General features: G+C 40.0%; 101 protein-coding genes, 1 tRNA gene and 11 pseudogenes (2 of these 113 cut by a window edge). 64 read left to right on the top strand and 49 right to left on the bottom strand.

The window, feature by feature from the left end; all coding sequences use genetic code 11:
* The 3 genes from ANA7108_RS0125185 to ANA7108_RS0125195 all read left to right on the top strand — a co-directional run.
* Positions 1-466, top strand: the 3' portion of a protein-coding gene (locus ANA7108_RS0125185) for a molybdopterin-dependent oxidoreductase (protein ID WP_016953611.1). The gene continues 275 nt to the left of window position 1, outside the view; only the last 466 of its 741 coding nucleotides appear in the window; its start codon lies off the left edge, out of view; it ends in the stop codon at positions 464-466.
* Between the two features lie 93 nt (positions 467-559).
* On the top strand, positions 560-1,993 hold the full coding sequence (locus ANA7108_RS0125190) for a bifunctional orotidine-5'-phosphate decarboxylase/orotate phosphoribosyltransferase (protein ID WP_016953612.1): 1,434 nt from the start codon (positions 560-562) through the stop codon (positions 1,991-1,993).
* A 417-nt stretch (positions 1,994-2,410) separates the two neighbouring features.
* Complete coding sequence (locus ANA7108_RS0125195; protein ID WP_016953613.1) at positions 2,411-2,668, top strand: hypothetical protein; 258 nt, start codon at positions 2,411-2,413, stop codon at positions 2,666-2,668.
* Here the strand turns inward: ANA7108_RS0125195 and ggt are convergent.
* Positions 2,665-4,392, bottom strand: coding sequence for a gamma-glutamyltransferase (ggt, locus tag ANA7108_RS0125200; RefSeq protein WP_026104444.1), 1,728 nt, complete (start codon positions 4,390-4,392; stop codon positions 2,665-2,667). The genes ANA7108_RS0125195 and ggt overlap by 4 nt on opposite strands.
* Before the next feature lie 191 nt (positions 4,393-4,583).
* Here ggt and ANA7108_RS0125205 point away from each other — a divergent pair, with 191 nt between their 5' ends.
* The gene (locus ANA7108_RS0125205; RefSeq protein WP_016953616.1) at positions 4,584-5,753 is read left to right on the top strand and encodes an AAA family ATPase; all 1,170 of its coding nucleotides are present in this window, start codon (positions 4,584-4,586) and stop codon (positions 5,751-5,753) included.
* Positions 5,750-6,385 carry a DUF4276 family protein gene (locus ANA7108_RS0125210; protein ID WP_016953617.1) on the top strand — a complete coding sequence of 212 codons (636 nt, stop codon included), beginning with the start codon at positions 5,750-5,752 and terminating at the stop codon, positions 6,383-6,385. The genes ANA7108_RS0125205 and ANA7108_RS0125210 overlap by 4 nt, the downstream gene beginning before the upstream one ends.
* A gap of 315 nt (positions 6,386-6,700) precedes the next feature.
* On the opposite strand, the gene ANA7108_RS0125215 is transcribed toward ANA7108_RS0125210, so the two are convergent.
* The 6 genes from ANA7108_RS0125215 to psbD form a co-directional block, all read right to left on the bottom strand.
* Positions 6,701-7,435: a phytochelatin synthase family protein gene (locus tag ANA7108_RS0125215; RefSeq protein ID WP_016953618.1), complete on the bottom strand. Its 735-nt coding sequence runs from the start codon at positions 7,433-7,435 to the stop codon at positions 6,701-6,703.
* Between the two features lie 167 nt (positions 7,436-7,602).
* On the bottom strand, positions 7,603-8,292 hold the full coding sequence (locus ANA7108_RS0125220; protein WP_016953619.1) for a J domain-containing protein: 690 nt from the start codon (positions 8,290-8,292) through the stop codon (positions 7,603-7,605).
* Between the two features lie 59 nt (positions 8,293-8,351).
* Positions 8,352-9,314 carry a cysteine synthase A gene (gene cysK, locus ANA7108_RS0125225; protein ID WP_016953620.1) on the bottom strand — a complete coding sequence of 321 codons (963 nt, stop codon included), beginning with the start codon at positions 9,312-9,314 and terminating at the stop codon, positions 8,352-8,354.
* Positions 9,315-9,331: 17 nt separating this feature from the next.
* On the bottom strand, positions 9,332-9,772 hold the full coding sequence (locus tag ANA7108_RS0125230) for an Rrf2 family transcriptional regulator (RefSeq protein WP_026104446.1): 441 nt from the start codon (positions 9,770-9,772) through the stop codon (positions 9,332-9,334).
* 321 nt (positions 9,773-10,093) lie between these two features.
* Positions 10,094-11,818, bottom strand: a complete 1,725-nt coding sequence (locus ANA7108_RS0125235; RefSeq protein ID WP_016953622.1) for an iron uptake porin — start codon at positions 11,816-11,818, stop codon at positions 10,094-10,096.
* Between the two features lie 1,294 nt (positions 11,819-13,112).
* Entirely contained in the window at positions 13,113-14,168 is a 1,056-nt protein-coding gene (gene psbD / locus ANA7108_RS0125240; protein WP_016950780.1) for a photosystem II D2 protein (photosystem q(a) protein), read from the bottom strand.
* A 338-nt stretch (positions 14,169-14,506) separates the two neighbouring features.
* Between psbD and ANA7108_RS0125245 the strand changes: the two genes are divergently transcribed.
* The 6 genes from ANA7108_RS0125245 (at position 14,507) to nifH (ending at position 18,959) form a co-directional block, all read left to right on the top strand.
* Entirely contained in the window at positions 14,507-14,779 is a 273-nt protein-coding gene (locus ANA7108_RS0125245; RefSeq protein WP_016953623.1) for a hypothetical protein, read from the top strand.
* Positions 14,780-14,792: 13 nt separating this feature from the next.
* Positions 14,793-15,470, top strand: a complete 678-nt coding sequence (locus tag ANA7108_RS0125250) for an energy-coupling factor ABC transporter ATP-binding protein (protein ID WP_016953624.1) — start codon at positions 14,793-14,795, stop codon at positions 15,468-15,470.
* A 422-nt stretch (positions 15,471-15,892) separates the two neighbouring features.
* Entirely contained in the window at positions 15,893-16,441 is a 549-nt protein-coding gene (locus ANA7108_RS0125255; RefSeq protein ID WP_016953625.1) for an NYN domain-containing protein, read from the top strand.
* Between the two features lie 160 nt (positions 16,442-16,601).
* A tRNA-Asn gene (locus tag ANA7108_RS0125260) sits at positions 16,602-16,673 on the top strand.
* A gap of 891 nt (positions 16,674-17,564) precedes the next feature.
* A complete protein-coding gene (locus tag ANA7108_RS30385) occupies positions 17,565-17,732 on the top strand; it encodes a hypothetical protein (RefSeq protein WP_016953626.1) in 168 nt (55 codons plus the stop codon).
* A gap of 327 nt (positions 17,733-18,059) precedes the next feature.
* Positions 18,060-18,959 carry a nitrogenase iron protein gene (gene nifH / locus ANA7108_RS0125275; RefSeq protein ID WP_016953627.1) on the top strand — a complete coding sequence of 300 codons (900 nt, stop codon included), beginning with the start codon at positions 18,060-18,062 and terminating at the stop codon, positions 18,957-18,959.
* A 145-nt stretch (positions 18,960-19,104) separates the two neighbouring features.
* Here the strand turns inward: nifH and ANA7108_RS0125280 are convergent, their stop codons facing one another.
* Positions 19,105-19,302 carry an NblA/ycf18 family protein gene (locus ANA7108_RS0125280; protein WP_016953628.1) on the bottom strand — a complete coding sequence of 66 codons (198 nt, stop codon included), beginning with the start codon at positions 19,300-19,302 and terminating at the stop codon, positions 19,105-19,107.
* Positions 19,303-19,499: 197 nt separating this feature from the next.
* On the opposite strand from ANA7108_RS0125280, the gene ANA7108_RS30635 reads away from it, so the two are divergent.
* Positions 19,500-19,676 carry a hypothetical protein gene (locus tag ANA7108_RS30635; RefSeq protein ID WP_016953629.1) on the top strand — a complete coding sequence of 59 codons (177 nt, stop codon included), beginning with the start codon at positions 19,500-19,502 and terminating at the stop codon, positions 19,674-19,676.
* A 46-nt stretch (positions 19,677-19,722) separates the two neighbouring features.
* Here the strand turns inward: ANA7108_RS30635 and ANA7108_RS0125290 are convergent, their stop codons facing one another.
* Positions 19,723-20,556, bottom strand: coding sequence for a M56 family metallopeptidase (locus tag ANA7108_RS0125290; protein ID WP_026104447.1), 834 nt, complete (start codon positions 20,554-20,556; stop codon positions 19,723-19,725).
* A 4-nt stretch (positions 20,557-20,560) separates the two neighbouring features.
* Positions 20,561-20,980, bottom strand: coding sequence for a BlaI/MecI/CopY family transcriptional regulator (locus tag ANA7108_RS0125295; protein WP_026104448.1), 420 nt, complete (start codon positions 20,978-20,980; stop codon positions 20,561-20,563).
* 122 nt (positions 20,981-21,102) lie between these two features.
* Here ANA7108_RS0125295 and ANA7108_RS0125300 point away from each other — a divergent pair, with 122 nt between their 5' ends.
* From ANA7108_RS0125300 to ANA7108_RS0125315, 5 genes and pseudogenes are all read left to right on the top strand, one after another.
* Positions 21,103-21,555: a DUF29 domain-containing protein gene (locus ANA7108_RS0125300; protein WP_016953632.1), complete on the top strand. Its 453-nt coding sequence runs from the start codon at positions 21,103-21,105 to the stop codon at positions 21,553-21,555.
* Positions 21,556-21,683: 128 nt separating this feature from the next.
* A pseudogene (locus ANA7108_RS31240) lies at positions 21,684-21,989 on the top strand (DUF2887 domain-containing protein); the annotation flags it as partial.
* 6 nt (positions 21,990-21,995) lie between these two features.
* A complete protein-coding gene (locus ANA7108_RS31245) occupies positions 21,996-22,232 on the top strand; it encodes a DUF4351 domain-containing protein (RefSeq protein ID WP_255345034.1) in 237 nt (78 codons plus the stop codon).
* Between the two features lie 3 nt (positions 22,233-22,235).
* Entirely contained in the window at positions 22,236-22,511 is a 276-nt protein-coding gene (locus ANA7108_RS0125310; protein ID WP_016953634.1) for a DUF4351 domain-containing protein, read from the top strand.
* Positions 22,512-22,798: 287 nt separating this feature from the next.
* Entirely contained in the window at positions 22,799-23,539 is a 741-nt protein-coding gene (locus ANA7108_RS0125315; RefSeq protein ID WP_016953635.1) for a 2-phosphosulfolactate phosphatase family protein, read from the top strand.
* A gap of 364 nt (positions 23,540-23,903) precedes the next feature.
* On the opposite strand, the gene ANA7108_RS0125320 is transcribed toward ANA7108_RS0125315, so the two are convergent.
* The 4 genes and pseudogenes from ANA7108_RS0125320 to ANA7108_RS27930 form a co-directional block, all read right to left on the bottom strand.
* The gene (locus ANA7108_RS0125320; RefSeq protein ID WP_016953636.1) at positions 23,904-25,685 is read right to left on the bottom strand and encodes a M61 family metallopeptidase; all 1,782 of its coding nucleotides are present in this window, start codon (positions 25,683-25,685) and stop codon (positions 23,904-23,906) included.
* Positions 25,686-25,863: 178 nt separating this feature from the next.
* Positions 25,864-26,547, bottom strand: coding sequence for a Crp/Fnr family transcriptional regulator (locus tag ANA7108_RS0125325; protein ID WP_016953637.1), 684 nt, complete (start codon positions 26,545-26,547; stop codon positions 25,864-25,866).
* Positions 26,548-26,924: 377 nt separating this feature from the next.
* On the bottom strand, positions 26,925-27,113 hold the full coding sequence (locus ANA7108_RS29945) for a hypothetical protein (protein ID WP_042490655.1): 189 nt from the start codon (positions 27,111-27,113) through the stop codon (positions 26,925-26,927).
* Positions 27,085-28,424, bottom strand: a pseudogene (locus ANA7108_RS27930) (transposase). The gene ANA7108_RS29945 and the pseudogene ANA7108_RS27930 overlap by 29 nt, the downstream one beginning before the upstream one ends.
* 202 nt (positions 28,425-28,626) lie before the next feature.
* Between ANA7108_RS27930 and ANA7108_RS0125340 the strand changes: the two are divergent.
* Together ANA7108_RS0125340 and ANA7108_RS30390 are read left to right on the top strand one after the other, a co-directional pair.
* On the top strand, positions 28,627-29,322 hold the full coding sequence (locus tag ANA7108_RS0125340; RefSeq protein WP_016953639.1) for a pyridoxamine 5'-phosphate oxidase family protein: 696 nt from the start codon (positions 28,627-28,629) through the stop codon (positions 29,320-29,322).
* A 69-nt stretch (positions 29,323-29,391) separates the two neighbouring features.
* Positions 29,392-29,541, top strand: a complete 150-nt coding sequence (locus ANA7108_RS30390; RefSeq protein WP_016953640.1) for a hypothetical protein — start codon at positions 29,392-29,394, stop codon at positions 29,539-29,541.
* A gap of 7 nt (positions 29,542-29,548) precedes the next feature.
* Here ANA7108_RS30390 and ANA7108_RS31460 read toward each other — a convergent pair whose 3' ends face one another.
* Together ANA7108_RS31460 and ANA7108_RS0125355 are read right to left on the bottom strand one after the other, a co-directional pair.
* A complete protein-coding gene (locus ANA7108_RS31460) occupies positions 29,549-30,106 on the bottom strand; it encodes a WGR domain-containing protein (protein ID WP_016953641.1) in 558 nt (185 codons plus the stop codon).
* 748 nt (positions 30,107-30,854) lie between these two features.
* A complete protein-coding gene (locus ANA7108_RS0125355; RefSeq protein WP_016953642.1) occupies positions 30,855-31,427 on the bottom strand; it encodes a hypothetical protein in 573 nt (190 codons plus the stop codon).
* A 618-nt stretch (positions 31,428-32,045) separates the two neighbouring features.
* On the opposite strand from ANA7108_RS0125355, the gene ANA7108_RS0125360 reads away from it, so the two are divergent.
* On the top strand, positions 32,046-32,684 hold the full coding sequence (locus ANA7108_RS0125360) for a PAP/fibrillin family protein (RefSeq protein WP_016953643.1): 639 nt from the start codon (positions 32,046-32,048) through the stop codon (positions 32,682-32,684).
* 133 nt (positions 32,685-32,817) lie between these two features.
* Here the strand turns inward: ANA7108_RS0125360 and ANA7108_RS0125365 are convergent, their stop codons facing one another.
* Positions 32,818-33,072, bottom strand: a complete 255-nt coding sequence (locus ANA7108_RS0125365; protein WP_016953644.1) for a hypothetical protein — start codon at positions 33,070-33,072, stop codon at positions 32,818-32,820.
* Between the two features lie 259 nt (positions 33,073-33,331).
* On the opposite strand from ANA7108_RS0125365, the gene ANA7108_RS0125370 reads away from it, so the two are divergent.
* The 3 genes from ANA7108_RS0125370 (at position 33,332) to ANA7108_RS0125380 (ending at position 34,714) form a co-directional block, all read left to right on the top strand.
* Positions 33,332-33,520, top strand: coding sequence for a hypothetical protein (locus ANA7108_RS0125370; protein WP_016953645.1), 189 nt, complete (start codon positions 33,332-33,334; stop codon positions 33,518-33,520).
* A 231-nt stretch (positions 33,521-33,751) separates the two neighbouring features.
* The gene (locus ANA7108_RS0125375; RefSeq protein WP_016953646.1) at positions 33,752-34,117 is read left to right on the top strand and encodes a VOC family protein; all 366 of its coding nucleotides are present in this window, start codon (positions 33,752-33,754) and stop codon (positions 34,115-34,117) included.
* 336 nt (positions 34,118-34,453) lie between these two features.
* Entirely contained in the window at positions 34,454-34,714 is a 261-nt protein-coding gene (locus tag ANA7108_RS0125380) for a hypothetical protein (RefSeq protein ID WP_016953647.1), read from the top strand.
* A gap of 497 nt (positions 34,715-35,211) precedes the next feature.
* Here ANA7108_RS0125380 and ANA7108_RS0125390 read toward each other — a convergent pair whose 3' ends face one another.
* A complete protein-coding gene (locus tag ANA7108_RS0125390) occupies positions 35,212-35,451 on the bottom strand; it encodes a hypothetical protein (protein WP_016953649.1) in 240 nt (79 codons plus the stop codon).
* A 223-nt stretch (positions 35,452-35,674) separates the two neighbouring features.
* On the opposite strand from ANA7108_RS0125390, the pseudogene ANA7108_RS31120 reads away from it, so the two are divergent.
* Positions 35,675-36,780: pseudogene (locus tag ANA7108_RS31120) on the top strand (ISAzo13 family transposase).
* On the top strand, positions 36,753-37,850 hold the full coding sequence (locus ANA7108_RS27935; protein ID WP_016953652.1) for a von Willebrand factor type A domain-containing protein: 1,098 nt from the start codon (positions 36,753-36,755) through the stop codon (positions 37,848-37,850). The pseudogene ANA7108_RS31120 and the gene ANA7108_RS27935 overlap by 28 nt, the downstream one beginning before the upstream one ends.
* Here the strand turns inward: ANA7108_RS27935 and ANA7108_RS29225 are convergent.
* A pseudogene (locus ANA7108_RS29225) lies at positions 37,843-38,598 on the bottom strand (SNF2-related protein); the annotation flags it as partial. The gene ANA7108_RS27935 and the pseudogene ANA7108_RS29225 overlap by 8 nt on opposite strands.
* A gap of 390 nt (positions 38,599-38,988) precedes the next feature.
* On the opposite strand from ANA7108_RS29225, the gene ANA7108_RS0125410 reads away from it, so the two are divergent.
* On the top strand, positions 38,989-39,873 hold the full coding sequence (locus tag ANA7108_RS0125410) for a DUF1186 domain-containing protein (RefSeq protein ID WP_016953653.1): 885 nt from the start codon (positions 38,989-38,991) through the stop codon (positions 39,871-39,873).
* Positions 39,874-39,978: 105 nt separating this feature from the next.
* Here ANA7108_RS0125410 and ANA7108_RS0125415 read toward each other — a convergent pair whose 3' ends face one another.
* The 5 genes from ANA7108_RS0125415 to ANA7108_RS0125435 form a co-directional block, all read right to left on the bottom strand.
* Positions 39,979-40,329, bottom strand: a complete 351-nt coding sequence (locus ANA7108_RS0125415; protein WP_016953654.1) for a DUF86 domain-containing protein — start codon at positions 40,327-40,329, stop codon at positions 39,979-39,981.
* Complete coding sequence (locus ANA7108_RS0125420) at positions 40,319-40,609, bottom strand: nucleotidyltransferase family protein (protein WP_016953655.1); 291 nt, start codon at positions 40,607-40,609, stop codon at positions 40,319-40,321. Before ANA7108_RS0125420 ends, ANA7108_RS0125415 begins: the two co-directional genes overlap by 11 nt.
* Positions 40,606-40,998 carry a type II toxin-antitoxin system death-on-curing family toxin gene (locus tag ANA7108_RS0125425; protein ID WP_016953656.1) on the bottom strand — a complete coding sequence of 131 codons (393 nt, stop codon included), beginning with the start codon at positions 40,996-40,998 and terminating at the stop codon, positions 40,606-40,608. The genes ANA7108_RS0125420 and ANA7108_RS0125425 overlap by 4 nt, the downstream gene beginning before the upstream one ends.
* Positions 40,995-41,222, bottom strand: a complete 228-nt coding sequence (locus ANA7108_RS0125430) for an AbrB/MazE/SpoVT family DNA-binding domain-containing protein (protein ID WP_016953657.1) — start codon at positions 41,220-41,222, stop codon at positions 40,995-40,997. The genes ANA7108_RS0125425 and ANA7108_RS0125430 overlap by 4 nt, the downstream gene beginning before the upstream one ends.
* Positions 41,223-41,571: 349 nt before the next feature.
* Positions 41,572-42,006, bottom strand: a complete 435-nt coding sequence (locus ANA7108_RS0125435; RefSeq protein ID WP_016953658.1) for a hypothetical protein — start codon at positions 42,004-42,006, stop codon at positions 41,572-41,574.
* Between the two features lie 432 nt (positions 42,007-42,438).
* On the opposite strand from ANA7108_RS0125435, the gene ANA7108_RS0125440 reads away from it, so the two are divergent.
* Positions 42,439-42,933 (top strand): DUF2243 domain-containing protein, encoded by a 495-nt coding sequence (locus ANA7108_RS0125440; RefSeq protein WP_016953659.1) that lies wholly within the window; start codon positions 42,439-42,441, stop codon positions 42,931-42,933.
* Here the strand turns inward: ANA7108_RS0125440 and cutA are convergent.
* Positions 42,930-43,265, bottom strand: a complete 336-nt coding sequence (gene cutA, locus ANA7108_RS0125445) for a divalent-cation tolerance protein CutA (protein ID WP_016953660.1) — start codon at positions 43,263-43,265, stop codon at positions 42,930-42,932. The two genes, ANA7108_RS0125440 and cutA, sit on opposite strands and share 4 nt — an antisense overlap.
* Positions 43,266-44,586: 1,321 nt before the next feature.
* Here cutA and ANA7108_RS27940 point away from each other — a divergent pair.
* Positions 44,587-45,642 (top strand): annotated as a pseudogene (locus ANA7108_RS27940) (ISNCY family transposase); the annotation flags it as partial.
* Positions 45,643-45,728: 86 nt separating this feature from the next.
* On the opposite strand, the gene ANA7108_RS0125455 reads toward ANA7108_RS27940, so the two are convergent.
* Positions 45,729-47,036, bottom strand: a complete 1,308-nt coding sequence (locus tag ANA7108_RS0125455; RefSeq protein WP_016951334.1) for an NF041680 family putative transposase — start codon at positions 47,034-47,036, stop codon at positions 45,729-45,731.
* 109 nt (positions 47,037-47,145) lie between these two features.
* Between ANA7108_RS0125455 and ANA7108_RS29955 the strand changes: the two are divergent.
* Positions 47,146-47,344 (top strand): annotated as a pseudogene (locus ANA7108_RS29955) (ISNCY family transposase); the annotation flags it as partial.
* Between the two features lie 294 nt (positions 47,345-47,638).
* Here ANA7108_RS29955 and ANA7108_RS27945 read toward each other — a convergent pair.
* Positions 47,639-50,167, bottom strand: coding sequence for a M48 family metallopeptidase (locus ANA7108_RS27945; protein WP_016953663.1), 2,529 nt, complete (start codon positions 50,165-50,167; stop codon positions 47,639-47,641).
* A gap of 796 nt (positions 50,168-50,963) precedes the next feature.
* On the opposite strand from ANA7108_RS27945, the gene ANA7108_RS0125470 reads away from it, so the two are divergent.
* A complete protein-coding gene (locus ANA7108_RS0125470; protein ID WP_016953664.1) occupies positions 50,964-51,368 on the top strand; it encodes a hypothetical protein in 405 nt (134 codons plus the stop codon).
* 169 nt (positions 51,369-51,537) lie between these two features.
* On the opposite strand, the gene ANA7108_RS0125475 is transcribed toward ANA7108_RS0125470, so the two are convergent.
* Both ANA7108_RS0125475 and ANA7108_RS0125480 read right to left on the bottom strand, forming a co-directional pair.
* The gene (locus ANA7108_RS0125475) at positions 51,538-51,882 is read right to left on the bottom strand and encodes a hypothetical protein (protein WP_016953665.1); all 345 of its coding nucleotides are present in this window, start codon (positions 51,880-51,882) and stop codon (positions 51,538-51,540) included.
* Complete coding sequence (locus tag ANA7108_RS0125480) at positions 51,879-52,097, bottom strand: hypothetical protein (RefSeq protein ID WP_016953666.1); 219 nt, start codon at positions 52,095-52,097, stop codon at positions 51,879-51,881. Before ANA7108_RS0125480 ends, ANA7108_RS0125475 begins: the two co-directional genes overlap by 4 nt.
* 258 nt (positions 52,098-52,355) lie before the next feature.
* Between ANA7108_RS0125480 and ANA7108_RS0125485 the strand changes: the two genes are divergently transcribed.
* Both ANA7108_RS0125485 and ANA7108_RS31125 read left to right on the top strand, forming a co-directional pair.
* Positions 52,356-53,087, top strand: coding sequence for a hypothetical protein (locus ANA7108_RS0125485; RefSeq protein ID WP_016953667.1), 732 nt, complete (start codon positions 52,356-52,358; stop codon positions 53,085-53,087).
* Between the two features lie 312 nt (positions 53,088-53,399).
* Positions 53,400-53,627: a hypothetical protein gene (locus ANA7108_RS31125; protein WP_016953668.1), complete on the top strand. Its 228-nt coding sequence runs from the start codon at positions 53,400-53,402 to the stop codon at positions 53,625-53,627.
* Positions 53,628-53,720: 93 nt separating this feature from the next.
* Here ANA7108_RS31125 and ANA7108_RS0125495 read toward each other — a convergent pair whose 3' ends face one another.
* Positions 53,721-54,299 (bottom strand): hypothetical protein, encoded by a 579-nt coding sequence (locus ANA7108_RS0125495; RefSeq protein WP_016953669.1) that lies wholly within the window; start codon positions 54,297-54,299, stop codon positions 53,721-53,723.
* A 793-nt stretch (positions 54,300-55,092) separates the two neighbouring features.
* Here ANA7108_RS0125495 and ANA7108_RS0125500 point away from each other — a divergent pair.
* Complete coding sequence (locus tag ANA7108_RS0125500; RefSeq protein ID WP_016953670.1) at positions 55,093-56,760, top strand: ATP-binding protein; 1,668 nt, start codon at positions 55,093-55,095, stop codon at positions 56,758-56,760.
* Positions 56,761-56,835: 75 nt separating this feature from the next.
* Here the strand turns inward: ANA7108_RS0125500 and ANA7108_RS0125505 are convergent, their stop codons facing one another.
* From ANA7108_RS0125505 to ANA7108_RS0125545, 9 genes are all read right to left on the bottom strand, one after another.
* Complete coding sequence (locus ANA7108_RS0125505) at positions 56,836-58,347, bottom strand: adenylate/guanylate cyclase domain-containing protein (protein ID WP_016953671.1); 1,512 nt, start codon at positions 58,345-58,347, stop codon at positions 56,836-56,838.
* Positions 58,348-58,374: 27 nt separating this feature from the next.
* Positions 58,375-59,385: a chemotaxis response regulator protein-glutamate methylesterase gene (locus ANA7108_RS0125510; RefSeq protein ID WP_026104452.1), complete on the bottom strand. Its 1,011-nt coding sequence runs from the start codon at positions 59,383-59,385 to the stop codon at positions 58,375-58,377.
* Positions 59,386-59,531: 146 nt separating this feature from the next.
* On the bottom strand, positions 59,532-62,330 hold the full coding sequence (locus tag ANA7108_RS0125515; RefSeq protein ID WP_016953673.1) for a hybrid sensor histidine kinase/response regulator: 2,799 nt from the start codon (positions 62,328-62,330) through the stop codon (positions 59,532-59,534).
* 157 nt (positions 62,331-62,487) lie between these two features.
* Positions 62,488-63,285: a chemotaxis protein CheW gene (locus ANA7108_RS0125520; RefSeq protein WP_144052425.1), complete on the bottom strand. Its 798-nt coding sequence runs from the start codon at positions 63,283-63,285 to the stop codon at positions 62,488-62,490.
* A gap of 13 nt (positions 63,286-63,298) precedes the next feature.
* Positions 63,299-65,158, bottom strand: a complete 1,860-nt coding sequence (locus ANA7108_RS0125525; RefSeq protein ID WP_016953675.1) for a methyl-accepting chemotaxis protein — start codon at positions 65,156-65,158, stop codon at positions 63,299-63,301.
* Positions 65,159-65,207: 49 nt separating this feature from the next.
* A complete protein-coding gene (locus ANA7108_RS0125530; protein WP_016953676.1) occupies positions 65,208-66,488 on the bottom strand; it encodes a protein-glutamate O-methyltransferase CheR in 1,281 nt (426 codons plus the stop codon).
* A complete protein-coding gene (locus ANA7108_RS0125535; protein ID WP_016953677.1) occupies positions 66,469-66,951 on the bottom strand; it encodes a chemotaxis protein CheW in 483 nt (160 codons plus the stop codon). Before ANA7108_RS0125535 ends, ANA7108_RS0125530 begins: the two co-directional genes overlap by 20 nt.
* A 222-nt stretch (positions 66,952-67,173) precedes the next feature.
* Positions 67,174-68,157, bottom strand: coding sequence for a hypothetical protein (locus ANA7108_RS0125540; protein WP_016953678.1), 984 nt, complete (start codon positions 68,155-68,157; stop codon positions 67,174-67,176).
* A 4-nt stretch (positions 68,158-68,161) separates the two neighbouring features.
* On the bottom strand, positions 68,162-68,815 hold the full coding sequence (locus ANA7108_RS0125545) for a hypothetical protein (protein ID WP_016953679.1): 654 nt from the start codon (positions 68,813-68,815) through the stop codon (positions 68,162-68,164).
* A gap of 177 nt (positions 68,816-68,992) precedes the next feature.
* Between ANA7108_RS0125545 and ANA7108_RS0125550 the strand changes: the two genes are divergently transcribed.
* Entirely contained in the window at positions 68,993-69,202 is a 210-nt protein-coding gene (locus ANA7108_RS0125550; RefSeq protein ID WP_016953680.1) for a hypothetical protein, read from the top strand.
* Between the two features lie 227 nt (positions 69,203-69,429).
* On the opposite strand, the gene ANA7108_RS0125555 is transcribed toward ANA7108_RS0125550, so the two are convergent.
* Positions 69,430-72,126 carry an NHLP bacteriocin export ABC transporter permease/ATPase subunit gene (locus ANA7108_RS0125555; protein ID WP_016953681.1) on the bottom strand — a complete coding sequence of 899 codons (2,697 nt, stop codon included), beginning with the start codon at positions 72,124-72,126 and terminating at the stop codon, positions 69,430-69,432.
* A 448-nt stretch (positions 72,127-72,574) separates the two neighbouring features.
* Between ANA7108_RS0125555 and ANA7108_RS0125560 the strand changes: the two genes are divergently transcribed.
* From ANA7108_RS0125560 to ANA7108_RS0125570, 3 genes are all read left to right on the top strand, one after another.
* Positions 72,575-72,820, top strand: coding sequence for a hypothetical protein (locus ANA7108_RS0125560; RefSeq protein WP_016953682.1), 246 nt, complete (start codon positions 72,575-72,577; stop codon positions 72,818-72,820).
* Between the two features lie 385 nt (positions 72,821-73,205).
* Entirely contained in the window at positions 73,206-73,427 is a 222-nt protein-coding gene (locus tag ANA7108_RS0125565) for a hypothetical protein (RefSeq protein WP_016953683.1), read from the top strand.
* Between the two features lie 126 nt (positions 73,428-73,553).
* Complete coding sequence (locus ANA7108_RS0125570) at positions 73,554-73,805, top strand: hypothetical protein (protein ID WP_016953684.1); 252 nt, start codon at positions 73,554-73,556, stop codon at positions 73,803-73,805.
* Positions 73,806-74,150: 345 nt separating this feature from the next.
* On the opposite strand, the gene ANA7108_RS0125575 is transcribed toward ANA7108_RS0125570, so the two are convergent.
* From ANA7108_RS0125575 to ANA7108_RS27950, 5 genes and pseudogenes are all read right to left on the bottom strand, one after another.
* Complete coding sequence (locus tag ANA7108_RS0125575; protein ID WP_016953685.1) at positions 74,151-76,379, bottom strand: NHLP family bacteriocin export ABC transporter peptidase/permease/ATPase subunit; 2,229 nt, start codon at positions 76,377-76,379, stop codon at positions 74,151-74,153.
* Positions 76,380-76,546: 167 nt separating this feature from the next.
* Positions 76,547-77,998 carry an NHLP bacteriocin system secretion protein gene (locus ANA7108_RS0125580; protein ID WP_016953686.1) on the bottom strand — a complete coding sequence of 484 codons (1,452 nt, stop codon included), beginning with the start codon at positions 77,996-77,998 and terminating at the stop codon, positions 76,547-76,549.
* Positions 77,999-78,017: 19 nt separating this feature from the next.
* A complete protein-coding gene (locus tag ANA7108_RS0125585; RefSeq protein WP_016953687.1) occupies positions 78,018-79,046 on the bottom strand; it encodes a cyclic nucleotide-binding domain-containing protein in 1,029 nt (342 codons plus the stop codon).
* Complete coding sequence (locus ANA7108_RS31250) at positions 79,043-79,168, bottom strand: hypothetical protein (protein WP_016953688.1); 126 nt, start codon at positions 79,166-79,168, stop codon at positions 79,043-79,045. The genes ANA7108_RS0125585 and ANA7108_RS31250 overlap by 4 nt, the downstream gene beginning before the upstream one ends.
* 701 nt (positions 79,169-79,869) lie before the next feature.
* A pseudogene (locus ANA7108_RS27950) lies at positions 79,870-80,154 on the bottom strand (transposase); the annotation flags it as partial.
* A gap of 88 nt (positions 80,155-80,242) precedes the next feature.
* On the opposite strand from ANA7108_RS27950, the gene ANA7108_RS0125600 reads away from it, so the two are divergent.
* On the top strand, positions 80,243-81,265 hold the full coding sequence (locus tag ANA7108_RS0125600) for an IS4 family transposase (RefSeq protein WP_016953690.1): 1,023 nt from the start codon (positions 80,243-80,245) through the stop codon (positions 81,263-81,265).
* A gap of 64 nt (positions 81,266-81,329) precedes the next feature.
* Here the strand turns inward: ANA7108_RS0125600 and ANA7108_RS27955 are convergent.
* Positions 81,330-81,917, bottom strand: a pseudogene (locus ANA7108_RS27955) (IS630 family transposase); the annotation flags it as partial.
* Here ANA7108_RS27955 and ANA7108_RS29365 point away from each other — a divergent pair.
* Positions 81,899-82,078 (top strand): annotated as a pseudogene (locus tag ANA7108_RS29365) (histidine phosphatase family protein); the annotation flags it as partial. The pseudogenes ANA7108_RS27955 and ANA7108_RS29365 sit on opposite strands and share 19 nt — an antisense overlap.
* Positions 82,079-82,920: 842 nt before the next feature.
* On the top strand, positions 82,921-83,121 hold the full coding sequence (locus tag ANA7108_RS31465) for a transposase (protein WP_369750748.1): 201 nt from the start codon (positions 82,921-82,923) through the stop codon (positions 83,119-83,121).
* A 98-nt stretch (positions 83,122-83,219) separates the two neighbouring features.
* Here the strand turns inward: ANA7108_RS31465 and ANA7108_RS0125610 are convergent, their stop codons facing one another.
* Both ANA7108_RS0125610 and ANA7108_RS0125615 read right to left on the bottom strand, forming a co-directional pair.
* Positions 83,220-83,675: a hypothetical protein gene (locus tag ANA7108_RS0125610; RefSeq protein WP_042490682.1), complete on the bottom strand. Its 456-nt coding sequence runs from the start codon at positions 83,673-83,675 to the stop codon at positions 83,220-83,222.
* Between the two features lie 73 nt (positions 83,676-83,748).
* Positions 83,749-84,600: a ParA family protein gene (locus tag ANA7108_RS0125615; protein ID WP_026104455.1), complete on the bottom strand. Its 852-nt coding sequence runs from the start codon at positions 84,598-84,600 to the stop codon at positions 83,749-83,751.
* Positions 84,601-85,184: 584 nt separating this feature from the next.
* Between ANA7108_RS0125615 and ANA7108_RS0125620 the strand changes: the two genes are divergently transcribed.
* The 20 genes and pseudogenes from ANA7108_RS0125620 (at position 85,185) to ANA7108_RS0125720 (ending at position 108,384) form a co-directional block, all read left to right on the top strand.
* Entirely contained in the window at positions 85,185-91,310 is a 6,126-nt protein-coding gene (locus tag ANA7108_RS0125620) for an AAA family ATPase (RefSeq protein ID WP_016953694.1), read from the top strand.
* A 5-nt stretch (positions 91,311-91,315) separates the two neighbouring features.
* Positions 91,316-91,948: a response regulator transcription factor gene (locus tag ANA7108_RS0125625; RefSeq protein WP_016953695.1), complete on the top strand. Its 633-nt coding sequence runs from the start codon at positions 91,316-91,318 to the stop codon at positions 91,946-91,948.
* 689 nt (positions 91,949-92,637) lie between these two features.
* Entirely contained in the window at positions 92,638-93,108 is a 471-nt protein-coding gene (locus ANA7108_RS27960; protein ID WP_016953696.1) for a cupin domain-containing protein, read from the top strand.
* A 185-nt stretch (positions 93,109-93,293) separates the two neighbouring features.
* Positions 93,294-94,025, top strand: coding sequence for a glucose 1-dehydrogenase (locus ANA7108_RS0125635; protein ID WP_016953697.1), 732 nt, complete (start codon positions 93,294-93,296; stop codon positions 94,023-94,025).
* 130 nt (positions 94,026-94,155) lie between these two features.
* Positions 94,156-94,986, top strand: a complete 831-nt coding sequence (locus tag ANA7108_RS0125640; RefSeq protein ID WP_016953698.1) for an oxidoreductase — start codon at positions 94,156-94,158, stop codon at positions 94,984-94,986.
* An 11-nt stretch (positions 94,987-94,997) separates the two neighbouring features.
* The gene (locus ANA7108_RS0125645; protein ID WP_144052426.1) at positions 94,998-95,996 is read left to right on the top strand and encodes a zinc-dependent alcohol dehydrogenase family protein; all 999 of its coding nucleotides are present in this window, start codon (positions 94,998-95,000) and stop codon (positions 95,994-95,996) included.
* 74 nt (positions 95,997-96,070) lie between these two features.
* On the top strand, positions 96,071-97,690 hold the full coding sequence (locus tag ANA7108_RS0125650; protein ID WP_016953700.1) for a GMC family oxidoreductase: 1,620 nt from the start codon (positions 96,071-96,073) through the stop codon (positions 97,688-97,690).
* A gap of 118 nt (positions 97,691-97,808) precedes the next feature.
* Positions 97,809-98,645, top strand: a complete 837-nt coding sequence (locus ANA7108_RS0125655; RefSeq protein WP_016953701.1) for an alpha/beta fold hydrolase — start codon at positions 97,809-97,811, stop codon at positions 98,643-98,645.
* A 73-nt stretch (positions 98,646-98,718) separates the two neighbouring features.
* On the top strand, positions 98,719-99,156 hold the full coding sequence (locus tag ANA7108_RS0125660; RefSeq protein WP_016953702.1) for a nuclear transport factor 2 family protein: 438 nt from the start codon (positions 98,719-98,721) through the stop codon (positions 99,154-99,156).
* A gap of 19 nt (positions 99,157-99,175) precedes the next feature.
* Positions 99,176-100,201 (top strand): zinc-binding dehydrogenase, encoded by a 1,026-nt coding sequence (locus ANA7108_RS0125665; RefSeq protein ID WP_016953703.1) that lies wholly within the window; start codon positions 99,176-99,178, stop codon positions 100,199-100,201.
* Between the two features lie 6 nt (positions 100,202-100,207).
* A complete protein-coding gene (locus ANA7108_RS0125670) occupies positions 100,208-101,311 on the top strand; it encodes a Gfo/Idh/MocA family protein (RefSeq protein WP_016953704.1) in 1,104 nt (367 codons plus the stop codon).
* A 176-nt stretch (positions 101,312-101,487) separates the two neighbouring features.
* Positions 101,488-101,637, top strand: a complete 150-nt coding sequence (locus ANA7108_RS29240) for a DUF1348 family protein (protein ID WP_237741546.1) — start codon at positions 101,488-101,490, stop codon at positions 101,635-101,637.
* 22 nt (positions 101,638-101,659) lie between these two features.
* On the top strand, positions 101,660-101,782 hold the full coding sequence (locus tag ANA7108_RS31255; RefSeq protein WP_255345018.1) for a hypothetical protein: 123 nt from the start codon (positions 101,660-101,662) through the stop codon (positions 101,780-101,782).
* Positions 101,783-102,003: 221 nt separating this feature from the next.
* A complete protein-coding gene (locus ANA7108_RS0125680; RefSeq protein ID WP_026104456.1) occupies positions 102,004-102,651 on the top strand; it encodes a cysteine hydrolase in 648 nt (215 codons plus the stop codon).
* 28 nt (positions 102,652-102,679) lie between these two features.
* Positions 102,680-103,045, top strand: a complete 366-nt coding sequence (locus tag ANA7108_RS0125685) for a hypothetical protein (protein WP_202804355.1) — start codon at positions 102,680-102,682, stop codon at positions 103,043-103,045.
* A gap of 228 nt (positions 103,046-103,273) precedes the next feature.
* Complete coding sequence (locus tag ANA7108_RS0125690) at positions 103,274-104,668, top strand: mercuric reductase (RefSeq protein WP_016953708.1); 1,395 nt, start codon at positions 103,274-103,276, stop codon at positions 104,666-104,668.
* Between the two features lie 322 nt (positions 104,669-104,990).
* Positions 104,991-105,569, top strand: coding sequence for a DsbA family protein (locus ANA7108_RS0125695; protein WP_016953709.1), 579 nt, complete (start codon positions 104,991-104,993; stop codon positions 105,567-105,569).
* Between the two features lie 49 nt (positions 105,570-105,618).
* Complete coding sequence (locus ANA7108_RS0125700; RefSeq protein ID WP_016953710.1) at positions 105,619-106,494, top strand: oxidoreductase; 876 nt, start codon at positions 105,619-105,621, stop codon at positions 106,492-106,494.
* Between the two features lie 490 nt (positions 106,495-106,984).
* Positions 106,985-107,173, top strand: a pseudogene (locus ANA7108_RS29960) (IS4 family transposase); the annotation flags it as partial.
* 803 nt (positions 107,174-107,976) lie between these two features.
* On the top strand, positions 107,977-108,384 hold the full coding sequence (locus ANA7108_RS0125720; RefSeq protein ID WP_237741547.1) for a hypothetical protein: 408 nt from the start codon (positions 107,977-107,979) through the stop codon (positions 108,382-108,384).
* Positions 108,385-108,700: 316 nt separating this feature from the next.
* On the opposite strand, the pseudogene ANA7108_RS29250 reads toward ANA7108_RS0125720, so the two are convergent.
* A pseudogene (locus ANA7108_RS29250) lies at positions 108,701-109,813 on the bottom strand (IS630 family transposase).
* A gap of 267 nt (positions 109,814-110,080) precedes the next feature.
* Here ANA7108_RS29250 and ANA7108_RS0125735 point away from each other — a divergent pair.
* From ANA7108_RS0125735 to ANA7108_RS31135, 4 genes are all read left to right on the top strand, one after another.
* On the top strand, positions 110,081-110,905 hold the full coding sequence (locus ANA7108_RS0125735; protein ID WP_016953715.1) for an alpha/beta fold hydrolase: 825 nt from the start codon (positions 110,081-110,083) through the stop codon (positions 110,903-110,905).
* Between the two features lie 115 nt (positions 110,906-111,020).
* Entirely contained in the window at positions 111,021-111,770 is a 750-nt protein-coding gene (locus ANA7108_RS0125740) for an SDR family NAD(P)-dependent oxidoreductase (protein ID WP_016953716.1), read from the top strand.
* Between the two features lie 108 nt (positions 111,771-111,878).
* Positions 111,879-113,258, top strand: coding sequence for an NAD(P)/FAD-dependent oxidoreductase (locus ANA7108_RS0125745; RefSeq protein WP_016953717.1), 1,380 nt, complete (start codon positions 111,879-111,881; stop codon positions 113,256-113,258).
* 1,368 nt (positions 113,259-114,626) lie between these two features.
* Positions 114,627-115,343 carry the start of a DUF3854 domain-containing protein gene (locus ANA7108_RS31135; protein ID WP_026104457.1) on the top strand. It continues 3,087 nt past the right edge of the window, so the window shows 717 of its 3,804 coding nt (coding positions 1-717); the start codon lies at positions 114,627-114,629; its stop codon lies beyond the right edge, outside the window.

The following is a 115,343-nucleotide window of genomic DNA, read 5'->3' on the forward strand; positions in this document are numbered from 1 at the left end:
TATTGACTTAGACAAATTTCGTTTAATTATTGATGGTGAAGTAAATAATCCCCTGAGACTGAGTATGGAACAAATTCAGACTTTACCGTTAAGTTCTATGATTATTCGTCATGTTTGTGTTGAAGGTTGGGCAGCAATTGTACAATGGGGAGGGATACGCCTACGTGATATCATTACCTTAGCTCAACCGCAAGCCAATGTTAAATATGCTTTTTTTGAATCAGCCGATGGTTATTATGAAAGTTGGGATTTAGCTTCAGCTACCCATCCGCAAACTTTGTTAGCATATCAAAAAAATGGTGAAAAATTGCCGATTGAAAATGGTGCGCCTTTGCGTCTAGCTTCTCCAATCAAACTAGGTTATAAACAAAGTAAATGGGTAACTAGAATTACTTTAACTAGCCATTTATCAGCTTTTAAAGGTTATTGGGAAGATCAGGGTTATGAATGGTTTGCCGGATTGTAAATATTTTAGGATTGATTACCCAGCGAAAGTGAATTTATCTTGATAATTCAAAATACGAGCAAAATAAAAAACTCTTAGGTTAGGAAATTGAAAATGAACTTTTTCGATAAATTAAATACGAAGATTTCCGAAAATCAAAGCTTACTATTTGTCGCACTTGATCCAAATCCTGAAATGATTCCTGACCGTTATCAATCATCTGATTTAATGACAGGTTTAGAAAATTGGTTGCAATTTATGATTGCAGAAACGGCTGATTTTGTCTGTGCTTATAAACCAACTTTGGGATTTTATGAAGCTTTAGGTGTGGTTGGTTTAGAACTTTTAATCAAAACTTTAGCCTCTATTCCTGCAAATATTCCTATTATTTTAGATGCTAAACATGGTGATTTAAATACTAGCAGCATTTTTGCTCAAACTGTATTTACAGATTGGCAAGTAGACGCTATTACTCTTAGTCCCTATACTGGTCAGGATCATGTTGCCCCATTTTTAGTTTATCCTGATCAAGCTGTGTTTATTTTGTGTTGTACTTCTAATCCTGGTGCAGCAATTTTACAGCAATATCCTAACAGTAATTCACCGCTTTATTTGCAGGTTGTACAGGAATCAAAAACCTGGGGAACTCCTGAACAATTAGGTTTAGAAGTAGGAACTACAAATACTGAAATTTTAAAATCTATACGTTCAATCGCTCCCGAAAGAATAATTATGGCGCGGAGTATTTGGGCTGAGGATGGTAATCTTAAACAAATTTTAGCAGCGGGTTTAAATGCTAACGGTGATGGTTTGTTGATTCCTGTTCCTCAAGATATGTTGGCTAGTCAAAATTTGTCCGAGGAAATTCAATCTTTACGCACAGAAATAAATCAATTCAGAAATGAATTTATCCATGATGCTTCTAGTTGTGATGTCTGGTTTTCTGATATTAATATCAAAGATAAACATCCTCACCAAGATTTAATTTTACAACTTTTTGATATTGGTTGTATTATGTTTGGTGAATTTGTACAAGCTTCAGGCACGACTTTTCCTTATTACATTGATTTGCGGAAAATAATTTCTAATCCGCAAGTTTTTAATCAGGTTATCACTGCTTATGAGGAAATTTTAAAAGGTTTGACTTTTGATAGATTAGCTGGTATTCCCTACGGTTCTTTACCTACTGCAACTGGTTTATCATTAAAGCTGCATTGTCCGATGATTTTTCCCCGTAAAGAGGTGAAAGCACATGGTACACGCAAAGTAATTGAAGGTAATTTTCATCCCGGTGAAACCGTTGCGGTAGTTGATGATATTCTCATCAGTGGTAAAAGTGTGATGGAAGGTGCAGAAAAGTTAAAATCAGCAGGATTAAAAATTAATGATATTGTGGTTTTTATTGACCATGAAAAAGGTGTAAAAGATAGGTTAAAGGCAAATGGTTATTGTGGTCATTCGGTTTTAACTATTTCAGAAATTGTGGATACTTTACACCAAACAGGAAGGATAAATGATCAGCAATTATTAGCTTTTCAGGAAATTTAGGATTACACCAGTGGTTAGCGCTAATACACAATAAAATCCCCAACTTTTTCAAGAATTAGGGTATATAGATTATGTCTTTGAACAGAAAAACAAATAGGTTTTTTGAGAAAGTTTTCTAAAAATTTTTCAAAATAGTAGTAATTGCTACATACAATCGGGAAAACGATAGTTAACATTAAAAAAATATGGTACTGGAAGAAAGCATTTTAAGAACAACCTTTTTGTTCTGTGTTTATCTTCTTATCTTGCGGAGAACCGCATATAGGAGTCTATCTTCTTCAGCAATTTACCTGAGTTTAATAATATCAAATTCCTCTAGTCTAATCTTTTAGGCTATCAGTTACCCCACAAATTTATGACAGGTATTGATATAAGCCTGTCATTATGCAACTTAAGATATATGCAAAGGAGTTTGCCATGATTCGACAAATGTGCTGGTTATCTAAGTCTGGTGGTGACGGAGAGAAAATTTTGCATTTGCAAACTGCACCTGGTCAACCTTGGCGGCCTTATACGGCGTTTCCTCAATTTTCAGTCCCTGATTATCAAATACCCGGTGGTTCTAAGGGTTGGGCAACTTATCAAAAATTGTTAAAAGCAGGTTGGACACTAGTTCCTAGCGCACGGGCAAATGAGTTTAGTAGTAATTTAGCAAAATCAACAGTGCAAAATTAATAACCTTTGGGTAAACCTTCACCACGGGGATCTGCTGCTCCTTCTAAGGTATCATTTTCTGTAACGGCTATAGCATTTGCATTTCCCCAAGGTGCGGTTTCTTGGATTTTGTGTCCGCGACGGCGTAAGTCTTGCAAGGTTAACGCATCTAAACCCCATGCTTCCACTCGCAACTCATCGGGTAGCCACTGGTGATGTATGCGTGGGACAGAAACGGCTGCACCAACATCCATTTTGTATTCCAAAACATTCAAGATGATTTGTAATACTTGGGTGATAATAGTGCTACCACCGGGAGAACCGACGGCTAAACGCAAGCGGTTGTTTTCGGTAACGATGGTGGGTGTCATACTGGATAGGGGTGTTTTCCGGGGGGCAATGCTGTTAGCTTCGTTACCAATTAACCCAAAGGTGTTTGGTACTCCTGGTGCGGCTGCAAAATCATCCATTTCGTTATTTAAAACTATTCCTGTTCCCGGTGTGACTATTCCTGCACCAAAACCTAAGTTAATGGTGAAGGTTAAACTCACGGCGTTTCTGTCTGCGTCAACTACGTTTAAATGACTTGTTTCTGTTGATTCGTGATTTTTTAATGTTTTGATTTCTGGTTTTATTTCTGTTGATGGTGTCGCCATTTTCATGTTAATTTCTTGGCGACGTTTTTGGGCGTAATTTTTGCTAATAAGTTCAGAAACTGGAACTTTCACAAAATCAGGATCACCCAAATATTTGGCGCGATCACTGTAAGCAATTTTCATGGATTCTACCATTAAATGGATCACATCTGGGTGATGCCATCCTAATGATTTTAAGTCTGTGTCACCGATAATATTCAACATTTCTAATAAATGAACACCGCCTGATGATGGTGGTGGCATAGAACAAATTTTAGCTTGACGGAAGTTTCCACAAATAGGATTTCGCCAAATTGCTTTGTATGATTTTAAATCTTGGAGAGTAATTAAACCGCCATTTTTCGCCATATCATCAGCGATAGTTTGAGCAATTTTCCCAGTGTAAAAACTTTGAGGATTTTGGGAAATAGTTTCTAATGTTTTCGCTAAATCACTTTGAATTAATTTTTCCCATGGTTGATAATATTCACCATTATGAATGAAGATTTTTTTTGCTTCTGGGTTTTGCAGGATTTCTTGTTTGCGTTCTTGAAAAGCTGATAGAGAACGCCAAGAAAGTCTATCACTGATGATAAAACCATTTTTAGCAAGGGAAATTGCAGGTTTAACAACTTCATTCCAAGGTAACTTTCCATAACGACGATGTACTTCATACATTCCTGCTACAGTTCCCGGTGTTGCTACTGCTAAATAACCATCTGTACTCACATTGGGACGCACTTTTCCTTTTGCATCTAAATACATATTTCTGGTTGCTTTAATCGGTGCGCGTTCCCGAAAATCTAAAGCTTTAATTTCCCCAGTTTTTTGTGAATGAAATAATAAGAAACCACCGCCACCAATACCAGCAGAAAAAGGTTCAACTACGGAAATTGCAAAGGTTGTAGCTACTGCTGCATCTACCGCATTTCCGCCTTTTTTTAATATTGAAAGTCCGGCTTCACTTGCTAGGGGATTGGCGGATGTCACCATGCCTTTTTTGCTTTTTAAAGGTACGGTGATGGTGGCTGATACTGCTTGGGTGGTGAGGATAGCAGTGAGGGAGATGAAGGAGATGATGAGGTTTTTGGTTTTGGTGATGGAGGGCATTTTTTATGCTAGTCTTTTAGCACTGTTGCTATGTAATCTCTCATAAAACTGTCTGTTTGAAAAGGCTTACTCATAAAAAGTAACAGATAATTCACATATATTTTATTTTTTTAGTTAGCGTAAATCCTAGATTGATTTATTTGTTACACTAGATAAACAACAAAATCAGGTGGTATGAAAAAATAACAGTTATGAACTCCTTTGAAAGTATAAAAATTGAAGGATACCGACGCTTATACAGCGTCAAAATTAATATGCGCCCTTTAACGGTGATGATAGGTGCTAATGGTGTGGGTAAAACTTCCCTTTTAGAGATATTTTCGCTTTTAGCTGCTTCTGCAAAAGGTCAATTGGAATCTAAATTTTCAGAATTTGGAGGAATTAATGAAATAATAACTCGTGACATGGCAAAGAGTATAAAAATTTCTTTGTTAAAGCAAGTATTAGATTATGCAAAACTAGACTATAGCCTGGAAATTACTCCTAGAAACTTCGGATATGAAATTTCTTCGGAAATACTTACTCAAATATATGATAATCCTCCAGCACCATTAAGAACTCTTAAACATATTGATTCACAGGGTTTAGAAGTTAAATATTTTAGTCCAGATAATCAAAATTTATTACATCCTAATTTATTGCGTCCAACTTGGGATCATAATCCCTTAGAAACCTCTCTTTCCCAAGTTCCTAAAATGTATCAAGCACCGGAAAATCTGCGTCAAGAATTAGCTTCCTGTACATTTTATGGTGCATTGAATGTTACTCCTAAAAGTCCCGTGCGTTTACCTCAATCAATGCGTCCTGCAACATTACCTGGTGCTAATGGAGAGGATTTAGTTTCATGTCTTTATTATCTTCGAGAAACTGACCCAGAAAGATTTGAAATTATTGAAGATACACTAACTGCGGCTTTTCCAGATTTTGAAAGATTGAGTTTTCCTCCCGTAGCAGCAGGAACTATTACAATGACTTGGAAAGATAAAAATTTTTCCCGTCCTTTGTATATGCACCAACTCTCAGAAGGAACTTTGCGGTTTATTTGGTTAATTACATTGTTGTTAAGTCCTGGGTTAACTGCGGTTACTCTGATTGATGAACCAGAAGTTAGTTTACACCCAGAATTATTAAGATTACTTGCTGATGTGATGCGCGAAGCTTCACAAAAAACTCAGCTAATTGTTGCCACTCATTCCGATAGATTAATTAGATTTTTGAAACCTGAAGAAGTGATAATTTGTGATACTGAAGATGGTTTAACTACTATGAAATGGGGTGATTCTTTTGATTTAGAACATTGGTTAGAAGATTATACTTTAGATCAAATTTGGGCGATGAATTTAATAGGTGGTCGTCCATGAAGATAGCGATTTTAGTTGAGGGTGCAACGGAAACAGCTTTTAAGCCAGTTTTATTAAATTTTCTCAAATTGCGTTTAGAACAAATGCCCAAACTCAAGTTTATTACCCATGATGGACGTATTCCTAAAGGAGATAAATTAAAGCGCATTGTAGAAAATTTGTTGGTTAAAGATGATTTTGATACGGTAATTGCTTTGACTGATGTTTATACAGGAACAAATGATTTTCAAGATGGGGTAGATGCTAAAGCGAAAATGCGAGAATGGGTAGGGAATAATCCTAACTTTTATCCCCATGTAGCGCAATATGATTTTGAAGCTTGGTTATTACCTTATTGGTCAACAATTCAGAAATTAGCAAAATCTAATAAGTCAGCACCAGCAGGTTTACCGGAAAAGGTGAATCATGGAAATCCACCATCTTATAGAATTAAAGAAATATTTGAAACTGGTAAATGTCAACGTAGTTATAATAAAATTCGTGATGGTGCGAGAATTTTGAAAGATCAAGATTTAATACTGTCTGTTAATCAATGTCCTGAATTAAAGGCATTTATTAATACTATTCTTGAGTTAATTCAGAGGGAACAGGAAGCAACTCTTAACAGAAAAAACTCATATTTAAAAACATGAGATTGAAATAATGACACTGTTTTTTTCGTGTCACTCTCCTTGTAAAAACATCCTTTTTTTTGACTGAGCTTTAAACTCTTAAACTTTAGTTTTTTATTTGTTCCCTGTTCCCTGTTCCCTGTTCCCTTCTTTTGTAATTTATCAATTGTTTATCTATTAGCTTCCATACCCGCCCGGAAATGAATTTCCGGTCTAATAGCCAAAGTAAACTAAAGTTTACTAAATAAATTTTCCATTTATTTAGTCAGCGTTAGATGACTTTATTTATTAGCAAAAAAATTAATTTTCTTGCGGGTGATAGGAAAAATCTAAAAATTATTTCTTACTCACAAACACAAACCCCCGCGTCTTCCCAGAACTTGAATCACCTGTGTTCATCGCTTTATATAAATCAGCAGACTTCACCCAGACAGGTGGATATTTATAACGGGAAACATCGAGAATCAAAAATCTATCTGTTGCTTCATTATATGCAGCTAAAGGTGAAATATGTCCGCCTCTTTCCTGTCCTATTTCTTTACGTAAATAGTTGACTAAAACAAAATTACCTGGTTGCTTTAAATTCTCTGCTGCTAGTTTTCTAAACTCCTGTAAACTACTGTTACCTGCATGATAAACTTTGATTTTTACACCATCATAACTTGCTAATAATCGTCCTAACTGTTGTAAACTCATGCCACTACGAGCAACTTTTTCTTTTGTTATTACTTGTTGAGTTTTTGGATTATTAAAAAAGTTATCTTGAGTAAATACTTTAAATTGTCTATACTCTGGTGTTTCCGGTGCAGGAATTTTTAAACTATTTAAAACCATGACAATACTGGCAACTCCACAATAAGCAAGATTATCTTGAGTGACAAACTGCATACTTAAAGGAAAAAAATCATTTTTTGATTTACTACTAATTAATAATGTTTCGCCTTCAGTAGTATCAAAACCAATTAAATTAGATGCCAGAGGTAATGTTTGAGCAATAACATTTCCCGCAGCTAGGGACAAACCTATAATTAAAGTTTGGATGGAGATTTTGAGATTATTTATATGTTTCATTTTTATGTTAAAATTTGCTAATTTCTAATTGATTGCCTGTCAATATGCTTATATAAGGTTTTTGGTGACTATTGCCCAGTATAGACTACTTAATATTTTTTCATGGTTGAGGAGCACTATATTGGCAGGCATTCAGCAAGTTCCATAATTTTTTGTTAAATCAAATCTCATTTACTAACTGATTCTTGAGCTTCACGTTGCAATCTTTTAGCTATCCTAAATAATTCTTGACCTGTGTGTAAATAGCGATCATCGTAGCTTAAAGGAAAATACGCCAACTCTTCTATTCCCTCTGCAACTTGACTCAAACAGTAATAGATGTGCGCTGCTGCTGCTGCGAAATTAGCAGGATTTGGCAAAGAACGAAACCTAATTTGAGCTTCTTTGAGGTCTTCTCGACAGGATTCTAAATAATCCTGAAATTCGTCTAACAATTGATCATCAAAAGGATCTGCGGCTAATTCCTCAAGTTGTTCTTCTAGAGAACTGAGAATGGTGCAAAGTATCCGATTGACTGGTTTATAAACTCGGCGCAACCATTCTTCGATTTGTTCATCAGCATCTCTTCCGGTTGGCCTGGTTGTTTGGTAAGGTTTTTGCTCAGAATTGCGCTTTGGTCTGGGAATGCTTGATTTTTGGGAATTATGCCGCAGTTTTTGGTCGTAGTGCTGGCGATTTTGAGTGTCACCTAAAATCTCATAAGCCTCATTAATCAGAATAATTTGCTCGTGATTTGCTGTCTTCTGATGAGTATCAGGATGGAAAAGCTTAACCAAGCGACGATAAGCTTGTTTAATCTCTGCTTGGCTGGCTTTGGAATTAACTTTGAGGGTTTCGTAGTGGTTAGAATCGACCATGATCCGTTAACAGTTATCAATCATCAGTTATTGGTTAACTGATTTAATCTAACTTATCGTTAGCTGATACTTGTTGCAACCTTTGCTTCTAAATCTTGGAACAATGGTGTACTCAAATATCTCTCTCCGAAACTGGGTTGAATCATGACTATTAAGCGCCCCTGATTTTCTGGACGTTGGGCGACACGAATAGCGGCACACAAAGCCGCACCGCTGGAAATTCCAGATAATAGCCCTTCTTCTCTAGCTAAACGCCGACTATAAGCGATCGCTTCTTCATCACTGACAGCAATTACTTCATCAATCAATTCTACTTTTAACACTTGGGGAATAAACCCAGCCCCAATGCCCTGAATTTTGTGTGGACCCGGTTTACCGCCAGATAAAACAGGGCTATTAGTTGGTTCAACTGCGATCGCTTGAAAACTTGGTTTTCGTGCCTTAATCACCTCAGCTACACCAGTAATCGTACCACCTGTACCCACTCCTGCCACAATCATATCTACCTGTCCATCGGTATCTTCCCAGATTTCCTCTGCTGTAGTTTGCCGATGAATTTTGGCATTGGCCGGATTGCGGAACTGTTGCAACATATAAGCATAAGGGGTTCTATCTACAATTTCCTGCGCTCTGCGAATTGCCCCACTCATCCCCTCTATTCCCGGTGTGAGTTCCAGTTCAGCACCATAAGCCCGCAACATTGCCCGTCGCTCGGCACTCATAGTCTCTGGCATAGTCAAAATTAATTTATACCCTTTAGCAGCCGCTGTCATTGCCAAGGCAATTCCTGTATTTCCAGATGTCGGCTCTACCAATATCGTTTTCTCAGGGGTAATTAGCCCTTCCTCCTCAGCAGCGCTAATCATACTCAACCCAATTCTGTCTTTGACTGAAGAAGAGGGATTCATACTTTCTAGTTTCAGCACAATTTGCGCCACACATCCTTCAGCTTGGGGAATCCGGTTTAATTGTACTAAAGGTGTCCGTCCAATTAGTTCTGTAATATTTTGAGCAATCCGCATAATCAGTTTTTATTTCTTTAAATGTAATACATGATATCTAATTGCCGCCTTGCATTTCGCTTTTCACAAAGATCCTGAAGCGAATGTTTTTGCAGGACTGAATTTGCTGCCTGACGAGCTTCTAGCCAAATTTCGTCCACAATTGAACTATCAGTACTTTTGGGGTTATTAGTATCTTCCTCCCCAGGGCGCACATCTAATCCTTCTAAACATTCCAATATATCTAAAACGCTAATTTTCCAAGGTTCTCGCGCTAAAAAATAGCCACCTTTTGAACCCCGTAGACTCTTGACTATCCCTCCGCGTCTCAAGGTAGCTAACAGCTGTTCCAAATATCTATCAGGTATATTTTGTTGTGCGGCAATTTGTCGAATTTGCATTGGTTCACCGCTTTCGTAATGAATTGCCATCTCTAATAAGGCAAGAATTGCGTATTCTGATTTACAAGATAGTTCCACAAGCAGTAATTTAAGAATAAATGATCAAAGCTGAAGAATGAAAGGTAAACAATTTTAGGCGTTGCATAATTGCGGGATGATTTGAGAATCTGCATCAATATATAATCACCGCGTCCCCGCGTCAGCCTCAATCATCCCCTTATTCAGCAACGCCCAATTTAAATGTCTCTTCTTAGAGACGCTACACAAACATTCTTCACCTTTCCCTTAGTATACTCCGGTTCACCACTGGGGTTTGTTGTTTTTTCCTACCGACAACAAAAAACCCGCCTTATGGCGGGAAAAAATAAGTTTCAAGCTTTTCAACAGATAATCAACTTTTTAGAAGGTGAAAGTTGTTCTCAGAGTACCAATAAAGGCATCATCAGCGCTATTATTCTGTCCAGGAGATGTTACCCAAATCACACCAGGAGTAACGGAGATGTTATCCGATACACGATACTTATAGAAGCCTTCAACTTGGTACGGGATTTCTCTAGCACCTGCACGTAGTGAATAGGGTTGAGCGCCACCGAAAATCCCTAAAACGTTACCTTTCTTACCAAAGTCAGGTAATGCTATACCAGCACCATAGCTCCAAGCTTCATAATCATCATTAGCACCAAAGCCTGTGACATCGTGGTAAGAAACGAAACCACTAATGGACAGTTTGTTGCTAGGTCTGAAAGCAGCAGAAACACCGTAGGAGTTACTAGAGGATGCGCTTTGAAGGTTGTTTACTCTATCAAAACCTAAAGCATTAGCTTGTGAAGTACCTACTATAGGGTTAGTATCAAGTCCTGAGTCGAACAAGGTACTACCTGTACCATTATAACCATGTACGTAGGTAGCAGCTAAGGCAATGCGATTGCCAACATTAAAGTTCAACTGACCTAAAGCAGCATAGTTACCATCAAACAAACCAGCACCAGCAGCAGGGTCTTTAGCCTCAGAAGCTAAATAACCCAATGTCACTGAACTTGGTTTGAGGATACCACCTGGTTTACCAACAGGTAAGTTAAGCGCAATACCTGAACCACCACCAATCCGATAGATGGGATTTTCAGAAGCAAAAGTGCTTAAAGCACCGTTACCACCATCAGTTTTATCGAAGAAGTAGGGGTTATTCACAGCAGCATAATCGCTATGTTGTCCACCACTGGCTGCAATGTAAACCTGTGCTGGCCCCATAGGAGCTTCATAAGTCAGCTTATCTAGCTTGACACTGTTATCACCAGTGCTACCAACTTCAAAGGTTTGTTTACCTGCTGCATTGTTGACAATAGGGTCATTATTATTATTCCTGATACCAAAGCCCGTTGCATTACCAGCAGATAGACGGGTGGTCAAGATATCTCTACCTGTGAAGCTGCTTTGTAAGTTTAAACGTACTCTGTCTTGGAAAACAGTATTGTTTGCATCACCAGTTTTACCACTGAAGGCATCAGTGACAGCAAAAATAGCTTCACCTTGCAACTTGGTGGTAGTAGAGAATTGATTGGCTTCCAACTCAGCTGTGCGTGCTTCTAAAGCATCAACACGACCACGTAGAGTTGCCAATTCTGCGGAAAATTCTTCTTGTAACCGCTGTAAAGTAGCTAAATCTTGTTTTGTCACCATGTCAGCTGTTGCTGTGGCAATCAATTCATTAACTCTATCTAAACAAGCATTTAAGCCAGCAGCAAATTCATAACGAGTTAAAGCACGATTACCCCGATATGTACCATTGGGATAACCAGCAATACAACCATAGCGCTCAACCAATGACTGTAAGGCTTGGAATGCCCAGTCAGTGGGTTGAACATCGGAAAATTGAGAAACCGATGTTACTTGAGATTGTGACCTACCTTCATTGCTGTAGCGGTTAACTTGATCTAAGACTTGAGCATCTTTGGTTGCTTGAGCCAACACTTCAGGCTGTTTAACAACTTCTGCTCCAGCTTGTGATTCAACTGTTAATACTTCAGTGGCGGTACTTGAAGCCGCGATTGCTGTTCCTGAAAGTAACAGCGTTGCGCCCAAAACTGCTGGGCTAACTACCAGGGATTTCCACAAGAGATTAGACATCTTTCTTTTACTCCTCACACCGTATCTAGATAGCTGTTTTAGTCGTACCTACTTCTCAGAAATGCGATATCTTGCTGAAACCTGTGGATAAGGCATAGATGCCATTACTACAATTCTAGTTTTTACAAAGCTAATAACTGATTAACGAATCGTTAAATATTTATGCAATTAACTTATGTAAATACTTTGTCTCATAGGTTCAAGTTATATTATATCCAAAACTGATAGTTAAGATAAGCTTACTCTATTAAAAAACTGTTGAATGAGAAATGACTCCCGTTAGTTTAAAATCTTTCTACATCTTGTGTGGTTATGACAAGGGAACAGGGAACTCTTAACAGGGAACAGAGAAGAGGTTTTGGGAGATTTTACTTTTCGTTACATAGTACTCTTCGAGAAGCCGCTGCGCGTCTACGGTTTTTTTCCGTTCACCTACTTACATCTTCTGTGGTTATGACTTTCTTGGCAGCGACCTCTATATCTAAATGATGTCTGGCTGACTCATAAGGTTCCACCAAAACCTATTTACAAACTTAAACTAGCTGAATAACATTTATAACGAAACTGGATTCAGCCCAGCCTAAAAGGGTAGCGCACTAAAATACTTTGTATCGGAATATGATTAGAACTTCTTAAAATGTTGATTCAGCATTCTGCAATGTATAACAAACTTTAACTTGATCACACTCTCATATCATGTCCGCCTAATCACTTATCAAAAAAAATCTCCGCGTAAGAGCGTCTCCGTGTCTTGAGCGTCAGTCTAAATGATAAGTATATCTCTGACGAGACGCTACGCGAACAACTGGACATGATATCAGCCATTATGTCCAAGTTAATACACCAAAAGTTACCCATAAAAAACTATCCGCCCCAAGTTAAATCAGACGATCTAACTTGGGGCGGTCTAGCGGGTCTTCAGGTTGCAACCAGACTGCCGGAAGGAACTCCAAGCTTGCCTAGTGAATTGAGCTAACTTAGTATCTCAGGATAACTAAGGCTAACTTCTAGAGAACAGCCCCGGCACACAGCCGGCTAACTGCAACCTGATGACCCACGGTTATACTACTTTCTATCATGGGCATCACCTCCTTGTTGCCTAAGTGGTCTTAATTTCAAAAATTTAGAGGATTTCACTCTAGGTTTGTAACCTTGAATTACTATAACACATTCAATTAGCTTTGCAAACAGAATCCAATACTACTGGGTCAGATTGCTAATAAAAAACCCCCACTAACTAGTGGAGGCTAAATCAAAATGATGAATGTTAAAGCTAAATTAATTCATCAAGCAATTAGAGAGCGTTACCACGTGGTAATACTTCTTCAGGGAATACAAATTGTTCGTGGGGTTGATCTTGAGGAGCCATCCAAGCGCGGATACCCTCGTTCAGCAAAATGTTTTTGGTATAGAAAGTTTCAAACTCTGGGTCTTCTGCTGCCCGTAATTCTTGGGAAACGAAGTCATAAGCTCGCAGGTTTAATGCTAAACCAACGATACCGACAGAACTCATCCACAAGCCTGTAACTGGTACAAATAACATGAAGAAGTGTAACCAGCGCTTGTTGGAGAAAGCAATTCCGAAAATCTGTGACCAGAAACGGTTTGCTGTCACCATGGAGTAGGTTTCTTCAGCTTGGGTGGGGTTGAAACCGGGGAAGGTGTTAGAGCCTTCACCATCTTCAAACAAGGTGTTTTCTACTGTCGCACCGTGAATAGCAGAAAGTAATGCACCGCCCAAAATACCTGCTACGCCCATCATGTGGAAGGGATTAAGTGTCCAGTTGTGGAAACCTTGCAGGAATAAGAGGAAGCGGAAGATTGCTGCTACTCCAAAGCTGGGTGCAAAGAACCAGCTAGATTGTCCCAAGGGATACATCAGGAAGACGCTGACGAATACGGCGATGGGACCTGAGAAAGCGAGAGCGTTGTAAGGACGAATCCCTACTAGTCTGGCAATTTCAAATTGGCGCAACATGAAGCCGATTAATCCAAAGGCTCCGTGTAGGGCTACGAAAGGCCACAAGCCACCTAGTTGAATCCAACGGGTGAAGTCGCCTTGAGCTTCTGGTCCCCACAGCAACAGTAGGGAGTGTCCCATGCTGTCTGCTGGTGTGGATACTGCTACGGTCAGGAAGTTAGCTCCTTCTAGGTAGGAGGATGCTAATCCGTGGGTGTACCAGGATGTGACGAAGGTTGTACCGGTTAGCCAACCGCCTAGTGCGAGGAAGGCGCAGGGGAATAATAATATTCCTGACCAACCTACGAATACGAAGCGATCGCGCTTTAACCAGTCGTCTAGTACGTCAAACCACCCTCTACTAGGGGCGCGTCCAACTGCAATGGTCATTAGAAAGAATCTCCGAATGTTTTATAAGTACAGGTTTTATCTGGATATAGATGGATATGACATAACCACCCATAAGCAGAAAGTTAACCGGGTTGTGAATCCAGTTTACAATTTTTTACGCTCTTTAATCATAATAGGTGCAAATCTCTAATTTTTCCAGGTGACTATCGATGAATTTTTAGATGTAATACGCCTGAAATACCAATAGGAGTGGGAAAAAACCCATATAAAACTAAATAACACCAAATCTCATAATTCTGCTTCCTATCTTTGAATATGCACCGAATCAACCAGGTAACGCTAGAATTAGTCCTACAGTGAAATGTGATTAATGCTAAATGTTTACCATCGACTTAAGCATCAAAAATACTGCTTTCCCGATATCCGTACAACGCAAGTCTACTGAAGATGCCGAAGCTGTCTATCAGCTGCTTTTGGCAGCAATGCGCTCTGGCAATCCTGATATCGTGGAACTCAAGTGCGAAGGCAAAACAGAGAAGAAAATTGCTGTCCGTGCTAGTGAAATTTCGGGAGTACAGATTGTACAGAAAGATGGTACAGCTGTTGGTGGTACTAGACCACCTGGCTTTTTTGCCCTAGCTACTGAGTAAGCAAGGTGTAAAAATGTCGGCAGTAGGCATCGAAGTTAAGGATTTAAACTTCATTTGGCCTAATGGGGAGCAAGTAATTAAATCTTGCTCTCTTAAAGTCCCCAAAGGTGAATTTTGGATGCTCTTGGGTACTAATGGCAGTGGTAAATCAACTCTCCTGAGACTGATAGCCGGACTATTGGCTCCCCAATCTGGTGAAATCGGCATTTTACCTCCCGTTGGCTTTGTGTTCCAAAATCCAGATCATCAGTTAGTTATGCCAACCGTTGGTGCGGATGTTGCCTTTGGATTGGTGGCAGAAAGATTGTCTTCTACTGCGGTGAGAACTAGGGTTGAGGAGGCTTTAGATGCGGTAAATTTGCTGTCTCTACAACGCCGTCCTATCTATGCTCTTTCTGGAGGACAAAAACAGCGTGTGGCCATTGCTGGTGCGATCGCTCGTCACTGTGAAGTCCTATTATTAGATGAACCCACTGCTTTACTAGATCCTGATAGTCAACTAGACTTGGTGGCTAGTGTTCGTCGTCTGGTTAAAAGTCGAGGAATTACAGCTTTGTGGGTGACTCATCGTTTGGATGAGTTAAACTACTGTGATGGCGCTTTCTTATTGGAAAAGGGTTCTTTAGTGGATTCCGGTCAAGCCGAGCGTCTCAAACAGCGTCTCATGAAAACAGACAACCAAGCTTCCTAAGAGAACTCCAAAAAATCATTTATTCTATAGAACACCCGTTCTCAAAAAAATATTCACCGACTTTTTGATTGAAAAGTCTTTAAATATCGAGATTTTCTCACATTTGTCACCACATTTACCCCAAAATCCATAATCAGGAATTACTCGATGCCAGAAAACAGCTTACAGCTTGCTGTTAAGGTATCGAGTTTTTTGATTTAGGATTTTGAGCCGATACAAAAATTATTTATTCAATTCTGAAAAACTCGGAAAAGTACTAGTTTTAAAGGAAAGTTGTCATCTGTGGCTTCTGTCTTGGGGTGTAGTTTTGCTATGCCTCAGCATTTTTTATCTTATGTAACATAGTGTTACACCAGATGCTTCAATTACTATAAATCTTATGAATGATTTTTGTTAACTCTAGATAATTGTGATTAAAAACCATGTCTCGTTCTATCATCCCATCCATTTTATTAGTGGATGGTTACAATATTATAGGCGCTTGGCCTTGCTTGAAAAAAACCCGTGATGGTGCCGGACTGGAGGCAGCACGTGGGGAATTGGTGGAAGCGATAACAAATTACAGCGCTTTTCAAGGTTATGAAACTCAAATAGTTTTTGATGCTCAATATCAAAATACAGCCAGCAATAGAGAAACTATTACAGACTTTCTCACAGTTCATTACACAGATTTTGGGCAGACCGCAGACACATATATTGAAAAGTCCTGTGCGTCTATGCGTCATAAAATAGCGCAGTGTTTGATTTCTCGCGTCATTGTTGCTACGTCAGATCGGGCGCAGCAATTAATGGTACAGGGATATGGTGCTGAATGGTTGTCTGCACACCAACTATGTGGCGAAGTGGAAACAACTGTTTGTCGGATGCGGCATAAGTACCAAACACGCAAACAGTCAAAGAGTCGATTTTTAGCCAATGCTATTGATGCTAAGGCAAGGCAGCGTCTGGCGGAGTTGCGGATGGGATTATAAAAAAGAGTATTCTGCAAATCCATCAATTGCTCTCCTGGAGCGACTTCAGGCTGTAAAAAATTATAGATTTCAGCAGCTACCAAAGAAAATTAAAAAAAAATTTTCAAAAGTACTTGCCATAATCTGTTTTTGGCTTTAATATAGAAAACGTTGAGAGCGTTCCTCAGTAGCTCAGTGGTAGAGCGATCGACTGTTAATCGATTGGTCGCTGGTTCGAATCCGGCCTGGGGAGTTTAAATGAATAAAAGATAAGGCATGAAGTAGGAAAGCAGAAATTTCCAACTTCGTGCCTTTGAATTTTATTCAGATAGATATACTAAAAACGGTGGGAAAGTTTACTTTTAAACGCAGCGAAAAGTTCCTCGTAGCCGGGTTTCCCGGCGTAGGAACGCCACTTTGCACAACGGGGGGAACCCCCGCAAGCAAGTGACTCAACTTTTCAAGACAAAGTAACGCAGAACGGAGGAGAGATGAAGATGAATTTTTGAGAATGCAAAAATAACAGAATTATATAATTTTTTAAAACCTTAGTTTCTATTATTTTAAATCAACCTTGATTTTAAAAGTAGCTGATTTCACAAATTATATTTAATCAAATGTTTGCGAAATTTGCACTTTATAAATGCCAAGTCATGATTATTAAAGGTGTTAAAGAGAATATTTATATCTTAGAAAAATAATTTATTCTGAGCCTCATAAAATATCGATATCTATGTTATTGTTAGGTTAGGAATCAAAAAAATCAAAGTTCAAAAAAGCTTCAAGTAGAAATTGAGGTCAACTCAATCAAGTTCTTTTGTTCTGGTAAATCCACTTCAATCGATATATCTTTTCTGACGGAAAAGATCAGAGCAGATGAATTAGAAAAGTTACCCTCGTAACAACTTGAAGTCAATCAGAATTCCTTTGAGTATGTGCCAATAAGAATTGGCTAACTAGATAACATTATCTACCAGATGGGATTAGCCTTGGAGTTTGGGAAGAAAGACTCTTAGAGGATGTCTGGTAAATGTATAGGAATCAGAAATGTAAGCGACTCAATGCCAGCAGGAACAAGCATTTTTAACCGTGAACTAGTACAACAATGGGATTTATTTCCCTGTATTAATCACGGTGAGATTTAGTGATTGTCAAGGAATATCTAAAAGCTGTACCAATAAAGCAGTTTTTCAGTACTTGGGAATTAGAAGTTTTTGGTAGCGATGAAACAGGCAAAATCGTGGAAGTTATAGCAACCATTGAGAGTAAAGTGCAATGTTGGTTGGTTGGTTTAGGGGGAAAATCTGCATAAAGGTGAATCCCTATTGCAACTACTCTCCAGATTTAAGCAATCTATGATGCTGTGACAACAACTGATCATGCTTAATTCAAGCTGTTAAAGACTTTTTGATTGGGAGATATAAATTTCTTCTCAATAAATTCCTAGCACCTATGTTTAAGGAAAATTTTGCGATAAATAGCATGATTTTCTCTCAAAAAAAGGAACTGAATCTGCGTTTGGTAGTACTTGCAGTATATTCCTTGAGCGATCGCTATAAAGTTTCTGTTTCGCAATTGAACAATATCTCAAATCCAGCTTCAGACCTATCCACAAAATAATTGTAGGAATAAACTCATCATGGCTACTGACTCCAATATTAGACAAATTGCTTTCTACGGTAAAGGTGGTATTGGTAAATCTACCACTTCTCAAAACACCCTTGCGGCTATGGCAGAAATGGGTCAACGCATCATGATTGTCGGCTGCGACCCTAAAGCTGACTCTACCCGGTTGATGCTTCACTCTAAAGCTCAAACCACCGTTCTTTCCTTGGCTGCTGAAAGAGGTGCTGTTGAAGATTTAGAACTCAGTGAAGTACTGTTGACCGGTTTCCGTGGTGTTAAGTGCGTAGAATCTGGTGGTCCAGAACCCGGTGTAGGTTGTGCAGGTCGTGGTATTATCACCGCTATTAACTTCCTAGAAGAAAATGGTGCTTACACAGATTTAGATTTCGTATCTTACGACGTATTAGGTGACGTTGTATGTGGTGGTTTCGCCATGCCAATTCGGGAAGGAAAAGCACAAGAAATCTACATCGTGACATCAGGTGAAATGATGGCGATGTATGCTGCTAACAACATCGCTCGTGGTGTTTTAAAATATGCTCACACTGGTGGTGTGCGTTTAGGTGGATTGATTTGTAACAGCCGTAACGTTGACAGGGAAGTCGAATTAATCGAAACCTTGGCAAAACGTTTGAACACCCACATGATTCACTTCGTACCCCGTGACAATATCGTTCAACACGCAGAATTGCGTCGGATGACTGTTAACGAATATGCACCTGATAGTGATCAGGGTAATGAATATCGGACACTGGCTAAAAAGATTATCAACAACAAAAATCTGACTATTCCTACACCTATTGAAATGGAAGAACTAGAAGAATTGTTGATTGAGTTCGGTATTCTTGAAAGTGACGAAAATACTGAAAAACTGGTTGGTAAGTCAGCTACTGAAGCACCAGTCAAAAAATAGGAATACGAAGAAATTAAGGCTTGAGATTGGGGAGGATTAATTAATAGTTAGTCCCACCCTTTCCCTAATTCATGAATGTGTCATCATCACAAGAGTTATATCTGATTCAGGGATGCTTACATTAGAGAGTTTTTGCTGTGCTGATTTAACTAGAGATGCTTCCTGAATCTAGTTTCCATTCATGCTTTAGCAATTCTTGGTAAGTCGTTTCTTGAATCATCATATACTCATACAAGTTTAGTAAAAATACCTGAGCTTGTTCACGAGACATTTGCTGTACTTGATCACCAAAAATCCTGAGGCTAAATTCTTGTTCTAAAGATAATTTTGTAGGCTGATTCATTGCTGGCTCCTATGCCCAATTGGGGCAAAATAAAGGGTCAATACTGGCTATCCAGGTTTTAAGCAGTCATATATTTATTGAGTCTGAGGACATTCCTTTATTGAAGGGTGTAAGGCATTAACTTTATGTTTTACTAAGTTATGTTAATAAGTATAACGAATTATTTACAATTCTGACGTGATGGGAGTCAGATCAACATGAAAAAATATGACCAACTAGTTATTAACCACGTTAGTCCTGAAGTGAGACAGTTGATGAAGCTTTATGCTGCTGTTAATAACTGTACACAGGCGGAAATGTTGGAGCGTATTATTATGGAGTGGCACGCGCAACAAAGTCTCAGTGAAAGACCTCCAGGTAATGAGGATGAGTAGGTTGATAGTGGCTACTCTCCCTACTATTACGTAGCTGAAAAATCATTTAAGTATGGAAAACTACTGTGAACAGAGGTAGAAAAGCAAATAGAAAGATATGCCAGGACTGTAATTGAGCTTCTGAAGTCGGTTCTGGTGGTGTCAATAAAGCCTCTATTCTCTGTTCCAAGCGATCCGCAGCACCTAAAGCAGCACAGCAAACTTCTTCTCCTACGGGGTTTTTGCTAACTACTAAAAGTAACGATTCTGCTAATATCAAGGGATCTACTTGAGATGCGGCGTAACTATCAGCCCGTAATTCTCGCAAAACTAACAATTCTTGCCATAAAGGTTCTGTATTTGGCAACCAAGCGGTGCAGGAACGCACCCAACCTAGCCAAAAAAACCAGAACGTATCCCTATACTGATAATGCCCTTGCTCATGTGCTAAGACGCTTTCTAGGTGTTTGTCAGAGAGGGTTTGTAGTAGTCCTTGACTAACTACTAATTCTGGCTGCCAAAAACCCATTTGACCGGCGAATAAAGCGCCTGTTTGCAGTAGTCGGGCTTGTTTACCAGCAAGATTAATTTGTGGACATTCACGGGCAGATTTGACTGATTTCCAACCCTGGAAAGCCAGTTTGATACCTAAAATATTGAAAAAGCCGATAAAAATTAATGCCAGCAGATAGCTAAAATAGCCGGTATACATTCCGCCCATTGTTCCTTGTGTACCCATGCAGATGACAGAGGTTGCTGTCATGAAAATGAGTAAGGGGGGAAAGAGGAATAAAAATAGTGTTTTTTGCCAGCGTAAATGCCAATTACCCTGGGGGATGTTGCCAGAATATCGTAACCAGTAGGCAACGGTGACAGCGGTGACAATCATGAGTAGATGCATAATTTTATTTCTCTCCCCTGGCTTGACGTGCGGCTTGAATGCGTTTTGCGATCGCTTCTATTTGATCACTAGCTGCTTGATCTAAACTATCAGCAAAGGCAGCCACTACGTCAGGATTTCCCACTGCTAAAAATCGCTGTAATTGATCATGGGCTTTAATTACTTCTGCTTGTTGTTTGGTGAGTAATGGCCGCCAATAAAATGCTTTTCCCTGTTTATCACAAGCTAACCAACCTTTTTCGGTGAGACGACGGAGAACGGTGGTAACGGAAGTATAAGCTAATTCGCGGTTAGGATCAGCGAGAATGCGATCGTGTACATCTTTCACTGTTGCTGAACCGATATCCCAAACGATGCTCAGGATTTCTGCTTCTAGGGGACCGACGGACATTTGTTTGGGACGATAATCTGGTAAAGGAGCCATGTTGATAATTTTGGGATGTTGTTTGTATTTTCGCATTTTTTATCTCACGCAGAGGCGCTCCAGGCACAGAGAGATGAAAATCGCTGTAAGGTTGAGTTAGGTTATTCAAAGGAGACAAAGCAATGACACAGACGCAGATTGCAGTATCTTTATATGAGCAAGATTATCTACTTTGGATTGAAGATATCGTCAACAAGTTACGGAATAGGGATATTGAGGAGTTAGATTTTGAGAATCTGATTGAGGAGATAGAGAGTTTGGGGCGATCGCAAAAACACGAATTAGAAAATAGACTAGGAGAACTTTTTGAACATATTCTCAAGCGCACCTATGTAAATATGCCTGAGTGTTATCGCGGTTGGGTAGAATCAATTGACAAACAAAGAGTATCTATCAAGCGATTATTGAAACAAGCACCCAGTTTAAAGCCTTATTTTAGTCAAGTGTTTGATGAAGTTTACGAAGATACTCTCAAAATTGTGCGTCGAAGTTATCCCCAGTGTGAATTTCCTCATACATGGCCGTTTAGTTGTGATATTGACGCAATGCTAAATGTGGACTTTTGGGAAGAATAAGAGAAATTCACCAAAACCCCTACCTTGAGAATCAAACTAATATTAATCCTGTTCATCCTTTAATCCTGGACATCCTGATTCAGACAAGATGACAATACAGCACTTCTCGGTGTTATGAAGTACAAGATTGGCAAGCGGTAGCTTTGTTTGCTAAACGCAGTTTGGATGTACAAATCTTAACTCCTTTCCAACAAGAATTAGTTAATAGCGGTCGTATCAAACGCATTTATTTAGATGAAATCCCAACAGGTTCAATTGGAATGGGATTAATTGAATTAATTCTCAGTAAAGAAACCCAAGCACCAGAATTAGTTCAAAACTTGATGAAAAGAACCAAAACAGAGATTAGCAACAACACAGAAAGACAAGGTATTATAGATTTATTAGAAAGTGTTTTGGTGTCCAAGTTCTCGCAATTAAGCCGTCAGGAGATAGAAGCGATGTTTTTAGTAAGTGATATCAAGCAGACAAGGGTATATCAAGAAGCAAAGCAAGATGGAGAGATGATTTTACTTATGCGTCAGTTATCCAAGCGATTCGGAAAATTGAGCAGTGATTATATCGAAAATATCAGCAACCTGACCATAGAGGAATTAGAAGACCTGGGAGAAGCATTATTAGATTTTGTGGATATTACCGACTTAGAAAAATGGCTCAAATCCCACATAGAAGTATAGAAAATGCACACAGACCTAATATTTCTAGTGAATGGTATCAAGCAAACAAGAGTATATCAAGAAGGAAAGGAGGAAGGTAGGCAAGAAGCTAGACAAGAATGGGAGAAAAACTTACTGGTGCGTCAATTATCCAAGCGATTTGGAAAATTGAGCGATAATTACATCGAAAATATCAGCAACCTGACCATAGAGAAACTAGAAGACCTGGGAGAAGCATTATTAGATTTTGTGGATATTAGCGACTTGGAACAATGGCTAAAAGCCCACACAGAGAAGTAATTGATCCAAGTTGCTAGTTATGTAATTTAGGCTGGTAATTGGTAAAAAATGCTCATTCTAATCCTGGAAATCCTCAAATCCTGGAAATCCTGATTCAGACAACCTCTAGTTTTTTCTATCTTTGCGATTAGAAGAAGTAATACCAAGCCTAAAACCTTGATGAATAGGCTTTTTATGATTTTCTAGTATTTCTGTATTGATGAAGAGATAAATTTTAGTATAAACAGTTAGTGACATCAAGTAGGTAAAATATAACCGCAGTCTTATGAAGTAGGTGTAGCCAGCACGTGAAGATATTTGTATATCACACTCCCGAATTAACCCCAATTGATACATTACCAGAATGTGCGATCGCTGTTGATGTTCTGCGAGCAACTAGCACAATGGCTACGGTTTTAGCCGCTGGAGGGGAAGCTGTGCAGGTTTTCAGTGATTTAAATCAACTCATAGAAGTGAGTGAACAATGGCCTCCAGAAAAACGACTTAGGGCTGGAGAACGGGGTGGTGCAAAGGTAGCTGGTTTTGAGTTGGGTAACTCACCCTTAGATTGCACAGCAGAATTAGTTGCGGGACGACGCTTATTTATTAGCACCACAAATGGTACAAGGGCTTTAAAACGGATACAGAATGCCCCCATTGTTCTTGCAGCAGCTTTGATTAATCGGTCAGCAGTAGTTAAATTTCTCTTAGAAAAGCAACCGGAAAGCGTCTGGATTGTTGGTTCTGGTTGGGAGGGAAGTTATTCTTTAGAGGATACAGTGTGTGCGGGTGCGATCGCTCATAGTATTTGGCAACAAACTAATTGTACTCTAGAAGAACTCAGTGGTAATGATGAAACGATTAGTGCGATCGCACTTTATTCACAATGGCAAAATGATTTATTAGGATTATTGCACAAAGCTAGTCATGGACAACGATTATTACGCTTAGAATGTTTAGAAGACCTTAAATATTGTTCCCAAACTGATATTTTAGATGTTTTGCCGATTCAGCAAGAACCAGGAGTATTAAAAAGTCAAATTAAGTAATAAAAAGATTCTTTTTTCTAGAGGATGAATCGTCTGGATCAGGATTTACAAGATTTACAAAAGAAGGGAACAGGGAACTCTTAACAGGGAACAGGGAACAAATAAAAAACTAAAGTTTAAGAGTTTAAAGCTCAGTCAAAAAAAAGGATGTTTTTACAAGGAGAGTGACACGAAAAAAACAGTGTCATTATTTCAATCTCATGTTTCTAAACATGAGTTTTTTCTGTTAAGAGTTGCTTCCTGTTCCCTCTGAAAAGATTTCAAGATTTACAGGATTTAATTAGCTGTATTTTTTTCATCCTGTTAATCCTTTAATCTTGGGTATCCTGATTCAGACATTTTCATCTTTAATATTACTGAGATATTACTGAATACTTGCCAGTGGCACACCTAACCAACCTGTAAAGTTTTCCATTTCCGCAGAAGAAGGATTTTCCACAGATTTAAGTTGATACCTGCCAGGAAGTGGTGCAGCTAAAATGACAGAATAAGTCCGCAATTCATCTTGATGGAAAACAGAAACTTGGATAGAATCATTTGGTTGATAATCCTTTAACCGTTCATTTAACTGATTTCCTACCTTAATTCCATCAATAGCTAATAACTCATCTCCAGCATCAATTCCTGCTTGTTGTGCTGGTGAATCTGCTTCTACAAATTTAATTACTTCTCGTCCATTTTCAGTATTTATCCTCACTCCGAAATAAGGTTCTTCATTCTTTTCCTCAACTAATCGCAAACCAAAAGGTTGCAAATACTGATTAAATGGCAAATCTTCCAAACCGTGAAGATAGCGTTTAAAGAAATCTGCTAAATTCATACCTGCTACAGACTCAATTACTCCCTCTAACTGTTCTGGAGTATAACCAGTTTCCTCTTTGCCAAATTGCTGCCACATTTGCCGCATGACATCATCTAAGGAACGCTGATTGCTATGATGAACTCGAATTAATAAATCTAACAAAAGTGACACCATTTCTCCTTTTAAATAATAGGAGATTTGGGAATTACCACTATTAGCATCTGGACGGTAAAGTTTAATCCAAGCATCAAAACTTGACTCTGATAAAGGCTGTACTTTCCGTCCTGGAGTCATTAGATATCTGGTAATTTCTTTACTCAAATAATTTAAATATGCTTTGGCATTATAAATACCTGCCCGTAAAGGAATTACTAAATCATAATAACTGGTTGTTCCCTCACAAAACCATAAAGATGCGGTGTAGTTTTCCTGATCATAATCAAATACTTCTAAACCTTGAGGACGAATTCTTTTAACATTCCATAAATGAAAGAATTCATGTGCCACTAATTGTAAAAACGGCTCATACTTATCCTGAGTCCGAAATCCAAACCGTTGATAAATTAAGGAACAAGAGTTTTTATGTTCCAATCCCCCAAAAGCTTGTTGAAATAAATGCAGCAAAAACACATATCTATGATAAGGCAAACCACCAAACATTTTAGCTTCGACTTCAATAATTTTTTTAAAGTCTGAAATCATTTGTTGTGGGTGAAAATTTCCCTTTCCCCAAATTGCTAATTCATGAGGTTTATCTAAGACATCAAAGTGAAATAATTGATGACTACCAATTTCAAAAGGACTATCAATAAGAGTATCAAAATCAGCAGCTACAAAAGTATTGGCTGACTCGGTAATTGTTGGTAAACTAGTACTTACTTGCCATTCTGGAAATCGTGGCACAATTGTCACGGAAATTGGTAGCTTTTCCCAACCAGGAATTCTCAAAAATAGCGCTGCACCATTGAAATAACCGTGAGTAACATCTAAGTGGTTTGTGCGTACCGACAACTCATTCGCAAAAACGCGGTAACTCACTATTACTTCTGAAACATCACCTTTTTCTATTTGCCAGTGATTTTTACTAATTTTGTGCCACGGTAAAGGTTTATCTCCTGTAAATGCGGCAAAATCTTGTAAATTCTTGGCATATTCTCGCACCAAATAAGAACCTGGTGTCCAAACTGGCATTTTCAAATCGAGAATTGGTGCTGGGTAATCTACCAGGTGTAAAGTCACCTCAAATAAATGATTTTCTGGTTGGGACATTGCCACCCAGTAATGAATTTTTCTACTCATTAGTTGCACTTGAGTAATGGGAAGAGGTGTGATTACTTCAGTCATTTTATGTGCTAAATTCTGAGTTATTAGTCAAGCAATTTTAGATTGATTCTGCTTTCTTTGCGACTAGGTTTGTAGCTTATTTGGATACAAAAATAGTGAAAAAAAACTAATCTAAAATCTAACCTTGGCATGGTCAATAGGTCAATTAACATACTGCCTTATCAACACTCAACATCGGTTACAATTTATTAGCTAAATTCTGTAGCTGTTTGAAGTTGACTAGATAAATGAAGTTATTGGCAGGGTCAATTTTTATCCATCCTTTTTCATGGAGTTTTTCCATAATTTTGGTGGTTTCTTCTATGCTAATTTCTGTTACTTCTGCCAAATCTTTAAAGGGAATATAAAAAATTTCCTTACCTTCGGCTGATTCCTGCCCATAGTTCTCACCCAAGTTAACTAAAGTGTAGGCGAGTTTAACCGCAGGTGGTGAAGAGCGCATTTGCAAGCGCATGTTAATCTGTCTTAATCGTTTTACCATCAGTTGTAGCATCCGGTGATGTAACTGTGGATCTTTAAACAAAATTTGGATAAAACGTTCTCTAGAGACAGTTAATAATGTTACAGGTGAAAGAGCAATAACATCGGTTGAACGCGGAGATTCATCTAAGACCGCCATTTCTCCAAAGAAATCGCCCTGGCCTAAAATTGCTATTGTCAAAGAATCATCACCTTTAGTACGCCGGATTTTCACCCAACCAGAAACTAAGAAGTAGACTGCATTACCCCAAGCGTCTTCCATTAAAACAGCTCTTCCAGAGGGGTATTCATGTTCAACTGAGATGTTGAGTAACCATTCGAGTGTTTGTGGATTGGCTGTACTCAGCAAGGGGAAAATATCGCTAAAAACCTGAGTTTGCATGAAATATTCACGAGGAATGAATTCAAAAACGGAAAATTGAGTTTGTAACTTTTCACTTTTTGGAGCGTGTCATACTTAAGCTCACTTAGACAGTAAAGCTACCACGCAAATGAAAATTTGCTCTCAATGCCTTAATTACAACATAAGAATTATGTGTTGGGATCAAAAACACCAGTTTTACTAACAGATATATTATTGGCTATTTTGTGGTAAATGACTATGGTTTGTCAGTCTTTTTAGCTGCAAAAGTCCATAGGGCATAGGGCTTTAAAGCTCAGTCAATGTCTTCTTAGAAAAATCCTTGAGAAGCCCACACTCACCTGTTTGCGTGGCGACGCAGTAGCCATAGGCATAAGGGAGTGTGTGGATTATGTTAGCTAATCTTGAGTTCTTAGGGTTTGGGCTGCAAGGTAGACTTTAGTCCATTCACCCATCACTTGATGGGTTTTGAGTTGTAGTTGTTGGGCTGTGGCTTCTATTGAGTTACCTGCTCTCCGCAAAGTCAGGATTTGTTTCTCTAGCAATACTGTAGCCAAATTACGAGGGTTCAACGGCTGTAGAAGCATTGTGAATACGACCAAGAGAGGTAAGCTTGGCAAAAATCTGGGATAATAAAATAGGCTCAGGCTGTTGCGGAAGCATTTTTAACATTTCCCGAACATATCGAAAACCACGACAGTAAGCCTTAAGATCAACAATGCCAGAACCAGGATTATCTTGACGGAACTGAGCTAGAAGATAATGAGATAAATTGACCATAAAAAATGAAAGGTTGACAGCATTAGTCACCGCAGTTTGACCCCTGTTCATAAAATCTTCCAATCCCCAAAATTGTTTAGCATCACGAAAATTAAATTCGATTTGGAAGCGCAGTTTATAATAGTCAATTATTTTGTCATATGATAAAGTTAAGTCACTAGAAAACAGAATTACGTGACTGCAAGCATTAGTTTTCAGATTGGTTTTTACTAAAATCACTACATTCAAAGGCTGGGCAAATTCTTTGTGCAGTAAGGTAGATTGATAAGTATTTGTTTGGATATCTTCTTCAATACTAATTTGACACAAATATTTATCAGATATATTGTGCCAGTCCAGCTTATCTCCGTATTTACGACGAGAACGATGATTGGGGTCAGGATGTTGGTAAGGTATATATAACGCCGAATCGTGGCGTAACTTGGAAATTATGTGTAACTTTACCTGCCTAGCCATCTGCAAAGCATTATTGTTCCCAAAGTGACCATCTACGACCAAGTAAGTGAGGGGAATAAAGTTAGCTATTAACTTAAATAGCTCATTAATCATCTTCTTAATTCTTAGCAATTCAGGTGTAAAAGTCACCTCCTTTTTATTTTGTTTTTACTTCCTTTTGGTCGTCCCCGTCCACGTTTTTCTTGAGGTTTTACTTCTGGACTTGGCGAGACACTACTTTTTTCTACATCGCTTTTTATTACCTGTTCTATCTGAATCGGAAATGAGTGTCTTTGTTGAACACTTACTAATGATAATGTAAAGAAAGATAGTCCCAATATTGGTTTACTTATTAGACTGGAAAAGAACCTATCTAATCCATAGGTTTTTTTCCCGGCTTTGCTTATTACTACTTCGTCTCCTGCCAACAAATAAACATCATTTGGGCAGAACAAATGCCGCCGAAAAAACACCCAGAACACCGTTGTCCACGGTATGACTGTACGAAAAAATCTGATTACCGTCCGATAACTACCACCACTAAGCGTCCAACGCGATATTCCCAACATTGTGACTCGCCCGCTCATGGCTAACATGGCCGTGATGATCTGGCTTAACTGCCGCATCGTCGTCACTTTTATTTCTGGTAGTAGGCATTGCAACAGTGCTAGTATGTCAAACATGGGCTGTATGTGGCTTTCGAGTTGTCGTTGTGGAAGACTATAACTCTACTACATCAGCCCTCTTTTTATACTCTTTTTTTGGCTACAGTATTGCAGATGGTGAACCTGTTTATTCACAATTGGGATTTATAAACAGCAATCTGATGCGGCTAGATTTGCATTCTCTTGGTTGATTAGTAGATTATTCACAACAGCAATCAATATGAATTCATTACCAACTGAAACCCAGTCTGATTTATTAACAATTACCCAACGCAATCAAATCAAAATATTACCTCACAAAGCAAAGTATGAGCGTCAAGAGATTTACCAAATCTTAGATGAAGGCTTGGTCTGTCATGTCGGATTTGTAGTTGATTCTCAACCATTTGTGATTCCTACTGCCTACGGCAGAATAGGTGAGAGTTTGTACATCCACGGTTCCCCAGCTAGTCGAATGTTGCGAAACCTGAAACAGGGTATCGAAGTTTGTATCACTGTCACCTTGTTAGATGGGTTAGTGTTAGCGCGTTCAGCTTTTCGTCATTCAATGAATTTTCGCTCTGTTGTCATCTTTGGAACTGCAACCGTTGTGGAAGATGAAGCCGAAAAATTAGCAGCATTGAAAGCATTTACCGAACACGTTGTTTCTGGTCGCTGGGACGAGGTGCGTCCTCCCACCAGTCAGGAACTTGCCGGAACACTGGTATTATCACTACCCATAACAGAAGCCTCTGCCAAAGTGAGAACAGGACCACCAATTGACTATGAGGAAGATTACGCTTTAAGCGTGTGGGCGGGAGAATTGCCATTACGATTAACAACCACAACGCCAATACCAGATCCTCGTTTATCACCGGAGATTGAATTACCTGCTAACGTGCAGAATTATACTAGAAATCTGCAAGATGCTGTGTAAGGTAAAACGCAAATTACAAGGGAACAGAGAAGGCTTATTTTCTATTCCCTAACTTCTTCAAGACAAAAAATGAAAATCAAGTCTGGCAATCAATTTGTCCGTAACCATAGAACCAATGAAAGCATAGATGCAGAAACATTGGGTTTAGCTTATGGTTTTCTGGGTGTTTTAACTGCTGGCTCAGATATGTTGACCGACAAAACTTGCAGACTACCTTGAGTACAGATTAATCGCAGACTATGTACTGATTCACGGTAGGTAAAATTCTCGCCTCAAATCCCTCTGCCCCACCTGAATGAGTGCTAACTATACCTCTGTCATTGGTAAAGACGCGAAAATCTTCGGGTAGCCAGTAGGGAGTAAAATTAGATATACGACTTTCTTCTGCTATTTGGGTAATTAGAGATGATCCAGAAGCTAGTGATGGACTTTCTTCTGCCGTCGGCAACTGCACATAACCTTTTTTCAACTTCTCATTTATTTTCTTCTGGGCAGCAGCTTGAGCTTTTTGGGGGCTGCTGTAGGTTTTGCTGTCGGTTTGTCCAGAAGTGCCAATGCGTCCATAGCGAATTGTGACACTTAATCCGTTAATAGCGACTTCATAGAACTTGTGGGAATGGTCGTCGGAGAGTTCCAGATAAACGGTTTGGGTGGTGGCAGGAGGCGAATAGTAGGGGTCACGAAGAGGAAAAGGGGCAGGGGGCAGGGGGCAAGGGGGAAGACCGGGACGGAGCTTGGACTCCGCTCCGTATAAGTGTCCTAGAAGGACGGGGCTTATACCCATGTTCCGCTCTGCTTGCGCGTTGGGGGAAAGGGCTTGTTCCCCCCGCTAGAAAGCTCCCTTCCCCCTGCCTCTTCCGGTCATAGCCAAGAATGGTGGAGTGGTAGTAGTCCTCTGCCTCTTCTTGGGACCCAAACTCACGCAGTTCTTCAGACAAAAAATTCCCGCTATAATCAGTACGAATCAGCCTTACTTGCAGACCCTCTAAGGTAATCGTTCCATAATTAGGCCATTTGCCTGTGTCGATCTCAAATTGGTAACTCTGTGATGGGCTGGTGGGAATGCTAAGATCAGGCTGGGGTAGGGGATTAATAGGGAGGGAGGGGTCGAGCAATGGTGCCGTAGGCGATCGCGTACCAATTTCCACAAATTTACTCCCACTCATGAATAAACTCCCATCTTCCAGCACAGACAATTCTTCAGTGAAGGGATCTGTTGTCCAATCTAGCAAAACAGAGCGACCATCAGCTGAGATGGTGTACCTCCCTCGGCGGTCAGTGCTTAACAATCTATAAGAGCCATCTGGTTCAAATAAATAACAGTATTTGTCTCCATGCAGCCAGATTGAGCGGATTAATTTCTCCTGAAGACTGTTTTCTGGCTCTGAGGATAATTGAGGTGAGGGATTGCTAGGCATAGACACTTGGGCATTTTTTATACTCCAATATAGCTCAACTCAATGAACTGTTAATGAACTTTTATTTAGTAGCGTAGTGAGTTAGGCGAGATTCTGAAACAGAAGTAGAGACTACTACTGCCTAACCGGATAATATAATCCATCTTGCTCCTGAAATTTCCATCCCAAGCTCATCGGGTCACGATTCCTCGACCAACTGATAAATTCTTTTTCACTCTTGCTTTCGCGCTCTGTAATCAAACTTTGAGCAGTGATACCCAATCGTTGCGCTAAGTTTTCAGGAGCAAAAGATTTTATTTCAACTGGTTGTTGTTGATATGGGTATGCGGATCTGCTACTACGGGCTTGACCACCGTATTTACCAGAGGCCAGCGCCCGCTCTATTTTTTCCAACTGTTTACCAAGGACTTCCAGTTTAGTGGACACCAGTTGATCTTGCTGGCAAAGGTGCGTTTCTAGTTCTCCTAGTTTTTCCTCCACCTGCTGTAATTCGCTGGTTGCTTCCAGTTTCACGCTGCTATCAAAATGCGATATCACTTCCTGCAAGCCTTGCAATAACGCTGTTGTATGACCATCACGGTGTATTTTCGCCAAGTGGCGTACTACATGAACTAGTACAGTAGGCACGCGAATCATCTCGCTGGGTGGGGTCTTGTTGGCAGTCATGATAGCTAAGATTGATATCATAGATTATAGCCCCAAAGCCGTGGTTTTTCTTCCTTAAATCTGGAAACGCACCTATACAAAAAACTATATGTTTAAGACCATTTGGGAATAACACCAGCGTGCCAACAAGCTTTAGAAGCTGAAAGTAACCCAAACATAGGAGTCCAAAATTTATCCCTTTTTTGGTGAATATCCGTAAGGACATTTCATATTATGTTTAGTTATGTTAGTAACCCGCTAAACTAAACTCAATATCTGTAAAACTTGTTGCGGTACTGCTTAATTTTGTGGCATTAAAGCCTGTCTATTTTGACAATACCTTCGCCAAAATCTTGAACCCCTATTGATATCGTCACGATTTTATTGGCTTTCAGCCCTATATTTTGCAAATTGGCGAAGGTATTGTTTTGAAACCTGGAGTTTTTAAGGAGAGTATATTATTGTTTTGTGGTAAGGATTCAGCTTTGCCCTAATTGGTGAAAAACTATGGCTTTCAACGTAGACGCGGTTTAAAATAATGTTTCATACACTTCTTGAACGGAAATAATTACAGATTTACAGCGATGTCTGCGGCGTTCTGTAGGAAGTATCGCCTTTTTAGGTTACAGTCTTCTAAGTATTCTCTAAATATTTCATCTAATGAATAATCAAATCTTAAAGGAAAAATTACAAGCAACAATCAAAAAGATTCAAACTAAAGATGATGGTTCTCCTGTTACTAATTTGAGGCTGGATAAAACTTTAGTTGCAGAAATTGAACAGTTAGCAATAGACTTAGAAAATCTCAATCCTCATCCGCAACCTCTTCTCAATGCTACTGCTTTATTAGAAGGAGCTTGGCAACTCCAATACTCCACAGCTAGAGAAATCCGTTCTTTGGATTCTCTACCATTGGGTTTACAAATAGGTAAAGTTTATCAAGTAATTAATATTGCCAATAAACTGTTTTTTAATTTGGCTCAAGTGCAACATCCTCTGAAAATCATATCAGGATATGTGAAAGTCACAGCTAGTTTTGAACCTGCTCTAGATACATCGGGTTTAGCAGACAAACGCATCAATGTTGATTTTGATAAACGTTATTTGGCGATTGAGAAAATTGTAGGTATTGATACGCCTAAACTAAATCCCTTTAAAGTCGTAGCGGCTAATAATCCTCAAGGGAGAATTGCCACTCTTGATATCACTTATTTAGATGAAACTTTAAGAATTGGACGTGGGGGAGACGAAAGTTTATTTATTCTCAATAAAGTCAATGATTTGCCTAATTTATCCTAAAAATGGCTGAAAGCTTAATTTTTAAATCATTGCTAAAAGCTTGATGACATCAAGTATAGCTATTAGGCATTTGCAGTATATCTTCTGAATTGAGATAATTGCAAGATGCTAATATACGCTCCATTTTTCGATGTTATCCATATATAACTACAGTGTTTTCTTTCGTGGGTATAAGGACTCCGTTCAAGTAAGTTTTTTTGGAATTATCTATGGTGTTAATTTTCTGATTATTGTATTTATTATCTCCACCTATAGTTTGTTTTTTTGACTTATTATCGCCTAAATAAATATAGGGATAATCCTGTAAAGATTCGCAATAACCCCCTAATAAAGTCTCTGCTTGGGCTGGGGTCATGTCTTCTAAAAATAATCTGACATCAATATTCATAAAAATCAAAATCTATGAATTTAGTCATTTTTTAAATCCAAGAGAATAACCTGCTTTGACTCTAACTTGACAAAATTATTCATAATTTTCATCTATCTGGTGGATAATATTGAAGTTACTAATTGTCTTTCTAATGGTAGATTGTGCTAACGCATTCTGTAATTTTGGGCATTTTCTTATTTTTCTTGAAAAACGGGAGGAAACAATAGTTTTTGAGTAAATATGTTTTGATTACGGTAGACAACTAAAACTATATACCATGTCAACTAAAGTTCATTTAGTTACTATTATTGAAAACGTTACCTTGTTGGTATTTTACACAGACTCCGATTGTTGGCAGTTCCGGTTAATTAGTGCTGGAGGTGAAGTGTTTGGTGAACGCAAACTTTATTACACTCCAGAAGCTGCTGAAAAAGCCGGTCGCGAATGGATTCATCAGGGATATTAAGCTGTTTCCAGCTTGGTTAAATTGGTGAATTTGTATCAAAAGTAATTTGTTGATTACAGTCTTGACATTTATAAATCAGTCGCTATATAACTTGGTTGATTTTACGTCAACTAACAAATAATTTTGGCATACTGTAAGATAGAAGAAGTTTCAAAAATTGACTAGCACAAAACATCGTTACTATCAACTTTTATACTGCAATTAATTACTTCCTAAAACCAGAGGTGTAAAATGACAATTACCCTTAATCACACCATAGTACCAGCATACGATAAGGAAGCATCTGCACAGTTCTTTGCCCAAATTTTTGGTTTAAAGGTAGAACCTCCCCTTGCTCACTTTGCTGTTGTGCGTGTAAACAATCAATTGACCTTTGATTTTGATAATAGAGAAAATTTTGAGTCACACCACTATGCTTTTCATGTTACAGATCAAGAATTTGATGCTATCTTTGCACGGGTAAAAGAAATAGGTTTGGAATACAGTAGCGACCCTATGCACCAACATCAAGGTGAAATTAATCACAGAAAAGGTGGTCGAGGTTTTTACTTCTATGACCCCAATGGTCATAACTTGGAACTGCTGACCCGTGAATAAGGAACTTCCAAATAAAAAAAATACCCCATTGGTTTTAGTGCGGAAAGCTTACCCGATAATCTTTTTGAGTTCTGTCTTGCGTTACGTTACTAGCTTCTGAAGCATAAATTGAGAATTAGAGTCAGAGTTACATAAATTTTCGGCACAACACTTTTATTATCCAGAAAAATATTGTATCCTAGTTTTCCCAATGTAATTTTGGATAACTAAACTTCATCAAAACTTTTTGCGGATTTTTCTGAAGATGATTGAAAGACTACCCTAGTCTATCTCATAATCTATGTTAAAATTCTCAATTTTTTATATGCTGTTTTCAAAACTTTCAAGGGCTAAACTATGAAACTAATTAAAAAATCTGAAAAGCTAATTCTCAACAAAATCAAGAGTATGGAGTCGGAAGAAGAAAATCTCCAAACCGAGATTATTAATGCTCCAGAACCCTTGCTTGAGCAAACCAGAGTAATCAATGTAGAGAATCAACAACCTAACTACATTTCTTGCCGAGATAATCCCATAGTTTACTCTGTTGGCAAAACAGGATGGCAGGTTTCTGAAATTTGGAAAGAGATGAGATTGGATGATTTTTGTAATAGCTAGTAAGTAGATTGATCGAAAAATTTCAGGTCATGTAACGGTATGTAAAGTTATGTGAATGCGATATTCTGATTGAGTTTCAGGCATTTTACAAAACGCAATACATTTTGCTTTTCTTGTGTATACTTATTTACCGCCATAAAATCAAGAAGTTGATACAGTCGGCTTTTCAGCTAACTCATGATGGCTAAACCCCTGATTATTGCGTCAGTTTCCGAAAATTTGTCATTGAGTAAATTTTCTTTGCGGATTGTTTTGTGCGCCAATTTTTTCTGCCCCCCAACTCCGTTGGTATGACGCTTTTTAAGTAATTGGACAAAATTAATTACACAAAAATTGGGCTGAAATCTTTGACTAGTAAAGAATTTGTCAATAATCAATATGTCATTAATTCTGTCTTGGTACTTATTGCATTGTCACAAAATTTACATAATATCTATCAGTTAGAGAGCGAAAGCCTCTTCCTATCAATAAACGATAAGCTTCATGACGGCGGTTAATTAAAGCCTTAACAACCCTGCCTTTTGTAAACGTGAAAGTAAACCAGGACGATTGCTGTAATCTGTTTGCATTTCCTGAACGCGTAACTTAAACTGCTCTAACTGTCCTTGATGTTCAGCTAAATCGCGTAGATTTCTCAAATGTGCAATCGCATCATCATAGGGTTTAGATTGTTTGAGAGCAATTAATCTAAAAACCTCCTCCCATAATTTGGCTTCCTTGGGAACTAGTGCTAACAATTGACGAATTCTTGCCTCCTTTGCCGCTTTAAGGTGATTTCCAAGAAAGAATTTACCGATAGAGGTAGAATATAGTCTTGATGACTCAGGAGACAGAAGTAAGAAATTGGATACATTAGTCTCAACAGACTCAAAAACATTATTAACATCATCGCAAATTGAAGACCTGCGACTGGCAGCATCGAAAATGGATGGAGTAGAAAGACGAAGCTTTCAGGCGGGAATGGCACTGAAATATTGCCAGGGGAGCGGAAGGTTGGCAGAAACAGTATTTGGCTGGGGGAGAAAAAATATAGAGGTGGGATTGGCAGAAAAACGAACTGGTATAGTCTGTGTAGGATTACAATCAGCCTTGAGTGGGGCAAAACGCTGGGAGGAAAAGCAACCAGAAGCGGCATTATCACTGCGCCAACTGGCAGAATCCCATTCTCAACAAGACCCAACATTTAAAACATCGTTAGCCTACACGCGGTTAACATCAGCATCGGCATTGATACAACTCCAAGAACAGGGATTTAGCCAGGAGCAATTACCATCTCAAAGTACAATGGCACAGGTATTGAACAGAATGGGGTATCTTCTTCGTAAAGTAGTAAAAGCTAAACCTCAAAAAAAATTGCACAAACAGAAGATATCTTTAACAACATCGACAACTTTAATAAGCAAGTAACGAGCAGCAAAATCAAGCGAATAAGTATGGACTGCAAAGCCACGGTGAATATTGGAGAGTACTCTCGTGGTGGAAAAACTAGAGGAGACAATCAAGCTAACGACCATGATATGGGATGCACGGAAAAATATATTCCCTGTGGGATTGTGGACGAAGATAGTGGACAACTACACATTAACTTTGGTAGTTCCTATAAAACCAGCGATTTCATTGTTGATAGCCTGATTTCGTGGTGGAACACAGTTACACCAGAACAACGCATTCATACCGAACTTATCCAAATTAAAGTTGATAATGGTCCAGAAAGTAGCGGTATGCGAACTCAATTCTTAAACAGGATGGTTGAGTTTGTTGACAAGATCAAGACACCAATTCAGTTGCTTTACTATCCTCCTTACCATAGTAAATACAATCCCATAGAACGTTGTTGGGGTATTCTTGAACAGCATTGGAATGGAAGCAAGCTCGTCGATGTTACCACCATGCTTTTATGGGCTAAAAGCATGACTTGGAAAGGTATACATCCCATTTTAACTTTAAGCAAGACTGTTTACCAAAAAGGAATTTCTCTAACTAAGAAAGCCATGAAGGAACTTGAGCCTAGATTGCAGCGAAATTCACTTTTGCCCAAATGGGATATCTTGATTCAACCTCTTTAGCTGGTAATTTCTTTTTCAGAAATCACCTTAACTACTTCACCTATAATTATCCTCAACCAACAGGAAATAGACCCTTTTCCGTCACCACTGAAGTTACTGCTGCTCCCTGGAATCCTCAACATAAATTAGTACAAGTAGGTTTGCAAGGAAAACGCTTAGAGAGTGAAACCTTACCACCCAGTAACCTCGTATTTCTAATTGATGTCTCCGGTTCTATGGGTGAACCCAACAAATTACCCTTGGTAAAACAGTCCCTGAAATTGTTGGTGAATAAACTCAGTCCTGAAGACAGGGTAAGTTTAGTAGTTTATGCAGGAAATGCAGGTGTAGTCTTACCTGCTACCCCTGGAAATCAGAAAACAACAATTTTAGCAGCCATTGACCGCTTGGAAGCTGGAGGCTCTACTGCTGGTGGTCAAGGGATTGAATTGGCTTATAAGATAGCCAAACAAAACTTCCTCAAATCTGGTAATAACAGAGTAATTTTAGCTACTGATGGAGATTTTAACGTCGGGGTTTCCAGTGATGCCGAATTAACTCGATTAATTGAACAGAAGCGAGACCAGGGAATTTTTCTCACAGTTATAGGATTTGGTACTGGTAACTATAAAGATGGAAAAATGGAACAATTAGCTGATAAGGGTAATGGCAACTATGCCTATATTGATACCTTATTAGAAGCGAAAAAAGTCCTAGTTAATGACATTCGGGGAACTCTATTTACTATTGCCAAGGATGTGAAAATTCAGGTGGAATTTAATCCCGCTAAAGTGCAAGCATACCGCTTAATTGGCTATGAAAATCGCCTGTTGCAAAACCAAGATTTCAATGACGATAAGAAAGATGCAGGGGAAATTGGGGCTGGTCATTCCGTAACAGCATTGTATGAAATTATTCCTACTGGCACAAAGAGTGATGTGAAACTACCAGAGGTAGATCCTTTGCGTTATCAGCGTTCTGGTGTAAATGCGACCGATACTGCCGATAATGAGACTTCACATCTACCAACGCGCGGGTATTGCGTACCATCACTTCCCGCATCAAGGAACGCAGTTTTTCAGGATTCTTAGGAATACGTCCATTTCTGGAATCAACGTATTCTTTTTTAAACGCAGCTTCTGTTTGCAGTAAACCTGGCTTGAGTAAGGTAAGAAGATTAAATAGTTCAATGAGCGAATTTTGGACTGGGGTTGCAGTCAGCATGAGGATAAACCGCTTGTTAAGGGCGTTTACCAATTTCCAGTTAAGAGTCGTGCGATTTTTGAGGTGGTGTGCTTCATCAACAACTACCAAGTCCCAGGTACGACCGGTGACATGAGCAAAATGTTTGGCAGATTTAGCCGTGTTGAGTGAAGCGATAATGCGGGAATTCTGCGTCCAAAAATCTTCTAGGGGTTGTTGGGGGTCACGGTTATCTGTGGTAATAGTGGCAATGTTAAATTTTTCACTTAATTCTAATTGCCACTGAGAAACCAGGGATGCGGGAGTGAGTACGAGTAGGGACTGTACCATGCCTCTAGCTAAATACTCAGCACAGATAATTCCAGCTTCAACGGTTTTGCCCAAACCGACTTCATCTGCTAACAATGCCCGTCCACCCAGTTGTCTAAGAACCTTGCGGGCTGTTTCAATTTGATACCAGTATTTGTCAATAGAGGTGAGGGTGGGAAGGCACACTAACTGGTCATAGTCTGCCATGACCGAGAGTTTAAATAGGTCTAGACGTGCTTCGTAAAAGTCAAGGGGGTCGTATTTACCTGCTTTGAGTGCTTCTAAAGCTGTGGAGGAGTTAAATTTAAATGTATAATTTTGATTCATGATGCACTCAGAGCGAACCCTTTTGACCTGACTAATACCTTTTGTCAGTTTAGGGAGTTTTTACACTAAATTCAATTACGAGATGTTGGTTTTGATAATTTGTAACCAATTTCAACATCCCCAAACCACGCAAGAAACTTCCAAATAAAGAAATATCACGTATTTGTAAACGCAGGGGGGGCAGGGAGCAGCTGACAGGTGTAGGTCGGTGTTGAAAATTGTCGTGATGATAAGGCAGAAGGGAAAAGCTTTTTGGGCAACTTTACTTTCGGTTACATACTACTCTCCGAGAAGCCGCTCCGCGTCTACGGTTTTTTTACGCCATTCTACTTAATTTTTGCCTAATCATTAGTATATGATTTTAATGTCAGCCAACAATTTAGCTTGAAAATGCAACTAGAAGAAATTTTATCAGAACTAGAAAATAACACTGGTAAATTCCCCCGTTTGGCTTTAGAGAGAGCCATTCAAGAACAGGAAGCCATTACTCCTTTGTTATTAGCGACTTTAGAAGAAAGCAAAAATAATCTAGAAGATTTATTAGAAGAACCAGATTATTTATTACATATTTATTCCCTGTTTTTACTAGCACAATTTAGAGAATCTAAATCTTATCCTATCATCGTCGATTTTTTTTCGACTCCAGGGGATATCTCCCTAGATGTAACCGGAGATGTAGTAACTGAAGATTTAGGTAGAATTCTTGCTTCTGTCAGTCACGGAAATCTTGACCCTATTAAGCAACTGATAGAAAATCCAGCAGTTAATAAATTTGTTAGAGGTGCTGCTCTAAAATCCTTAGTAATATTGCTTGTTCAAAAAATTATTTCTAGAGAACAGGTCGTCCAATATTTTGAGGAACTTTTTTTAAGCAGGCTGGAAAAAGATAATTATCATATGTGGAATAAATTAGTGATTAATAGTTGTGATATCTGTGCTATTGAACTTAAAGAGCATATAGATAGAGCTTTTGAAGAAGATTTAATGGAAAGGTTTTTTGTAAATGAAAATAATGTCAATAATTCTCTAGAAATGGGTGTGGAAGCAGCCTTACAGAAACTGCATAACAAACAGCATTATACTTTGATTAATGATACAATATTAGAAATGGAGTCTTTGAATTGCTTTCTAGCAGATAAGCCGAATAAAAAAGATAATTCTCCCATTAGTGTGAAGGGGTTTACTCTAACATTAAATAAAAATAAAAGTCAAGTTGATAAAAAGAAAAAAATGCAGAAAGAATCTCGTCGAAAAAATAGATCGAAGAAAGGTTAATTTTCTTGAACTTGGTTTTTTCAAGATCACAAAAAAAAGGGAACATAAAGTTTCCTATTCCCTAAAACTTTAGTTCTAATTTTAAATCCCCAACTCCTCAAAAATTTAACTATCGCCAAATTCTTGTTGAAAAATAACCTCAATTTGTTCTTGCAGAAGTGGAACTTTATTTTGCACAATATCCCAAATCGTTTCATTTTCGAGACTAAAATAAGCATGAGCTAAAATATCTCTTAAACCTGCTATTTTCCGCCACTCTACCGTAGGATAACGATTTCTAATTTCTGTCGGCACTTGCTTGATGGCCTCGCCAATAATTTGCAGATTTCGCAGCACAGCATCAAACCTTAACTCATCTTCAAAAAACTGGTCATAGCTGATACCTTCTGTATAACGCAAAACCTTGTGACAACTGTTCAAAATATCCTCAAAATACAGTCTGAGACTACGAGACATAGATTGCCTCTGTTTCAACAGCATCTCTAATTTGAGGCTTTAACATCTTCTTGCTAACTAAATCTACGGGACATCCCAAACTATCCTCCAGAAAAAACTTTAAGTCCATGTAACAGTCAAACGTCACCTTTCCGTCAAACTCCACTAATAAATCAATATCACTTTTAGCCGTGGCTTCATCCCTTGCTACCGAACCAAATAAAGCCAGAGATTTTACACCATAACCTCGAATCTCTGCCCCATGAGCTTTTAAAAAAGCAATTAAATTTTCTCGTTTCATAGCAATTCACCAGCATATTTTCCTAACCAAACCTGCAAAGCATTTTCGTCAATTTCCCCAGATGCTAAACTCTCCATCACTAATACTATCTCCGGCTCTGGTGCGTTAAAACCATGACCATTCAACCCCAAAAAAACATACATTGCCATAAAAGCTGTCCGCTTATTCCCATCCACAAAGGGATGATTTTTACACAAAGCAAAACCATAAACCGCTGCTAATTCCAGGAGCGAAACTTCCGGCTGATAGGAAAACCGATGTCGGGGACGGGCTAAACTTGCTGCTAAATTAGGGCTATCTCTCACCTCAGATAACCCACCATACTGAGAAATCAAATCCTTATGGATAGCAAGCACCATCTGTTCAGTTAGCCAGGTCGGTTCATTCACTTAGCGAGTTCCTTCAACGCCTGACGAAACTTCTGGCTACCTTGACGATAAATGGCCATTGCTTTCTCAAACTCAGGATCATAAGGACTAAGCTGGAGTCCATGTTCAGTTTCCGTCACAAATACGGTATCTCCTTCGGAAAGATTGAGTTTTTCTAACAACTCCTTAGAAAAAGTCACCCCTACTGAATTACCAATTTTGCGTAACTTTAAGGTTTGGATCATTTAACTTTCGCCAATGTAATTACGAGTGTAACTACTATCTTAGCCTTAAATTTCCAACTCTGCAACTCCCAATGGCTTACCCCATGCTCCAGTATCGGTAGCTACGGTGTACACACAAGCCTGGCGAGGAAAGCAACTCAAAAATGTGACCCATGGATCACATTTTTCCTCAAAACCTGGGCAACACAGTCCCCGATTTGTGGCTGGTGGGAATAAGCTGGTATTGATTAGAACAGAAAATTCTGTTAAATAGGAGTTGTATGTATAAAATATTAGACAGTTTGAGGATGGATAAAAGAGGTAAAAATATGGTATTGGGGATTAACAGAGCGATTGCTGATGCTATAAATCAATTAGAAAAACTATGTTCTCTAAATAATTTTTTTGCCCAATCTATATCATAGGGTATAGGAGGTTTCACAGGACGATAATCTTTTTCATCGCTTTGCCCGTGCTGTAAAACAGCATTAACAACTATACAAGGTTCTTTACTAAGATTAATTGCACCATGTAATACCCCCGGAGGAATTGTAATAATTGTTGGTTCTTTTTCATTCAAAAATGTATATTGATATTCACGGTTGTGCAGAGTAGTTATTAAAATCTGTCCCTTCACCACTAATAATTGATCCGTTTGATGTCTATGCACAAACATATTATCTATAAAATTACCAGAAACATGAACCAACGTAGTTTGATTACTACTAGCTAAAGAGTAAAATGAAACCATTCCGACTGTCATTGAATCTAACTTGCGAATTTCAATTCTTTTACTGCCAGTCATTTTTGCACCTCTTTATTTTCCTAATTGGGTAAACCTAGGGACAGTGCCGTGAGCAACAAATAGTACAAAAACTCAGTTTGTAAGATGACAGAATATAGCTAAAACCTTGATTATTTCTACATTTGTGGTGAATTTAACAAATGAGTTTGATTTAGGTATAGATTATTTCATAGAAACCAATACCTAAAAGTATATTTAGTAACATTAATAAATTAATTTATCCTTTGTAGGACGAAAAGCTGTTCGTTTTTATCCCCTCTTTTGTGCAAAGCGAGATCGCCAGGGCTGACTTGTCAGTTCACAATTATTGTATATGTAGGTGTGAGCAGATAGTGAACACTTGAAATTGATGGCTAGTATTGCTCTCTAGGTAGAAGAAATTAATAACAAAACAAGTCTATTTTGGTGAGAAAACTGTCTGTAGGTTTAAAAATGGCAGCAAATATTCAGGTTTTTCCTAAACGTTTACCACTAATTACTGCTGGAATTTTTTTAGGTTTAGGGCTAGGTGGTTTTGTAGATGGTATCCTGCTTCATCAAATCTTCCAGTGGCATCATATGTTAAGCAGTATTCGTCCCCTGACTACCGATACAAATACGGACGTAAACATGGTGTGGGATGGTTTATTTCATGCTTTGGATTGGGTATTAACTGTAATTGGAGTAACCTTGCTGTGGCGGGCAGGAGGGCGTGCTGATGTTCCTTGGTTATCACAAACATTTGGTGGTTCTTTGCTCATAGGTGCTGGGTTGTTCAATTTAGTAGAAGGAGTAATTAATCATCAAATTCTGGGTATCCATCATGTGAAACCAGGACCAAATCAATTAGCTTGGGATATAGGTTTTTTGGCCTTGGGTGGGTTGTTTGTTGTCATTGGGTGGATTATGATACATCAAGAGCGAAATTATGGGGAGCAATCTAGTTAATTCAAGTTGATATCTGTAGCCTTGGTTTCTGTCATTAGCCAATTCAGGTAATCCTGATTTCCTTGTTCAATTGGTAAAGCCACCACACAAGGTACTTCATAAGAATGCACTGATTTTACCTTTTCCGTTAGTTCTGCAAATAAATCATGGCGCGATTTCATAATTAAAATAGCTTCTTTTTCTACTTGTAATTCACCCTTCCACCAATAAATACTGTCCATGCCATCAATTATGTTGGCACAGGCAGCAAGACGAGCTTCTACTACGGCTTCACCTACATTAAGGGCTTCAGCACGGTCTTTACAAGTGACATAAATAAAAATAAATTCCATGTTTTGACTGTTAACAGTTTTGATTATTAATACTATGTCCGTTTGAACGGTTATTATATCTGCTTGGGGTAGTAATTGATAATTAACAATACCTTAGCCAAAAAAAGAGCCTTGATAATTTTTGGCTTGCACTGGCAAAACTAAGCATACATAGGCGTTTCGATAAAAAGGTAGTTTGTCATCCCAAACCCTTATCCTACGGTTAATACGTTAAAAAAACCTTGTAGGAAACCTTAAAGGAATTTTTAGGACTGATTGTTTTTGCCAAGCCTCAGATAAATGGGAGTTAATGGTTAAAGCATCATCTTTTCACCCTCGTAAATTGGCTAAGGTATTGGTTAATAAATCAACTTATATATCTGTAGTAATTACGGCAAGCCTTCTGGGAGAAATAGGAGAATGTATTTCATTTCAGATGTCAAATTATAAAAGTCTGTTTTTTGTTGAAAATTAACAAGATGAACTGATTGAAAACATTGAAATATCCACCGCATAGTTGGATTGTTGATGGCTTTTACCAATTGATTTTTTACAGTATAGTTTAAGGATTTTAACGCTGCTCTAATTTCTTTGATAATTTATTTAAGTCAGATTTTTTTCTATCTTGACTTTGCACAACTAACCATCTTTGTTCTATATCTCCATAAGTTATTTTCTTCTGTGCATAAGAATATAGCCTTTCTCAGCTTAGTGAGGTACAGTAGCAACAAACAGTGGGTAAACCAATTTGAATTAATCCTGCACGCTGTCCTCAAGACCGTTTTTCCCCAGTCTTGTTATTTTCCCCTAAGAAAATTAGCATTTGAACTCGCAGGCCAAAGTTTGTGAGGGAATTGACTTTGTTGGTGGATTTCTTTGTCCTGGTGTCACATACTCGATTGCGAGATTGATGGTATTTTATTTTTGCACAAACTCTTTTATCCTCATCGCCAGCTATGACACTCAATTTATATTTACTGCGACATGGCGAAACAGCAATTCTCATTTTGAAAAAAATGACCAATTAACCTCAATTGAAACCTGAATATTTAGTACAAAAGAATTATATTTTCAAAAAAAAGGGAATAGCGCAACCTATTAGAGTAGGTGATGGGAGATGACGCACAGTAACGGAAACAATCGTTGAAAATAACAATCGAACAAATCTATTGAGTATTTATACTTAATAGATTAGAAATGATAGTCTGACAAAGAACTGGGAGATCCAGAAAAATAGTTCTCTATGAAAAAAGAGAACTTAATCAAAATAAAAATTTATACTTATTGTCATTTCAGATAAAATTAGTGGGTTGAAAATAGTAATTATTCAAAAATGGACAAAATAGTTCAAAAGGCAACAACCGTAGAAATTTCTGATTTAATGCAATTTCTACGTCAAGAATTAAATGACTTACCTGATGGAAGAAAACCAGGAAATAATACACAATATCAAGTAGAAGATGCAGTAATGGGAGCATTTTCAGTATTTTTTACTCAGTCACCTTCTTTTCTAGAGCATCAACGTTTGATGAAAAGTAGTAAGGGAAAAGATAATGTTGAAAGTTTATTTTCTTTGGCGAAAATTCCTGGTGATAATCAAATAAGAAACTTGCTAGATCCGGTGCCAGCCACGACAATTTTTGGAGCTTTTCAAACAGTCTATCAATGGTTAAAGTCAAATGGAGTGCTGAAAAAGTTTCTCTACTTAAACGAAGAAATTTTAATAGCTTTAGATGGTACAGAATATTTTTCATCTCAAAAAATTAATTGTCCTCATTGTAATCAACGTCATCATCAAAATGGAAGTACGACTTATTTTCACGGCTGTATAACACCAATTGTGGTGTCTCCTAATCAAAAACAAGTAATTGGTTTAGAACCTGAATTTATAAAAAAGCAAGATGGATATCAAAAACAAGACTGTGAAAATGCGGCTGTTAAAAGATGGTTAAATAATAATCATCAATCTAAGTATGAATATCCCGTAACCCTTTTAGGGGATGACTTGTACTCTCGCCAACCTATCTGCAAATTAGCCATAGCACAAGGATATAATTTTATTTTCGTTTGTCTTGATACTTCTCATAAAACCTTATATGAATGGCTAGATTTTTTAGAAAAGAGTGATGAAGTCAAAACTTGTGAAAAGAAACAGTGGAATGGAAGAAATAATCTAATTTATCGTTATCGTTATGCTAACAGAGTACCATTAAAAGATGGGGAATCAAGTCTGGAGATTAATTGGTGTGAATTAATAGTTATTAATGAGAAGACATCAAAAATCGTCTATCAAAATAATTGGATTACTAATCATACAATTACCAATGAAAATGTTGAAGATATTGTCAAAGCCGGACGCAGCAGATGGAAAATTGAGAATGAAGGGAATAACGTTCTAACTGGAGTTTAGACTAAGCCATGAAAAATGACCCAGCAGGGCTGAGTTAATCAGAGACTTAGGAAAAGTATGAATAACCTTGAGTATTAAACAGCAACAGAAGGTTCTTTAGGTGGTCGTGATACTGTTTTTTTAACAATGGGGCAGCGGTTTTTACGGTGACGCTGTTTTCCTGGTTCCCAACCAGAAGACTTTCCGCGAGGTTTGGGTGCAGAAGTGGGAGTACCAATGGCCGCAAAAACTCCACCCATAGATTGAGCAACCCTTCCAGGGGTCAAATTACCCTGAGATTTTTGCCAAGGGAGAGGATTATCGGTAACAATATCACGAGCTAACCACAATTCCCAAGTCATCAACGGCATCAGGTCACTCCACCTTTCACATTGCTTAGGTGTACCAAAGTTTGGAACTGTCCAATGTAAACGTTGCTTTAAAAAGCGATACCAATGGTCAATGGTAAAGCGACGCAAGTAAAGACACCAAACTTCCTCTAGGGGTGGCATTTCTTCTCCTACCCAAGCCAACCACAAAGGTTTAGACACTCTCATGTTACCTTGCGCGTCCAGACGTTCAACTCTGATAATTAACATTGGGCTTGTGGCAGCTTTACGGAAATGTAAATCTTTCCACAATCTCAGACGCACAAGTCCTAATTTTGGGTCATTTATTTCTAATACAGATGTCGCCTCAGTCCATGTTGTTGGTTCATTGAGTTTAAATTTATCACCATGCTTCTTGGGTCGCCCCTTCCCAGAATAAGCTCCTGGTTCACCCCATAAACACAAGTTTGAACGCAACCGAACGAGAATATCTGCGGGAATGTTCGCAGTTTTTAAGACAAAAGGCGCACAACCATACTCACTATCCCAAACAGAAATTGGTCTGACAGGTAAATATTTACATACCTGTTTGAGTTGCCAAACTGCTTTTGAAATAGGACTTTCAGAACTTGTGATTCGTTCATGTCTTAAAGGTAATGCCCAACTCCCCTCTTTTTCTGGTATCCAGGCTATTGTGCTATATCCCTGTCCTACAGTTATTGGTTTATTTCCGGCGATGGATGTGCCACTATGTTGATAAGTTCTTTCTTTGAGTTTGACTGCATCTGGTCGTGACCAGTTCGTATGATCTCCTGCCAATAGAGGTCGCTCCACAGTTGGTATCTGTTTGATATATAGCTGCATCAATTTCTGTCGCTGTGGTCTGCTATCTTGTAATGCTTCATAGATGCTTGGCCACTTGCGTCTAAATACTGGTGATAAGGACAACTCTGCTAGGCAATAAACATTTCGAGTCAGTAATATCGCATCTGTCAATTCAAAGGTAGCGTCTTTCGCTTTGCCTAAATGTTGGTAGGCTGCTTGACGGAATTCTTCTAAGGAGGTACGTTTCATATTGGCGAGTAAGAGTAGGTGATTCTTCTCTTAGCTTCCGCCAAAAGGGGGACTGTATTCAATCAGACTCCCTTTTTTCTTGAACATGACCGATTTAGTCTAAACTCCAGTTCTAAAAAATCATGGTTATAATTTAGAACACAACTTTGGTCATGGTCAAAATCATTTATGCGAGTTTTTATTGTCTTTAAATTTACTGGCATTTTTATTTCATACTGTTTTAGATTTAGTCAATGATACTTATCAAAAAGTTCGTGAGTTATTAGCCACTCGTACTACTTTCTTTAATGATATTCGTACTTTATTAAAATATTTTTGGTTTCCCGATTGGTCGGCTTTTTTCTTATTTATTCTTACAGAAAATGTTCCATTTAAAAAAGTTAACTCTAGTTGAAAATATCTCAATTTTGAAGGAGGTGAAAAAGATTATTTATTGATAAAAAACACATAGTTAGTCCTAATTTCAGCTATATTTATAAGTTGGAATCAGTTTCCTATGTCCATTTTCAAAAAATCTATCTATCTTCAGATTATCATGATGATGATTTTTTTCTAAAAGATCATTAGAACAAGATTTTCTTGTGTTGATACACAACTTTATCTTATTTTATTTTCAAAATGAGAATTGCTGCTGCAAACCAGTCTTGTTGTCGTTGAATTGATAAATTAAAGTCTTTCAAGTCTGCATTGTGACTAACCCGCAGTTTTTCCCCTTCTGGCCAAGCCATGACGACACTGTTTCCCAGTGTTTGCAGTTCTAGCAGCAGTTCTAAACAATCTTCTGCTTCTTCTATTGCCCATTCACCATCTTGTTCTTCAATGCGCGTTAAGGTGGGACAGGCGGCGATCGCATTTTTAGCAAGTTCTTTCTCTTCAGTGAGGTTGCGTTTAGTTTGCAGACGTTTACCTTCAATTTCGGCAATGACTGTTTCACCACCTGCACCGGGACGGAAGTATGGGCCACCTTGGGTAAAAGGACGAGATAAGAGGGTGATTTTCAAGCCAGAATTGGCAGGTAAAAGGTGAATATGGGGTAGTGTTTGGGCGGGGACTTCTTCGGCATTTTCTAGTCCACCACCGATGTCAGAATGGACGGTAACGATGCCAGAGACGGCATTAATAGCTGCTAAAACTTGCTTTTCGGCGATCGCAGGGACGTTTAATTTGTTATCTTTACCAATAATCTCGGCAATGCGTCTGTGTTCAGCTTTAATTTCAATAACTTTGATGCGGGTAGGGGTTTCTTTAATATGCAGAATGTTCTGTGATTCTGGTAATTTGGGCGAAAATTCCAAGGTGAGACGACCTTGTTTTTCTTTTTTCACCAGTAGTTCCGGTTCTCCTTTGACGATTTCTACCCGGATATTAGGCGTATCTTCCCAAAAAACTACTGGGTGTCCAATTAACGCCAAGATGGCTTTTTCGTTGAACATATAATCAACTTTGCCGTAATAGCCCTCATTGTATGTCTGAATACAACCACAGATCCGCATATCCTGGGGTGTGACGTAATCAAACTCAGCTAATCCACTACTAAGACGTTTAAGGGCTATGGCACGACCTTTACTCCATTCTCCTTTGGTATTAACTTTTTGTTCTTTTGGTTGCAAGACACATTTGCTGGGATAGAAGGTAATGAACCATGCTAACCGCATTTCTGACTCTGGTTTGCCAGGGGTTTGTGGTTGTTTCTGGAGATTTGCTAGGGCATTGAGGCACATTTCCCAAGCTTCTTGGGGTTGGATTATATCTACTATGGTTTGGATGCCGCTATCTTCTCGGAGTGCTGCTGCTTGTTGTTTATAGTTACTACTGGGTTTGAGTCGGGATAGAAGTTCTGCGGTTTCCATTGTCAGCCAGTGATGACAGGATGCGAGCGATCTCCGATATAATGGTTCTAGTAAATCAGGTAAGCGTTTTTTGGCACTCTCAGCATCCATCCAGTAAAGGCACAGAGAACAAAACAATGTTTGTAAGCTATTTTCTTCTTCCACCGAAGCAATATAGGCACTTACTACAAGTTCTTTTTGAGTAATATCACCTCGCTGAACTTGCAATACCATTTTCAGTCTGGCATAAACAAATGTGAGCCAATGATCTGATTCACGGGACATTAATGTGGCATACTCTTCTGCTTCTTTGAGGCGTTCTGCTGAACCATCTTTTAACAATGCTAGGATAAAAAATAAGCCGCCCATTGTATTAAAATATATTGAGCGTTTGCCTGTGGCTTTTTTTATAGCTTTGAGGGCATCTGTATAATACTTAATGGCTTGTTCATTTTCACCCCGCACAAAACTCAACCAACCCCAATAAATAGGGGCGTTATTTTGATATTCCTCTGATATCCGCTTTAAACTATCCTCTGCTTCTGCGGTATCACCCCGCAATAGGAATTGTTCTGCTAAAATCAGATTTAGATAATCTGAAGCATATTTTCCATTTTCACAACATTCTTCGTCCAGCATCATAAACGCATCTTCGCATCCAGACAATTTTAATGTCGAATTGAAGAGGATGCTAGATATACTACGTTCATATAATTCTTTTGGTAATGTCTTAAACCAATTTTCGTCAAATGGGTTATTGCATATCTGCTCAAAAATATTTTCTATGACTATTTTTTCTGTATGATTACTGTAATTTTGGTAATCTTCAATTTGCTTATTAATAAAATTAAGGTCTTGGCGGTAAAGACCAATGCGGATTTCTCTGATACACTGGCGCAGACTGCGGAACATCCGCGAATTCTTGTTCCAGTGATTACTTACAGGTAGTTTTTCCTCTACGGCTTTAACTAATATCTCAAATTTTCCCGTTTCTATTGCATGACGAGTAGCAATTTCTGTGAGTAATGGATGACATTCAGGACCTAACTTGTTTTCCTTAACTAGCAAAAGTGCTATTACCAATTTTTCAATTTGGTAATTGAGGGTTGTAGTAGTCCAAGGTCTATTCTTTTCGTCTAAGGCAGCAGTTTGCGAAAGACAACTGAGAAATGAACTTTTGTCTATCGGTGCATAAATTATCGAAAACAATTGGATAATTTTTTGGATAGCAGGGGATAAATCAAAGTATTTTTTAGCGAGTTGTGTTTGTAGTTGAGTGGAATTAGGGTTAAAATCGGACATGGTACTAATAATTGATACCGTTGTTAGGTATCTGGTGTAGATGTGCCAAAGCTGTAGAGCTTTTAGCAGGAATATTACCTTTTAGGTTATCAGATACATTGCTAGATTTTCTCAAAGTTTGGATCATTAAACATTTAATAACCTGCAATTCTGATTTAACCTGGAATAGTGCGTTACGTTTTGCTCTAGCGCAGCCATATCCGTAATCTACCAGGCATTTAACACATATTGTAACAGTGTTAGTTGGTTATTTTTATCGGAGGTTTCAACTGCATTTTGTGATCCATGGATCACATTTGTTGATCCAGAAATATTTGGGGATTGTGGTTTTCGGTGCTATTTTTATGGTGTAGCAAACCCTAAACAATAATCGTTGCGAACCAAAAAGGGTAAATTGTCCGCTAAGGCTGAAATGCAAATATAGCAAGGGTTTCCAGACCATCTTGCAGGAAATTACACATATCTCGGCTTGGGGTTTCAAACAGCGTTAATGAATCGCTCCGCAGTGATACTGAATCAGCTTTTTCTATTTGTAGTTCAAGCTACCCCTACATAAATACCAATAAATTCTTAGAGGAAAAGTTTAAGGATGATAACATCGCCCCAGAAGGTTATATTGGTTTGGTTTTAATTCCCACAATATTACAGTTTTGCGGTTTCCTCTCAGAAAATTCCTCAGTGATTACATTTACTCCAAATAATTACTTTTTGGTTTCCTCTAAGAATTTTATTGAAAGCCCCGGTGGATTTTCCTCACTTGTATACTGGAATTAAACTTTCATCTGGTAACTTGGGTATGAATGCAATCACCGGAACAATTACAATTAACGTACAGGATGACAATGGCCAATATATTTGTCAGATGTCATCTTCTCTTGAACACCCCAGAAATAAAATTCGTTGTTGTGGTCAAACCCCAGAACACGCCATAGCCATTGCCTTAGAACAGTTAGCTAGTGAATATCGTCAAATTGTTGAAGAACGTCAAAATATAGATTGGGATTTAGTTGAACGCTCGGAAACTGGAGAACCAATTACCAAGCATTATCATGTAATTTTGCATTATGAACGCATTGCTGAATCAGAATCTAAGTTTGAAGCTATGCACGATACAATTATGGGAAATACCGTTGTTGAAAATGCCAAAATCACCCTGATTGAGATTGATGCAGATTTACCAATTGATCCTTTAACAAGATGACCTGTTGTTTCCTCTAAGAATGATGAAAAGGTTAACCCCAATATTGTAAAAAATCAGCATCTATCACTGGTTTTATGGTTCTCAGTGTTTTGCATTCTGTGTTGGAAAATAAACTAAGTTGTTCCATACTACTGTCAAAATTTTCTTAGAGGAAACTTTAAAAGTTACCCTATACTTCCTCCAAATAATTTATCACTGCTTCCAATTCTGCCATTGCTTGATTAAAACGATTCAACATTGCTTCTGCTATTTCTGATTCACTATTAACACTTTGTAATTTTTCTCTCACTATATGGTCAAGTGCTTCTATCCACAGTGATAAATTGGTATTTTGTACTGCCGTTAATAACCCCATATTGGTAAGTACAGATAAGTGAAATCCTAAATTATCTTGTCCGCCGTAACCTAGATAACCACTCCAAAGTTCTAGTTTTTGTGGGGTAAATTCTGAATATTGCTCAAAAGTAATTCCACTGGGTTCTAATTGTGGTTGTGGTAAAGGTGGTTGAGTCATAGTTTTTGTACAGTTAATTGTGACATTTGCAAAACACGGTCATTCCAATTACCAAGTTCTTGATTAACGTGATTTCTGGCTTCTGTCAAGCTCAATGTCTTTAGACCTAAGAGTATCAATCCGGTGTGATGATGTGGAATTTGAGCCGATTCTATTTGTGTAGTAGCCAGTTGCCGCATTATTGCCAAATTTCTGACTGGTTCATGCAATTGCATGACGGCTCACGCTACGCTATCGGCAGTGTGCTGGATCGCGCTATCTCTATTCCTGATGGGACTTGTATCCCTGACGGGACTGAAAGAATAGAGATAGCGCAACATAGTAATCGCAATTTGAGCAAATTAGTGTAAAATAATTTCAATAGCAAAACCCGGTCAGCCGTCGAAAGTTAACCGGGAGTTGCATTTCAATAACTCACTCACCACTTGGGGCGAGTCGTTTTGTTTTGACCACATTCGCAGCAGTCGTTATCTATGACTACATTAACCGATCTAGACCAAATTGATCAAGAAATTTTTTCCCAGATCCAGCAACAAGCGCAACAAATGACTCGCGCCTTCATCCAGATGTGTCAAACCGTCTATTTTGCCAAACTGACGTGTAAGCGCACTGAGTTGAAGGCCATTCAAGAATCATTAGAGTGGACAGCAACCACGGCCACCTCCTATGCTAAGGTAGGTGAGTTCATCGCCGAAATCGAACCTAGCAATCTAGATTTGCTCGATTGCAACACAATCAAAGCTTTGTGCTGCGATAAGTTTCAGCTAATATTAGAACGCCTCAAATCAGAACGTCTCACAGTAGCAGAAGTCCGCCAGGAGATGACGCAAATAAATAAGTCCATAAAAAAAGAGAAGCCACCGCAGCGATTATTGGAGTGGAAGAGAGAGAAGACCGGTGAGGAAACGTTAATTATTTGTTTGCAAGATGTGGAAGCAGGTTTAGAATTTGAAAGTAGGTTCAAAGCCTCCTGTCTCCCTTTGCCCTTGTTCATTAGAGATTTACTAAGACAAAAGCCAGTGCAACCGGATATGACTTGGCAGCCAGCCCCAAAAGAATCAGTCGCACAGATGGAAGAAAAATTACCACAAGCAGAGGAAATCACAGAAATAGAGAAGAAGATTTGTGGGGAGCATCCCAGTTTTTTGCAAAGAGGAGAAAAATCAGTCAAGACAGGTGAGACGAGTGTATTTACGTACAGATGAGTTCAAAACAAAAGCAAGGACTTCAACTTTTAAGAAACACGAGCCAAAACCCTGATCATTACGAAATTTTTAGATTTCGAGTGTTTATTTCATTCATAGCGGGTGGTGTGTCGCCCGTGGAAATGCTTTCAACCCATTAGGAAGTTTTTATAATTAGTGCGCCTGTTAGTGATACTCGTTCATATTACCACCGTTACCAAATTGTAGAAACTGCTAAACAGTTAGGATATTTTGCTAATCTTCGTAGTTATCATGCCTGGATACAGTTGGTTATTAATATAGGAATATCAACGACAATTTTGTTTTCTTTTCATGTTCAAAGGACATGAATATCGGGGATTGCTAGTATGTTCAGCCTGTGCCTACCATAGAGATAATACAGAAGATGGTGAACGCAATATTAGTGATATTCAAACACTAACTGATTCTCCATTTCAGTTCTCTTATGCTGATGAAGATGATAACTTAACAGAGCGGTTTAAGTTATGGTTGGAAGATGTAATCCTCACGGGTTTGGAATATTGGAACAAGAGTCTGTGAATGCGATGCCTGGGTTTCAACTGCATTTTGTGATCCATGGATCACATTTGTTGATCCACGAATATTTGGGGATTGTGGTCTTCGGTGCTATTTTTATGGCGTAGTTGACAAGTAGCCTTGACGATACTTCTTTTTCTTCAAGGACGCTGCTTCTCTTCTTGACCATTGCTTAACAGGAGTCAGTTGTGGAACATCTGCAAAGTGGTAACTCAATGATTCATTTCCACTCAACTTTGCTACTACATTAGCAATAAAGCGACAACAGCGTTCTGGCTGACTAACTACTTGTTCCTCTGCAAACCTAATTATTACCCATCCAGCATCCACAAAACACTTATTCCTATAATCATCATCGCCAATAAAATGTGTTGGTTCTCCTGTAGAAAAACAATGGCTTTCATCCACTTCAATATCGAGATATAACTCAGTATTTGGCTCTATAATTACAAAGTCTGCGGTATAAGGGCGGTCATGACCATTTGGTAGCATTTCTTGTTGGGAATGCACCCAATCACCAAAATAATATTTTAGCACTTGTCCAAACCGTTCTTCAGAAGCACCCACAGTCACGCTACCACTACCATGCGGTTTAATACAAGGAGAAAGATTTTTAGTATCAGCGAAGGTGGGAATTAAAATAATAGGATAAACCGGAACTAATTTAGTCACCATTGTTGCATACAAGTAACAACACTTCCAATACCTTTTGATTAAGGGGGAAAAGTTATAATTCCTTTACCCAGACAACAAAGTAAATTGTGGACTAATCAGAAAAGTATTGATTATACTCCTATTTTAAAAACACTCTTCTTACTCTAAATCTGTAACTTAATCTATTTTTATTTACATTCTGCATCTATCATTTGATAGAAAGAGATTACGTAATTAAATCCTAGCTAAAACCTCAAATTATCATTATAATTTGGCTATACAAATCAGATTTAAATCTTGTTATGTCTGCTGAAACTCTCATGTCAGCCAAAGTTTTGGCTAATCTGGATTTTCAAAGATTCAATCATCATGCAGAATTGGTATAAATCTAGTACAGCACGGCACAAGTGAACCCACCATTATAATTGGTAAAAACTTTGTAGTTTAGAACTCTTGTAAAAGGTAGGTGTATTTACGCCAAGAGGTACTAGTAATCTATCAAGAAGTAATTGATGGATATAAATTTGCCAAAAACTATAAAATTTAAAGCTTTTTGATTTTCATAACCTGTCAAATTTATTTTGACAGACTAAGTAGGCAAGTTTAATTAAATTAAGATAGAAAATGTATCTCAAACTCTTATCAATCAATGATTTGATAAGAAATTGAACCTGCTCGATTATCTTATAAATAATTATGTCTCCCTACTTACTAGCAACTATTTCAGATATCTGAAAAGCTCAATGCCGTATTCATTCATTTTGACTTTCGCACTGCGGTACTAATCCTATAGAAAGCTTTCGCATATAATAATATGGCATCCTTATTCTTAGCAAAACTGACTAACTTCATCACCGCAGGAGAGCCTGTGATTATTTGTGAATCTCCTGTACAAGAAAGATATCGAATGCTCCGCTCTCTTTGCCAGTATTGCTCAAAAATAGGCATTAAGTGCTATCTATGGAATTTGGGACAAGAGATAATTCAGGAAATTGAATGCGTAAATAATATAGATTTAAGTTTCAAATATTTTTATGGTTATACTCTAAATCCGACACAAGAGCTTAAAGACCACTTTAGAATTTTGAATTTTTGGGAATGTTTTCAGGGAGAAGGCGTATTAATCATCGAGAATCTATACCCTTGGATTAGTGCTAATGTAGTCCAAGAAACGCAGTTTTTCTTGATATCTGAATGGGTGAAATCAAAGTTGCTCAATCTTTCCTTCTCCCAATCTACTGTTGGTAAAATCAAATGCGCTATTCTTTTAGGTTCTCAAGCTAACTTACACCCAGAACTTGCTGCTCAAATCCCTGTAGTTACTCAAGAATTACCTGATATCTCAGAAATCACTGCAAGTCTTAATGAGGAAGCAGAGGTAATTTTACCATCAACGTTGAGCGAAATGGACAAAATTACAATTATTCGTAGTGGGATTGGACTATATATTTCTGACTTAATTAAAGGGCTAAAATCAATTCATTGTCATGATAAAAGTGCAGAAGCAATAGCCCAAGAACTACTCCAATATAAAATCAATTTGCTCAACAGACTTTATGGAATTGAATTTATTCCTACTCCCCAAGTTCCCTTGGGAGGATTAGATTTGATGCAGGAGGCTTTTAAGAAATTCAAAAGATTATTTAGTCCCCTTGCCAAAGCCTACAAACTCAGAGTTCCTAAAGGTATAATGCTGGTAGGTCCTCCAGGTACGGGTAAATCACATTCTGCTAAAGTATGCTCCCAAATTTTAAGTGTTCCCTTGATTTTAGTAGATTGGGGTAATTTGAGAAGCTATGGTAATGAAGCAGAAAGAAGACTGAAACAATTACTAAATTTAGTAGATTGTTTGAATGAAGTTGTTATTTATTTTGATGACTTTGATAAGGGATTTGCTGGAGATGATGATATAGCTAGAAGGTTAGCAGGACAGTTACTCACTTGGATGCAAGAACGTACCAGTGATGTAATTGTAATCGCAAGTGTTAATCGTTTAGAATGGCTACCACCAGAATTAACTAGGGCAGGAAGATTTGACTATATTTATAAAGTAGACTTGCCTAATTATGGAGAAAGACACAATATTTTTAAACTCCACTGTGCTAGATTTGACGATAGGTTTAGTGGTGATGTTTATGGTAAAATTGACCCTTATAGTCAAGAGGAATGGCGACGACTGTTGAAAGAAACTAATCGTTGTGTGGGTGCAGAAATCCAAACTATTGTTGAGAGGGCTGCGGCTACTACTTTCTGTCAAATGTTTCCAGAAGATATGCCTGTTCCTACCAATAGTAAACTACCAGCATTGGAGATTTCAATGGCAACGCTGTTAGCAGAACGTCAACAAATCAATCCATTAGCTATTAGAGAAGCAGATAAGGTGGAAAGTATGAGGAACAAAGCTGAACTTCAGGGGTTGCCATCTTCGACCGTAGATGCATCTGAGTACGCAATTGGTAATATAGATATATTTGGTGGGTGAAGTTATTAATGATAGCGTTCACGTTCAAACCTTACCCAACTACTCCCCCTCGACCTAACTCAATACCAACGTCGGCTATTTTTCAGTAAAATACCAAACACCATCCCAATTGTCTGGCTTACCATTTTGTAACAGATAATTGACCCGACTTAAATATAAATCAGCAGTTTTATCAGCAGCATTTAGAGATAAAACTTTTTCAAAAAAATCCTTTGCTTTGTTAAAATCACCTTGGCGATAATATTCTAAACCCTGTTCAAAATCAGGCTGAGTTTGTAACTTGATAAATCGGACTTCATCAACCTCTGCATCTAATACTTCATAAACAGAAATAGGTTCACTTCTACCTTTCACAACTACCCGATCTAAAAACCGAATTTGATATTTATCAGCTTTACTAAGATTACCTAACGCCTGTTCAGAAATCAGTAAAGATACACCATAAAATTTAGTTAATCCTTCCAAACGTGCTGTTAAATTCACATTATCAGAAAAAGCATCTCCCTGCATTCGATTTTCTTCTCCAACCATGCCTAACATCATGTGTCCGACATGAATACCAATCCCCACTTGAATAGGAATGTAACCATTTTCTGTCCGCTTTTTATTATATTCTTCTACCTGTTTAAGTTTAGAAACGCCCGCAGCTATAGCATCATCAGCACCATCAGGAAAAACCGCCATCATCCCATCACCTAAAAATTTAACTATTAGTCCATAATTGTTGCGAATTTCAGGACTAACTCGTTTGAGATAAGCATTAACGAAATTAAAATTATCCTGCGGTGTCATTCCTTCAGAAATAGTTGTGAAAGAACGAATATCACTAAACATTACTCCCATAATTTTACTAACGTGATCACCTAATTTTACGTCAGTAATGCTTTCTTTTCGCAGAAATCGCAAATATTCATGAGGTACATACCGTCCATAAGCTTTTAGTAAAGATTCAAGTTGAGTATTAGCATTAGTGAGTTCTTTTTCCCTAGTTTTGACTGTTTTTACCATGTTAGTAAATACCCTTGCTAGTTGTCCGAGTTCGTCGCTACGTTTAGCAACTTCTACTAAAATATCGGGTTGAAAAGCATCTCTTTCCACATCAGAAGCGGCACTTGTGACTTTGCCAACTTGTTCAATATATGCTGCTTGACGCATAATTTCTGCTTTAAATAAAGCCTCTGCTTCTTGACGTTTGAGAAAGTTAATATAAGCCTTAGAATGGTAACGAATCCGGGCAATTAATTCCATAGCATTTGGCAATTTGACCAAATAGTCATTTGCCCCTAATTCAAATGCTTTAGCTTTGATAGTTGGGTCTTCTTTACTAGAAAGAACAATTAGGGGAACATTAGCGGTAGGACAATCTTTAGAACGCAAAAATTTAACTAATAATAATCCTTCCATTTGAGGCATTACCAAGTCTTGAAGAATGACTGTAGGCTGATATTCTTTAGCAACTTTAATAGCTTTAGTGGGGTCGTTACAGTAATAATAAACTATATCTGCTTCAGGTTTGAGCATTCGATCAATAGCTTCACCAATGATAGATTGATCGTCTATTAATAAAACTTTAATTTGTTCTTCCATAATTGCTTAATTGGTAAATTTTACCTGTTATTTATTGAAAAACTTCTGTAAATTTGCCGCTATACTCTCTAAAGATAATACCTGAACAGCAGCATTTAATTCAACAGCAGCTTTGGGCATTCCGTAGACAATACAACTTTTTTGATTCTGGGCAATAGTATGCCAACCTTGGAGTTTTAAAGCATTTAATCCTTCTGCACCATCTTTACCCATACCTGTCAGCAAAATAGCCGTTCCTTTACTTTTCCAATGTTGAGCAAGACTTTTGAAAAATACATCCACAGAAGGACGATAAGGATAATCAAGAGGATTTTTAGTATAGGCTAATGTTAAATCTGGTTTTAAGCAGAGATGATCATTTGTTCCTGCTACTAAAATTCTACCTTTTTGCAAGCGATCGCCTGGTACTGCTAATCTAACTGGTAAAGGTGTTTGCTGGTTTAACCAATCTGCAAAACCGCCAGAAAAATGGCCATCAACGTGCTGAACAATAGCGATCGCTGCATTAAAATTAGTAGGTAGTTCTGATAAAATTGCTGCCAGTGCTTTTGGTCCCCCAGTAGAAGAACCAATTGCAACTAATTCTAGTGATGTAGATAATTGATTTTGACTTTCTGACTTTATTTTGCTTGATGTTGAACTCTTTTTAATTAATTTGGCAATTCTAGCTATTTTACCTAGTAATTTATCAGTCATATCTGCATATTTTTCTGTATATATAACTGGAGTATCAACAACATCTAAAGCCCCATAACCCATTGCTGCATAAACTTGAGAAATATTATCTTTTGTACTTCTAGTGACAATGAGAATTGCACAAGGTGAATATTTCATAATTTGTTGGGTTGCTGCTACTCCGTCTATCACTGGCATCAGCAAATCCATTAATATTAAATCAGGGGGATTTTGCTGGCATTTAGTCACAGCTTCTGCACCATTTTGAGCAGTCCAAATAACCTGATAATAGGGTACAGCTTGGACAATTCTTCGGAGTGTGTTGAGAGCGATAACAGTATCATTAACAATTGCGATTTTCATATAGGGAATTGGTAAGTACCCAAGCAAAATTAATTTAACATATTGATTGAAAACAAACATGGCTGTATTCCTTCCCTGTTCCCTCCCCTAACTATAAAATTTATTTTGCACGACTACTTAATTAGTGATTTGTCACTGAAAACTGACTATTGACCAATTAAATCAATCACCGCATTAATCAATGTATCATCATGAAAACTACTCTTAGTTAAATAGTAGTCAGCACCAGCTTCTAAACCTTGAATTCTATCTTCTTCCCGATCACGATAAGAAATAATAATCACAGGTACAGAATTTAAGCGTGGATTACCTTTGATTTGTTTGACTAATTCAATTCCATTCATTCGAGGCATATCAATATCACTAATTACTAAATCATATTCATTAGTACGTATTGCACTCCAACCTTCCACACCATTAACAGCAGTATCCACTTGATAACCTCGATTTTCTAATAGTTTACGCTCCATTTCTCGAACAGTGATAGAGTCATCAACTACCAAAATTTTTCGGCGTTGAGTCAAGCTTTCTAATTCAGCTTGCATCATGACTTTAGATAATTTTCCACCTTTGAGAATAGCATCCATAGAAGCAACCATATCTGACACATCAACTATCAAAATTGGTGAACCATCTCCTAATAGAGCAGTAGCACTAATATCTGGAACTTTTCCTAAACGGGGGTCTAGGGGTCTAACAACTAAATCTCGTTCACCTAAAAACTTATCTATAACTAATCCATAAGTGGTATTTTGGTCACTAATTACAACAATAGAAACTACACCTTTTTGCTGTTTTAATGCTGGTAATTCTAATACCTGATGGGCAGATATTAAACCAATATTTTGGTTATTCATAGTAAAATATTGGCGATTTTCTACATCAGTAATTTCTGATCTATCCACAGTGACAATTTGGTCAATTCTTGCTAGAGGAATAGCATAAGGTTTATCAGAAATTTCTACTAATAGTGTTCTAACTACCGATAAAGTCAGAGGAAGTTGAAAATGAAAACTTGTACCCTTTCCTAGTTGGGAATTTGCGCGTACCGTTCCCCCTACTTCCTGTGCCATACTTTTAGCAATATCCAAACCTACACCCCGTCCAGAAATTTCTGTCACCTGTTTAGCTGTGGAAAACCCAGGTAAAAATAGAAATTCCATTAACTCGGCATCAGAAAGTTGAGTCATCATGTCTGCTGTTGCTAAGTTTTTATTAATGACTTTCTGGCGTAACTGTTCACGATTTATACCTTTGCCATCATCACTAATAGTAATTGCTAACATTCCTCCCCGATGAAAGGCTTCTAAACGAATTGTCCCTTCAGGTGATTTACCGGAGGCAATGCGTTCTTGTGGAAGTTCTAATCCATGATCTACAGCATTTCTGAGAATATGAGTTAAAGGTGCTTCTAGTTTTTTGAGAATATCACGGTCAACAGGTGTAGATTTGCCAACAATTTCTAACTTTACTTGTTTATTTAACTTGCGTCCTAAATCCCGAATCATGCGAGGAAAACTTTGTAAACCATCTTCAAAAGGTCTCATGTGAGAATTAATGACTTCCCGATAAAGACGGTCTGATAAACTAGCAGTACGACGCACATATAATTCTAATTCATTCAAGCGATCGCTTATATAATCAAGACATTCATGTTTCTGTTGTCGCGCTTGCACTAAATATTCTCTCCCCTCTTGCTCATATAAATTTTGATCAAGAGATTCCTCTAACTGTTCCAAACTGAGGGAAATATCCAACATCCGCGACTTTAGCGACATCATCGAATCTGCAAATGGTTGTAACCAGTTAGCTTCAATCAATGATTCCCCAGCTAAACCCATAATTCGGTTTAAATTATCAGCACTTACCCGCACGACACGATCTTGATTTTTTGCAGTATTTTCTACCTCAAAAGTAGCAACTGGGGGCTGGAGATTGGAGATTGGGGACTGGGGACTGGGAACTAGGGACTGGTGATTGGGGATTGGGAACTGAGGATTGGTAATTGGTGATTGATCATCAACTATTCGTGCATCTGTTTTAAAATCGATGTGTGCCTTTTGCCTCTTATCTCCCGGTTGTAAAATTGCCGCTACATCATCACGGATATTGATAAAATCGGCTTGATGTTTTCCTAACCAATCTGGTAGTTCTGCATCATTTAATTGACTAATACTTTGTAGCAAATCCACCCCTTGTAATAACACATCCACATCATCGGCGATTAAAATAATGGTTTTGGCTTGGGCGGCTACAAAACAATCTTCCATTACGTGGGCTAACTCTACCACCCCATCTAAACTGACAATTCTCGCTGCACCTTTGATAGAATGAGCCGCCCGCATTAAAGCTTCTAATTCCTGTGATGATTGGGGATTGTTTTCTATAGCCAGCAATCCATTATTCAGGATGCTAACTTGTGCTTCTGATTCCAACCTAAATAAATCCATCATCGAACTATCACCACTCATCGCTGGTAATTCAATAGGAGGAGTCGAGGGTGCGGGGGAAGAATTATCTATCACCTGTTCCCTGTCACCTATTACCTGTTCCCTATTTGCTAAATTAGTAATAGTTTTCTGAGTAGTATTCCAATCCCAAGCATGATCTGTCATCCAAACATCTAAATTATCTTCAGCCGCTTTACTCATACTTAAAAGCAAATCACTAGCATGAAGCAAGGTATCAATTTCTTCTTTCCCCAAGGTAATGCTTTGTTTCTGAATAGCAATAAAGCAATCTTTCATTAACTGCACCAAATTGGAAGCAGCTTCCATTTCTACAATGCTAGTAATTCCCCACAAAGAATGAGCCGCTTGTATTAATTGCTCAATTTCGTTCATTGAAAACGGCTGAGTTTTTAATATAGGAAGACATTGTTTCAGGGTAGCAACATTAGTTTCTACTTCCTGGCGAAACAATTCCAATATAGTGTAGTTGCTCATAAGTAATTGACAATTGATAATTAGAAATAGGGAATAGAGGTTATAGCAATTTTATGTGAGGCTGCACAGAATTCTGAAATCCATAAATTATCTGTATTTATCTGCTTACCCTTCGAGAAGCAAGCTACAATTATTCTTGATTTGACTAAATAAGCAATTACAAAATCTTGTGATTGAGGTTATAAAACAATAAATCAGAATCAAGATAATTTACTTTCTTACCTTCCCAATAAACAATTCCTTTGGTATAACCTTCCTCAGATTTAGTAATGACAACAGGTGCATCTTGCAATTCATTGAGATGAAAACGAAAAATTCCATGTACTTCATCTACTGGAAACACCCATTTATCTTCTCCTTGTCCAGCTACAATCATTCTTTGAAGAGTAGGTTTAACTGTGGAATTAGTTTCTTGATTTGGTTTATTGTTTACATTCTCCTTAGTTGATTCAATATGTAGAAGAGACTGAAGAGAAGCACAAAGTAAAGTTTCTCCACGAATATTCACCAAACCTAAAAATAATTCATTACTACGATGGGGTAGAGGTTGAATTATGCAAGGATGAGTAACTTCTTGTAACATTCGCACTGGTAAGGCTAATTTTTCATTTCCAAGTTGAAAGATAATGACAGAAATAGCTTCAGCAGTACGAATAATTGCTTCATTACTATCTGAAATATCAGGATTTGTTGATGTTTCTTCAAGAATGTGAATCCAGTTTTCGAGATAATCTGCTGGTGGTTCTCTTTCTAGTAAACTATCACCCACTGCGGCATAAACTGGACATTCATAGCAATGAATGACGGCTGCTAATTCACTACAGGAGCGATCGCCCATTACGCCAATTTTATTCCAGCAATCATTGAAAATTGGTATTTCACTATTGACAAGGTTTAATATTACCCCATCATTTTCTTTACCATTGCTGACATAACTATCTTCTTTCATCAGCATTACCTTTTTTTACTCAATTTTTTACCTGAAAATGCGAAATTTCTGCCCGTAATAATTGCGCTGCATCTTCCAATTGTTCTAATGCACTATTTGTTTCTCTCAAAGCATCAACTGTTTGCTCAGAAGCTTCACTTAATTGCTCCATTGCTTCGCTAATTTGTGCAGCCCCTTGAGACTGTTCTTCCATACTTTCACTTACCTGTATAAATTGCGGTGGTAGACTTTGGACTTGATTGATGACTTTACTAATTTGGGTACTAATTTTGTTTACCTGTTTCACACTACTATTCACAGAATTATTAAACTTATCCATTTCCATTACACCCACTGAAACTGCTGATTGCATATCTTTAACTATCTGCTCAATTTCTAAAGTTGCTACAGCAGTTTGATTTGCTAAACGCCGAATTTCTCGTGCTACTACCGCAAAACCAGCCCCATATTCTCCCGCTTTTTCTGCTTCTATAGCTGCATTTAATGACAAAATACTAGTTTGATCTGCAACTTTGGTAATTGTGACAACAACGTTATTAATATTGCTGGCTTTTTTATTCATTATTCCTAATTTGGAAGTAATAGAATTTGTAGCTTCTGTTAATTGTCGCATTGTCTCTTCCATTTCTTGCAATTCATCACGACTTTCACTTGCACCAGCAGCAGTCATTTTAGTCATTTCCGCGACTTGATCCATCGTCTTGACTAAATTTCTAGAGGTAGCAGCAATTTCTTGAGCAGTAGCAGCAACTTCGTTTGTAGACGCTAATTGTTCTGTGACTGTGGCTTCTAATTCTTTCCCAGAAGCGGCAATTTGTGTAGTAGAAGTGGTAATTTGTACACCTGACTGTTGAATACTTCTAATCAAGGCATTCAAATCCTTGTTCATGGTATAAAAGGCATTTTGCAATTTGCTAATTTCGTCTTGACTATCTGCTTGCTGAATTTGTGTTGTCAAATCTCCATTGGAGATTTTTTGAGCAATATTCACTAATTCACCAATTTTAGATGCAACTGTGTAGAAAGCAGTTTGTAATTTACCTATTTCATCTTGTCCATAAGATGATTGCATCTGTACAGACGAATTACTATTAGCTATAGATGTAGAAACTTTGACTAATTCATTTACTTTTTGGGAAATTGGTTTACTAAAAGCAAATCCCAAAACAACAGCAGTCGTAGGACCAATCACTAAAGCGAGTAACAAAAAAAATGAACCTGTAGCTGCATCTTTTTGCCCTTGTTGCGAAATTTCAATTCCAAATTTTTCATTCAGTTTGATGTCTTCAATAAGTAATTTTGTCGCTGCTTCAAAAGAGGGACGATTATCTTGAGCTTTTTCTCTTAACTGTGTTAAAAAAACATTTGCTCGTTTAACTAATCCTATTTCTGGACTATTTGCTTGATTTAATTTGATTAATTCCAGTTCCTTCCCTACAGGGTTAAGAATACCCAAACTTTCAAACTGTTGATTCATTTGCATTAATCTTTCATGATTCCTTTTCCATTCATCCCAACGATTCTGAAAATCAGAATACAATTTTTTTTCTTCATCACTTTTATCTGTTGGTTCGTATTCCTTAAATCCCTCATTAATTTGTTCCCAAGCTTGTTTAATTCTCGCTACTTCACCATTTCTTTCTGCTAGGGTGAGTTGCTCATTAAGTAAAGCCCGTTCTGAAGATTCTATCTGAGTTTGTCCTTCGTTAATTTTCCACAATCCTATAACACTAGGAACAGTATTCGTACTCAAAACATTAATGGCATTACTGAGACGTAAATTTACAGTCCAGCCCACTAAAGCGACAATTAAAACAATTAACCCAATAAATAAAAATCCACTGATTAACCGCGTCTGTAAGCTTAAAGTCTTTAGCATAAAATACCCTATTTTTTAGTTTAAATTAAATCCACCAATTTTAATTATTTCACAATTGGTGTAATCTTTGCCATCTTTGGCGTAAAATGTTTGCTCTAGTTATGTCTCCTCTTTGTTCTTTGAGTAAAGTTAAATGTAGTAAAGCTTGAGAATTTTGAGGATCAAGATAAACTGCTTTTTGAAAGCATTCTTCTGCTTTTGATTCTAGTTTTTGTGCTTGATAAATTTGACCAAGTAAAACATAAGCTTCTGCATTGGTGAAATCTGTTTGTAAATAATTTTGACATTGAGATATAGCTGCGGTTAAATTACCTTCATCAGCTAAGTTACGAATTGTATCTAGATTATAATCATGTTTTTTTATTGCTCCATCTTGACTTTGAATAATTTGGTTATTATTACTTCGGCAATTTTCTAGTAAAAATAGAGGTATTTCTGCAACATTAATTGGTTGTTTTGTATATTCTTTAATATCTTGTATATTGTTATCGCGTACCACCACCAGTGGATAATTCAAGCTAACATTTGCTGGATTTGCGATTTTTTTCTGTCCTAAAAACACCCCATTCAACCGAACTATTTCTAATCCTAAATTAGCTAATTCTCCTATTTCCGATGCGCTAAAAAATATTATTCCTCCGCTTTTTAATAAACCATTTAAATTTTTCAATGTAATTTTTCTGGACGGGGAATCAAAATAAATTAAAACATTCCGACACCAAATAATATCATAAGATTTTTTATCTATTAAAAATTGGGAATCGATCAAGTTACCTTGACTAAAATTAACAGTATTTTTGACTTGATCACATATTTGATATTCCTTATCTACAGGGATAAAGTAGCGGGTTTGAAATTCTAAGTTCTGACTTCTAAAAGAATTACGGCTGTAAATTCCTTTTTTTGCCTTAGCTAAAGATTTTTTACTAATATCAACTGCATCAATATGAAACTGAGTTGGTAATAAACCTAAATTTAATAATGTCATAGCCAGAGAATAAGGTTCTTCTCCGGTGGAACAGGGAACACTTAACAAGCGAAGTTTCCTATTATGAGGTTTATTTAACCATTGAGAACGGACATAGTTTGTCAGTGCATGATAAGGTTGGTTATCACGGAAAAACCAAGTTTCTGGAACAACTATCAATTCCACTAATTCATCAAATTCTTGATTTGAGGTGTGTAAAATCTGTAAATAGTTATCTACATTACTGACACCGCAGATAGAAGAACGAGTTTCCACAGCTTTAGTAATTTTTCTAGAATTAATAATCTTGGCATCAATACCGATTTTTCTGCGTAATAAGTTTTCAATTTCTGGATAACTCATTTATATAACCTTCTCTCCCTGTTAACAAGTAAGTATTTTGTACGTCAGCAAACAATTGTTCTAAATGAATTCGCTGAATTATCCCTCTTTCATCCATCAGCATTCCTCCTAAATATGGTGCTTCTTTAACACGAATACCGGAATCAACAAAGTCAGTTTCTGGTTTATTTAAAGTTTCTGTAATTTTTTCGGCAATTAATCCTAAGTATTGTTGTCCAGAATTTTGATGAGGGTAGCTTACCATAATAATCCGGGTACTTAGACAAAAACGGCTAGATGTACCACGAATCAAATGACACAAGTCTATTACTGGTACAATTTTACCTCGATAATTAAATAAACCAGCTACATAGTCCGGGACATGATGTGCTTTTCTTAAGGCTACTCTAGGGATAACTTCCGCTATACGGTAACTTTCAATGGCGTACAAATCATTGCTAACGTAGAAAAGTAGCATCAACATGGTAGTAGACCTGGAGGTAATTGTAAATATACCATTATAGTATGTTTGTTTAAATACTTGTTATATTTATTAAAGCTGGTAATTGTTAATGGCACTTCACTAACGCTAATCTAAAATTATTAGACATAATTTACAGCAGTTTGCGTAGTTAGGAAGTACAACATCTAAATTTAAACCTATACACAAAGCCAGTTTTACTCCTGACTCCTGAATTCTGCTGTATTACCTGATTAGTTGCTCAAATTCAAAAAACTTGATTAATATTTCTAAAGATGTTTCTATATCTGTGGGGGTAGTTGCTTCAATTTCTTTGATAGTTTCTAGATTTAAATATTTAAAGACTTCTTGGGTTAAACTGAAAATAGCTGCTGTTGGTAAAGGAGTTAATTCAAAAGCAAGACGATTTAACCGAGATTTAGCAAAATGAATCTGAAATTTTGCACGTCTGAGTAAACGCTGTCTAATATTTTCATATAGTTCTGGATTATCTGTGAATAGAGTTCGCATCTGTTGATTTTTAATGATAGGAATAATGTCTGGATTTTCCTCTAAAAAAAGTAAGCTTCCCTCACGGTTATACGCTGCTATTCCCTCCATACCTAAAGAGCCAATATCGGCTAAAGCTATGATGCAAGCTACTGGTGAAATAGGCTGGTTTTCGTTATAAAGAGCAGGTTGATAAATGGCTTGCTCAGTCGTATCGTAATCGCAAATGGTAGCGGTAATTGATTCTTGAATGATTGCCAAATCTGCATCTGTAAAAAATGCGGTACTATGTGAATTAGATACAGATATTTGTTGATTTAAAATTTGAATATATGCAAATATTTTTTCAATAGTTGCATTTTCACTAACACCAGCTTCTCGTCGTCTGGATGTGTGGGATTGGTGGGGTGTAAAAATTTGTACTAAGTCATGAGCGATCGCACAAACACCCAATAATAATTCCATCCTCTTAATTGTCTCTACATCTGCTGACAAATAAGGACGAATGACTTCAAAAATTAACTGAGAGCGTTGCTGTACAGCCATCAAATGCTCTTTGGTATGGTAGTATAACTGCTTTTCCGTAATTTCCCGCTCAAATTCTGCTAGTACAAATTGATTCACCCTCGCTACAGTTTCAGTAAAACTACTAACACTATATGGTGTATCTTCTCTATCCAGTTGATGTGATTGCCAGTTTGCTTGGTTTTGTAAATTCATAAATTTATCTTTGGTTAGATAGTGCAAATTTGTCTGCATCATAGTCATGAGTGGAATTGAGTTGGGAGAAATGTGGACTAGAAGCCAAAATTGCTCGTTTTGATTGCTGGTAATCCTTAACACAATCTGCTCTTAGTTCATTTAATCCCAGAGTTTTACGAATTTGATTAAAAGTGGGTAAAAGTGGATCTGGTTCATTATTAATTAGCTGTTCTGTCTTTTTAATACACTGAAACGAGGGCGTGACAGATGCAACTATCCAAGACAGTCCTATTTTTTCCTCAATCATTGCCCCGAATAGACGCATCTGAATGCTACAAATTAATAAATCTGCATCTCTACAAACAGATAATAAACTGGTAAATATTAAAGGTACTTGCTGCTTAAAAAAATCAACCGTTCTGCTAGATTTATCTTGGTCAGATTGGCTATATAAATTTAGGTGTTCCCAATCTTTTGCTGCTTGTTTTGCCTCTTTTTGTCCCAAATAATGACCACAATTGATTACTTCTAAACCTGCTTTAAGTCCATAAGGGTGCATTGCTTCATTTATTGCCATGCAAACGTGATGTCCTTGTGCTTGTAGGTATTCTCCTAACGCAACATAGGGTAAGTGATCTCCCAGAGTTCCTGAGCTACTAATTACTATTTTTGCCATGTTTTGCTATCTGTTGTTTTGGTTTGTTTTGTTATATTATAGTAGTACGCGGTAGATGGGAAACTCAGTAATTTTAGTGCTGAGAGAGATGGTTCGACATGGCTCACCAGCCACAAAACGATTAGTCTTAACCGCAGTCAATAGATAGTAACTAGAGTTAACTTAGGAATAATTATCATGTCAGAAAACGAACAAAATCAAACAGTAAAATCCGAGGATCTAGTAAATCCAATGGAAGAGGGAGAGTTGGATGAAGAAAATTTAGAGCAGCTTGCTGGTGGAACGTTTGACTATAAAAATATTGTGCCTGACCAGAGAAAACTTGCTATTGATGATCCGTCGGCTCCAAATCCTCTAAAAGGTATAATCCTCGATAATGATGCTTAATTTTCTTTTTTTCTTTTATGGAATCAACAGGATTAGAAACACCATTAGTACAGAATTGACAGAAAACACCAAATAAGTGTTATCAAAAAAACTACATTGTCCGTAGAGGTTTAGCACTGCTAAACCTTTACAACAAGACATCAACAAAATTTTTAATAAAAGCCTGAAAGAAGCTATTTCGGTAAAGGCACACGGTGATTAATGTGTACAGTGGGCAAGTCTTCACACTACACCATTTGACGATTCATTAAATCTGCAAAAAGTCCTTCTTGCTGCATTAAATGATCAAAATTTCCTTCTTGTACAACTTGCCCAGATGCAATAACGTAAATTCGGTCAGCATTACGAATTGTGCTAAGACGATGGGCAATGACAATCCGGGTAACTTCCAAGTGTTCAAGACTCTCACTAACGATCGCCTGTGTTCGATTATCTAAAGCACTGGTTGCTTCATCAAAAATCAAGATTTTAGGTTTTAGCACCAGGGACCGAGCAATCAGTAAACGCTGTCTTTGACCACCTGAAAGGTTCGTTCCCCCTTCCGAAATCACTGTGTGCATACCCATCGGCATATTTTCAATATCCTCGGCAAAGCCAGCCATTCGCGCCGCTTCCCAGGTTTCATCCATTGTTACCAGTGCGCCACCAGAAATATTTTCAAAAATAGAAGCACTATTGATCCGACCATTTTGCAGCACTACGCCCAACTGTCGCCGGATTGCTGTAATATCCAAACCAGATACATCCTGTCCATCATAATAAATTGTGCCGTCTTCAGGTTGCTCAAAGCCAAGCAACAACCGGACAGTAGTTGATTTACCACTACCAGAAGGTCCAACCAACGCAATAAACTCGCCGGCTTTTGCTTCAATGGAGATGTTATCTAAAGTGAGTGGGCTATCTTCTTCGTAACGGAAACTCACCCGATCTAGCTTAATTCCCCCCATTAATCGTCCTGGATCGGTTTTATCTTCATCAACCTCTGGGAGTTCTTCAATAATAGGTCGAGCGCGTTCCCACAAAATGCTTATTTCCACTAACTGGACTATGACATTACCAAGACTATTTGCACCACCAACGAATGTCCCAAAGGCACTATTAAAAGCTAAAAACATTCCTGTTGAGAGTGCAGCATTAGGCATGATTAATGAACCAGACTCAGGTGGAACAATCAGTATGGCGGCTACCGAAAACAATACGGCCGGACTAGCAACGGAGAGGACAGACGTGAATACTCCCATCCCATCTTCCAGCGCCTCCGTACTGAGAGAAAGTTGTAATTGTTGTCTAAACTTGCCAGACCAGAAAGCAAAAGCCCTTTGTTCAGCCCCAGCGATTCTCAGTTTAGAAACCCCACTCATCAGTTGTATAACTAGTCCATTCAAATCTCCTTGTATTTCTTGTAAAGGCTGCATCTTGCGCCGGGTGTAGATACCAAAGATATTTGTGGCAATAATGTTGATCAGGACAATCCCTACAGCTACTCCTGTGAGAGGCAGACTATAAACGAGCATCAAGCCCAAGTTGAGGAATGAAAAGAAACTGCTAAAAATGGTTTGTAGAATCGTGCCACTCAGCAACCCCCGAATCTGCGAAACAGCAGAAACCCGACCTTGCAAATCTCCAATTGTGTACTTGCGAAAAAACGATACCTTGAGTTTTAAGAGTCGGTCCCAAACTGCCGATTGTGTTTCAATATCAGCAAAGGTTTGTAATCGTGATGAGGCAACGCTTTGTCCAATGCCAAATATCGTAGTACCAAAGCTAACTCCCAGCAAACACAGCCCGATTTCAAACAACAGATTTCGATTTGCATCAGGAATGGCATTCTCAATCAAGATTCCCGTTGTTAAGGGAGTAATCATACCGACAAAAGATGAGACAATACCAATGGCTAAAATGCTGATAATGTCCCTGGTTCTGCCCTTTGTAGCGAATTTAAGGATGTCTAGGGATGTCATCGCCTTTTCAGGAAAAGGACGATAAAACATATAGGCAATTGGAGAGATTTGTTGAGCGGTTTTGGCTGTGACGGGAATTCGTTGCTGGAATTCGGGGTCAAAAATTTCGTATTGATCAGATCCTTTAGGCAATAAAGCTACTGGTCGTGAGCCGTCGGTCATATATGCTAATAATGCTCCACAATCGGCGGTCCACCAACTTCCGGCGAGGATAACCCGCCTGGTACGAAATCGGGAAGCACGAGCGATCGCATCTAGAGGATCTTTAACTCGTTCAATATCTTCGGATCTAGCTGCTGGCCGCACGGTAATACCCCTAGCTTTACCCACCGCACCCACAGCAGTTAATAAAGCGCCGCCTTCTTGTATAAATTCGGCTTGTTTGGGATTGAAAATTGCGGTTAAATCCCCAATAGCTCGTTCGGCAACTTGGCTATTAAACCGCAACTGATTTTGAAATCGTTGTGTTTGTTTTTGGGTTTCTTGTTCGTTCAGTTGGTGCAGACAATACTGAAAATTGATGTGAAATTGGTTTAGACGATAGCTCACTAAAGCTGAACCAGGGACTTGAATAGTATTAATATTCGATAAAATAATCTCTGTCCCACCAAATACTCCAACTAAGCGATCGCTCCATTGCTGCAACAATTCTTCTAAGGTATGATCCTGTTGATCATCAGTTTCTAACTCAATTGCAATGAGATGGGTTTCTTCATAAGGGACTGCAATTAGTTGATAGGTAGGTTCTTTTGACTCAGAAGCCATTCCAAATAAGGCATCGCCCGGATTAACATCAAACAGAAATCGGCGTTCTCCTTGTATAATTTCATTAATAGCTATAACAGCAAATACAGCCATTGCACCCGACTGCACAATTGAAACTTGATCGGGTTGATTGAGCAATATAGGAATATTTCCTTTAACAATTTGTTCTGGAAAATTATGGTCAAGTCTTTTTTTCATAAATTTAGGTTTAGTTTGGAAGCAGAAAAGTTAAATTTCATTACAAAAGAAGGGAACAGGAAACAGTTTTGACTATCTGGATATGCTCAATTTCCCATATCCGACAAGGAAAAATGCAACCGTTTTGAGACACAATCAGCCAAAACCTGGGAATTTTTTGTTCTGTAAATCCGCAAAACCTTTATTAATAAAAGGTTTTAGATTTATCTGACTAACGCCAAGCTCCGTTATCAGCAAGCCCTATGGATTCGGGTATAGTTGTTTGCTCTAAATTCTAGTTTCCAACTATTTTTAATTCGTACTACAAAATATTTGTCTTTTTGTAGTTGCAATATATGTTACTATCTATGTAGTCAAAATAACGCAATATTCCAGTATTGTTACGCTTATCCTTTTCAAGAAAGTTTTCTTATAATAATACAAGCAAATTATACAATCAAAAATCATTATGTCTGAAAACAAAGTAAATCCAGCAGAAAATCTTGAAGAGGATGAATTGTCACTAGAAGAGTTGGAGGCACAAGCTGGTGGTAGTTCGGACGTATTCGAGAATAGTATTGTGATGGGAGACGCAGGGTTGAATACCGGAGTAGACTCATCCTATACCAGCTACCAGGGGGCACTTGGCACTCTGGGGAATGAGTCTCATAAGTTCCATAGCAAACCACTAGACGTACAAGTTAATTTCCCTTAGAGGGTGTTTGAAAAGTTTAATTTATTACAGCCCTGGCGACCAGTCGGGGCTGTTAATCCTCTTGAGACACAATCAGCCAAAACCTTGCACCTTTTTGTGACAAAAATTATCGAAACCCTTATTAATAAACGGTTTTAGATTTATATGGCTAACGCCACGCTCCGCTATCAGCAAGCTCTATAGATTCCGGTATAGTTATTTGATCTAAATTCTAGTTTCCAACTATTCTGAATTCGTACCACAAAATATTTGTCTTTTTGTAGTTGCAATATATATTACTATCTACGTAGTCAAAATAACGCAATATTTTGGTATTGTTACGCATATTCTTTTCGAGAAAGTTTCCTTATAATAATACAAGCAAATTATACAACCAAAAATCATTATGTCTCAAAACGAAGTAAATCCAGCAGAAAATCTTGAAGAGGATGAATTGTCACTAGAGGAGTTGGAGGCACAAGCTGGTGGTACTGGCGAAGATTATGAAGGTTTGATTCTGAAAATAGACTCATCCTATACCAGCTACGTGGGGGCAAAAGGCACTAAAGGGCATGAAGTTACTCCCGATCCTAATAATACAATAGAGTTCACCTTTGAGTTCCCCTAAACGCTCAATAATCCGGGGTAAATCTTTCCATGACAAGCCTTGAATGGGGTAAAATCGTTCCCGAACAGGCAGTCCGCACCCATTTATTGAGCGTATACCAAGCAAATTATACAACCAAAAATCATTATGTCTGAAAACGAAGTAAATCCAGCAGAAAATCTTGAAGAAGATGAATTGTCACTAGAAGAATTGGAGGCACAAGCTGGTGGTACTGATTCTATAGGGACAGTTACTGGAGACGTTCCTCCGATGAAAATTAGACCCATAGACTCAAGCTATGACAGCTACGAGGGGGCACCCGGCACTAAGAGCAATCCGGCTAGTGGGGTTCCTGGATTGACACCAATACCTTTAGATCCTAGTGCGATATTCCCTTAGAGGGTGTTTGAAAGGTCTAATTTATTACATTCCTGGCGACTAGGGCTAGTAACCACTATTTGACAATCACCGACCTAAAGGTGCGGTGTTGAGGGGGCGACGAGTCCACTTAGATCAGTTACTAGCCCTCTGAAAAAATGCGATCGCTTTTCAATACTTGTCGGTTAAGCTCAAAAAATGAAATTACGTAGGTTGGATTGTTCGCGTTAGCGTTGCGGAGCAATCGGAACGTTCAGGAAGTGTGGTGAAGCCATAACCCAACATTTACAAGCATTTGTTGGGTTTTACTATCGTTCAACCCAACCTACAAAAAGTCTTAACGGAGCAGTATTGGATCGCCTTTGATCAAGCAGACTGAATTAACCGAGAATAAACTCCTGCTACATTCTTCATTTCTTCATGAGTACCCCGTTGTACCACCTGTCCTTTTTCCATAACTACAATTTCATCACAATCCCGAATTGTACTGAGACGATGTGCAACAACAATACAAGTACAACCCCGACGACGAATATTGCGATCGATCACCTTTTCAGTTTCACTATCTAGCGCACTTGTGGCCTCATCCATCACCAAAATTGAAGGATTATTCACCAGAGCGCGGGCAATTTCCATCCGTTGTCGTTGTCCCCCACTCAAGTTTGCTGCACCCTCCAATAACTTGCCATTCAGCCCTCCAGTTATAGCCATAACCGCATCCAAAATGGCCGCATCCTGGCACGCTTGTAATAATTGAGTATCAGGAATAGTGTCATCCCACAGAGTCAAATTATCTCGTACAGTACCGCCAAATAGGAAAATGTCCTGCTCTACCATAGAGAGGGAATTGGTGATCACCGCACGGGGAATCTGTTGTTGGGGAATACCATCAAATAAAATCTCCCCTTCCCAGGGTGTATATAGCCCTGTAATTAACTTGGAGACAGTAGATTTACCTGAACCGCTACTGCCAACAAAAGCAATTCGCTGTCCTGGTTTAAGAGAACAGCTAAAGTTTTTGATCAACGGTTCATCTACAGGACTATAACCAAAGGTGACATTACGGAGTTCCACATAGCCTTGCAAACGGCAGATTTCTAGCGGGGTTGCTAGTTGTAACCCAGTAGCCGTTTCTGCCTTGAGTACAGGATCAATAGGGTTTAGCAGCACATCATCCAGACGGTTAAGGCTACCACCGAGTTGTTGAATTTGGTTACCCAAACCCATGAGGGTTCCAATAGGCCTTTGGAAGCGGTTGGTTAATCCTTGCAATGCGATCAGCATCCCTATAGTCAAATGCCCATCTATGACTCGCCAACCACCGATGACTAACAACAGCATAGATGACAAAGTGGAGAGTAATGTGGGTAATGCGCCCAGGAGTAAATCTCCTTTGAGCATATCCTGTTGGGCAGTAATGGATTTGGCGTAATATCCAGCCCATTTAGCAAAGAAATCCGATTCTAAACCTGCTGATTTAATAGTTTCAATACTTTGTAGACCACTAATTTCAATACCGGCTATTTTTCCTCCATCCTGATTGAGCCGCATATAGTTATCTGTACGTTGGCGAGAAACCCAGCGCAACATCAAAATATTGGTGACAACAGAGATAATAGATATTAGGGTCAGGACGGGATCATACATTACCATCAAGATGATGTAAAAGGTCGCCATGACTACATCAACGGCGCTACGTGCTAGTTGTCCGGATAGTAAATCTGCCACCTGATTATTCAGCCCCATGCGGCTACTAATTTCTCCAGCAAACCGTTGGGCATAGAAACCTACAGGTAAACGCAGGGTATGCCATAAAAACTGCCCTGTCATTTGAATTGATAAGCGCAACTGAAGGTAGCGCAATTTTTTGAATTGTAAGGAGATCAATCCAGTTTGTACCAAAATGACTATAAACATTCCTCCCAATAAGGGACGAATCCAGGCTACCTGGTTTTGAATCAGTACATTATCAATGAAGACTTGGGCAAAGACTGCTGTCGCCATTCCCGGTAGCACTAGGACAAAGTTGGTCAGGATACAAAAGAGGATTTCCTTGGTTGAGCCTTTGAGTCGTTTGGACAGGGCTTGAATGGTGCTGGGTTTGCGTCCGCCTTTCTTGAACTCAACACCGGGTTCCATGACTAGGACAATACCTGTATAAGCCTCGCTAAACTCTTGAGCGGTGACACTGCGTGGACCTGTTGCTGGGTCGTTTAAGAAAACGCGATCGCCCCCAAATCCCTCAACGACAAGAAAGTGATTGAAGTTCCAGAAGACAATATAGGGCGGTTTCATTTCCCGCAGTTGATTAACTTCTTTCTTAAATCCCTTGGACTGTAAGCCAAAGTTACGGGCTGCTTTCAGTAAGTTAGACGCTTTACTGCCATCGCGGGATACCCCACAACTGGTACGCAGTTCTGATAATGGCACAATTCGACCATAATAGGACAGCATAATTCCTAACGCAGCCGCACCACACTCGACTGCTTCCATTTGCAATAGTGTTGGCGTTTTAATGCGAGTATTGCCAGGTTTGGGCTGTATTTTTTTGGCAGATTCAGAGAGTGATGTTTTGGTTTTTTCCAACAGTTGCATAAGCGATAGGGAGAGATGAAAGGGTTAATTAGGGTTTGCGGAAAAAGTTGTCTGTGAGTTTAGGGAACAGGGAACTCGGAGTTTGAAATTGCTTCATTAGGCCGCAATGACAGTATTTGAACTAGGTTTTGCGTAAGTCCTGTTTATGATGAAAGGAAATATAAAGCCTATTTTAAGCCACTGAGTTCTTGGAGAAATGGCAGCACAAAGGTAATAGGCGATCGTTCTTCAACGGTGATTCTCATCCTTGCTGTTGTTCCAGGGGTAATTTTTTCTGGTGTTCCTTTGGAAGAAGACCATTTGTAACCGCTGGCTGTGTTGGGATCAGATTCTAATGCTGCTTCTATCTCGATCACTGCTCCATTTGTTCCCAAGAAAGTTTGCGCTAACTCAGCATTGCCAATAGCTGATAATATTCCTTCTTTCGTGATGGGCAGCGATGAAACCTGTGTCACTTGACCGAGAATGCCTCCAAACCGCTCTCGCTGCACTGTATCCGGGGTAATAGCGATCTTCATGCCGGGTTTAATCCGCTTGCCATCTTTGACGGCAAGGTAGCCAATCCCCGTGATGGTTCTATTCTGTCCTGCGATTTGCAGATAGCCGAGTTTCGTACCTGGTTGTACAACTTGCCCCAATGTGGCATTCATTTCAATAATGCAGCCTGCGTGAGTGCTGACAATCTTGCTATTGCTGACAATTTGCTGTTCTAGCCGGGTAATTTCACGACTGACTTCCTGAATTTCACGATCGCGTTGGGTAACAGTATCTAAATTCTCCTGGTCAAGCCGCTTGCTTTTGGCATCCAATTCTTGCAGTTGCGCCTGTAGATCACTTACACTGCGAAGATTTTCTAAATACTGACGTTCAGTCTCTGTACTTTTAACCTCTAACGCCTTGAGTTGGACCTCAATATTGGCAACTTCTTCCTGTGCCTGGATATATTCTTGCTCAACTTGCAAAATTGAATCACGGCTGATTCCCCCTTGTGATTGCAAAGTTTTTCGTTCTTCCAGCCGCGACTGCATCACGGGAACAAGCGATCGCGCATTTTTCAGGCGTTGTTCCAGGCTGCGACGCTCCTCTTGAGTGGCATCCAGTCCTTTGGCTCGCAATACGGGAGTCAAGGCACGGGTATCTTTGAGGCGTTGTTCAAAGCTGGAGCGAGTAGCAATGTTCGCACTACGTTCTATTGTCAATCGCTGGCTAGAGAGTGCAAGTGAATCTTGAGCCTGAGTCTGAACTTGGGTTAGTTTCCCCTGAGCCAACTGCAACTGCTGCCGTAGATCAATCGGGTCAATTGTTGCCAATAATTGATTTTTTTGAACACACTGTCCACCCTGCACATTCAAGGATTTCAACTGTCCAGAGATATTCGATTGAAATTCAACTAATTGACGTGGTTGGATCAAAACCCCCCGTCCTTCCACTGTGATGGGGATACGTCCAGCAATACTCCAAACCAAACCGACAACTACCAATCCTGCGAAGGTTGATAGAGTTAACCAATCTACTGGATTAACTACCTTCATCAGTTGATCGAGTCGCTCTGGGGATGACAACCGTTCCAGGGATTCCTGGCGGAATAAACCTTCTTTCTTGTCTCGATTATGAACCATCGAAAATTTCCTCAAAAATCTAGCGGTGCAGTTGTTGAATCATCCAATCGAAGCGTTTCCCTGCGATCGCCGTTCCTTCCAAAATATCGAGATCCAGTTCATCTTCTACTTCAATGTCTGCTGAAAGCATATCAACTGACTCAGAAGTGAGATTAGCTCTACTCTGTACCAGTAAATTCTGGCAGCGTGTGGTCATAATTTGGGCAATCGCCTGATAGAAGCGACTAGAAAACCCCTGATCGGTTTTCATTTTTTCTGCGAGCATCGGTTGAGGAATAGCCAAAAACCAGGCATTTTCTAACGCTCTCACCGTCGCAGAAGCCGAACCACCATCCACGAAGGACATTTCCCCCAAAATATCCCCTTTGACTCGCTTGGCGACTTCAATTTCTTGTGTTGTACCACCGTCGCTGGTGGAGATATAAATACCCAAAATGCCATCCAGTAGTAAATAAATAGCTGGTACTGCCTTGCCTTGCTGAATCAGGGCTGTACCCAGTGGTGCTTTTTCTGCCGCACCGTTGGCTAATAACCAAGCTACATCACTGTCATTCAATGTAGCAAACACCATCAGCACTTTACGCAGAGGTTCGCCTTCTTTGATTTGTCGTTTTGCCATTAGGGTAGACAATTGCCTTAACCGCTCAGAAAGCTTGATTGCTAAAAGTTGATAAAACCGAGCCGCAAAAGAGCGATCGCTCTTCAATTGATTAGCAAGGGCTTGTTTGGAAATTTTTAAGACTTCAACTGGTTCATTAGCTTTCACTGTGAACGATGGTGGATGATCGTCTAGAAGTGCTGTCTCACCAATGAATGCTCCTACTGCCAGCGGAATTAGGTCTTCTCCTTTGCCATCGAAGTCAGGTAACTGGATGACGGGACTACCTTTCAAAACGAGATAAAGGGAATGATTTTGTTGACCTGCTTGAATTAAAGATGTGCCGACTGGATAGGATTGGATCTGGGCAATCGACATTAACCAAGTATGATCTTGTTCTTGCAGAACATCAAAGTGAGAAAAACTGAGAAGAGACTGTTGCAAAGTCATGACTTTTTATCTATATTGATTTCAATGCTGTAAGCACGGGCAAAAGCTTCTAACAAAAAAGCGTCTTGTCCTACATAATCAGAAATTATTAGCCGAAAAGTTTTAATTTCAATTAGTAGCACTTGCCCCTACAAAGAAATTTTTGCTTTGGTCTACAATTATTTATTTCGTTCCTCCTGTCCTGGTTGATTCTCACTTAATTGAAATTCTAGTTATTAGCTTGCTATTCGGGTGAATTTACTTGATTCAACCCTGGTTTTACTATACCTATTTCTCTTTTTAAGCTTTTTTATCTCTGTATATGTTATATTTATTGTCTTATATATATTTTCTTATCTTCGGTTTATACGTTTGTCTACCCTAGTTTCAACTCTAGCACAAGGATGTATCAATTCAACTGTCCTAAATTTTGCTTATGTCGATGATTTTTTCTCACAAGTGAGAAATCCGGGTACCGTGGTTTTCGATATGTTCGTGAAATGTTAAAAATGCTTCCCGAACAACCAGAGCCTATTAGACCTCTTGCACAATTGTTTCTGTGGTACAATTAGAGGTTTTAGGTTTTATGTGTGTTTGGGCGTTGTTGCAATCGAAAATTTAAAGATAGGCGTTTAATTCTAACTTTTGGCTAAAATTAAACCAACCCTCTACTCTAACATAAAATGAATTCTGCAAGAGGTCTATTTTATTAGCCCAGATTTTTGCCAAGTTTGCCTCTCTTGGTCGTATTCACAATGCTTCTACAGCCGTTGAACCCTCGTAATTTGGTTAAGGTATTGAGAGTAGAATGCAATTTGGCGTTGCATAATAAGCTAATCGGCATTTAAGTTGCAACATAGTGATTATTGCCTTTATTTTTTATCTGCCGATGCCACTTAATAATTAACTCACCTTGATTCAACAACCTATCTAATAAAGATTTTAACTCATCTACAGATTGGAATAGACGGTGAGCAATGTATTCTTTACATGAATACCAGACTAATTTAATAATGTTGTAATCAGGACTATATGCAGGTAAAAATTCCAGAATAAAGTTAGGAAGTTCTTCGGAGATTTTACTGATAAAATCTTTCCGTTTATGAAAACTAGCATTATCTAAAATAACAGAAGTGTTGAATGTTAAGAAAAACCTGATAAAAATAGCCCAAAATATGTTAAATTTTGGGCGAAGGATTAAAATATTTTGATTAACCATGATGATAAACTCATTTCCCAAGATTGTCAAAAATATCCTGGGAGGGCTACCCAAAAATGATTATCCTGTTTTGAACAGCCGTCTTTTTGTTGAGTGTTGGTTGGCTTATGCTCTGGATAATAGCTTAACGAGTATGCGGGATTTATTTAAACGATTAAATAATACAGGATTTGATGTAGATATTTCCACATTTTCTAAAGCCAACACTCATAGAAGTCAAGAAGTATTCCAGAAAATTTATCATCAATTAAATCAATTAGTCCAGAATAAAATCCACAAAAAGTTACATGATAAATATGCAATATGTCCAATTGATTCAACAATTATTACATTGACAAGTAAGTTGCTATGGGTGCTAGGTCATCATCAAGTTAAACTGTTTAGTTCCCTCAATCTGGCTACGGGAAGTCCAGAAAATAATTTCATCAACTTTGGTCATAATCATGATTATAAATTTGGCTCAAAGATGATGTCTAATTTACCAGTAGATGCTGTCGGGGTAATGGATAGAGGATTTGCTGGTTTAAATTTTATTCAAGAATTAGTACAAGATAACAAATATTTTGTCTTGCGGATTAAGAATAATTGGAAGCTAGAGTTTGAGTCAGAAACCGAACTAGTGAAAATTGGTTCATCGACAGATGCTCAATCTTATAGAGTGATTAATTTTTGTGATTTAGAAACGAAAACTGAATTTCGCTTAGTCACTAATTTACCTGCGAATGGAGATGCAGCAGTTAGCGATGATGAAATTAGAACTATTTATCGCTTACGGTGGGGAGTTGAACTGTTATGGAAATTCTTAAAGATGCATCTAAAACTCGATAGATTAATTACCAAAAATGTTAATGGTATTACCATCCAAATCTATGCAAGTCTGATTGCTTATCTGATTTTACAACTTGTATCTGTTCCCAAACAATGGGGTGAAAAAATATTAGATAAATTTCGCTATTTGCAAGCCTGTATGTGTCAACAAATCAGTTATGTGCATTGGATGGAGGATATTATGAAATGTTAACAATTAACCCCTTGATAGGACAATTATATTTTGTTATGTAAAGTTTTGTTGCGACATTCAACATTTCTGCTAAAATAATAATTTTTGGTCCATATTTCTGAAAATCATCACCACAATTCCCTTGACTTATCCACTCTTCCTGGATAACTTTATTTAGCTGCTTTAACTGTTCATAGAAAATATTTCCCTCACCTTTTTCTACAAAAAAACATACCCGTTTCCGATCTCCTTCACGAATTCCTCCCATGACATTTACTCGTCCACGCCGTCGTTGTCCTGTAATCTTTTTGCGTTTACCTCGCTTACCCCAATTCTTCCGACGAATTACTCGTAAACTAAAGCCGCTTTCGTCCCAAAACCATACCTGCATTAGCTCTAGATTCTCTCTAGCTATTGATAAATAGCTAGAAAGCCTCTCTTTAAATTCTGCTCTTTTCTTTGGATCTTGTTTATTATCTAAGCTATATCTTGCCCAGATATAACTATACTTTTTTCGTTTTAATATCCTCCTTACTTGAGAACTACTTAACTCAATTCCCGTTTTTTCTTTTAAATAGGTAGCTAATCTTTCTGCTGTCCATCTACCAAACACATAACCTAGCTCTGATGGTTCTTTATCAACCGTTTCTAATAATTCTTTTATGTATTCAGGGCAGTCTGCTGGGAATTGATTTGGGACGCTACCGTTATCGGGTAAATATTTTGGTTGCATCAGTAAGTATGGTTAAATTTGACGTTAATGGTCCTTTGTTGGAAATATTAGGCGACCGCCATCATATACCCGATCATATTCGCTCTCGTCCAGGAACATAATAGCTCCTCCAAAAAATTCAGCACTTCTCAAACCCTGACATATCAAACAGTGACAATTGCCTCATAGAAATATTACCTTTCCTACCACAGTTTTATTGATTGTGAGCCAGCGCGTTGCGAGGGTTCCCCGCGTTGTACCGACTGGCGTTCGCGCCAGCGTGCCTATAGTTTAGGGGGCTAAATGAGCAGCCATGCAGAAAGTTACGATAAGGACTTGATGACCCGTTAGTAACATCCTGACAAGCATGGATAAAACTGTACCATTTGAACGCCTCTAGTTTTTGTAGCCTGAAATCGGGGTAAAGACAAGATACGCGCAAAATTTATCACGATATTAAGAAATATAAAGAACCTTAACAAATACCCCTGAATTTCGGCTATTCATTAGTTATTTTTTCATTTATCCCCTCTTTTGTAAAAATAACGTTACAGTTAGTGGTAATTGAAGCGATACCTGCGGTGAGCGAAGCTATCGCCAAAGTCACAGCCCTTCAAATTAACTTGACCGAAAAGGGAAGTGGGTGGGTCAAGGAAAAAAGCTTCAAACCCTATCATTTCATTAGATTCAATCTCAAATATTGCCTAAAATGAACCCAACTAGGCAATGTTTGAAAGACATAAATACATGACTACTTTACAAAACTTTACGTCGTGCTAAATTTTGCGCGTATCTCGTCTTTACCCCAAATCCTTATGACTACGTTGTCAAATGCTGTATCAAATAAACTTTGGATTAATTGGTACGTTGAGAATTACCAAAAATATTGATTGACAGAATGCTTATCCAGTAAGAGTTACAGCCTTAGCGTAACTTTCTGTTCGATTGCTCATTTACCCTCTCTATTAAATTTTTACCTCCCTACTCGCCTGATTTATCTCCAATTGAGTTATGTTGGTCAAAATTAAAAGGAATTCTGCGTTCTGCTAAAGCTCGCACATTCGATGCTCTTGATGAAGCTATTACCCTAGCTATTAATGCTATTACTGATGAAAATGCTCTCAACTGGTTTAATCATTGTGGCTTATTTTTTGAGTCTATTTAGATAGCTCTTCTTGTGGCGGGTTTGATCACAAACTGCTGTAACTCCACAGCCAAGCTGATTTTGCTCAACCTATGAATTTATCCGGCACAAGACTCCTGCTATTTTTGTTTTTTAGTCAAGTTAGTTAAACGAGTAATGCTGGAGCGAATATTACCTGCTTCTTTGCGATTTTTCAGTCTTTTTTTTGCTTCTTTAAGGACTTGTTTCATCACTGTATCTTTGTCTTTGCAGGTGATATAAAAAGCTTCTAATAAGGTTTCAATAGTTATTTTCTCTTGAGCGCAAAGTTTGTCTAGTTCTTCTTTTATTGGCACTTCTAATCTGACTGGGATACGTGGGGAAATTTCGGGGTAGCTGGCTAGTTTCTCTTCTAGTTGTTTTAGTTCTGACCCTTCATTATTAACGGTAGAGTTCTCTTCTATTTGAGTAACGGGAGTAATTGGCTGGGTCTGTAATAGTACATCTTGCCTTGTTGGTACTGTTGGCTGTGTAGCTCTCCGGCGGATTTCTTCTAACATATTTATATTATTAATGTTCTCGTTTAAATTACTCATAAAATGCTTGGTAAGTGGTAGGGAAATTTAGCGGCTAAAGCCTTGATGACGTTCTGCTTTTTCGTAAGTATGATTAAGCTGTTTCTATGGGGATTAATTTGGCATATTTTTCTAGCAAGGCTGGTTTTAAACGTTGTGCTAAAATCTGAATCGCGTACTCAAGTGATGCTTGTCCTAAGTCGGAAGGGCTAACTCGATAATTGATAGCATTTTTGTAGACATCTGACTCTAATATATGGGGCAACATTAATTCATCTTTGACTAACTGCCGCATGGTATCAATGCTGGATTGGGTGGCTTTTGTCGGATGCAGTCCAGTCCAGCGAGCGCGAAATGGGACTACGCCTAGCAGTTCGCCATAGGGGAGTGCTGGTTTAAATTCTTTGATTAGTTCTAAGGTCCGCAAGAGCGATTGCACTCCCTTGACGTTAGATTCTGCGGGAATTACCCATTTATCCCCAGCCCCCAAGGATGTTTGTGCTAAGTGTGATCTCTCAGGCGGTGGGTCTACAATTGCTACGCCAAAGTTATTGATGATTGGTTGCAGGCGATTTCTGAGGATAAATAAGCTCAGTCCGCTAGATGCCAGTTTGTAATTAGCACTCTCAAGTCCATCATCGGAAGGAATCAAAAACAAGTTGGCATTGCTAATGGTGCGTTCTCTTATTTGTCCGTCTGGCACTGAGGCAATGGCATCAATAATTCTCGTTTTATCTTCTGGCTGAGTCAGAACTTCCAGTAGTGTTGGGGTTGATGGTTCTACTTTTACCCCCAGAAAGCTAGTCAGGCTCGATTGGGGATCTGCATCAACGAACAAGACGGGAATTCCTAATTTCCCTAAATATCTCCCTAGCATCAGTGCTACTGTCGATTTCCCCTGTCCTCCTGCTAGACCCAAGGTAACAACTGTTGGCGTGTTTGACATAATATAATTGTATCTATGTATGAAAATACTTTACTATAATTAGACTATTATATTCTTGTCTCTTTGAACTATTCTACTTTTGTACAATTGTACAAAAGTAGAATAGTTTATGATAGTGACTGATTTGATCACAATAAAATTTCTAATTCAAAACTCTGTTAATACCCATCTACCCCGAAAAAAATCGCTCTCCTAATTAGGGTTTGCTGAAAAAGTTATCTGTGGGGACTAGGGAACAGGGAACAGTTTCAAGAATTGGATAGGAACGATTTTTTCTTGAAGTAGGAATTAAATGCAAGGTTTTTCAGTTGCCACCTTATAAAAGCTGGCACTTTTTGAAATTCAAAATAGCTAAAACCCTTTACCTGTAAATTTTTCAGATTTATTCAGCAAGCCCTAATTAGAGATTGTTCGCACCGTTTCATAGGAAAGATTGGGTGTGGTCAAAAGTAGTTGGTGATTGAGTACTAATGAGGATAGCCAATGCTTCTCGCTCTGGAGCAATTTTGGTCATTATCATGAAAACAAATCACAAACTGTATAATTAGCGATGTGGTTCATGATAATCATCGAAAGAGAACGCAATGATTACCCTACCTGGAGTTGCCATTCAAAGCCAAATCTATGAGAGTTCGGCATCTCTGGTGTATCGGGGGATCAGAGTGCAAGATAATCGACGGATCATCGTCAAAATGCTCAAGCAAGATTATCCTTCTCCTCAAGAACTGACTCGCTACAGACAAGAATATGAAATTACCCGTTCCTTTAACCTGGAAGGAGTTATCAAGGCATATAGTCAGCAGGACTATCAACGAACACTCGTCATTTTCCTAGAAGACTTTGGCGGAGAGTCTTTAGAGCAATGGATGCATAAGCGTCCAGATTTTTGCCCCATGCCTTTATCTGCTTTTTTGAGTCTGTCCATCGACCTTACCGATATTCTGGGCAGAATCCATGCAGCCAATATCATTCATAAGGATATCAATCCTGGAAACATTGTTCTCAATCCGGATACTGGGGTTGTCAAAATTATTGACTTCGGGATTGCCACCCAATTTAACCGCACGAATCCAACTTTCAAAAGCCCTCATGTTTTAGAAGGAACGCTGGCCTACCTGTCGCCAGAGCAAACTGGACGAATGAACCGTTTGCTCGATTATCGCACCGATTTCTACTCGCTAGGTGTAACGCTCTATGAACTTCTAACCGGACACCTGCCTTTTCCCACAACGGACATCCTTGAGTTAGTCCACTGTCATATTGCTAAACAGCCCCCTCCACCTCATGAACTGAATGCAACGATTCCTAAACCAGTTTCAGATATTGTTTTGAAACTGATGGCGAAGAATGCAGAAGAACGCTATCAAAGTGCTTGGGGAATCAAAGCAGATTTAGAAATTTGTGCTGACCAATTTAAAAAAAGCGGTCAAATTGATAGCATTCAATTGGGTCTGCAAGACGTTTGGGATCAGTTTCAAATTCCCCAAAAACTGTATGGAAGAGACAAGGAAGTTGCCATGTTATTGGCGGCTTTTGTTCGCGTAGCTTGTCCGTTGGCGCAGCCTCCCGCAGGGAAGGATAATCGCGTAGCTTCTTCACAAAATCATGCAGAAAAGACTTCAGAACAGGCACAAACTAGCAAACCAACATTCAAAGTCGAAATGATGCTGGTTTCTGGCTATGCTGGAATTGGGAAATCAGCATTAGTGCAGGAAATTTATAAACCAATCACCCAAAAGCGTGGCTATTTTATCTGGGGGAAATTTGATCAATTTCAGCGCAATATTCCCTACAGCGCGATCGCCGATGCTCTACAAAAATTGGTACAACAACTGCTGGGTGAGCCGGATCAGCAGTTGCAACAGTGGAGATCGCAACTCTTAACGGCTTTGGGAAGTAATGGACAAATCATCATTGATGTCATCCCGGAAGTTGAACTGATTATTGGCAAGCAGCCCCCCGTACCGGAAGTTGGAGTCACGGAAGCTCAAAATCGCTTTAATCGAGTCTTTGGGCAGTTTATACGGGTGTTTTGTTCAGAGTCACATCCCCTGGTAATTTTTCTAGATGATTTGCAGTGGATAGACTCTGCAACGCTAAAGTTAATTGAGTTGATGCTGCTGGATGAGCAAACCCAATCCTTATTTTTAATTGGAGCCTATCGAGATAATGAAGTAAATCCCACCCATCCACTAGTATTAACCTTGGAGAGACTGCGAAAACAAGGAGCAGTGCTTCAGGAAATTATCCTGACACCTTTAACCTTGGAGCCGTTGAGTCAGTTGATTGCCGAGACGCTGCATCATAATACTGACACTGTTCGTTCCTTAGCTGAGTTAGTGCTGCGTAAAACCGAGGGCAATCCTTTCTTTGTCAATGAATTTTTGAGAATGCTGTATAGCGAAAATCTATTAACCTTTGATCCCCCTCAAGCCCCCCTTACTAAGGGGAGTCACTCTCGTGCAGGGGTTCCCCCCGTTGAGAGAAGTGGCGTGGGAAGTGCAGGGGGGTGGCAATGGAACATCGCCCAAATTCAAGCTCAAAATATCACAGATAATGTTGTGGAGTTGATGCTTCGCAAGTTAAAGAAACTACCAGAGGTTACACAGCAAATTCTCCAGTTAGCCGCTTGTGTCGGGGCTGAATTTAATTTAAATACGTTATCAATTGTTTGTAAGCAATCTCCTCAAGCAGTTTCTCTAGATTTACTAGCAGTGATCCAAGCTGGATTAATTCAACCTTTATCTGAGTTAGACGAAAACTTGTTAGTTCAAGAATTTAAGTTTTTGCACGACCGCGTACAGCAAGCTGCCTATACCTTAATTGATAAGGCGTACAAACAAGTTATTCATTTACAAATTGGTCGTAATCTGCTGAAAAATAATTCTCTAGAGCGGATAACAGACAGGCTGTTTGCAATTGTTGATCATCTCAATCATGGGATTGAACTTGTCACCGATCAACCCGAACGAAATGAAATTGCTAGATTAAATTTAATCGCGGGTCAAAAAGCAAAGGCAGCAACAGCTTATGAAGCGGCTTTCAAGTATTTCAATGTGGGGCTGAAATTTCTGAGTGCAGAGAGTTGGGAGAATGAGTATCACCTAACTCTTGATTTGTACTCAGAAGCAGCAACAGTGGCATACCTCACTGGTCACTTCAGCGAGATGGAGTCATTAGTAAAAGTGGTACTAGCCTTTGCTAAAACAGTGATTGACAAAGTGAAAATTTACGATAGCAGAATTCAAGCTTGTTTGTCACAGGGCAATCCTCAAGAAGCACTGAAAATAGGATTGGAAGTATTGAAGCTATTGGAAGTAAACATCGTAGAAACTCCTAGTCAGTTGGATGTTCAAAGAGGATTAGAAGAAACTGCTTCATTATTAGCTGACCGAGAAATCAAAGAGTTTATTAATTTTCCGAAGATGACAGCACCAGAAGCACTGGCAGCAATACATATCTTATCGAGTGTTGTTGCTGCTGCTTTTATGGTGTCACCTAATTTGATGGTATTGATTGTATGCAAAATGGTGAACCTATCAATCAATTATGGTAATGCTACTTATTCGCCACTTAGTTATGCTGCCTACGGACTAATTTTGTGTGGAGTAGTTCAAGACATTGAACTTGGCTATCAATTCGGAAAATTGAGTTTAAGTTTAACGGAAAAATTAAATGCCAAGAAAGAGAATACTAAGGCATTGGAAGTATTAGGGACTCATGTAATCCACTGGAAAGAACATATCAAGGAAACACTACCAATTCTGATTGATGCTTATCAAAACGGAGTGGAAACTGGAGAATTTGAATTTGCTGGTTATGCTGCATATAACGTATGTTGTCACTCCTATTTTATAGGTCAGGAACTTACAGAACTAGAACAAAAAATCGCAACCTACAGTCAGGCTATCAGTCAAATCAGACGGGAAAATCCCTTCAACTGGACTGCAATATTCTGGCAAACCGTTCTTAACTTGCTAGGTCGATCTGAAAATCCATGTCGTTTAATTGGTTGTGCATACAATGAAGATCGATTACTTTTGGTGGGCGGAACGCCATCGCTACCATCTGCTATTACAGCAAATGATAGACCGGAAATTCACTATTTGTATTTGAATAAACTTATATTATGTTATCTATTTGGTGAGTATGATCAAGCTGTACAGAATGCTATTAAGGCAGAACAGTATTTAGATGGAGTAACAGCATTGATAGCTGCATCTCTATTCCATTTATATGATTCTCTAGCGCATTTAAATGCGTTGACTAATGCTACGGAATTGCAAAAAGAAACTTGGATAAGTCGCGTTAATATCAACCAACAAAAGATGCAAAAATGGGCGGATTATGCCCCCATGAATTATTTACACAAATTTTATTTGGTCGAGGCAGAGAAAGCGCGAGTTTTAGGACAAATTTTGGAAGCGGAGGAGTTTTATGAACAAGCCATATCTGGTGCTTCTGAAAACGAATTTATTCAGGAAGAGGCATTAGCTTATGAGTTAGCCGCTAAGTTTTATTTAGAACGGGGTAGAACAAAGATTGCTCAAACCTACATGAAAGAGGCTCACTACTGCTATGAACGTTGGGGAGCAACTGCCAAGGTAAGAGATTTAGAAACTCGGTATCCACAGCTATTTTCTCAGCCGTCAGCTAAAAATAGTACACCAATTCGCACTACTTCAGGAACCACTTCTAATAACTCAGATGTCGATCTCGATTTGGCGACGGTGATGAAAGCATCGCAAGCAATTTCCAGTGAAATTGAACTGGATCAGTTGCTTAATTCCTTGATGGAGATATTAATTGAAAATGCTGGGGCACAAACAGGGTTTTTGATTTTGGAAAAATCAGGAGAATGGCTGATTGAAGCTTCTTGTGAACTAGCTAATGGTGAAAGTGTTTGTACTACGCGAGTGTTGCAATCACTCCCCACTAAAAATTACCTACCAGAATCAATTATCCAGTATGTGATTCGGACTCATGAATCTATTATTTTAAATGATGCAACTCGTGAAGGTAATTTTACAAATGAACCGTATATTCAGAATAATCAAACTCACTCGATTATCTGTTTACCACTACTTAATCAAAGTAAACTTGTCGGTGTATTGTATTTAGAAAATCAATTAGCAACTGGAGCCTTTACATCAGAGCGATCGCAACTTTTGCATCTGTTATCAACTCAAGCAGCCATTGCCATCGAAAATGCCAGGATTTATGCAAAACTGCAAAAGAGCGAAAGCCAAATGGCTCAATTTCTGGAAGCCATTCCAGTAGGTGTTGCAGTTGTAGATAAATTGGGTCACCCTTATTACTTCAACCAACAAGCAACTCAGCTATTAGCTAAAGATATCGATCCTTCTCTGACACTCGATGAACTGACAGAGGTTTATCAAGCTTATCTAGCTGGAACCAATCAAAAATATCCAACTGAGAGAATGCCACTTCTGCGAGCGTTAAAGGGCGAACATACTAGAGTTGATGATATAGAACTTTACCACAACACCACCACAATTCCCATTGAGGCATGGGGAACTCCTGTCTTTGACGAACAGGGTAATGTGATTTATGCGATCGCCGCCTTTCAAGACATCACAGAGCGGAAACAAGCAGAACACTTCTTAGCAAATTACAACCGCACTTTGGAACAGGAGGTTGCGGAACGAACAGCGGCGTTACAGCAAAGTGAAGCAGAACTGCGCGCTCATGAACAGGAATTGCGACTCATTACAGACGCTCTGCCGGTTGGTATTGGTTACATTGATGCCGAGCAACGCCACCGCTTTGTCAACCACACCTATGAGATTTGGCGCAACTGTAGCCGAGATGAAATTTTAGGCAAGTCGATTCGTGAACTGGTAGATCCTACGTCGTATCAAATGATAGAACCTTACATTAACCAGGCGCTAAGGGGAGAAACAACCACGTTTGAAGCAGAAATGCCTCTGCCAGCAGGCAAAAAGTACTTGAGTGTAACCTTAATTCCTGATTTCGATGCAAATGCTCAAGTCATTGGATTTTATGCTTTAAACACAGACATCAGTGAACAGCGAAACGCTGCACTGCGTGAACGCAAACGTGCCGAAGAAGCCTCAATTTTAGAAGAACGCAACCGTATGGGGCGGGAAATTCACGATACATTAGCTCAAGCATTTACAGGCATTTTGGTTCAAGTTGGTGCAGCCATGCAAGTGCTAGAGGATGATTTAGAAGCAACACAGGCACATCTGGACATGATCGATGAATTGGCGCGAATCGGGCTGAATGAGGCCCGTCGCTCAGTCACAGCACTCCGTCCTCAGTTGTTAGAGGAAGGGGATTTATCTAGCGCCCTCAATCGTCTTGTAACGCAAATGAGATCTGCTACCGATAATACTGCTTTGATTTACGAAATTCAGGGTACAGCCTATCCTTTACCCGCCGAAGTGGAGAATAATTTACTGCGAATTGGGCAGGAATCATTGACAAATGCGATTAAATATGCAAATGCTGACGAAATTCGCCTTGAGTTAGTCTATGGAGAGACACAAACTACATTGTGCATCAAAGACAATGGACAGGGCTTTGGTGTCGGTAGCATTCCCTCGGTTGGCGGATTTGGATTATTGGGAATGAGCGAACGGGCAGAGCGAATTGGAGCGCAATTGAGAATTGAAAGCCAAGTAGGGCAAGGAACAGAGATTATTGTCATTATTAATAGAGGATAAGAACCATGCTCGACCAATCCACTACAATTCGCGTTTTAATTGTTGACGATCACTCCATTGTCAGACAAGGATTGGCAACTATCATTAACCGAGATCCCGAAATGACGGTAATTGCTCAAGCAGAAGATGGAGAACAGGCGATCGCTTACTTTGGCGAACATCAACCCGATGTGACTTTGATGGATTTACGAATGCCTCAGATGGGCGGGGTGGAAGCCATTTCTACGATTTGTGTCCAATTTAAACCTGCCCAAATTATTGTGTTAACGACTTATGATGGCGATGAAGATATCTATCGCGGCTTGCAGGCAGGTGCGAAAGGATATTTGCTCAAGGATGCAAAACCCAACGAACTTCTCAATGCCATTCGTATAGTTAATCGTGGTCAGCAGTACATTCCGCCCGAAGTGGGGGCAAAGCTAGTGCAGCGCATGAGTAACCCAGAATTGAGCCATCGAGAGTTAGAGGTACTCCGTTTAATGGGGCAAGGAATGAGTAATTTAGAAATTGCCACTGCTCTAACTATTGGAGAAAGCACAGTTAAATCTCACATTAATCGCATTCTTAGTAAATTAGGCGTGAGCGATCGCACTCAAGCCGTGATTATTGCTGCCAAACGCGGAATTGTTAGTTTGTAGGCTGTGCTTTCGGTTAACTTTTGATTCCAACTTTAGTTTGAGTTAGTCTTCCATTGTGAGATGGGTTAAGCGATCGTCCATTCGACTCAATAAAAGTACCAACTGTAAGTGGACGACAACCCAGAGTCAATTTCCTATATTAAATTTATGCAAACACACATCGCAATCGGGTTGCCAGATTCAAGTTTGCTGAATATACAGCAGATTCCACGCAAATAGAGTACACCTTAATCCCAAACACTTACCAAAATGGTTGACAAACCCTTGCAACCGTACTCCATAAACCTGGAAATTGCTATAGATCCTATCTTCCGCACCCTCAACTGTCACAATCGGTTTTTACTCTTTTTTGTGATGATATGAGGATGTATTGTATACCACATCTCAATGAATTAACGGATACATGATGTCGATAAGGCATAATTTATATCCAAAAATCAAGAGAGAATTAAGTGATAATACTATGTGACACCCCAGGGTGCGGAATGTGGGATAGATGGCACACAGAGGAATGTAGGTGTAGTCTAACCCAGGTCTCACTTGCGGTAAACATACTTCTGCTCAGAAACACTGTTAATTATTTGTCCCACCTTCAACTCAGGATCGTAAACCGAGTAGACGGTAGCAATTATCGCTGCAAATAATGACGTGCTTTGATCCTCAATCCCCCAATTATAAGAGATAAAACGATGAACACCGAATTGAGTAAAAGCAAAGTTGCAATTGTCAGCCGGGGCGAAGACCTCAATTGGTTCGATACAACTCCTGGTGAGCAAATGGCTATCCGCGTACACAGCAAAGATGTCGGCGGGGCTTTCACAATCATCGAAGCCCGTGTCCCACCGTTATCAGGCCCGCCACTTCACTATCACAAAGATCGAGAGGAGATATTTGAAGTCCTCGAAGGCAGATTTCGCTTCCACTGTGCAGGCGAAGAGTTCGAGGCTGGGCCAGGAACATCCGTTGTTGTACCTCGTAACAGTGTGCATGGATGGGTGAACATCGGATCAGAAGTGGCTCGGTTGCTCTTCATCTTCGTACCCGGCGATATTGACGAATTCTTCCCCCAAATCGGTCAAACCCCGCCCGAAGGTTGGACGGATCTTGCATCTCAGCACGACACTTGGATCGTCGGAGCGCCTCTGTCCGTCAGTAAATGATGAGCAGCATTCACAGGAATAGTAAGTTTGCGACGATCGCCCTATTGCACTTGATTTAGCAAAGACAAAACCAATGAATTCACATTAATCCATGCGAGCAAGGGCAAGCCCTTCAAGGGAGCAAGTCCTTATATTTTCAAGCCTTGTTGCGGTTTTTTTACTTCTCAATAATCACAGGATCGATCATGAAAAAGCTCGAAGGAAAAGTGGCTCTTGTCACAGGCGGCAATAGCGGTATCGGGCTTACGACTGCCAAGCACTTTGTCGCTGAAGGTGCGTATGTCTTCATTACAGGTCGTCGCCAAGCTGAACTAGACACTGCCGTAAATGCGATCGGCAAAAATGTCATGGGTGTTCAGAGTGATGTCTCCAACCTGGCGGATCTAGATCGGGTGTTTGCCACGATCAAGCAAGAACAAGGACACCTTGATGTTGTTTTCGCCAATGCTGGTGTTGGTGAATTCGTTCCCCTCGGCTCCATCACAGAAGAACACTTTGATACAACGTTCAATATCAACGTTAAAGGGTTGCTGTTTACCGTGCAGAAAGCACTGCCTCTGTTATCGGAGGGAGCTTCCATTATCCTGAACGCCTCTGTTGCTTCAATTACAGGCATCCCAGCCCTCAGTGTTTACAGCGCGACTAAAGCCGCTGTGCGATCGTTTGCTCGTTCTTGGATACTTGACCTGAAAGAACATCAGGTTCGAGTCAATGCTATTAGCCCCGGCGTAGTTCCGACTCCGAGTTACTATCGCCTGGGATTAAGTGACGAGCAATTTCCAGTCGATGCTATCCCATTGGGACGAGTCGGGACGACCGATGATATTGCAAAAGCAGTCGTTTTTCTAGCGTCTGATGACAGCAGTTTTGTCAACGGGATTGAACTGTTTGTAGATGGTGGGATGGCGCAGATTTAACGTACTGTAAAGCAATTAAATTCATGCAAACACCAACAGCAAATCAGTTACAAAATTCAAGTTTGCTGAATACGAGATATTGCAGATCAAAGCTTTGCTACTAACCCTAATAATTTTCAGCAGATAAATCATGACTCAGAAAACATGGCTGATTACTGGTGCTTCACGGGGCTTTGGTGCTGAGATTGCGAAAGCAGTTTTGGCAGCAGGTGACAGATTAATTGCCACCGCCCGCAATCAAGCTGATTTGCAACAGTTTGACACCAACAAAGACGTATTAATACTGAGCATGGATGTCACCGATGAGGCTCAGGTAAAAGCAGCGATCGCCACAAGTCTAGAAAAGTTTGGACAAATCGATGTATTGGTCAACAATGCTGGATTCGGCTTGCTCGGAGCAATCGAAGAGTGCAGCACCGAAGAGGTTGAGAGCGTTTATCACACCAATGTCTTCGGGCTACTAAATGTCACCCGTGCTGTGCTACCCACTATGCGTCAACACCGCTCTGGACACATCATTAATTTATCGTCTATCGGTGGCTATCGCTCCTACCCAGGATGGGGGATTTATGGCTCGACCAAGTTTGCCGTTGAAGGGATTACCGAAGCCCTACATTACGAGTTAGCGCCCTTGGGCATTCACGCGACGGTGGTTGAGCCAGGATTTTTCCGTACCAATTTTCTTGATGGCAGTTCACTGCGTCAGACTAAAGTACAAATCCCTGATTATGCTGAAACGGTGGGTAAAACCCGCGACATGGCAGTTGAACGTAACTATCAGCAACCAGGAGATCCCATCAAACTCGCCCAAGCCATTCTTGAGATTGTCAACACAGACAAACCGCCCCTACGCTTACCTCTGGGTTCGGATACGCTGCAAGCAATAGCCCAGAAGAACACCTACGTTGAGCAAGAAACAGCAAAATGGCGGACTTTATCTGAGTCCACCAATTACAGATAAGGAGTTGGAACATGGAGCTATCACCGACGATGCACGCACTGATAGTAGATGATTTTCAAACTGCGACATTTCGTAGCACCGAAATTCCCCGACCGCAACCCACTAGCCATCAAGTCTTGGTGCGGATCAAGGCAAGTGGCGTTAATCCGCTCGATAGCAAAATTCGTATAGGTAAAGCGCCCCATGCCAAACCAGTCCTTCCTGCGGTGTTAGGAACTGATCTAGCTGGAATTGTTGAAGCGGTTGGACAAGATGTTACTGCCTTTCAGGTTGGTGATGAGGTTTATGGAATGACGGGCGGAGTCGGCGGATTGCAAGGTTCACTGGCTGAGTTTGCCGCTGTTGATGCTGACTTACTGGCAAAAAAACCGACCAACCTCACCATGAGGGAAGCCGCAGCCTTACCCCTAGTATTTCTGACCGCGTGGGAAGGACTGATTGATCGAGCAAATGTCCGCGAGGGTCAGAAAGTCCTGATACTGGGTGGTTCTGGCGGTGTGGGTCATGTTGCTGTGCAGATTGCCAGAGCGCGGGGTGCCAAAGTGTTTGCGACGGCTTCCGCAGCCAAACATGACATGGTGCAACAACTGGGTGCCGTACCCATCGACTATCGCAGTACATCGATCGCACAGATCGTACAAACGTTTACTGATGGTCAGGGCTTTGATGTAGTCTACGACTCGGTGGGTGGCTCCACATTGGATGATGGGTTTCAAGCCGTGCGCGATTATGGTCACGTCGTCAGTAACTACGGCTGGGGAACCCATTCTCTGTTGCCCCTCTCGCGCAAGGCTGCAACGTACTCAGGCGTGTTTGTGCTTCTGCCGCTCTTGACGGGGGAAGGTCGCGCTCATCATGGCGAGATTCTGCGTCAGGCGACCCAATTAGCAGAAGCCAATCAGTTGCGTCCCGTCGTTGACCCTCGCCATTTCACCTTAGAAACAGCGCTGTCTGCCCACGAAGCAGTAGAGCAGGGTACGGCTGTCACCAAAATCGTGATCGATTTGTAACCCATTACCGGGCTGGAGACTCTACCGCTAGAGCCTGTAGAAACACGAAACTTGAGCAAATCAGGAGAATTCGGATGGCTCACTATGACTATATTGTGATTGGGGCTGGGTCGGCAGGCTGCGTGGTTGCTAACCGTCTGACAGAAGACAGCGAAACAACAGTGTTACTCCTTGAAGCGGGTAATCCTGATCAGAAACCAGAGATTGAAATTCCGTCAGAATGCTTGCACTTACTCGGTTCTGAGGTGGATTGGAGCTACTTTTCGGAACCAGAACCCTACCTGGGCGTTCGCGAAGCGCCGTCTTTGACGGGTCGCAAAATCTTTTGTCCTCGTGGCAAGGTTTTGGGGGGTAGCAGTTCGATTAATTTCATGATTTATATCCGGGGCAATCCCCACGACTATGACCACTGGCAGGCGTTGGGGAATTCCGGTTGGGGTTACCAGGATGTGTTGCCCTACTTCAAGAAATCGGAACACTCCTCACGCGGTGCCTCTGAATATCATGGAGTGAATGGGGAGTTAAGCGTCACTGATATTGCGACTCCGGCTGTAACGTCTCAACGCTTTGTCGATACCGCGATCGCAATGGGCTATGCCAATAATCCTGACTTCAACGGTCGTCAACAAGAAGGTGCTGGACTTTATCAGTTAACCGTTAAAGATGGGAAGCGCCACAGTGCTGCGGCAGCATTCCTTCTGCCGATTCTTCAGCGTCCTAATTTGACAATCACGACAGGTGCATTAGTGACTCGGTTGTTGTTTGAGGGCGATCGCACCGTCGGCGTGGAATACCTCCACGAAGGTACACTACATCAGGTTTATGTCAATCAGGAAGTGATTGTCAGCGCAGGCGCATTCGACTCGCCCAAACTATTGTTGCTTTCGGGCATTGGTGCTGCCGAACATCTGCAATCATTGGGCATTCCGGTCGTCGTCGATTTACCTGGAGTGGGTCAAAATCTCCGAGATCATATCCTAGCTCCTATTACATATCAGGCAACTGAGGATGTACATCCTGTCGGTATCAGTAGCGAAATCGCTGAAGCGGGATTGTACTTTCACACTGAGAATAATTTAGATGTTGTACCCGATTTACAGTGTTTCTCAGGCCCGATTTTGTGGGCACCTCCTGGCTCAAACCGCTTTGGCAAAGGATTCTTTGGGGTTGCTTCTTTGGCCCAGCCTAAAAATATTGGCAGTGTCAATTTGCGTTCAGCCGATCCTCAAGACCCACCCCTGATTCAGCTGAACTATCTACAAAGTGAAACCGATGTCCAAAAGCTTGTAGAAGGGATTAAAGCACTTCGCCAAATATTTGAAGCCAATTCCTTTGATAAGTTTCGCCGTCAGGAATTGGCTCCCGGTCTTGATGTTCAGAGTGATGAGGCACTTGCAGCTTACGTTCGAGAAGCTTGCGATACGCTGTCCCATCCAGTCGGAACCTGCAAAATGGGCATCGATCCAATGGCGGTCGTTGACCCCGAACTCCGAGTTCATGGAATTGAAGGCTTGCGGGTTGTCGATGCCTCGATCATGCCAACACTAACCACAGGGAATACAAATGCACCCACCATCATGATTGGTGAAAAAGCAGCAGATTTAATTAAAGCCAGTCGGACTCGCCGAAACCTGATGACCCAGTACAACGTCCAAAATTCGGGACACTTGGGGTATTTAGCTGTTGGCAATTGAGCCAAGCTCACACTTCGTGATCGCGACAATTGGTAGGAGCAAAGGATCTGTACTAATTAGCAAAGCAACTCTTTAGCACGGGCAAAAACTCAATCGATTTACAAAGGAGAAACCTCTGATGGCTTACATTACTGTTGGTCAAGAAAACTCTGCAAACATTGATATCTACTACGAAGATTTGGGAACAGGGCAACCTGTTGTTTTGATTCACGGATTTCCCTTGAGCGGTCATTCTTGGGAAAAGCAGGTATTAGTTCTGCTGAACGAGGGGTATCGGGTTATCACCTACGATCGCCGAGGATTTGGCAACTCCAGTCAACCTTCGTTTGGATATGACTACGACACCTTCGCATCAGATCTCAATGCGCTGATGACCAAACTTGACCTCCGCGATGCCGTGCTGGTCGGTTTCTCTATGGGGACAGGTGAAGTAACACGCTATCTCGGCAAATACGGATCAGAGCGTGTGCAAAAAGCCGTGCTGATGGCTCCTGTTCCTCCTTTCCTGTTAAAGACAGACGATAACCCAGAAGGCGTTGAGCAAAGCGTTTTCGACGGGATTATGAAAGCGATTGTTGAAGACCGTCCAGCCTATTTTTCCGCATTCTTCAAAGATTTTTTCAACGTGGATTTACTGCTTGGAGACCGCATCAGCCATGAAGCAATTCAAGCCAGTTGGAATGTTGCAGCAGCAGCCTCTGCTAAGGCAACTCTGGATTGTGTGCCATCTTGGTTGACTGATTTTCGTGACGCTCTACCTCGCATTGATGTGCCAACCTTGATCATTCATGGAGATAGTGATCGCATTCTGCCATTTGAGTCTACCGCAAAGAGACTGCCCCAGCTAATTAAAGACAGTCGCCTTGTGGTGATACCTGGCGGCCCTCATGCTATCAATTGGACTCATGCCGAACAAGTGAATCCTTTACTGCTGGACTTTCTTAAAGGAAATTAATCAGAATTCCAAAATCCACCCGAAATCAACGGTAACTGTTGCGATTGTCAAGAATTCTTGCAAAAAAGAAAACATGGATCTTCAACAACTCACGGCGCTGGAAAATATTCGTCAGGCCAAAGCACGCTATTGCCGATTCATCGATCTCAAGCAGTGGGACGATTTCAAAAACTTATTTACGCCGACGGTGCATCTTACTTTTCATGGCGTTGAAGGAGAGCTGTTATACCAATTTACAGACCTTCAAAGTTTCATCGACCAAACAGCAACCACGTTAAGCGGATCTCAGACCATCCATCAGGTTCATAACTCTGAAATTCAATTGACTTCGGAAACGACAGCGCGGGCGATCTGGTCGATGGAGGACTGGATCATTTATCCCAAAGATGTAAAAGGGCTTTTCAAAACGCTTCATGGCTTCGGACATTATTACGAAACGCTGGAATTGAGAGAGGGCTGCTGGCTCACTACGACACTTAGCTTAAAAAGAACCATTCTGACTATTACCTGAGCGGCGCAAGGAAAAAAACATGGTTCAGAAAATGAAAGCGGTTATCATGACCGAACCTGGCGGTTTGGAAGTGTTGACTTACACAGAAGTCGATATGCCGCGTATTGAACATCCAACCGATGTACTAGTAAAAATCAAAGCGGCAGGTGTTAATCCAGGCGATTGTCAAAACAGAAAATTCGGGTTTCCTTCTTATGCGGTAGGGTCAGGGAAACAGGGCTTTAGTATCCTGGGGATGGACGGAGTTGGCATTGTCGAGGCGGTAGGAACGGGTATCACGCACATTGAGCTGGGTGATGAAGTTTGGTATTACGACGGCGGCTACGCAGATAAACATGGTAGCTACGCGCAATATAAAGTTGTTAATGGTCATTATCTGTCGCCAAAGCCGAAGTCGCTTGATTATATAACAGCCGCAGCGTTGCCCGTCGTCGCTTTGACGGCGTGGGAGGCGGTAATTGATCGGGCGAATGTCCAATTAGGTGACTTTGTATTGGTACACGGCGGCGCTGGTGGGATTGGGCATATCAGCATTCAACTGGTGCTAAATCGCGGTGGACGTGTGGCGACGACAGTTAGTGGCACTGCAAAGGAAAAATTGGTACGTACACTAGGAGCCGAAGTACTCATCGACTATAAAAAAGTGGATGTGAAGCAAGCGCTAATTTACTGGACAGGCAAGGATGGTGCAGATGTCGTGCTTGACTACATTGGTCGTGAAAACTTTGCCAACAGCATCGACCTAGTTGCACCGTATGGAACGCTCGTAAATACAGTCGTCTCTAATTGGCCGAATGGGAATAATCTCGTTGCCGAATATAAAAATTTGAGCATGAAGTTCGTCAATATTGGTTTGCCGCAAGTGACTGGCAACCATGAATTTCGGGTTCGCCAAACGCAGATTCTCAAAGAAATCTCACGACTAGTCGATGCTGGTCAATTGCAGGTTCACCTCGATCAAGTTTTTCCACTTCAACAAGTAGCCGAAGCGCAGCGATCGCTAGAGGCTGGTGAAATTATTGGGCGTGTTGTCATTGAAATGTAATCTATTATGGAAAATGGAAAAATCGGCGTTGGTATCATTGGTGTTCATCCCTCGCGCGGATGGGCTATGACCGCGCATCTACCTGCGTTGCAAGCATCACCTGATTTCAAAATCGTTGCATTGACAAATTCAGATCCAACTATGGCGGAGGAAGCGGCACTCAAGTTTAATGTACCGTATGCCTTCCAACTTCATGAGGATTTGTTGGCGTGTCCAGATGTGGATTTGGTTGTCGTTACCGTCAAAGTGCCATATCACTTTGAATTGGTGAGTGCTGCAATCCGGGGTGGAAAATCGGTTTATTGCGAATGGCCTTTGGCTAACGGACTGCAAGAGGCAGTTGAACTGGAACAACTCGCTAAAAAATACAAAGTTCATGCGGTGGTGGGATTGCAGTCTCGCACAACGCCGGAAGTTAATTTTATTCGTGACTTAATTCGCGATGGTTATGTAGGTGAGGTTCTGTCCGTTTCACTTATTGGTTCAGGAATGATCGGCGGAGCAATGATTCCTGAACAATTTGCTTATACTCTAAATCCAAAGAATGGTGCTGGCATGATAAATGTTGCCTTTGCCCATGCGATCGATGCTGTGGGTTATGTGCTGAACTCTGAGTTGAGTGAGGTTATGGCAACGTTAGATAGCAGGAGAAAGACAGCGCAGGTAGTCGAAACAGGGGCGAGCGTTGCGATGGAAACACCGGATCAAATTGTCATCAATGGTAAAATGAAAAGCGGCTGCGTGGTTTCTGCCCATTTTCGAGGGGGTTTATCACGAGGCAGCAATTTCAGGTTGGAGATTAACGGGACGCAAGGCGATCTGATTGTCACAAGTTCGCTTGGCTATCCTGGGCTTGGCGAAACTAAAGTCCAAGGCGCTCAAGGTGAAGATGCTGCTATGCAAAACCTTGATGTCCCGCAAAAATATATAATGTCAAATGCAGATATAGGGATAATAGCAATGACTGTTTCCAATAACTATGCTCTACTTGCTACCGATTTTAAAAGTGGAACAAAAACGACACCAACATTTGCAGATGCTGTGATTTTGCACCGTCTCATAAATGCAGTTGAACAATCGGCTGCAACTGGTAGTAGACAATATACCTAAGATTTCTGCGAAAGATTACTAAACGTCACTCGGTAATTACAGGCATCATCATAAAAAATTAGACGGATTGAGCGAACAAACCTACAGGCAAATCATTGCAATCGAACTTTTGACTGCTTGTGAGTTAGAGGTGCTGCGACAGATCATAGAAAAATGCTATTCTGCACTGCCATACTATGAACAACCCCGAAAATCCTCGACTACCCCTGCCGTCTTTCGCTCATGAATCTGCCATCCAAAAAGTCCGAATTGCAGAAGATGCTTGGAACACACGCAATCCTGAAAAAGTATCACTCGCTTACATGTCAGAAAGTACTGGCTCATGAAGCGACTGACGGCAAGGTGTGGGTGAGTTACAACGATCCTAACTACTTAAAACAGCGATTTTCACTCTCCGATGAGTTGGTGAAAAATATCGCTATCATTGCACCTTTAATCTATCAAGCACTTAGTCCCGCCGAGCGCCAATAAATTGCAGAATTAGCACACGATCACACCTTGGCGTTTTTGGAACAGCATTTAGGCAGTGGTATCAAAGTCTAAAATGGGGTGACTACTGCTAGATAATTCGCCCACCGAGATCGCCCTGACAACCAAGATATTCTGATTCTGAATCATTGGGAAAACGCTGCACATGGCGGGTGGTTTTTAAGAAAGAGAACGGTGAAAATCAACAAGCAAGGAGAAAAACCATGAAAATCAACAAGAATGACACCGCAGTAGTCGTCATCGATCCGCAAAACGATGTCTTGAGCGAAAAAGGGGTTTCCTGGGATTTGGTGGGTGAGAGTGTTAAGGATAACAAGACTATCGAAAATATTGAGCGAATCTTCAAAGCCGCGAAGCAGAATGAATTCGAGGTTTTTATCTCCCCTCACTATTACTACCCCACCGACCATAGTTGGAAATTTGCCGGAAACCTAGAGCAAATCATGCTTGAGGTTAAGGAGTTCGATCGCCGTGGTGCGTTGAGCCTCGATGGATTCCTGGGATCGGGTGCTGACTGGCTTGATCGTTATAAGCCCTTCATTGAGGATGGCAAGACGATTGTGGCCAGTCCACACAAAGTCTATGGGCCGCAAACTAACGACCTCGTTTTGCAACTGCGTAAACGCAAGATTAGCAAAGTCATTCTACTTGGAATGTTAGCAAATCTTTGTGTTGAAGCTCATCTACGCGAATTGCTCGAACAGGGATTTGAGGTTCTTGTCGTTAAGGATGCAACAGCAGCCCCTCGGCATCCGCAACTGGGCGACGGCTACAAGGCAGCACTGATTAACTTTGGGTATATCGCCAATGCAGTCCTGTCTACGGATGAAGTTGTAGCAGCAATGGAGTAATGTCAAACTCATGAATTTTAAAACACTTATGAAAACATCCGCGTTACTTCTTGCTCTGCCAATTAGTATCTTAGCTAATTTTTCCTTAAGAGCTTCTGCTGATTCTACTGCTGGCATCCTCCTAAGTACGAAATGTCGGGGTGGGTACAACGTAAATATTTGGCAGAAATATACTTCAGGTGAACTGCTTTATCGCGCCACTAGTCCCAACGGTAATTTAAGTTTGGGCAAAGGAACTAGCCAAGCGACAGAAGGTGTTCGAGTATATAAGTTTCGGAGTGGAATTTATCAATACTGGGTGTGGGATGGCACGTTAGATAATCCGCAGTCTGGAACTTTAGAGGTGTATAAAAACAACCGTATATTGATGAAGCAAGCTTGTACGAAAAGTTGAATCTTCTAGCGGGTGTTAGCACTTTTTAGAAACCCAGCTAGTAGTCTGTCAAATTCATTTTGACGCTTAAAGAGACGCGATAAATCGCCGTCTCTACAGGGAATTTATCCATTAATTATTTATTGACACAGTACTACGTTATCGCTAAAACCCTCTTAGTCAGCCAGTTTTTTCTGAAATTCATAACACCTTCTAGAAATCGTATTCACCTTATCAAACCCAAAGGATATGGAAGTGGACACTCAACACTATGACGATATTATTATCGGCGGCGGCAAAGCGGGTAAAACACTTGCACCAGCGCTAGTTGCTGACGGACGTAAAACCGCTCTGGTTGAACGCAGTTTAAATATGATCGGTGGCGGATGCATCAATATCGCTTGCATTCCTACTAAAACGATGGTGGCGAGTGCCAGTGTTGCAAACACAGTGCGAAACAGTGCCGCTTATGGTGTTAAAGCCAATACACCCATCGTTAATTTAGCAGAGGTGATCCAACGAAAACGATCGGTTGTGCAATCTGCACGTGAAATGAATTTGCACAATCTAGAAACGGCTCTGGATAACAACTTGATCATCGGGGAAGCAAGGTTTGTTGCTCCCAAAACGATCGCAGTAACAACAACTGAGGGGAACAATCGCTTACTTACCGCCGAACGCTTATTTATTAATACAGGCACACGACCGTTAATTCCATCTGTACCCGGACTTACTGAAGTTGAGTTTTTAACGAGTGAGTCGATTATGGAGCTAGAATACTTGCCTGAACACCTGATCGTTCTCGGTAGTGGCTATATTGGTTTAGAGTTTGCTCAGATGTTTCGGCGCTTTGGCTGTCGCGTTACTGTCATTGGGCAAAGTGAGCAAATCCTGTCACAGCAAGATCCAGATATAGCGATCGCCGTGCAAACATTACTGGAACAAGATGGTATTGAATTCTTATTAAAAGCGAAGGTGTTGAGGGTTGATCGCACTGGTAATGAAACCATTCTGAGAATCCAAGTTGGCGATCGTGAAATCACCCTCCAAGGGTCGCATTTGCTTGTCGCCGTCGGTCGTGCGCCCAATATCGATAGCTTAAATTTAGCTGCTGCTGGTGTGGCAACCGATACACGCGGATTTATTCAAGTCAATGATCGCCTAGAGACGAATGTACCAGGCATTTGGGCATTAGGCGACATCAACGGCGGCCCGCAATACACTCATATATCGCTCGATGATTATCGGATTATCAAAGCCAATTTAATTGATGGTGGCAACCGCAACACGAGGGTTCGCCTGATTCCTTCCTGTCTGTTCATCGATCCAGAACTGGCCCATGTGGGTTTGACAGAAACCGAAGCACGACAACAAGGGTATACCATTCGAGTAGCGAAACTAGATGTTGCCGCTATTCCCAGAGCGAAAACATTGGGTAAAACTGATGGCTTACTGAAGGCGATCGTAGATACTAAGACAGGACATATTCTCGGTGTTTCACTCTTGTGTCATGAAGCGGGTGAAGTGATTTCAACGGTGCAGATGGTGATGCAAGCTCAAATGTCTTACACCGTTTTGCGCGATGGCGTGTTGACTCATCCCACAATGACCGAAGGGTTAAACTTGCTGTTTTCAAAGTTGTAAGGCAGTCAATGCAGACATCTGACAACCAGGAGTGATGTTGCTGGGTGGGGAGTTGAGATATTTTGTTCGATTCCAACTTTAGTTGGAGTTAGTCTTCCATTTTGAGATAGGTTAAGCAATCATCCACTCGACTCAATAAAATTATCAACTGTGAGTGGACGACAAACCAAAGTCAATTGCATATATTAAATTCATGCAAACACAGATAGCAATCCAGTTGCCAGATTCAAGTTTGCTGAACACAGATAGCACAGAGAGGGATGTAGGCGTAACCCTCCGCAAGCATCACTTGCGGTAAACACACTCCCCCTTGGAGGTTCCAGTGAACAATGACCGTCAACACCGTTTATTATTTGTCCCACCTTCAACCCAGGATCATAAACAGGGGATGTTAAGTGCCTCTGTGGTACTGGTGATGTATGGAGATTATCAATGTCAAGAGAGTGCGGATGTTTATCGGTTGCTGAAAGTTATTGGGCGACAACTGAGTCTTTCGTTGGGAGAGGATTATTTGTGCTTTATTTTCCGTCATTTTCCGCAGATACAAATTCATTTTCATGCTCTACGTGCGGCGGAAGCGGCGGAAGCGGCTGCTGTTCAAGGTCAGTTTTGGCAGATGCATGACATTTTGTTTATTCATCAACAACAGTTAGCAGATGGTTATTTAGTAGAGTATGCCAACGATCTAGGACTCGATATCTCCCAATTTCTGCAAGATATGTTTAAGCATATACATCTTGAGCGGATTAATCAAGATATCGAAAGTGGTATTCACAGTGGAATAACGGCTACCCCAGCTTTGTTTATTAATGGGATTCGCTATAGCGTAGGCGTAGCCCGCCGCAGGCATCGCTGGAATATGGAGCAGTTAATAGCAGCCATTGTCAATACAGCAAATTGAGCCAATCAAAGACCAATCAAGTCAGTGTTAATTTATTCAGGAATATATCATGACGCATCAAACATCATCTCGCGTGTGGCTGATTACAGGCAGTTCTACTGGCTTTGGTCGAACTTTAGCTGAAGCTGCTTTGGCTCAAGGAGATCGTGTCATTGCAACGGCTCGTGATGTCAGCAAAATTCAAGATTTAGAGCAGCAATATCCGCAGACGGGAAAGGTAGTTCGTTTAGATGTCACAGATCCAGCAACCATTCAAATGGCTGTACAGAGTGGTTTAGCAGCATTCACCAGAATTGATGTGCTGGTGAATAACGCGGGCTATGGATTGATGGGTGCAATTGAGGAAGTAAGCGACCAGCAAATCCGTGACCAATTTGAAACCAACTTCTTTGGGCTGCTAAATGTGACTCGTGCCATCATTCCCACATTCAAGAAACAAGGCGTTGGTCATATCTTGAACATTTCTTCAATAGGCGGACGGAAAACATTTCCTACGATGGGGCTATATCATGCTTCTAAATTTGCAGTTGAAGGACTCTCAGAGACCCTCGCACAAGAACTTATACCCTTTGGCATTAAGGTGACAATTGTTGAGCCAGGAGGCTTTGAGACCGACTTTTCCGGTCGCTCTTTGATGACGGCAAAGCAAATGCCAGAGTACAATTCTCTCCGGGCGGAAGTGGTCAAATTTGCCGCAGAACAACCTCGTGGTCATGTACCAACGGGTGTTCAAGCAATGTTGAAAGTGGTGGAATTACCTGAGCCGCCGCTTCACTTGGCAATCGGTCCTAATGCACTACCCACGATTGTTCAAAAACTTTCCTCAGATATCGAAGAATATCAACGCTTTGAGCATATTTGGCAAGACTCTACCGCCAATGCGGGCGTGGGATTCAATTTTCCTAGCCTCATGCAGCAGGTTTGAGGGGGCGACAAAAAAGCTTGCATAGGTTGTTGGATAAGCATCATAGCCCTGAGACCCTGCTGATAAAATGGTTGTTTATTGCGAACGTCAGCCATCATTGCCAAAACCAATTCTTGGCACTCATGAGGGAGAAACTATCCAACTAGGGGTACAGCCGGGATACCTGCAAGTGCGATTCGTTCTGGAGAAACCCATTTCTTGGGGGGATTCCAGGCTTTAGTAGAGTAACCCTGATTGGGGTTTTTTGTACGTCCCCTCGAAAAAGGGGAATAGCAAAAACGAGGTTTGGCATTATTATCTTCAAATCTTTATCAGCAAAGCTTTTCCCACCACCGTGTCTCAGAAACTGTACTTTTTGAGACATACCAAAATCATGTCTCTTTTCATGTCTCAAAATGCAATTCTCTCAAAGTCTAAAGAATAATGAGACGTTATCTTAGAAAATCTGCCGTTTCTCAATCATAAAAATCCTAATCCCCCTTTTCGAGGGTTTGTACAAAAAACCCCTGGTTCTGGCATTGTTGATTTAAAGGCTTACTACCGTGGTTTTCGATATGTTCGTGAAATGTTGAAAATGCTTCCAGAACAACCAGAGCCTATTTTATTAGCCCAGATTTTTGCCAAGCTTACCTCTCTTGGTCGTATTCACAATGCTTCTACAGCCGTTGAACCCTCGTAATTTGGCTAAGGTATTGCTTTATGAATGATTTTTCTCGCTTGTGAGAAATCCGGGTTAGGATATCTGGTGAGATTTACAGTGAATAGCCTCTCTATTTTGCCTCACACTCACAATTTTTAGCTTGACAGACCACTAGGCAATTATATTAGTTGGTCTAACAATTCATGTATGTATACGTATTTTCGGAATTAAACAGTTTTTAAATTATGGTGATAGCAGTGGCGAGTTCAAGAAGGCAGGAGGCAGAGGGCAGAGGGCAGAAGGAACCAATTGGAAAGGGATTGTGACCCCTCCCAATCGGAAGCTCCCAAATTTTCGATTTGGGAGGGGCTTCATACCCTTACTCCTTTCAGTCGTGGGCAGAGGAGACATTCCTTCTGCCTCCTGCCTCCTGCCCTCTGCCTTTACCGGTGACTGCATTAAAGGATAAGATTTAGGACGACGTTTTCGGACTCTCGGTTCAGTCCGTGCAGGTCTTTTTGGAACTTCTTTATGCACAATCACCTTTAACAATGTGCGATAAACCTGATTACATTTACTTGCTTCTTCAGTCACTAACTGAGTAATAAAATTATGGAAATGTTGCCTCGTTCCCTGTAATGATAACCTCAAAGGTGATACCCCATAACTGTTGCCAGCCGACCCTTCGGGTTCAGCAGTCGCCTACGGAGGGAAACCCTCCTGCAGCGCAGCTTCACCACATTAAAGACCGTAACAGATTGTAAGCCAACAAAAAAGCCCAGATTTCTTTCCTAACCATTGCTGGAGTCTTACCTCATCTACTAGAAAGGCTATTTATGTTCATGACATTGATTTCTGCATTTGTCCTTGGGTTTGTTGCGGGACTGCGAGCGTTGACAGCCCCTGCTGCTTTATTTTTGGCACGTGGCGGCATTATAGGGATCGTTCTGGCTGTATTGGCAGTGGCTGAGTTGATTGGCGATATGCTGCCGCAAATCCCCTCTCGCACCAGTCCCCCAGCGTTGATTGCGCGGATTCTCAGTGGTGGCATTGTGGGATGGTTAGTCACCGGGGCAAACAGCAGTTTTGCACCCGTTGGAGCGATCCTTGGTGTTGTAGGTGCGCTGGCAGGTACGTATGGGGGTCGGGCGGTGCGGATAGCCGCCATTGAAAGGATTGGTGCAGTTCCTGCTGCCCTGGCTGAGGATGTTGTAGCGATCGCTCTGGCTGCCTTTATCATTACCCGTTGATGGGCATCCGCCGAGGTATGTGCAAAATGGGACACGTTGTAAAGATATATTAAGCAGATGTCTAAAAGCCTTGATTTTACGTTGTTTCAATTTCAGATTGAGCGTGTCCTTTGTTATGACAACATCCCCTAAAAAGGTCATTAATGGGCAAGTTTAAGGGACGGAATAGCGTGAAGAGTAGATTTTAGTGTACAAAAACTTGAATGTCTCCTTACCATTTTTGGGCAAGTTAGTAAATTTCTCAAGCACGTTCCGCAACATTTGTTTACAACGTGTCCCATTTTGCACATACCTCGGCGACTAAGCTGTTGTGCAGCTAAATCGAATAAACAGCATTACCTTTATTTTTAACTTTGCGCTCCCATTTAATAATAAGACCTCCTTCGTTTAGCAATTTATTTAATAATTCTTCTAACTGTTCTACTGATTCAAATAATCTGTGAGCTATATATTCTTTCGCTGAATGCCATACCAGTTCAATTAAATTATAATCTGGACTATAAGGTGGTAAAAATTCTAGAATAATATTTGGCATTTCTGCCTCAATACGAGCCAAAATATCTTTTCTTTTATGGTAACTAGCATTATCAAGAATAATCACTATTTTAGCCGAATTATTATTAAAATCTTCAGGCTGATTTCCAGCTTCTATCCATTCCTGTTTTAAAAAATGATTCAGAGATTTCAATTGTTCATAAAACACATCTGCATTTCCTTGTTTAATCACAAAATTTATTCTTTTCTTGTCATGATAACGCAACCCTCCCATAATATTCACTCTTCCCCTTCTTCTTTGTCCTGTCACCTCTTTTCTCTTACCTTTCTTTCCCCATGTTTTTCTTCTTATCACTCTTAAACTAAATCCACTCTCGTCCCAAAACCATACCTGTTAACGCTCTGGGGTTGATTTCGTTATTTTTAAATATTCAGCTAATTTTTCTTTAAATAATTTACGCTTCTCTGGACTTTGCTTATCCTCTAGGCTATACTTTGCCCAAAGATAAACGTACTTTTTTCTCTCTAAAATTCTCCTTACTTGCGAACTACTTAACTTTATTCCTGTCTCTATTTCTAGATATGTCGCTAATCTTGCTGATGTCCATCTGCCAAATTCATATCCACATTCATCAGGATTCTTCTCAATTACTTCTAACAACAAAGTCTCGTATTCTTTTGTTACTTTACGGAAGTTACCTTCTCTTCTTCCATCTAAAAAACTGTCTATGTTCTCCGGATCTCCATGCACTGCCCAATATGCTACTGTTGTATATGCTATGTTTAAAAAATCACTTATTTCTTGGTAAGTTTTTCCATCATTCATCAACAATAATATTAGTATTTTCTCTCTTACATAAGGATTATCTTGTTCTTTTAGGTGTTTTAAGAGATTTTCTCTCTGTTCTTGAGACAAATGGTTTTTTGCTGGCATAATTCATAAGCGATCCGTAGGAATCGCTTAGTTACTTAATTCTTTATTATACAATCTAGCTGCACAACAGCTTACCCTATATCTACCCCAACTTTGAATTCAAAACCCGAGTTTTTTAACTCGAAAAGCAACGGTTTAAGGTTCTCTAACCCGGATTTCTCACAAAGAAAAATAAAAAAAGGGTCAAAAACTGCGAAAATGTATATGTAGAAAGCATTTCAACAGCTATACAGATTGGGAAACGCTCATAATTTACATAGGAGCCACATGAGTACAATCACGACTAAAGATGGTACGCAAATATACTATAAAGACTGGGGGACAGGACAGCCCATTGTCTTCAGCCACGGCTGGCCACTGAGCGCGGATGCTTGGGAATCGCAGATGTTTTTTCTCGCCTCCCACGGTTACCGCTGCATCGCACATGATCGTCGCGGTCATGGGCGATCAAGTCAACCGTGGCACGGTAATGACATGGATACCTACGCCGACGATCTGGCGGAACTTTTCGAGGCGCTGGATATTCAGGATGCGGTGATGATCGGACACTCTACTGGCGGTGGTGAAGTGGCGCGCTTCATTGGAAGGCACGGCACCAAGCGCGTTTCCAAGGCAGTGCTGGTGGGTGCGGTGCCGCCGCTCATGCTCAAGACCGAGGCAAATCCCGGTGGGCTACCCATTGAGGTCTTTGACGGCTTTCGGGCGGCATTGTTGGCTGACCGCTCCCAGTTCTTCCTGGATGTACCCAGTGGGCCATTCTTTGGCTTCAATCGACCTGGTGCCAAAGTCTCCCAAGGGCTAATCTATTCGTGGTGGATGCAGGGAATGATGGCTGGACATAAAAACACCTATGACTGCATTAAGGCGTTTTCGGAAACAGATTTCACCGAAGATTTGAAGAAGTTTGATGTGCCGACGTTGATCATTCATGGTGATGACGATCAGATCGTGCCAATTGGTGCTTCTGCTCTTTTGTCTGCGAAGCTCGTCAAGAATTCGACTTTGAAAATCTATCCTGGGGGATCGCATAGTCTGGGCGATACAAGCAAAGAACAACTCAACGCCGACCTGCTGGAATTTATTAAATCCTGATGCGGATGCACGGATGTGAGACATTACTGTTACAAATCTGGATGGCTGCATTCTTATTAGTTTGCACCTGTTTCGGACAGATATTTTCAACCCAATAACCACAGGGATCGCAAGCATGACAAAACTAGAGGGGAAAATCGCAGTTGTTACAGGTGCTTCTAAAGGCATCGGTGCCGCAATCGCCAAACATCTAGCAGCAGAAGGTGCAAGTGTTGTCGTCAACTACGCATCCAGCCAAGAAGGAGCCAATCGCGTGGTTGACGAGATTGTCAGCAAGGGCGGCAAGGCGATCGCAGTTCAGGCAAATGTTGCCAAAAAGGCAGAGATCGAACATCTGTTTGCAGAGACACAGCAAGCATTTGGCAAGCTTGATATTTTGGTCAACAATGCGGGAATTTATGAATTTTCTCCACTTGAAGACATCACGGAAGAACACTTCCACAAGCAATTCGATCTGAATGTGCTGGGATTAATCCTCACTTCACAACAAGCCATCAAGCACTTCGGCTCGGCGGGCGGCAGTATTATCAATATCAGTTCCATCGTTAGCACCCTCGCGCCCGCGAATGCCTCAATCTATAGCGCTACCAAAGCGGCTGTTGATGCCGTCACGAAGTCTCTAGCCAAAGAGTTGGGTTCACGTAACATCCGTGTCAACTCCATCAATCCTGGTATGGTGGACACGGAGGGGGCGCACACAGCAGGAATTACCGGGAGCGAAGGTCGCCAGCAGATTGAAGCGCAAACACCATTAGGCCGCATTGGACAGCCACAGGATATCGCTCCTGCCGTTGTCTTCCTTGCTTCCTCCGATTCAGCCTGGATCACTGGCGAAACGCTGTACATCACGGGTGGGCTTCGCTAGCTTTAGATGTCATAACTCAATCCAAACCCTACCTCAATGGCAGAGAATTTTTGACTTTGAGTGTGAGAGTTTTATGAAAGCAAACTATCCCCAAGGAGTTTAACACTGATGGAAACAGCAGATGTCATTGTCATCGGCAGTGGTCAAGGAGGCATTCCACTGGCGGCTGATTTTGCCAATGAGGGACGTAAAGTTGTCTTGTTTGAGCGCGATGCTTTAGGCGGCAGTTGCATCAACTATGGCTGCACTCCGTCTAAAGCATTCTTAGCAGCGGCTCATACAGCAGGTCGGGCAAGCCAGGGCAAGAAGTTAGGCATCCACACAAAGGTAGAAGTGGATTTTCCCGCTGTCATGAAGCGAGTTCGGGAAATCCGCAGCGGCTTTAATCAGGGGATTCGCCAGCGATTGGAGACTGCGGGTGTCAAAGTCATTTGTGCCGAAGCTTCTTTTGTGGGTGAACGGACGGTCAAAGGTGGAGATGTTACCCTTGAAGCTCCTCTGGTAATCATTAACACAGGTACGTCATCGTTGATTCCTGACATTCCTGGACTTGCAGGAACTCCCTACCTGACCAACCGTAACTTCTTTGACTTGAACACCTTACCAGCCCGTTTATTGGTGATTGGAGGCGGCTATATTGGCTTAGAATTGGGGCAAGGACTAGCGCGTTTGGGCAGTCAGACCCACTTAATTGTCCGGGGCGATCGCGTCCTGGGACAGGAAGAGGCTGATGTCAGCGAAGTCTTAGCAGAAGCATTAAAGCAGGATGGGATTCATCTCCACTTTGGAGTCAATGTGAATCACGTCGCCCACGAGAATAATCTGTTTAGTTTAACCCTGAGCAGTGGCGAACAACTCCAGGGGGAAGCATTGCTGGTTGTAATTGGACGAAAACCCAATACCAGTGCATTAAATGCCGCCGCCAGCAAAATTGAGCTAGACGATCACGGGTTTATTAAAATTGACGACCAGTTCCATACCACCTGTTCGGGAGTCTATGCCATTGGGGATGTTGCCAAACAGCCTGCCTTTACCCATGTATCGTGGGAGGACTATCGCCGCTTAAAAGCAATTTTGTCTGGAGAAAATCGGACAAGGAACGATCGCGTCCTTGGTTATGCGATCTACACAGAACCCCAGGTGGGGCGAGTGGGTATGACGTTAGAACAGGCTCAGAAACAAGGCATCAACGCTTGTGCCGTCACCTTACCCATGAGCCAAATTGCTCGTGCCATCGAGTGGGGGCATGACCTCGGATTTTATCGTATGGTAATCGACAGCGACACAGACAAAATCCTGGGAGCAACCCTAGTGGGGTACGAAACTGCTGAACTGGTGCATGTATTTTTATCCCTGATAGAAGCAGGAGCAACCTGGCAGTTATTAGAGCGATCAGTTCACATCCATCCCACCTATGGGGAAGCTTTACCCAGTCTGGCACGGTTGCTGCTTGGAGATAACATGCCAGGGTGTCCGAATAGGGGGTAAATTTAGCAAGGACACCTTTTTGGGGTACAACCGGGATACCTGCAATTTGGGACACGTTGTAAACAAATATTGCAAAAACCGATTTTGCGATTTACTAACTTGCCCAAAAATGGTAATGGGACATTCAAATTTTTGGATACTAAAATCAACTCTTCACGCGATTCACTCTCAAACTTGCCCATAAATCACGTGAAGCCGAGATCCGAGTAAAAACCTGCTGTCTGGGTCTGGGAACCGTTGCTATATCTAGATTATAGCCTTTTTGATATCGAACTAGAATTTCTGCATAAATGCACTGGCATTTTCACCCCATAATTGCTTTTCGCCTACCCAAGAGAATTATAAAAACTGTTGGTGAGAATACTCATATTTTCGTCTCTAACCCAGTATTACAGGAGTTTCCGCCAATTAGGCTGAAAATATGCTCATCGTCCAAGCCGTAAAAACTGCAAACAAAGTTAATAAATACTTCGGTTTTTGTAGCAATAGATACCCAAGAAAAGCACACGGACTGTCAATTTTACTTGAAAATTGCTGAAACCTATATAGGGATGGAGTTTCCAGACCATATTGACGGAAATTACAGCAAAAATTATACCACAACAAGGTAATTACAGCTTGTATAAACAGATGTAGCCAAATTAGAGTTAAAAATCAAACTAATGTTAGGTTGCATCAGTGCAAAAGTTCTGTATGATCTGGCTAATACGTCAATGAAGCGAGTAAGGGAGGTGAAGAGATAACAACTATAAAAATGGCAACAGGACAAAACACATACTTGTAGTACAGGCTTTGTCCCATCCTAAAGTTGCCGATTCTAGCTTTGCTCCATCAGTATCGGAGCGGGGTTAATTTCAAAGAAACCAAAGAAGTGGGAATTTAGTTTGGCGACTGAACCACCAATTGGCTTTCTTGAGATTATTTCATGTTGCTTTCTATTATATAGATTGCTGCAACATTTCAAGCCTTCCGACTGGAATATTTTGGAAAAAAAAGAATCAGACTCAGGATTTACCCACCTCCATTAGTTAGTGAAACAGGAAAAGAAGTCTGTAAGTATTGTGTAGTAAGAGTTTTAGCAGTTTAGCCAGCCGCCTACCCCTTACTATTCACGGTATCTAGAAAAAAAGATAGGGTGTGCAGTGCAAGAGAAAAAGGAGAAATTATTGCCCGAGTCTCTTTCTTGTCTCCCCCATCTGCCCAAACCTCAGATTTTTAGATACCCTGTGTAAGTCCCAAGATTCTTGATTCTTCGCCAAAAAATAAGCCAACCCAGAAAGAAGAAGCAGCAAATCTCATAAATATGTAAGAGCAACACGAATAACCCCCTCTGATACTCAATTAACCAAGTATCAAGAGGAATCTACCGTGATCAACGACAACAACCAAAGCCAAACATCTTCTACCTCCAAAATTTCTCTTTCAAGTAACAGCCAGTCTTCTACTCCACATCATTTAGAGCAGCAAGCAAGCAGGCAGTCTTCTACTCCACATCATCCAGAACAGCAAGCAAGTAGCCAGCCTTCTATTCACCCCCCCAACAACCTCACAGCAGCCGAATACCACGAACTAGCAGTAAACAGCGCCATCCATCCAGAACTGATAGAGCGCAACTTCATCCACATCGACGGCACTACAGTCTTCGACTACCTGTTTATCTCCAACACCCTCCCGCGCTTAAACGCAGGCAGAGTTACTAGCCCCTTCCTCAAGCTGTACCAATACGCCACAGAGGGGGGAATGTGGATATCGGGACTAGACCCCTTAAACAACTGGCAACGCATGGAGTGGGGACGCTTAAAATCTACCAACCCCCGCATTGACAAAAATGGCAACCTCGTCAAATACGAATCACCACCGAAAACACCCAACCGTGTCATCTACTTTGATGTTCCCGACTGTCTTGGGGAGCTAGTTGCAAAACGTTACAATATTCAGCCTTATCATCCTCCCCTAGCACCGCCCTTAGAAGAGAAATTAAATCTACCTTCGTGTGTCAATACTTCACCTTTATGTGCGGATACTTTTCCTTCGTGTGCAGATACTCCAAATTTACGTGCAGATGATTTATACTCGTGTGTCAAT

Origin of the sequence: Anabaena sp. PCC 7108 (assembly GCF_000332135.1) — a bacterium.
GTDB lineage: Bacteria > Cyanobacteriota > Cyanobacteriia > Cyanobacteriales > Nostocaceae > Anabaena.

Excerpts from the sequence above, each read along its gene's own strand:
- ANA7108_RS0125190 (WP_016953612.1), top strand. The coding sequence starts at position 560 with ATGAACTTTTTCGATAAATTAAATACGAAGATTTCCGAAAATCAAAGC.
- ANA7108_RS0125195 (WP_016953613.1), top strand. The coding sequence starts at position 2,411 with ATGATTCGACAAATGTGCTGGTTATCTAAGTCTGGTGGTGACGGAGAG.
- ggt (WP_026104444.1), bottom strand. The coding sequence starts at position 4,392 with ATGCCCTCCATCACCAAAACCAAAAACCTCATCATCTCCTTCATCTCC.
- ANA7108_RS0125205 (WP_016953616.1), top strand. The coding sequence starts at position 4,584 with ATGAACTCCTTTGAAAGTATAAAAATTGAAGGATACCGACGCTTATAC.
- ANA7108_RS0125210 (WP_016953617.1), top strand. The coding sequence starts at position 5,750 with ATGAAGATAGCGATTTTAGTTGAGGGTGCAACGGAAACAGCTTTTAAG.
- ANA7108_RS0125215 (WP_016953618.1), bottom strand. The coding sequence starts at position 7,435 with ATGAAACATATAAATAATCTCAAAATCTCCATCCAAACTTTAATTATA.
- ANA7108_RS0125220 (WP_016953619.1), bottom strand. The coding sequence starts at position 8,292 with ATGGTCGATTCTAACCACTACGAAACCCTCAAAGTTAATTCCAAAGCC.
- cysK (WP_016953620.1), bottom strand. The coding sequence starts at position 9,314 with ATGCGGATTGCTCAAAATATTACAGAACTAATTGGACGGACACCTTTA.
- ANA7108_RS0125235 (WP_016953622.1), bottom strand. The coding sequence starts at position 11,818 with ATGTCTAATCTCTTGTGGAAATCCCTGGTAGTTAGCCCAGCAGTTTTG.
- psbD (WP_016950780.1), bottom strand. The coding sequence starts at position 14,168 with ATGACCATTGCAGTTGGACGCGCCCCTAGTAGAGGGTGGTTTGACGTA.
- ANA7108_RS0125245 (WP_016953623.1), top strand. The coding sequence starts at position 14,507 with ATGTTTACCATCGACTTAAGCATCAAAAATACTGCTTTCCCGATATCC.
- ANA7108_RS0125250 (WP_016953624.1), top strand. The coding sequence starts at position 14,793 with ATGTCGGCAGTAGGCATCGAAGTTAAGGATTTAAACTTCATTTGGCCT.
- ANA7108_RS0125255 (WP_016953625.1), top strand. The coding sequence starts at position 15,893 with ATGTCTCGTTCTATCATCCCATCCATTTTATTAGTGGATGGTTACAAT.
- nifH (WP_016953627.1), top strand. The coding sequence starts at position 18,060 with ATGGCTACTGACTCCAATATTAGACAAATTGCTTTCTACGGTAAAGGT.
- ANA7108_RS0125280 (WP_016953628.1), bottom strand. The coding sequence starts at position 19,302 with ATGAATCAGCCTACAAAATTATCTTTAGAACAAGAATTTAGCCTCAGG.
- ANA7108_RS30635 (WP_016953629.1), top strand. The coding sequence starts at position 19,500 with ATGAAAAAATATGACCAACTAGTTATTAACCACGTTAGTCCTGAAGTG.
- ANA7108_RS0125290 (WP_026104447.1), bottom strand. The coding sequence starts at position 20,556 with ATGCATCTACTCATGATTGTCACCGCTGTCACCGTTGCCTACTGGTTA.
- ANA7108_RS0125295 (WP_026104448.1), bottom strand. The coding sequence starts at position 20,980 with ATGGCTCCTTTACCAGATTATCGTCCCAAACAAATGTCCGTCGGTCCC.
- ANA7108_RS0125300 (WP_016953632.1), top strand. The coding sequence starts at position 21,103 with ATGACACAGACGCAGATTGCAGTATCTTTATATGAGCAAGATTATCTA.
- ANA7108_RS31245 (WP_255345034.1), top strand. The coding sequence starts at position 21,996 with ATGTTTTTAGTAAGTGATATCAAGCAGACAAGGGTATATCAAGAAGCA.
- ANA7108_RS0125310 (WP_016953634.1), top strand. The coding sequence starts at position 22,236 with ATGCACACAGACCTAATATTTCTAGTGAATGGTATCAAGCAAACAAGA.
- ANA7108_RS0125320 (WP_016953636.1), bottom strand. The coding sequence starts at position 25,685 with ATGACTGAAGTAATCACACCTCTTCCCATTACTCAAGTGCAACTAATG.
- ANA7108_RS0125325 (WP_016953637.1), bottom strand. The coding sequence starts at position 26,547 with ATGCAAACTCAGGTTTTTAGCGATATTTTCCCCTTGCTGAGTACAGCC.
- ANA7108_RS29945 (WP_042490655.1), bottom strand. The coding sequence starts at position 27,113 with ATGCTTCTACAGCCGTTGAACCCTCGTAATTTGGCTACAGTATTGCTA.
- ANA7108_RS0125340 (WP_016953639.1), top strand. The coding sequence starts at position 28,627 with ATGAATTCATTACCAACTGAAACCCAGTCTGATTTATTAACAATTACC.
- ANA7108_RS30390 (WP_016953640.1), top strand. The coding sequence starts at position 29,392 with ATGAAAATCAAGTCTGGCAATCAATTTGTCCGTAACCATAGAACCAAT.
- ANA7108_RS31460 (WP_016953641.1), bottom strand. The coding sequence starts at position 30,106 with ATGGGTATAAGCCCCGTCCTTCTAGGACACTTATACGGAGCGGAGTCC.
- ANA7108_RS0125355 (WP_016953642.1), bottom strand. The coding sequence starts at position 31,427 with ATGATATCAATCTTAGCTATCATGACTGCCAACAAGACCCCACCCAGC.
- ANA7108_RS0125360 (WP_016953643.1), top strand. The coding sequence starts at position 32,046 with ATGAATAATCAAATCTTAAAGGAAAAATTACAAGCAACAATCAAAAAG.
- ANA7108_RS0125365 (WP_016953644.1), bottom strand. The coding sequence starts at position 33,072 with ATGAATATTGATGTCAGATTATTTTTAGAAGACATGACCCCAGCCCAA.
- ANA7108_RS0125370 (WP_016953645.1), top strand. The coding sequence starts at position 33,332 with ATGTCAACTAAAGTTCATTTAGTTACTATTATTGAAAACGTTACCTTG.
- ANA7108_RS0125375 (WP_016953646.1), top strand. The coding sequence starts at position 33,752 with ATGACAATTACCCTTAATCACACCATAGTACCAGCATACGATAAGGAA.
- ANA7108_RS0125380 (WP_016953647.1), top strand. The coding sequence starts at position 34,454 with ATGAAACTAATTAAAAAATCTGAAAAGCTAATTCTCAACAAAATCAAG.
- ANA7108_RS27935 (WP_016953652.1), top strand. The coding sequence starts at position 36,753 with ATGGGATATCTTGATTCAACCTCTTTAGCTGGTAATTTCTTTTTCAGA.
- ANA7108_RS0125410 (WP_016953653.1), top strand. The coding sequence starts at position 38,989 with ATGCAACTAGAAGAAATTTTATCAGAACTAGAAAATAACACTGGTAAA.
- ANA7108_RS0125415 (WP_016953654.1), bottom strand. The coding sequence starts at position 40,329 with ATGTCTCGTAGTCTCAGACTGTATTTTGAGGATATTTTGAACAGTTGT.
- ANA7108_RS0125420 (WP_016953655.1), bottom strand. The coding sequence starts at position 40,609 with ATGAAACGAGAAAATTTAATTGCTTTTTTAAAAGCTCATGGGGCAGAG.
- ANA7108_RS0125430 (WP_016953657.1), bottom strand. The coding sequence starts at position 41,222 with ATGATCCAAACCTTAAAGTTACGCAAAATTGGTAATTCAGTAGGGGTG.
- ANA7108_RS0125435 (WP_016953658.1), bottom strand. The coding sequence starts at position 42,006 with ATGACTGGCAGTAAAAGAATTGAAATTCGCAAGTTAGATTCAATGACA.
- ANA7108_RS0125440 (WP_016953659.1), top strand. The coding sequence starts at position 42,439 with ATGGCAGCAAATATTCAGGTTTTTCCTAAACGTTTACCACTAATTACT.
- cutA (WP_016953660.1), bottom strand. The coding sequence starts at position 43,265 with ATGGAATTTATTTTTATTTATGTCACTTGTAAAGACCGTGCTGAAGCC.
- ANA7108_RS0125455 (WP_016951334.1), bottom strand. The coding sequence starts at position 47,036 with ATGAAACGTACCTCCTTAGAAGAATTCCGTCAAGCAGCCTACCAACAT.
- ANA7108_RS27945 (WP_016953663.1), bottom strand. The coding sequence starts at position 50,167 with ATGTCCGATTTTAACCCTAATTCCACTCAACTACAAACACAACTCGCT.
- ANA7108_RS0125470 (WP_016953664.1), top strand. The coding sequence starts at position 50,964 with ATGAATGCAATCACCGGAACAATTACAATTAACGTACAGGATGACAAT.
- ANA7108_RS0125475 (WP_016953665.1), bottom strand. The coding sequence starts at position 51,882 with ATGACTCAACCACCTTTACCACAACCACAATTAGAACCCAGTGGAATT.
- ANA7108_RS0125480 (WP_016953666.1), bottom strand. The coding sequence starts at position 52,097 with ATGCAATTGCATGAACCAGTCAGAAATTTGGCAATAATGCGGCAACTG.
- ANA7108_RS0125485 (WP_016953667.1), top strand. The coding sequence starts at position 52,356 with ATGACTACATTAACCGATCTAGACCAAATTGATCAAGAAATTTTTTCC.
- ANA7108_RS31125 (WP_016953668.1), top strand. The coding sequence starts at position 53,400 with ATGTTCAAAGGACATGAATATCGGGGATTGCTAGTATGTTCAGCCTGT.
- ANA7108_RS0125495 (WP_016953669.1), bottom strand. The coding sequence starts at position 54,299 with ATGGTGACTAAATTAGTTCCGGTTTATCCTATTATTTTAATTCCCACC.
- ANA7108_RS0125500 (WP_016953670.1), top strand. The coding sequence starts at position 55,093 with ATGGCATCCTTATTCTTAGCAAAACTGACTAACTTCATCACCGCAGGA.
- ANA7108_RS0125505 (WP_016953671.1), bottom strand. The coding sequence starts at position 58,347 with ATGGAAGAACAAATTAAAGTTTTATTAATAGACGATCAATCTATCATT.
- ANA7108_RS0125510 (WP_026104452.1), bottom strand. The coding sequence starts at position 59,385 with ATGAAAATCGCAATTGTTAATGATACTGTTATCGCTCTCAACACACTC.
- ANA7108_RS0125515 (WP_016953673.1), bottom strand. The coding sequence starts at position 62,330 with ATGAGCAACTACACTATATTGGAATTGTTTCGCCAGGAAGTAGAAACT.
- ANA7108_RS0125520 (WP_144052425.1), bottom strand. The coding sequence starts at position 63,285 with ATGCTGATGAAAGAAGATAGTTATGTCAGCAATGGTAAAGAAAATGAT.
- ANA7108_RS0125525 (WP_016953675.1), bottom strand. The coding sequence starts at position 65,158 with ATGCTAAAGACTTTAAGCTTACAGACGCGGTTAATCAGTGGATTTTTA.
- ANA7108_RS0125530 (WP_016953676.1), bottom strand. The coding sequence starts at position 66,488 with ATGAGTTATCCAGAAATTGAAAACTTATTACGCAGAAAAATCGGTATT.
- ANA7108_RS0125535 (WP_016953677.1), bottom strand. The coding sequence starts at position 66,951 with ATGTTGATGCTACTTTTCTACGTTAGCAATGATTTGTACGCCATTGAA.
- ANA7108_RS0125540 (WP_016953678.1), bottom strand. The coding sequence starts at position 68,157 with ATGAATTTACAAAACCAAGCAAACTGGCAATCACATCAACTGGATAGA.
- ANA7108_RS0125545 (WP_016953679.1), bottom strand. The coding sequence starts at position 68,815 with ATGGCAAAAATAGTAATTAGTAGCTCAGGAACTCTGGGAGATCACTTA.
- ANA7108_RS0125550 (WP_016953680.1), top strand. The coding sequence starts at position 68,993 with ATGTCAGAAAACGAACAAAATCAAACAGTAAAATCCGAGGATCTAGTA.
- ANA7108_RS0125555 (WP_016953681.1), bottom strand. The coding sequence starts at position 72,126 with ATGAAAAAAAGACTTGACCATAATTTTCCAGAACAAATTGTTAAAGGA.
- ANA7108_RS0125560 (WP_016953682.1), top strand. The coding sequence starts at position 72,575 with ATGTCTGAAAACAAAGTAAATCCAGCAGAAAATCTTGAAGAGGATGAA.
- ANA7108_RS0125565 (WP_016953683.1), top strand. The coding sequence starts at position 73,206 with ATGTCTCAAAACGAAGTAAATCCAGCAGAAAATCTTGAAGAGGATGAA.
- ANA7108_RS0125570 (WP_016953684.1), top strand. The coding sequence starts at position 73,554 with ATGTCTGAAAACGAAGTAAATCCAGCAGAAAATCTTGAAGAAGATGAA.
- ANA7108_RS0125575 (WP_016953685.1), bottom strand. The coding sequence starts at position 76,379 with ATGCAACTGTTGGAAAAAACCAAAACATCACTCTCTGAATCTGCCAAA.
- ANA7108_RS0125580 (WP_016953686.1), bottom strand. The coding sequence starts at position 77,998 with ATGGTTCATAATCGAGACAAGAAAGAAGGTTTATTCCGCCAGGAATCC.
- ANA7108_RS0125585 (WP_016953687.1), bottom strand. The coding sequence starts at position 79,046 with ATGACTTTGCAACAGTCTCTTCTCAGTTTTTCTCACTTTGATGTTCTG.
- ANA7108_RS0125600 (WP_016953690.1), top strand. The coding sequence starts at position 80,243 with ATGATGATAAACTCATTTCCCAAGATTGTCAAAAATATCCTGGGAGGG.
- ANA7108_RS0125610 (WP_042490682.1), bottom strand. The coding sequence starts at position 83,675 with ATGAGTAATTTAAACGAGAACATTAATAATATAAATATGTTAGAAGAA.
- ANA7108_RS0125615 (WP_026104455.1), bottom strand. The coding sequence starts at position 84,600 with ATGTCAAACACGCCAACAGTTGTTACCTTGGGTCTAGCAGGAGGACAG.
- ANA7108_RS0125620 (WP_016953694.1), top strand. The coding sequence starts at position 85,185 with ATGATTACCCTACCTGGAGTTGCCATTCAAAGCCAAATCTATGAGAGT.
- ANA7108_RS0125625 (WP_016953695.1), top strand. The coding sequence starts at position 91,316 with ATGCTCGACCAATCCACTACAATTCGCGTTTTAATTGTTGACGATCAC.
- ANA7108_RS27960 (WP_016953696.1), top strand. The coding sequence starts at position 92,638 with ATGAACACCGAATTGAGTAAAAGCAAAGTTGCAATTGTCAGCCGGGGC.
- ANA7108_RS0125635 (WP_016953697.1), top strand. The coding sequence starts at position 93,294 with ATGAAAAAGCTCGAAGGAAAAGTGGCTCTTGTCACAGGCGGCAATAGC.
- ANA7108_RS0125640 (WP_016953698.1), top strand. The coding sequence starts at position 94,156 with ATGACTCAGAAAACATGGCTGATTACTGGTGCTTCACGGGGCTTTGGT.
- ANA7108_RS0125645 (WP_144052426.1), top strand. The coding sequence starts at position 94,998 with ATGGAGCTATCACCGACGATGCACGCACTGATAGTAGATGATTTTCAA.
- ANA7108_RS0125650 (WP_016953700.1), top strand. The coding sequence starts at position 96,071 with ATGGCTCACTATGACTATATTGTGATTGGGGCTGGGTCGGCAGGCTGC.
- ANA7108_RS0125655 (WP_016953701.1), top strand. The coding sequence starts at position 97,809 with ATGGCTTACATTACTGTTGGTCAAGAAAACTCTGCAAACATTGATATC.
- ANA7108_RS0125660 (WP_016953702.1), top strand. The coding sequence starts at position 98,719 with ATGGATCTTCAACAACTCACGGCGCTGGAAAATATTCGTCAGGCCAAA.
- ANA7108_RS0125665 (WP_016953703.1), top strand. The coding sequence starts at position 99,176 with ATGGTTCAGAAAATGAAAGCGGTTATCATGACCGAACCTGGCGGTTTG.
- ANA7108_RS0125670 (WP_016953704.1), top strand. The coding sequence starts at position 100,208 with ATGGAAAATGGAAAAATCGGCGTTGGTATCATTGGTGTTCATCCCTCG.
- ANA7108_RS29240 (WP_237741546.1), top strand. The coding sequence starts at position 101,488 with ATGAACAACCCCGAAAATCCTCGACTACCCCTGCCGTCTTTCGCTCAT.
- ANA7108_RS0125680 (WP_026104456.1), top strand. The coding sequence starts at position 102,004 with ATGAAAATCAACAAGAATGACACCGCAGTAGTCGTCATCGATCCGCAA.
- ANA7108_RS0125685 (WP_202804355.1), top strand. The coding sequence starts at position 102,680 with ATGAAAACATCCGCGTTACTTCTTGCTCTGCCAATTAGTATCTTAGCT.
- ANA7108_RS0125690 (WP_016953708.1), top strand. The coding sequence starts at position 103,274 with ATGGAAGTGGACACTCAACACTATGACGATATTATTATCGGCGGCGGC.
- ANA7108_RS0125700 (WP_016953710.1), top strand. The coding sequence starts at position 105,619 with ATGACGCATCAAACATCATCTCGCGTGTGGCTGATTACAGGCAGTTCT.
- ANA7108_RS0125720 (WP_237741547.1), top strand. The coding sequence starts at position 107,977 with ATGACATTGATTTCTGCATTTGTCCTTGGGTTTGTTGCGGGACTGCGA.
- ANA7108_RS0125735 (WP_016953715.1), top strand. The coding sequence starts at position 110,081 with ATGAGTACAATCACGACTAAAGATGGTACGCAAATATACTATAAAGAC.
- ANA7108_RS0125740 (WP_016953716.1), top strand. The coding sequence starts at position 111,021 with ATGACAAAACTAGAGGGGAAAATCGCAGTTGTTACAGGTGCTTCTAAA.
- ANA7108_RS0125745 (WP_016953717.1), top strand. The coding sequence starts at position 111,879 with ATGGAAACAGCAGATGTCATTGTCATCGGCAGTGGTCAAGGAGGCATT.